Here is a 115,343-nt window from a genome sequence, read left to right as displayed (position 1 = left end):
CAACGCCATTTTACAAGTGCTTCAAGATAGAATTAGTGAAGATTACAGAAGTGCTGTGTTTACTTCAAATACCTCAGACGATGAGATAGGCAACCAAAACGACCTTCAAAATTTAATATTTTACGACAATTCCAAATTCATTTTGGAGAGTCAGCATATTGTACAAACCCTCTATCGCGATTTCAATCATTATAAATTAAAGTTAAATTCTGTAAACCAAAACAGTAATCCTGTATATTTAAATGCTATAGTTTGCCACCTAAAAGCCTCTAGTGGCAGTAACAACGAAAACTTAAGATTACAAATGGTTCAAGATTTAACACAGTATTTAAGCACTTTTCCTTCAGATAGCTATGTGATGCTTGCTGGAGATTTTAATGTGTATTCAGCTTCTGAGCCTGCATTTCTGGAATTGATAGACCCAAACAACAACATTGTTTTTGTAGATCCTGTTGATAGAATGGGAAGTTGGCATACCAATGTGGATTATGTGGATGTGTTTACGCAATCTACCAGAACCCAATCAGGTTTGGGAGGTTCTACAGGTGGCCTGGACGATAGGTTTGATTTTATCTTAACCTCTACCAACATGCTGTCCAACCAAGACCTGTACTATGTTCCAAACAGTTATCAGGCTTTTGGCAATAACAGCAACCTTAATTGTTTTAACAACGAGATACTTGATACAGCTTGTGCAGGCACCAGTTTCTCATTGGAAGTTCGCGAAGCGCTATATTACTTTAGCGACCACCTTCCTGTGGTTATGGAACTGGAAACCAACGAGGCCTTATTGAGCATACCTACATACCAAACAGAGAGCTTTCAAATTATGGGCACCAATATGGTGGACACTACCTTGGAGGTCCAAATACATAACCAATCACTTTCATCCAACAAACTTTACATTTTTAACACCTTGGGCCAAGTTGTTAAAAGCATTCCCCTGGGCACTTCCAATCGTTTAAGTATAGACGTGTCTGGTTTAAAAAATGGCATCTATTACATCCGTATGTCGAACACCAATGTACAACCGTTAAAGTTTATAAAATAAATTGAAAGTCAGATTTTTAAGTCCTTTATTGTTTCTTTTACTACCTCTTTGGGTTTTGGGTCAAAATAAAATAGACCTTAAAGCCGATTTTATGGTGGAAAAAAAACAGATAAAAATCTCACAAACCATTACGTATCACAACACCACAGAAGACACCTTGGACGTTGTGTATTTAAACGACTGGAACCATAGTTATGCTACCAAAACAACACCTCTGGCCATGCGTTTTGCTGAAGAATACAGTACCGAATTTCACTTTGCCAAAAATGAAGACAGAGGCTATTCGGTTATCACATCCATAGAACAAGACCATCAAGAATTGGAGTTTGACAGGGTAAAAGAGCATATAGACGTGGTAAAAGTACAACTGGCCAGCCCTTTAAAACCCAACGGGAGTTACACCATTCAATTAAACTATATCGTGCAGGTGCCAAGTGATAAATTTACCAGATATGGCGTGTCCAACAATGGCGATTTTAACTTGCGCTATTGGTACATAACACCAGCTGTGTACAATGGCGAATGGCAGTATTTTAGCAATAAAAACCTGGATGATATGTTTGTGCCTGTGGCAGACCTTAGCCTGGAATTACAGATCCCAAACACCTATCATGTAACTTCCGAATTGGACCAGGTAGACATGCGTCAGGAAAACGACATCTTTACGGTGAAACTGGAAGGGAAAAACCGTGTAAACAGCAAACTGTTCTTAAACCAAAGAAAGCAGTTCTCTCAAGTTAAAACCGACTATTTTACCATGGTTTCCAACGTAGATCAAGAAAGCCTGAACGTGATAGACAATTTGGTGATTACAGATCATGTTTCTGAATTTTTAACCAGACATTTGGGACCTTACCCATTGGAACGGTTGCTTATTACAGACATAGACTACCGAAAGAACCCAATTTATGGTTTAAACCTCTTGCCTAGTTTTATTAGACCTTTTCCGGATAAATTTCAATATGAACTTAAAATATTGAAAACAGCCCTAAACAATTACCTGGAAAACATTTTGATAATCAACCCTAGAAAAGACCAATGGATCATAGATGGTTTGCAAACCTACTATTTAATGAAGTATGTGGAGGAATACTACCCAGATATGAAATTGGCCGGAACGCTCTCCAAAATCTGGGGCATCAAATCCTTTCATGCCACGCAATTGGATTTTAACGACCAATATCCGTTTTTATACATGCACATGGCCAGGGAAAACCTGGACCAACCTTTAACCACAGAAAAAGACTCTTTGCTGAAATTCAATAAAAACATTGCCAACAAATACAAAGCTGGTGTAGGCTTACGCTATCTGGACCAATTTATCAATGCCAACGTATTGGAGAATTCCGTAAAGAAATACCTTGCAAACTATACGTTTAAGGAAACCCAGACTTCAGATTTTGAAAAGCTGTTAAAAAGTAATACCACCAAAGACATCAATTGGTTTTTTACAGATTACTTAAAGACCAAAAAATATATAGACTTTACCATTTCAAACATTGAAGAATCAAGGGATTCCATTAAAGTAACCGTTAAGAACAAAACAAATGCCAACGTCCCTATATCCTTGTTTGTTCTGGATAAAGACTCTATTGTGTCTAAAATATGGATAGAAAACGTTATAGATACCAAAACTGTTAAGCTCTTAAAAAACCAAGGTACCAAAGTGGTGCTAAACAAAGATTTAATTGTTCCTGAATACAACTTAAGGGACAACACCAAGTCTTTAACAAACTCCTTATTTAACAAACCCCTTCAGTTTAGGCTTATCAAGGACATTGAAGATCCAGCCTACAACCAAGTGTTTTTTATGCCTATCATTGAGTTTAACAACATATACGATGGTATTGTACTTGGGGTAAAGGCCTATAATAAAACGGTACTTAAAAAGCCTTTCTACTATAAAATTGCACCACAATATGGAACCAAATCCAAATCCCTTACAGGTTCCATAACCTTAAACTACAATCAGTATATACAGAACACTTCCGATTTATTTAGCATCAACTATGGTATATCGGCCAGTTATGCCAGTTATGCCGAAGATTTGTTTGTAAGAAAATTAACACCAGGGATTTCCATGCAATTTAGGGATAAAACCAACCTACGCTCCAATAAGAAACAGTTTATTACTTTAAGGTATATAGATATCAATAGGGACGACAACCCTGTGGTTACTGCAGATGCCACACAACCAAATTACAGTGTGTTGAATGCACGTTACAACAACATCAACAAAGGATTGAAAGATTATACGGCTTGGTTTACAGATTTGCAATTTGGAAAGAAGTTTGGAAAACTGGCTTTTAATTTTGAGTACAGAAAACTAACCGAAGGCAACAGGCAAATTAACTTAAGGCTTTTTACAGGACTGTTTCTTTACAATGACACTTATGAGACTTCCGATTATTTTAGCTATGCCTTGGACAGACCAACCGATTATTTGTTTGACTACAATTATTATGGGCGTTCTGAAGATTCTGGACTGTTCAGTCAGCAAATCATTATTGCAGAAGGTGGGTTTAAATCGAAACTAAACACGCCTTATGCCAACGAGTGGATAAGCACCATAAACGGAAGTACCACCATTTGGAAATACATTTTAGCCTATGGCGATATTGGTTTGGTAAAAAACCACAGGGAAGACATAGAATTTGTTTACGATTCCGGGATTCGCGTTAGCTTGATTCCAGACTATTTTGAGCTGTACTTTCCTGTATATTCCAATCTGGGATGGGAAGTGGCACAAGCACAATATGCCGAAAAAATACGCTTTGTGGTGACACTGGATTTTAAAACGCTGTTTGGTTTGTTTACCAGACGTTGGTATTAAAAAAACAGTTATTTTCATGTAAAATTTTCAATAGCATATTTTTAATGATTTTCTGAATTACTGACAATCTTTCAATAATTTGCTATATTTTACTGGAATCACTAACAATTTGTCAATTCTTTAACTATTTATCAAATTGCAAAACACACAAATATTGACTAAATTTGTGCTATTAAAACAATCATTATGCAAACAAATCCAGACGTACAAAAAGACCTGTCTTTTGAAGACTTTAAAGCTGAAGTAATAAACGATTATAAAATTGCTGTCACCTCTCGTGAATGCAGTCTTCTAGGTCGACGTGAAGTACTTACTGGAAAAGCCAAGTTTGGTATTTTTGGAGACGGAAAAGAAGTACCTCAATTGGCTTTGGCAAAAGCGTTCAGGAATGGGGATTTCCGTTCTGGATATTACAGGGACCAAACCTTTATGATGGCCATTGGCGAATTGAACATCCAACAGTTTTTTGCAGGTTTGTATGGGCATCCAGACATCAATCACGATCCCATGTCTGCAGGCAGACAAATGGGAGGCCACTTTGCAACCCATAGTTTGGACGAAAATGGAAACTGGAAGGATTTAACAAAACAGAAGAATTCCAGTGCAGACATCTCTCCTACTGCTGGACAGATGCCAAGGTTATTAGGATTGGCCCAAGCTTCTAAAATTTACAGAAACGTAAAAGGGATCGATACCACTAATTTTTCCAATAACGGAAACGAAGTGGCTTGGGGAACCATAGGAAATGCGAGTACAAGTGAAGGCCTGTTTTTTGAAACCATTAATGCTGCAGGTGTTTTACAAGTACCCATGGTTATGAGTGTTTGGGACGATGAATATGGAATTTCGGTACATGCCAGACATCAAACTACCAAAGAAAACATCTCTGAAATCTTAAAAGGGTTTCAACGTGATGAAGACACCAAAGGCTTTGAAATCTTATGCGTAAACGGTTGGGATTATCCTGCTTTGGTGGAAACCTACCAAAATGCTTCAAAAATTGCTAGGGAAGAACACGTGCCTGTTTTAATACATGTTAAGGAATTAACACAACCACAAGGACACTCGACCTCTGGTTCTCACGAGCGTTACAAAGATGAAAACCGCTTGGCTTGGGAAGCTGAATTTGACTGTAATGTAAAACTTCGTGAATGGATGATAGCCAATGGTATGGCTACCGATGAGGAATTGAAAGAGATTGAAACCACCATAAAAAAAGAAGTTAGGGATGGAAAAAAAGCTGCTTGGACTGCTTTTATACAACCTTTAAAACAAGAACAGCAAGAGCTTCTGGATATTTTGGAACAAGTGGCCAATTCCAGCAACAACAAGGTTTTTATAAATAAGCTTAAAAATGATTTGGCCGACATTAAAGAACCTATTAGAAAAGACATACTTTCTACTGCCAGAAAGGCTTTACGTTATGTGGTTAGCGAATCATCATCAGAAAAAAACCAATTGACACAGTGGATCAATGCATACATAGAAACCGTACAACCTAAATACAGTTCGCACCTATATAGCGAGTCGCCTAAATCGGCTTTAAACGTAAAAGAAGTTAAACCAACTTACAACGATAAGAGCGAAGAAGTAGATGCCAGATTGGTGATTAGGGATAATTTTGATGCTATATTCAGCAAATATCCAGAAACTTTGGTTTTTGGTGAAGATGCGGGACATATTGGGGATGTGAATCAAGGTCTGGAAGGCATGCAGGAAAAGTATGGTGAACTTCGCGTATCGGACGTTGGTATTCGAGAAGCAACCATTTTAGGACAAGGTATTGGGATGGCCTTAAGAGGCTTGCGCCCAATTGCTGAAATCCAGTATTTAGATTATATTTTATACGCGCTTCAAATTATGAGCGACGATTTGGCAACCCTTCAATACAGAACCAATGGTCGCCAAAAAGCACCTTTAATTATAAGAACCCGTGGGCACAGACTGGAAGGCATATGGCATTCAGGATCGCAAATGGGTGGAGTTATCAATTTGGTACGTGGCATTCACGTTCTTGTACCAAGAAACATGACCAAAGCTGCCGGTTTTTATAACACGCTCCTGGAAAGTGATGAGCCTGCTTTAATTGTAGAATGCTTAAATGGCTATAGGTTAAAGGAAAAAATGCCTTCGAATATGGGTGAGTTTAAAACACCTTTGGGTGTGGTAGAAACCATTCGCGAAGGAAACGATATTACTGTTGTTTCTTATGGTTCTACCTTAAGGATCATAGAACAGGCTGCCAAAGAATTACAGGAAGTAGGTATTGATGTGGAAATTATAGACATTCAATCGTTGTTGCCTTTCGATTTAAATCAGGATATTGTAAAAAGTGTGGCCAAAACCAATCGGTTGATGGTGATTGACGAAGATGTTCCTGGAGGTGCTTCTGCCTATATTTTAAATGAAGTGTTGAATACACAAAATGCCTACAGGCACTTGGATAGCAAACCACAGACCTTAACTGCGCAACAACACAGGCCAGCTTATGGAACAGATGGTGACTATTTCTCCAAACCTTCGGTTGAAGATGTGTTTGAAGCCGTTTACCAGGTAATGCACGAGGCCAATCCTTCAGATTATCCTAACTTGAGATAAAAAAATAAAACTTGTTATTATAAGACCTCATAAGCTTAAATGCTATGAGGTCTTTTTTTATATCTTTATAGGCAACTAAACTTCAACCCATGAACAAAAATCTTACCGATTTAGCTTTAGCCTTCCTGAGAATCTCCATGTCTGCCATGATGCTAACCCATGGAATTCCAAAAATAGAACGCCTGTTTTCAAGTCCCATAGAATTTGGAGACCCTATTGGTGTTGGGCCAACCCTTTCTTTAATCCTTGCTTTAATTGGTGAAGTGGTAGCTCCTATATTCATTATTCTAGGTTACAAAACAAAACTTGCAGCCATTCCTGTTGCCATAACCATGTTTGTGGCTGCTTTTGTGGTGCATTTACAAGACGATTTTGGTACTAAGGAAAAAGCCCTTTTGTATCTTATAGGTTTTGTGGCGGTGTTTCTGGCTGGTCCTGGAAAATACGCAATAGACACGAAAAAATAACTTATGAAAGCTGTTTCTGTAGTAACCATAAAAAAAGAATTGCAACATCGCTCTTCGGAAGAATTGATGGAACTTTGTTTGCGATTGTCCAAATTCAAAAAAGAAAACAAGGAACTCCTTACCTATTTGTTATTTGAGTCCCATGATGAAGCCGGTTACATTGAAACGGTTAAACAGGAATTGGACCAACAGTTTAACAATATCAATACAGACAGTTATTTTTATATAAAAAAAAGCATTAGGAAGATTTTAAGGAACTTAAAGAAATACGCACGCTATTCTTTAAAAAAAGAAACCGAAGTGGAACTTTTATTTTATTTCTGTGCAACTTTAAAGGATTTTAAACCTTCCATTAAATACAACGTTACCTTAACCAATATCTACAACAGACAGATCTTGAGCATCAAGAAAACAGTAAAAACCCTTCATGAGGATTTACAGTACGATTATAGAATGATGTTGGAAGACCTGGAAGATTAATTCATGATTTTTACCATCATTTCCTTGAGCAAATCTCCCTGACTTACAGCATTGGAGCCAACACCTTTGCTTTTTACATCAAATTCTCTTAATGTGGCAATAACAGAACTTACTTGTTTCATTGGGTAATTTCTAGCAGCTGCAATGTATTCGTTGGCAAAATAAGGGTTGATTTTTAAAGCAGCCGTTACGCTTCTGGGCGATTTGTCGTTCAAGCCATGTAGGTGCAACAACTTGGAAAAAAAGCTATACAATAAAGATACCGTTACAACCATTGGGTTGTCCTTTGGGTTCTCTCCAAAATACTTAATAATTTGATTGGCTTTTACAAAATCCCTGGCACCAACAGCTTTTTGAAGCTCGAAATTATTGTAGTCTTTGCTAATTCCAATGTTTTGCTCTATATGTTCAGGAGTAATCTGGGTACCTTCGGGAAGGATGATTTTAAGTTTTTCCAATTCGTTGGAAATTTTACTTAAATCGGTTCCCAAAAACTCGGCAAGCATTTGAGCTGCTTTGGGGGAAATGGTATAATTCTGCCCAGACAACACACGTCTTATCCAATCACCAACCTGGTTGTCGTACAGTTTTTTGCCTTCAAAAATAACTCCAGATTTCTTGAGCGTTTTATAAAGTTTTTTACGCTTGTCTATGGTTTTGTATTTGTAATTGAAAACCAAAATGGTGGTAGGCTGAGGATTTTCGGCATAATCAACCAGTTTTTCAATGTGCCTGGATAAATCTTGGGCTTCCTTAACGATAACCACCTGATACTCCGACATCATTGGGTAGCGCTTGGCATGGCCTACCACATCTTCTATAGAGACATCGCGACCATAAAGCACCATTTGGTTAAAGCCTTTTTCCTCTTCGGTAAGCACTTGAGATTCTATATATTTCGAAATATTATCAATATAATAAGGCTCCTCTCCCATTAAAAAATAAATGGGTTTAAAATTCCTGTTCTTGATATCTGTTACTATTTGCTTGACTTCGTCCAAATCCTTAAAAATCTAAATTAAAAAAACACAAATTCCAAAATAAGTCATGGATGTTTGGTTTTTAATGAATGTCACTTAACTTTGAAAAAAATTTACTGCCTTGATGCAAGAGCTCCATTTTCCAAAGTTTCCGTTTCGTTTCAAAAATAGCGAAAATAAAATTTCTATATTCGATACTATTCGTAAAAAATTTGTGGTTTTACAACCCGAAGAATGGGTTCGTCAACATTGTGTGCAGTTTTTAATCCATGAAAAAAATTATCCCACATCCTTGATCAATGTGGAAAAGGAATTAAAAGTAAACGGCTTAAAGAAACGTTACGACATTGTGGTTTTTAATCCCGATGGCAGCATTCATCTTATCGTGGAGTGCAAAGCACCACAAATATCCATCGACCAAAGCACATTCGACCAGATTGCGCGTTATAATCTGGCTTTAAATGCCACTTATTTAATGGTTACTAACGGAATGAATCATTATTATTGCCAGATGGATTTTGTTGGAGAACGCTACCAATTTTTGAAAGATATTCCAGATTATACACCATGAAAATAGCCGTCGTTATATTAAATTGGAATGGAGAAAAATTATTGGAGCAATTCTTGCCCTCAGTAATTAAATACTCTCAAGAAGCTACAATATATGTTGCCGACAATGCCTCTACAGACAATTCAGTTCATTTTGTAAAACACCATTTTCCAACTGTTAAAATCATTCAGAATACAGAGAATGGAGGTTATGCCAAAGGGTATAACGAGGCTCTAAAACATGTCACTGAAGACATTTTTTGTTTGTTGAACAGCGATGTGGAAGTGACCGAAGCTTGGCTAAACCCCATAGCTGAAACCTTTAAAAAACAACCGGAAACAGCCATTATCCAACCCAAAATCTTGGATTACAAAAACAAAAACCATTTTGAATATGCAGGAGCAGCTGGCGGATTTATAGATAAGTTTGGGTATCCGTTTTGTAGAGGTCGCCTGTTTCACAGCATTGAGGAAGACCTTGGTCAATACAACGACATCACTCCTGTTTTTTGGGCTTCAGGAGCTTGTTTTTTTATCAGAAAAGACATTTATAGACAGTTAAATGGCTTTGATGAATCTTTTTTTGCACACATGGAAGAGATAGATTTGTGTTGGAGAGCCTTCAATAAAAATTACAACACATGTTATGTTGGCACCTCAACTGTGTACCATGTTGGTGGCGCAACCTTAGAGAACAGCAATCCAAAGAAAACCTTTTTAAATTTTAGGAACAGTTTGTTCACCTTGGTAAAAAATGCTGGTGGAAACCTATTTGCATTGATCCTTACAAGACTTGTTCTGGATGGTTTTGCTGCTGTAAAGTTCCTTCTGGAGTTTAAGTGGCTGCATATTTTGGCCATTTTAAAAGCACACCTAAGTTTTTATGCACATCTTCCCAAACTTTTAAAACAAAGAAAGACTTTAAAACAATGTAAAAATTATTATAAAAAACCCTCTTTGGTTTGGTCTTATTATATAAATAAATGTAAGAATTTCAATTGTTTATAAAACTGTTAAAATTTTTGTTAATTCCTACACAAACTCATCTTCTTTTGCATAATTTTGGTATGTTAAAAAATAACATCAATAAAACCGAAATCATTATGAAAAAAACATTGATATTGGGCGTTTTCGCTCTATTTTTTTTAGGTTCTTGCGTCTCTAAAAAAGAGTATGCTGCCTTAGAAGCCAAACAGAAAGAAACCCAAGACCTCTTAAATACTGCAACAGTAAAACTAAACTCTTGTTTAGCAGACAAAGCGTCCTCTGAAGCACGTGCCAAAGCCTTGGAAGACCGTATTGCTGATTTAAAATCTTCTAACGAAAACTTAATTCAAAGCAATAAAGACCTAACCATGTTAACCTCTAAAGGAGCTTCAAACATTGAAAAAACCTTGGAGAGCATGAGAGAGAAAGATCTTAAAATAACCAGATTGCAAGATGCCATTTCCAAAAAGGACAGTGTGATGCTTGCCTTGGTTACCAGTTTGAAAAAAGAAGTGGGCATAAACGATCCTGATATTGAAGTAAACGTTGAAAAAGGAGTTGTATTTATTTCCATTGCAGACAAACTATTATTCAAAAGCGGTAGTTATGTTGTAAACGAACGCGCTAAAGAAGTTTTAGGGAAAGTTGCCAAAGTGGTAAAAAGCAAACCTGATTTTGAGTGTATGGTTGAAGCACATACAGATCCAGTACCTTACAACAAGCCACCACTTATTGATAACTGGGACTTGAGTGTAAAACGTGCCACTTCTGTGGTTCGTGTCTTGGAAGATTTGGGTGTGAATTCAAGTAAATTGATTGCTGCTGGACGTTCGCAATATGTTCCAATAGCTTCCAATGATACTGCTGAAGGTAAAGCTGCCAACAGACGTACCAGAATCGTGATCTTACCTAAAATTGATGAATTCTACGACATGATAGAAAAAGAAATGAAAAACCTAGAAGCTGCAGGCAACTAACAGGTTTAATCCATAAAGAAAAGCTCAATCCAACCGATTGAGCTTTTTTTTGTGCCTAAAACACCTCTTTTTGGGGTTTTATTGAATGAATCAATAAATTTTATGTTTAGGTTAATTTCTTTTAAGGAGTGTTGTAATTTCATGTTATAAACTGTAAATCAAGTCCATATAAGACTTTTTTACAAACCCCAAACCTACTCCCAACTATTTTGATGTTTTTAAGTGCCTACTTAAAAATTGAATTATTATGAGACAAGCATTACCGTATCATTTTGAGAGACGTTCCAAAAACCATTTGGATTGGTTGGTGAATGTTATTAAATCTGAAACATACTTTCAAGCAGATTCTATAATATCAACCAACAGACCTGCTAGAGACTTTTTAAAAAACCTGGAATCTGCAACACAATGATGCTTCCCGGGTTTAAAAAATTTCCAAGCTCCCTTTTCCTTCCCTTACTATAATTGGGTCTCCTTCAGACAAGTCGATAACTGTGGAAGCATGGTTATCCCCATAACCAGCATCTATGACCAAATCCACTATATCTTTCCATTTTTCATAAATAAGTTCCGGATCTGTGGTGTATTCCAAAACCTCATCGTCATCATGAATGGAAGTTGAAATAATTGGGTTTCCCAAATGCTTTACAATTTCAATGGCAATACTGTTATTTGGCACACGAATTCCCACTGTTTTTTTCTTTTTAAACGGATGAGGCAAAGACTTGGCTCCTGGAAGAATAAAGGTATAAGGTCCAGGAAGGGCACGCTTTAGGATTTTAAAGGTAGATGTATCTATTTGTTTAACATAGTCGCTTAAGTTGCTTAAATCTTCGCATATAAAAGAAAAGTTGGATTTTTCCAATTTCACATTTTTTATTCTCGCAACACGCTCTAAAGCCTTTACATTATTAATATCGCAACCCAAACCATAAACCGTATCTGTGGGATAAATAATCAATCCACCAGCTTTCAAGACTTTAACCACTTTAGCAATTTCTTTCGGATTTGGATTCTCCTCGTAAATTTTAATAAATTCAGCCATACTATTTATCTTAAAAATTCGTTAACTTATACAAAGTAATTAATTTAATCTTTTATGAAGGTCAACAAACACTACTTATTTATAATATTTATTGTTTTAACTATTGTTTCCTGCTCTACGGACGACAATGACACCAATCTGGTAACGGACTTGGATCCAACCGAATATTATCAGGAGTTGAATGTGTCCTATGGACCTGATAGCGATCAAACATTCGATATTTATTTGCCTGCCAACAGAAACTTAAACACCGAAGTGATGATTTTGGTTCATGGTGGTGGTTGGTCTGCTGGAGACAAAAGTGACATGAATGATCTAAGGGACTATATACGCAGTGAATTCCCCAACATGGCCATTGTAAACATTAATTACAGATTGGCAGACCAAAACAACCAGCCTTATCCCATGCAAATCAATGATATAACAACCATCATCAATTTACTGAAAAGCAAACAAAACCATTACGTAATTGATGACGATTTTGCCTTTATAGGAGTAAGTGCAGGAGCTCACTTGGCATTGTTATGGAGTTATGCTTTTGATACAGGAAATGACATAGACATGGTTTGCAGCATAGTTGGACCAACCAACTTTACGGATCCTGCTTACTTGAACAATACCAATCCCGAACTACAAGCGTTGTTGGATTTATATGGTGTGGATGCTTCTACGGCTTATTTGGAAGAAGTTAGTCCGTATCATCAAGTTACTGCTTCAGCACCTCCAACCATTTTATTTTATGGAGGCTTGGATCCTTTGGTGCCTACTACCCAAGGAACGGATTTAAGGGACAAATTACAAACTCTGGGCGTAACCCATGAATTCACTTTGTATCCCAATGCTGGTCATGGTTGGATAGGTTTGGATTTGCTGGATACAAGTCTTAAGTTAAAAGCTTTTATTGAAACCCATTTAGATTAGGTTATCATCCTATTATTTCCAGCTTGGCAAAACGCAACAGAAGTTTTTTAACACCACCTTTATCAAATTTAATTTCGGCTTTGGTATCGCTTCCTGTACCTTCAATTTTTAAAACTTCCCCTTTACCAAAACGCAAGTGCTCCACTAGGTTTCCAACGGTCAATTTTGTATCAAATAAATTTGTGGAAGCAGTAGCCTTATCTACTGGTTTTAGGTTTTTTGGAGTACTGATCACCATTTTTTCAGGCTTGTTGTTGGAGCCTGTTTTCTTTTTAAAAGTTGGCTGGACCGGTTTTTTGAATCTTATTTTATTGGCATTGGCCCTTCTGGTGGTTTCTGGAATATCATCGCCAAAAATATCGGCATCCAACATGGGGTTAAAACGTCGTTCTTCAATAGGTGTAATAATATCCAAATAGGCGTCGTCTATTTCTTCAATAAATCTACTTGGTTCGGCATCAATAAGTTTTCCCCAACGATATCTTGTGAGCGCATAGGTAAGATACGCTTGCTTTTCTGCCCTGGTCAAGGCTACATAAAACAAACGTCGCTCCTCTTCCAATTCACTTCTGGTGTTCATGCTCATGGCACTTGGAAACAGGTCTTCTTCCAGACCTACAATGTACACATACGGAAACTCCAAGCCCTTGGCCAAGTGAATGGTCATTAAGGCCACATGGTCACTATCGCCTTTATCAGCGTCCAAATCGGTTGCCAGAGCCACATCTTCTAAAAATTCGGCTAAGGAGGCTGTTGCATCTGCAAGTTCTTTTTGTCCTTCCACAAAATCCTTGATACCATTTAACAGCTCTTCCATATTTTCCATTCTGGCCACGCCTTCTGGAGTACCATCTTTATTGAATTCCCTTATTAAACCACTGGCTTTTGTAACATGCTCTGCCAATTCAAATGCATTGGCTGTTTGATTCATGACCTGAAAACTTTCTATCAAAGTCACAAAATCCTTTAGTTTGTTTTTGGTTCCAGTATTAATGTTAATATCTATTTTGTCTATATTCTGAAGGACTTCAAATATGGAACGGTTGTAGCCATTGGCAGCCACTATAAGCCTGTCCACTGTGGTTTGCCCAATCCCTCTAGCTGGATAATTGATGATTCGTTTTAAAGCTTCTTCATCTGCTGGATTAATTACCAAACGCAAATAAGACAGGACATCTTTAATTTCTTTACGTTGATAAAACGACAAACCACCATAAATCCTATACGGAATATCCCTTTTACGCAAGGCATCCTCTATGGCACGAGATTGTGCATTGGTTCTATACAAGACAGCAAAATCGCTATTTTTTAATTGGTGTTGCATTTTGTTTTCAAAAATGGAACTGGCCACAAAACGTCCTTCATCTCCATCGGTCAAGGAACGGTTCACCTTCACTTTAGGACCTTCGTCGTTTGAAGTCCAAACTACCTTATCCAATTTTGTTTGGTTTTTGTCTATTATGGAATTGGCAGCATTTACAATGTTTTTTGTGGAACGGTAATTTTGTTCCAACCTAAAGAGTTTGACATTGTCATAATCCTTTTGAAAATTCAATATGTTGTTGATGTTAGCACCACGAAATGCGTAAATACTTTGGGCATCGTCTCCTACCACGCAAATATTCTGAAATTTATCTGATAGCGCTCTCACTATAAGATACTGGCTGTGGTTGGTATCTTGATACTCGTCTACTAGGATATAGCGAAACTTATTTTGATACTTTGCCAGCACATCTGGAAAACGGGTTAGTAATTCGTTGGTTTTCAACAACAAATCATCAAAGTCCATAGCGCCAGCCTTAAAGCATCTATCTACGTAATTCTTATAGATTTCGCCCATTTTAGGACGTCTTGCCATAGCATCAGCCTCTATTAATTCTGGGTTTTGGTAATAGGCTTTTACGGTAATCAAGCTGTTTTTATATGAAGAAATCCTGGAACGGATCTGCTTGTATTTATAGAGATCCTTGTCCAAATTCATTTCTTTAATGATGGAGGCTATCAACCTATCTGAATCCTGCGTGTCGTAAATGGTAAAATTACTAGGATATCCCAATCTATCTGCTTCCACACGCAAGATTTTGGCAAAAACAGAGTGAAAGGTTCCCATCCACAGGTTTTTGGCTTCACTGGAACCAACAATGGTTGCAATACGTTCTTTCATTTCACGTGCAGCTTTGTTGGTAAAGGTTAAAGCCAATATATTAAATGAATCAACCCCTTGACTCATTAAATAGGCAATTCTATAGGTTAGCACACGGGTTTTTCCAGAACCTGCTCCTGCAATAACAATCATAGGACCATCTTTTTGCAACGTTGGTGCTAATTGTGCGTCGTTTAACTGGCTTAAATATTCCTCCAAATCTCTTTCATTTTAAAGGCTAAAAATAACCATTGTTAGACTTTTTCTCAGGGAGAATTATGAATAATTATAAACAATTTAACATAGACACAGGTTTTAATCTATGGTCATGGTTTTTAACAATCCGGCTCTGGCACTAATCCATATAAAATTAAATACAGACTGTGTTTTATGGCGCTCTATGTTATCTTTGGTGGCCTCTTTGAAGGAAGACTGCTTGGACCTACTGTTTTTGGATACAAAGATATTGATGACATCCGATAGGAATTTATTCTTTTCTTGACCATTGTCCCGTAGTGCCACCACATCAAAATCCTGATATTTCACTTTAAAATCGATGCTTGAAGCGTCATCGGTTCCAGATATGGTAAAATAGGTTTTATCCAACTCGCCTTCCAAACGCACGTTTAAATTGGGTTCTGTAAAACTGTTCAGGTATCTTGCTTGAAGCAAGTCTATTTCTGCTTGAAATTCAAACAAATCTTCTTGGTTGTTCACATCAAAAGACCAGACAGCTTTTAATGGTGCGTGGTTCATAAATCGCGTTTCTATGTTTAAAACGGTTTTTGTTGGCGACTTGTAGGTATTGCTCACCTTTTGTATGTCTGCATTGAAAGCTTTAAACGTTACTGTTCCAGCTTTTTTATCTGCTTTCACTTTCTCTGAATAGGAAATGTCTGCCTCATGAATGAGAACCCGCTCTAAATCCAATTGGAACTTTAACTCCCGAAGCATCTTGCTATATAAAGGTTTGATGCGTTCATCGTCTGTTACCAGTTTATCGCGATAGACCTTAAAAACGGGATTATGAAAGGCCACCTTCGGGCTTTCAAATTTCCAGATGGTATCTTTTACTACACCCAGATTTGGCTGTTTTACAACTAACGAATCCACTTGTAAATTAAAATGATCCCGTTCATAAGGAATGATTTTGGACAAAGTTTCCTTGGAATACTTCGTTCTTAAGGTTAGATCCCGTAATGCAATGGATTCCTGGGTTAAAGCAGCTTCTGAAATTCGTAGGTTTTCATAATCGCTCAGTTGTCCGAAAAACTTTTGAAAGCGTACTTGATAAGTTCCATGATCAAACGGAATCCTATTTTTTTTTGTGTTGTTGTAAACAATCTCATTAAGGCTTATATCCACTTCTTCCATTTGGAGTTTCAAGGAATCTGTTTCAGAGTTCAAAATCTTAATAAAGCCTTGGTTTAAAAGAAGCTGTTTCACCTCGATAGATGTGTTGAATGATTGTTTGTTGGAAACCTTGTAGGCTTCTTTTGAAATATTGGGATTGTGATGGTAAGTGACCTTTGGGCTGTTTAAAATAACAGCTTCAATAAAAATGGCTTTATTGACTAAAAAACTCCAGTAGCCAAATCCATCAATGATAAGTTGTTCCAAGGTCATTTCTAAGTTTGGTTCTGGAATGGTTTTTCCAAAATTGGTCATTTTAACCTTGCTTAACGTGATTTTCCCTTGTAACAAACTTACACCCAAGTCGCCATAAGTCAACTTAACCGTTTCTGGAAGCTTGGATGTTAAAGCATTTTCAATCTTGGATTTTACCACATAATGTGCTATGGCAAATCCTATTCCCAGCACGATAATTATCAATCCGAATATTTTTAACCACCTTTTTTTTTGTTTGCCCATTTCATAAAGATATCCAAATTTTCATAGATATTTTAAATATATTTACCTCAAATTATAAAAATATGAGCTCTGTTTTAAACTTTTTGGCTGCTATTAGCTGGTGGCAATGGATTTTAATTGTCTTGGCTTTGGTAGCCATACGGGATGTTTTCATTCAAAAGAAGCATACCATTAGCCACAACTTCCCCATTATTGGTCATTTTAGGTATATGCTGGAAAAAATTGGCCCAGAGTTAAGGCAGTACTTGGTTGCCAACAACAGGGAAGAGCTTCCGTTCAATAGAATTGAGCGCAGTTGGATTTATGCCTCGGCGAAAAAACAAAACAATTATGAAGGTTTTGGAACCGATAGGGACATTTATTCGCATCAGCACATTTTTATAAACAATGCCATGATGCCTTATAAGATTGAACCAGGGCACCCCAATGCCATAGACCCTTGTTTTTTACCATGTGCCAAGGTTATGGGAGCTTACAACAAACGTAGGAAACCTTATAGACCAGGTTCTGTTATCAATGTATCTGCCATGAGTTTTGGTTCATTGTCTGCCCGAGCCGTGGAATCTTTAAATAAAGGCATAAAAATGGCCGGAGCCTATCACAATACAGGTGAAGGTGGCCTGTCTCCTTATCACAGTCATGGTGGCGATGTTATTTTTCATTTTGGGACAGGATATTTTGGGGTAAGGGATGATGATGGAAATTTTTCCTTGGAAAAATTAGTGGCTTTGGTAGAAAAAAACCCCTTTGTAAAAGCCATAGAAATTAAACTTTCACAAGGTGCCAAACCAGGAAAAGGAGGTGTTTTACCAGCAGCAAAAATAACACAGGAAATTTCCGATATCCGTCACGTCCCTTTAGGGAAAGACGTGCTTTCCCCTCCCAACCATTCTGCATTTTCAAATGTTCCGGAACTTATGGAGTTTATAGAACAAATAGCCGAAGCCACAGGATTGCCTGTAGGCATTAAAGCTGCCATAGGAAAACTGGAGCAATGGAAAGAACTTGCCAAACTAATGGCAGAAACAGGAAAGGGACCCGATTTTATAACCGTAGATGGTGGCGAAGGTGGCACTGGAGCTGCCCCTCCAAGTTTTGCAGACCATGTGTCCTTACCATGGGTCTATGGGTTTAGCGATTTGTATAAAGTGTTCAAGGATCAAGACCTTTGCGAACGCATTGTTTTTATTGGTAGTGGGAAATTAGGTTTTCCTGCAAAAGCCGCCATGGCCTTTGCCATGGGAGCCGATTGCATTAATGTGGCAAGGGAAGCTATGATGAGCATTGGCTGTATTCAAGCACAAGTATGCCATACCAATCGTTGTCCTAGTGGTGTTGCAACCCAGAATAAATGGTTGCAAAGTGGTATCGACCCAACATTAAAATCGGTTCGATTGGCACAATATTTCAAAACCTTTAGAAAAGAATTTATTGAAATTACACATGCTGCAGGTTACGAACACCCTTGTCAGTTCAAAATGAGGGACATTGATGTAAACGTGGACGACCATCACTTATCCAAGGAATTGGACCGAACCTACATGTACCACAAAGTGCCAGTTCCTTTTACATCTATGCAGGATTTAAAAGATTGTTTATATTTGGGTGGAAAAAATACAACCCTTACTAATTAATACTATTTATGGAGTCTGAAAGAATTATCGATTTATTTATGTTTGCGCTTCCAACCCTTATTACCGGATTGATAGCTTACTATTTTTTTAAAGAGCATACCAAAAACGAAGACGGCAGAAGACGCTTTCTATTGCACAAAGACATGCAGGTAAATGCCATGCCTTTACGCCTTCAGGCCTATGAGCGTATGGCTTTGTTTTTGGAGCGAATTACCCCTTCCAAGTTACTTATTAGAATGAGTCCAACTTCTTCAAATAAAGAAGATTACGAGAATTTACTTATAGCAGCGATTGAACAGGAGTTTGACCATAACCTATCGCAACAAATATACATAAGCGACGATTGCTGGAACATTATCACTGCTGCTAAAAATGCCACCATTCAATTGATAAGAAAAGCCAGTTTGCTTGAAAAAACCAATACAGCCAATAAATTGAGGGAGGTTATTTTAACTGAAATGATGGAAAAAAGAGCCCCCAGTGATGCGGCCCTATCTTTTATAAAACAGGAAGTGAGCGATATGTGGTAACAGCTTAAGGCTTTATCTCTCCCAAGTGTTTTTTCTTGGCATAATCAAAACCTTGTTGCCACCAGGCAGTCATTAATTTTTTACTGAAAATCAATGAGTTTTCCGTTAAACTGGAAGGTGTGTAATACAGGTTTAGTTTAACCCCTTTGTTTATGGCTGCCAGCTTACCTATTACGATATCGTTGCGTTCCACCTGATTTAACAGATGCCCAAACAGATTGATCATCAGTGAAAAAGGGTTTTTACCAAGCACTTTTTGGTTTTCAATGTTTTCAGCTTCCAGGATAATGGCATCCACCTCTGTTGCACCACGTTTTATAGCTTCACGAATGGGCACCACACATCCCAGGCCTCCATCGGCATATTCAAAACCATTAACCTTGGCAATGGACATAAAAGGAATGTAATTACAGGATATCCAGATCCAATGGCAAAACTCCTCATAAGTACAATCGTTTATGGATTTGTATTCTACCGTGTTCATGGACAGATTGGAAACAGTTACCACCACATCGGCCTTTTCGGCTTTAATTTTTTCATATTCGCTTTTGGTGAAGTTACGTTTGATGTTCCTTCTTAAGGCATTGCTTTCCCCAAAGGTTCGCCTCATTCGGATAAATTGCCATAAGGAGTTGATGAAATCTATGGACACATACTCCCTATCGCCTTTTTTACGCTGTACAAAAGGACTGATACTAAAAATATCGTGCTGCTGCACATTGGTAAAGATGTCGTACAGTTTAGGGATATTGTTTACCGCTAAATGAGGTATCAACAAGCTACCTGTTGAAGTTCCCAAAAACATATCGTAGGCTTTTTTTTGATGTTCCATGAGGTATTGTGCCACACCTCCAGCATAAGCACCTTTACTACCTCCTCCTGATATTACCAATGCTCTCATTCGGTTTCCAATGGACTTAATTCTTCGTTTTTATATTTTGCAAAATTAAACCCACTTTGCCACCAGAGAGTCATTTTTTCTTTGTTAAAGACCAAGGAATTAGTGGTAAGCACAGTAGGCGTATAATAAAAATTAATGATGGCATTTTGATTGGCTGCCACAAACTTGCCAATTCTAATGTTTTGGCCTTCTATCCTATCCAACATAAAGGCAAACATATTGGTAAGCAACGAAAAGGCATTCAAGGAAGGCATTCGGTTAAATTGCGTGATTTCAGTTTGCAAAATAATGGCATCTATATGTGTGGCACCACGTTTAATGGCTTCTTCAATAGGCACCATGGAGCCCAGACCTCCATCGGCATACTCACATCCGTTTTTTTTCACCAAAGACATAAAGGGCGTGTAATTACAGGAAATCCAAACCCATTCACAAAACGCTTCGTAAGTAAAATCCTTAATGGACTTGTATTCCACTTGGTTGAGTGACAGGTTTGAAACCGTTATAACGATGTCTTTTTTTGAAGCTTTCAATTGATCAAATTCGGCTTCGGACAAGGTGTTTTCAATAAGCTTTTTAAGATTGTAACTTTCCCCGAAGGTTTTACTGCCTTTCATGAGGTTTTTTAACACATTGAAATGATTGATTTTAATGGTTTCCAGACCTCTTTTTCGTTTTATGGCAAAAGGACAGACATTAAAGATGGCCTGCTGGTTCACGTTTGTGTACACCTCTTTTATTTTTTCGACCTTGTTCAATGCCAAGTGGGACACCAACAAACTTCCCGTGGACGTGCCCAAAAATAAATCGTAATCGTGTTTTTTGTTCTCAAGAAGATATTGTGCCACACCTCCTGCAAATGCACCTTTACTGCCTCCTCCAGAAATTACCAATGCTCTCATTTAATTGGAATTTTGTAATCTTAATATAGTTGCCTTAAAATCGGGTTGTTTTGACAATTCTTCCAACATGTCTTTGGCAAACTTTTTAAACTGCCAATTATAATGTTTGGATGCTTCCACTAAATTAGTCAGTACCTGTTCGTTATAAATCCCCAGGGAATTTAAATAATTAAAGGCTGTCAACCTCACTTCAAAACCGTATTTGGGACTGGAATAGCCTACCAGTTCATTTAAGAAAGCTTCTTTTTTATCCAATTCATACAAAGGTGTTGAAAGCGCGAGAGCCAACCAAAGCTGCCTGATATTCTTGTCGTTAAACCCAATAAGTTCGCTGGTGGCGTTTAGATAATTTTCCCTGTCCTCTGGAAAATTAATCCATAAATGGAACAAAGCTGCCTCTATGGTAGCATAAGACCCATCCTTTAACAAGGTTTCGTAGGATGCTTTTAAGGACAAGGGGATTTTATCTACATATTGGGCAATGGCTTGCCTGGTTTTTAACGAGCCTTCAAACACTTCTGGAGTGACCTGGTTTGGGATTTGCGAAATAACTTTACGTTTGGCTTCGTCTGAAATAGGCGCTGTTAGGTAATAGCTGCACTTGGAGGTTGCCAGCTCACAATCCACCATTTCGTATTCTTGAATAAAAGCAGATTGCATCAAGCTTTCCAGAGCTTCATCCATAGGGAATTCCACCTGCTTCAACCAGAGATCCACAAACTGACTTAAGTCTTGGCCACTGGTAGCTTCCACTTCTGAAATAAAATCTGTGGTTTCCACATTCGAAAATGCATGAGTCTTTAAATAATTGACCACAGCCTGTTTAAAAGCTATTGCTCCCACTTGTTCCCTTAAAGCATGCAATGCCCAGGCGCCTCGTTTGTAAAACGTGGTACTGCTGGATTTTGGGTTCAACAAAGACGTACTTGTTCCAGACCTGTTTTGATCCATAAGCTCTTGGGCATACTCATACAGCCTCCAATAGTAATAATTCTTTCCAAACACTTCCCTTTCTGCGAGCAAGGCATAGTAGGTTGCAAAACCTTCCTGCAACCAATGGTGTTCGCCACTTTTAGCCGTTACATAATCGCCAAACCACTGGTGAGCCAGTTCATGTGCGTTTACATTAACATAATTCCTATCCACAAAAGCTGTGGAATCCACTACAAAGGCATCAGAAAAAATGGTGGTACTGGTGTTTTCCATGCCTGCATACAGAAAATCGTGCACTGGCACCTGCTTGTAATTTTGCCAAGGATAAGGGATCCCAATTTCAGTTTCAAGAAAATCGAACATCTGTTTGCTATACCTATAAGTTGGCTCGGCCCTTAAAGAATCTGCGGGATAAAAGTACATTTCCAAAGGAATGCCACTACTGGAAACCTCTTCCAGTTTATTGTATTCACCTATTGCCAAAGCCACCAAATAGCTGGACATGGGCTTTGCCATATCGTATTTCCAGATGGTATTTCCCGCTATAGTTTCTTTTGCTAGCAAGCTGCCATTTGCCACTACCTTATAAGCACTGTTAAAGGTTACCGTTAAATCAAATTCCATTTTATCGTTGGTGTCATCTAAGCTAGGCAGCCAGTTGCTGGTATATTTTCCTTGTCCTTGCGTCCAAATTTGATCGGGAGCTTCATTCCCCCAACCCACAAAATAAAGGGCTTGTTTTGGTACTGTTTCATAAGCAACCCTTAGGCGATGACTTTCTCCCGTCTGAAATTTAGAATGCACAACCAGTTGTGTTTTGTTGTTTTTATACGAAATACTCCTATCATCCAGCAGCACCTCTTTAAAATCCATATGCACAGCATTCAGAAAAACGGAATCCGTAGGTTTTAAAATGTTAAAATAATAATCCACAACACCCAACACTTTGGACGCCTCAATATCGAAACTTAATTTGGCATCCACACGAGTAAAATCTACAACTTCAAGCTGTTGAGAAAAAGAAAGGCTTGTAAAAAAAATCAAAAAAGCACAAAGCAGGTGTTTCATAAGTAAGATTTATCAACTTCATGACTAAAATACATAAATTTTGAAGTTTTAAGTTTCAAGATTAAGGTTTATATTCGTGTTATGTCTATAAATTTACAAACTCCCATAGATTATTTAAAAGGTGTTGGTCCAAACCGAGCAGATTTGCTCAAGAAGGAACTGGGCATCCACACCTATCAGGATTTGATTAATTTATTCCCAAACAGGTATTTAGACAGGACACAATACTACAAGATTCATCAACTCCAGCGCAACACAGCAGAAGTACAGGTAATTGGTGAGATAATCAGCATCAAGGAAGTGGCACAGTCCCGAAGTGCAGGGAGAGGCAAACGCTTGGTTGCCACCTTTAAAGACGATACTGGCATTATGGAGCTGGTGTGGTTTCGTGGCCATAAATGGATACGCGAAAGCCTAAAGCTTCACAAACCCTATGTGGTTTTTGGCAAGGTCAATTGGTTTCAAGGGGTTTTTAGCATGCCTCATCCCGATATGGAACTTCTGGAAGAGCACCAAAAACACATACGTTCTGCCATGCAACCCATTTATCCGTCTACCGAAAAACTGACCAACAAAGGGATCAGCAATCGGGTGATAATAAAAATCATGCAGCAATTGTTTTTGGAGACCCAAGGCAGGTTTCAAGAAACCTTGTCTGATAAGCTTATTTCCGAACTAAAATTATTGGCTAAATCGGAGGCAGTTTTCAACATCCATTTTCCAAAAAATCAAGCGCTTTTGGCTAGGGCTCAATTCCGATTGAAATTTGAAGAATTATTCTATATTCAGTTGCAATTGATTCTGAAAAATTTAATCCACAAATCCAAAATCAAGGGCTTGCCTTTTACCCAAGTTGGAACATATTTCAACACCTTTTACAATGAGCATTTACCCTTTGAATTGACCCAAGCCCAAAAACGTGTTTTAAAAGAAATCAGGCAAGATTTAGGCAGCAATGCCCAAATGAACCGATTGTTGCAAGGTGATGTAGGTTCCGGAAAGACCATAGTGGCCTTCATGTCAATGCTCATGGCACTTGACAACGGATTTCAAGCTTGTTTAATGGCTCCAACTGAAATTTTGTCAGTCCAACACTATAACGGTTTACTTGAACTATCCAATAATTTGAATATCAGCATAAAACTACTTACGGGCTCAAGTAATACTTCAGAAAGAAAAGGAATTCATAAATCCCTTGAAAATGGTGAGTTGGACATCCTAATTGGGACTCATGCCCTACTGGAGGACAAGGTTAAATTTAAACATTTAGGCCTTGCCATTATAGACGAGCAACACCGTTTTGGAGTAGAACAAAGAAGTAAATTATGGCATAAAGGTCCAGCAACATCCTCTCAAAACAAAACAGATTTAGGAGTTATCCCACCACATATTTTAGTGATGACCGCCACACCCATTCCACGCACTTTGGCCATGTCTGTTTATGGTGATTTGGACATTTCTGTGATAGACGAATTGCCTCCAGGGAGACAGGCCATTAAAACAGTACACAGATATGATAAAAACCGACTGAAAGTGTTTCGGTTTATAAGGGATGAAATTGAAAAGGGCCGACAAATATATATAGTGTATCCACTTATCCAGGAAAGTGAAAAAATGGATTACAAAGACCTAATGGATGGATATGAAAGCATTGTTAGGGACTTTCCTCCCCCGAAGTACCAAATTTCCATTGTGCATGGTAAAATGAAACCAGCCGACAAGGATTATGAGATGCAACGCTTTATAAAAGGTGAAACCAACATCATGGTGGCCACAACCGTTATTGAAGTGGGTGTAAATGTGCCAAACGCCTCTGTTATGATTATTGAAAGTGCTGAACGTTTTGGCTTGTCGCAATTGCACCAGCTACGTGGGCGTGTTGGTCGTGGTGCCGAACAAAGCTATTGTATTTTAATGACCAGCCATAAACTGAGCAACGACAGCAAAATACGATTGGACACCATGTGCAGTACCAATGATGGTTTTGAGATAGCAGAAGTGGATTTAAAGCTACGTGGTCCTGGAGACCTTATGGGAACCCAACAGAGTGGCGTTTTAAACCTCAAGATTGCCGATTTAATAAAGGACAAGGACATATTGCAGTCTGCCAGATATTATGCCAAAAACGTGCTCCAAAACGATCCAACCTTAAAACACCCGGAAAATAAAGCAATTTTGAACACCTATCAGCAGCTTGGCAAGTACAAAAATATTTGGAATTATATAAGCTAGGCAAGTTGTCTTCCACAACGCTTATAAACCACTTTTAAAAACACTTGCTGGTGTACTGGATTTTAAGAAAACATGCCCATAAGTTTGACCACGTTTGCAAAGCTGACCCTAAAGGTATTTCCGGATAGAGGCACCTGCAAATCTCATCCTGTTTTCTAACGTACACTTGTAGGCAGGATTGCTCATGATAGGCTTTTTGCCGATTAGGCTTTGTTATTACACCGAATCTTTTCCGTTTATTCTGTAAAAGGTTGGTGCGTATAGTGTATTGTTTAGTTTTTCATATGAATGACTTCCTGCCATAAGATTATGGTTTTTTATAGAACATGTCCAAGGGCATGTTTTTATACTTATTAGGTCCTTTTTGCTTGGGATTTGCTGCGTTTTAAAGAACAAAATTGGCGTGTTTTAAGACAGGAAGGTTTACCATAAATTTTATTTATAGTAAAAAAACAGCACCCAAAGTAAGCTTATACACCCGAAGAAGACCCGAAGTAAATCCGAAGTAGACCCGAAGGAGCTACGGCTGAACCCCCAAGCAGGTCTTTATTTATAAAGGTTTAGAGCGGTTGAAAACAGGCATAACCTGTATTGACCTAGTTGAAAACAGACATAACCTGTATTGACCTAATGGAGAGGACTTTGATAGATTAAGATACTCCTTTTTTTTTAAAGTCCAAAAAAAAAGAGGCCATTATTTAAGAAGAACTGAGTTAAAAAACAAGCCATTAATTTATGCAATGAAATAAGATTACTTGTATCTTTAGGTTATAAAACACCGAATATGGTATAACTGCCCGTCTGGCATGTGGGTTTAAAAACAGTTTAAAAATCATTTTTAACCTTTAGCCATATTTCAGGACGAGACAACAGATTCTTTTTTAAACTTTGATAATCATATCAAAATCTGCTGCTAATTCAAATACTTTTTTAATAATTTTTGGAGCAATAGATTCCTGTTGTGCATTTTCATTTTGAGCAGGTATTCCCGTTTTATCAAAAAAGCCTCTAAAACCTTTAGGACTATGAATATTTACCCACTTACAAGTTGAATTGCTTTTATTCCCAAAGGTATGTAAAGTTTTTGGTGGAATATCAACCGATTCTCCTGCCCTAACATTTTTCACCTCTCCATTTATAAAAAATTCCATTTCGCCTTCTATTATCAAAAACGACTCCTTGAAATTATTATGAAAATGCGGGGGTGGGCCTTGTACCTGTGGTGGAGTTTCTGCCATCATCAAGTCGTAATCACCTAAAGTATCATAGGGTGTTACTTTATGACCTAAAACCCACTTTGTCTTATCATTTATCATGTCATGAGATTTTTGTCTCACAAAGCTATTGTATAATTTTGAAATTTCCAAATTTTATGAGATATTTGTCTTATGAAAAATGAATACATTAAATCAGGGAGAATAAATCAAAAATTAGAAACAAGAAATAAAATTTTAACTAGCGCACAATATTTTATAAATAAAGGATTAGAGTTCACTCTTGAAGATATTGCAAAAAAATCTGGATTATCAAGAGCTACTATCTATCGCTATTATTCAAAAGTTGAAATTCTAGCTAATGAAGCTGGGATAGATATAAGCACTAAAAGTCCAGAACACATTATTGAAAACCTTAAAGAAAAAAATATTGAAGAAATAATTCTTGGGATTCAAAAGTACTACAACACACTTGCGATAGAGCACGAAGGTGCATTTCGAAAATATCTATGTACAGTATTAGCGTCAAATCCATCCGAAATAAAAAGAGGTGCTAGACGAAAAAGAACATTACAACTTGCCTTTGAAAACACTTCTATCAATAATAAAGAAAAAGAAAAATTAGTCAATTTATTAACTCTTTTAATGGGAATAGAACCACTAATAGTAACTAAAGATGTATCTGGTTTAAATAATATTCAATCTATGGAAATTATGAAATGGGGAGTGCAATTAATTCTGAAGGGCTACTTTGAATCTGACAAGAAATAAGGCCAGTTGCCAACAACGTATATGGCACATTGCCAAAATTTGGTTAACTTTAAAATTTGCACAACAAATAAAATTCAGTCTCGACTGAAAAATATGAACAAAAGATATGGCAACGTGCCATTTACAAAACCGTTGTGGCACTTATTTATAAAATGAATAGAAAAAAATTATTTGTGTTTTTAAAACTGACCTTTTTATGGTCTTGGATACTTTGGATTATTGGATTAAACTACCTTTCAGAAGGAATTAATCAAGAATCAATCGGTAAATTTTTAGTTTTCTTTTTTGTTGGGGTATATGGACCAACAATTTCCGGAATAATTACAACTCTATTCTTTGATGGACTCAAAGGGTTATTTGAATTAATCAAAAAACTTTTTATATGGAAAGTCCCTTTTAAATATTATTTATACATAATTTTTTTACCTATAATATTTGTCATTATTGGTATGACACTTTACAGCCAATTTATAGGGGAAATTGGAGGTTTTGATAAAATGGCATATCTATCGATACCAACAATATTATTAACGGGATTGTATGCTGGACCATTGGGAGAAGAACTAGGGTGGAGAGGTTTTTATTGCCCGAATTTCAAAAAAAATATTCAAACTTGAAAAGTGCAATCATTATTGGGTTTATATGGTTTGTTTGGCATATTCCACTATGGTGGGCACCATTCGGAACCTTGGTAAGTGGAGAACCAATATCTATAATTCCTGTAATTGCATATTTTATTATGCTCATCTGCCTATCCATAATAATTACTTGGTTAGTAATTAATACACAGGGAAGTGTCCTTATTGCAATTTTATTTCACTTGTCAATTAATGCAGGAATCGTATTGCTTTTTTACCCTGAATTGAATATGGATTTCAAAAAAGTACATTTATTATCCAGTATTGGAATGTTAATATTTACTGGATTTTTAGTAGTAAAGAATAAATTAAAAACAAGTGCCAATACCGTATAAAACTAATTGCTTGGCACGAGCCTGCTTACGAATCCCGAAAGCTTTCGGGACGCGGATTTTGCTTGCGCCAGTTCGCTGCGCTCGTGTCTATTCGGTATTTACCTGCCTGCTCTTAGGTTTGCAAAGTTTCGTGCCAGACCATTAAACGGCTCTTATACAAACACATTAAATGAAAGGTTAAACCTACTCCTCCAACAACCCACTAACAAAACTTTCAAACTCATTTGTAAACTCGGTGTATTTATCTCCTGTAGCTGGTCCATTAAAACCTGTGTGAATTTTACGTACGATTCCCGTTTTATCAATGAAAATGGTAGTTGGATAACTCAATACATGGTTTAACATAGGTAGTTTTTCTTGAGCAGACACTTTACTAGAACTACCATATTGGGCTAATAATATAGGATACTCGATATCAATTCTACTTTTAAGTCTTTTAATGTTTTCAAAAGCTTTGTCTTCAGTTTTTGTGTATTCGAAGGCTAAACCAATAATTTCAAAGTCTTGGTTTTTATTGTTTTTATAATAGTTTGCTAAGTACTTGCTTTCGTCTAAACAGTTTGGGCACCAGGTTCCCATGATTTGCACTAAAACTACTTTGTTTTTAAAACGCTCATCTTCTAAAGAAACCATGTTTCCGTTTTCGTCTGGAAAAGAAAAAGATAGCTTATCAAAACCTTCCTTTAAAAAGGTTAAATTGTTTGCATCAGGCAATTCGAAAGACTCATTGCGTTTTGCAACAAAAGGCTCTTTAAAATGGTTTCCAGAATAAAACATGCCTTGCATGGTACTATCGGTTACCGTGGCAGTAAACAAAAAAGCATGAGAGCCATCAAAGGTTGATAATTTTAATTGATTTCCGTCCAGAACCCCTTCCAAGTATCTGTAATCCCCAGTCGTGGTTCTAAATGTTCCAGTAACTTTTTGATGGTCTTGTTTAAAAATACCTTTGGCAATGTATCTATCTTCATCAGAATTAGGGCTAAAAGTTGTTTCCCAAATACCAGATACATTTGTTTCTGCTTTATTTGACGTTTCAAAACGCTTGGTTTTGCCATAGATAGCTGTAAAAGGAACGCTTCTGTTTAAATCGTCTTTAATATAGTTACCTTCCAAGCCAGTTTCCGTTAGTTTCGCAGCTATATAACTATCAAATACAGGAGGTTTTATAAACACAGAATCGTTTCTATAGGAGATTTCATCGACTTCAATCTGTTCTTCAGCATTAAAAATTTGAAGTTTGTTGCTGGATAGCACTTCAAAGATAAAAGGCATGTCCAGACTGTCATTTACTTTTAAAAGTGCTTGATAGGTCCCTACTTTTAAATTTTTGGGACCTTGTTGCTTTTCTTCTTTACAAGAAACTAAAAGAATTAAAAGACTCAATAAACTAATGACTCGCATAAAGGAATAGGTTTGTTAAAACGAAAAAAGCGACCTCTTGGTCGCTTCATCGTACTTATTTTTTCTTCGGATTAAATACAGGAAGCAATTGGGTAGAGACTTCACCAAAACCAATTCTGGTGCCATCTTTTTCGCAATATCCTCTCATAATAACCGTATCGTAATCGTTTATAAACTTTCGTTCAGTCCCATCTTTCAAGGTAATGGGCTTCTCTCCTCTCCAGGTCAATTCCAACATAGAGCCATAAGAGTCTGGTGTTGGTCCGGAAATGGTTCCAGAGCCCATCATGTCTCCAGAATTTACTGGGCAGCCATTAATGGTATGATGTGCCAATTGTTGTACCATATTCCAATACATGTATTTAAAATTGGATTTACTAACAACGGTTTCTTTGGCTGTTTTAGGCTTGATGGCCACTTCCAGCTTAATATCGTAGCTTTTTTTGCCTTTATACTGTAAATAAGGCAGTTGTGGTTTTAATGGTTTTGGGCTTTCTACGCGATAAGGCTCCAGAGCATCCAAAGTAACAATCCATGGCGAAATGGATGAGGCAAAGTTTTTTGCCAAGAAAGGCCCTAAAGGCACATATTCCCATTTCTGAATATCCCTAGCAGACCAATCGTTGAAAAGTACCAGTCCGAAAATGTACTCTTCAGCTTCATCTATAGGAATGGGTTCCCCTAAATCGTTGGCATCTGTAGTAATAAAAGCCATTTCCAGTTCAAAATCAACCAATTTCGATGGTCCGAAAACAGGGGTATCACTTCCTGCAGGAAGCGTTTGCCCTTGAGGTCTGTGAATAGGGATTCCCGAAGGGATGATGGAGCTGCTTCTTCCATGGTATCCCACAGGAATGTGCAACCAGTTTGGCATTAAAGCGTTTTCTGGGTCACGAAACATGGTCCCTACATTGGTAGCATGCTCGATGCTTGAATAAAAATCGGTATAATCGCCAATTTGAACAGGTAATTGCATTTCAATCTCGTCTAAACGGAACAACACAATTTCCTTATGTTTTAGGTTGTTTTTAAGTTCATCATTTTCTGCATCAAAAATATGAGCTATCCTGTTTCTAACAGCTCTCCAGGTTTTTCTTCCATCCGCAATAAAGTCGTTTAGCGTATCTTGAAGAAAAATATCGTCGGTCAACGGAATTCCATCAAAATAACCCAACTGGTGCAAAGCCCCTAAATCTATGGCTGTATCTCCTATTCGCGTTCCAATGGTAATAATATCATCACGTGTTAGGAACACCCCAAAAGGAATGTTTTGAATGGGGAAATCGGAGTTTTTATCGACGTGTAACCACGATCTTCTATCTGGATTGTTAGCTGACATTGGCATAACTGTTTCTGTGTTTTATATTAATAAATTCTATTCAAACCTACATAACTTTTTATTTTTAAACTAATAATAAAGGGAAAATGTGGTTTCACTTTATGCATTAAAAAAAATGCGAAAAGCGAAGTAAATATATGTTTTTTGATGAATTAAACTAATCTATTTGTTATTTTTGACATGATTTTAACTATAAGGAGATTTACCCTTGAAAGTACATTAGTGGTTTGATGTTTGTTAAGGTGCCCATACACCTTAAGAACTTATTGACCCTACGGCTTAAAAGACCACAATAGTTTTAAAACATCCTCTTAGAGTCATCATCTTTAACTTTAAAACAAAATATAAATTAAAAATATATCTATATGCAACGCGACGAACAAATATTCGAATTGATAGAAGCCGAAAAACACAGACAATTAGAAGGTATCGAATTGATTGCTTCAGAAAATTTTGTAAGCAACCAAGTGATGGAAGCTGCTGGTTCTGTTTTAACCAATAAATATGCCGAAGGCTATCCTGGCAAACGTTATTATGGAGGTTGCGAAGTGGTGGATGAAGTGGAGCAATTGGCCATAGACAGAGCCAAGACCTTGTTTAACGCTGCCTATGTGAACGTACAGCCTCATTCTGGAAGTCAAGCAAACACAGCTGTTTTTGCTGCATGCCTAAATCCAGGAGATAAAATACTAGGTTTCGATTTATCGCATGGTGGCCATTTAACCCATGGATCTCCTGTGAATTTTTCCGGAAAACTCTATAACCCTGTTTTTTATGGTGTAAAAAAAGAAACCGGACTTATAGATTATGAGCATGTGGCAGAGATGGCCGAAAAAGAAAAACCTAAATTAATTATAGCTGGAGCTTCTGCATATTCCAGGGATATGGATTTTAAACGTTTTAGGGACATAGCAGATGGTGTTGGTGCTATTTTATTGGCAGACATTTCCCATCCTGCTGGCTTGATTGCCAAAGGTATTTTAAACGATCCTCTTCCTCATTGCCATATTGTGACCACAACAACCCATAAAACCTTACGTGGTCCAAGAGGTGGCATGATCATGATGGGACAGGATTTTGACAATCCGTTTGGGTTAAAACTCAAAAACGGCAACTTGAAAAAAATGTCTTCACTATTGGATTCTGCAGTATTCCCTGGAAACCAAGGTGGTCCATTGGAGCATATTATTGCTGCCAAAGCCATTGCTTTTGGTGAAGCTTTAACAGATGAGTTCATGCACTACATGCTACAGGTTAAGAAAAATGCTCAAGCCATGGCCAAAGCCTTTGTAGAAAGAGGTTACCATATTATTTCCGGAGGAACAGACAATCACATGATGCTTATAGATTTAAGAAACAAGAACCTTACTGGAAAAGACGCAGAGCAGGCTTTGGTAAAAGCAGATATTACGGTTAATAAAAACATGGTTCCCTTTGATGATAAATCGCCATTTGTAACCTCTGGTATTAGAATTGGAACACCTGCCATTACAACCCGAGGTTTGAAAGAGAATGACATGGAAGGGATTGTGGCTTTGGTTGATGAAGCCTTAATGAATTACCAAGACGAAGACAAACTGGAAACTATAGCTAGAAAAGTAAATGCCTTGATGAGCGATTTGCCTTTGTTTGCTTAAGCTGAAAACTTCTATATAAAATGAAAATCCCGTTTTAAAACGGGATTTTTTTATGAACGAATTAATCTTTTTGAACGAAAGTCAGGAATCTTTTAAATTGCAATCCCTATTCAACAGATTGCTTCGTGGCTCGCAATGACAACAGGTTTAAAAATCTTCATGCTGATAAGCTCCTGCATCTGGCGAAGCTGTTCTGGGTTTACCCAAAATATCGTTAGGTACCTGTCCTGCAAAAACTGGATCTCCAATACCATTTGCAGCAGAGTCATTGCCAATAATCAACTCGTTTTCATTAGCTTCTTTAAAGTCTGGGCTCTGATTGAAAATATTGCTTTCGTAATGAGGTCCGTTTAAGTTATAATTTTCACCGGTAAAGTTTCCGTTGGTATCTTCAAACCTCAACAAACAATTGGTAAATTTAAAATTAAAGACCACAGCAGGATCTTCTATTTCATCCAAAATAAATTCTGGGTTATCGTTTCCATAAATGATACAGTTATTAAAATTGGCTTCGGTTAAATCTGTGATATATCTTGTATCTTCGGTATCAAAAAAATTGTTTATCAATAACGCTGGAAATTGTCTAAAACTATTGTTCCAGTAATTGGCAATCGTGCAATGTGTTAAGTTGTATTTCCCACCGTAAGTGGCAGCAAAACTGCTTTGACCAGCATTGTTAATTACAAGATTTTCACCAAGGATGGAGGTGTTTCTACCCAAAATGCCAAAATTGCTGGAGTTGTAAATTTGCGTATTGGTCAGGGTCAATTTGTTATTTATGGCATCTGGATTTCCTTCAGATAAGATACCCACTGCCGCATTTTTAATGGTTGCATGATTGATGATGTTATTGATACTGCCATCAAACAACCATATGGTTCCCCATTGTCCCGGAACATCGGAAAATGCAGGCTCCAATCTGTCGCCTTCAAAAATCACTTCGTTTTCCAAGAGTTCCTGGTCGGAACTTAAATCGCCATTAACATGCAAACTAGCACCTTCAGCAACCAAGAGTCCTGAATTGGCATGAAAATGCACACGAGCTCCTGCTTCAACAGTCAATGTTTGGTTGTTGGGCACAGCAGCATACCCATAAACAACGTAAGGTTTTTGATTTGTAAAAGTAAGTTCGGCAGGTTCCAGGTAACGTCCTTGAATCTCGGTTTCAACGACCTCTCCACCAATATTTAAGGTCAAGGTTTCAACAACTCCAGTGGTATTGTCTTTATCTGGATAAATAAACACAGCATCTTTAACCAAGGTAACCAGTTCAACAGATTGGAAATTGGCACCCGAATCGAACTCTATTTTATCTGTATATAAGAATTCGCCATTGGTATTAGGTAAATTGTTAATATCGATAGTTGTTTCAATAAACACATACATGCTGTCTTTAGCAAGAATCTCTACATTTTCGAATGCTTTTCCAGGCATGCCATCCACATTCAATCGGTATTCTGAAGCTTCGCCCAAAGCCAAACGAATGGAAGGGATGCTAATATCGTTATTGCTTCTGTTATACACTTTCAGGTTATAGGTACTTGAACCAATGTTTGTAAAAACAGTATCTAAATAAACTGTGTCTTTTGAAAATTCCAGATTTCCGGAACTTGGTCCAAAATCCAGATCTTTTCTACAAGAATTAGTAGTAATTATTAAGCTTAAACAAATAATAAGATAAAAGACTTGCTTCATTTTTAATGATCATTTAATAATTGTGAATCATGTACTTGGTAAAAATATAACTTTTGAATTGATGATATAGTATGAAAGTTGTTTTTTACTGAAATATTTTTGAAATCCCTTCTGGAATCCTATTGGGTTTCATGGTATTTGAATTCATAAAACACCATGTCGTTTCAGACTTGGCAAGTAGTTTGTTGGTGTTGTTGTTTGTTATTTCCACAACCCTTACGGAAGTGACTCCTTCAGCTTTGGTAACATATGTTTTAAGTTTTATAACATCGTTTAAAAGGGCTGGATGTTTATATTCTATAAGATGGGATAACATGATCCAAAAGTAGGTTTCCCTGATTTTATGGGTTGTAGCTGCTGTCCAGTGGTTTTTGGCAATCTCTTGAACCCATTGCACATATCGCACATTGTTTACATGGTTCAATTCGTCTAGATCGTCTTGTGTTACCTTTAATAGGCTTTCGTAAGTTTGCAAAACTAATTTTCTATAATTTCAACTTCAAAAAGTTTGTCCCAACGTTTACCTGTAATAAAAAAGGTTTTGGTTTCCGGATTGTAGGCAATGCCATTAAGCACATCCAGTTTTGGGTGTTGTGTGACTTTTTTCCTTAAAGGTGTAAAATCTATCACACCTTCCACAGCGCCATTTTCAGGATTTATAATGGCAACTCCATTTTTATTATATCGGTTGGCGTAAATTTTACCATCTACCCACTCCAATTCGTTTAGTTCCACCACTTTCCCCTTGTTATGATAGGCTTGAACAAAGTTTTCTTCTGCTAAGGTTTCTGGGTCCAAGGTCCATATTTTTTCGGTTCCATCACTTTTGTAAAGTTTTCTCCCATCGTTACAAATCCCCCAACCTTCTCTACTGTTGCCGTATTTAAAGCTTCCGGTTCTTTCAAAGGTTTCAACATCATACACAAAACCAGTGCCTCTTTTCCAGGTAAGCTGATAGATTTTGTTGTTTAGGATGGTGAGCCCTTCACCAAAATATTCGTCTGCCAAATCTATATTCTTTAAAACCTCACCTGTTTTATAATCCACTTTTCTAAGTTTGGATTCCCTGTATTGCCCTGTACTTTCATAGAGTTCACCATTGTAAAATTCCAAACCTTGTGTATAAGAGGTGATATCGTGAGGGTACTCATTAATGATTTTATAGGAATATACTTTTGGGGTTTTATTGTTTAATATGGTAATGCTTTGGTTAATGGTTTCGGTATCTCCAGCCAAATCCAGGGTTGCTTCCACCAAATGCTCTCCCAACCTAAAGGATTTTAAATCGACCTGTTGAGATACAGGTTTCCCATCTATGGTATATTTTACTGAGGAAATCTCATGGTTTTTAGGGTTGGAAATGTCCAGTTCTAAAGTTTTATCTATGGAAATTGCTTGTCCATCGGTATTGGTTTTAATGGAAATGTCCATTTTTTTCTGGGCAGAATTACTGCCACAAGACACCAAGAAAACAGCTAAAAATATGATAGTAAGAGGTTTAAAGATATTCATTTTTGTAATATAATTTTTTAGCAAGTTATTTATTAAAATTCAGTTTAAAAAATCATTGTGATAAATTTAAAAGATTGTATCTTTGCACGAGGCAAGTCCTACACAACCAGCTCCTGTTGAATCCTCCAGGGTGGGAACACAGCAAAGGTAGACGGTCGTAGCGGTGTGATGTAGGTAGCTTGCCTTTTTTTGTACACTACATTTTAGTCTTGAAAGCCTTGGCGATTCAAGATTTTTTTAGTTTAAACACCTTCCTTTGATATTGAAAAATCTGATGCAAATAGATTGTATCTCAACTTTAAAAGTACCCATCATTATTTTTATTATTGTATTTTTGAAATTCTAAATTAAGAATATGTCTAAAGTTGTTTTGATAACTGGGGGTTCTTCTGGAATAGGTAAATCGGTTGGAGAATTTTTAATCAGTAAAGGGTTTATAGTTTATGGCACTAGCAGGTTTCCTGAAAAATATCCTGCAAGTAAATTTCCAATAGTGGCTCTAGATGTTACGGACAATCAAACCATTACTCAGGCAGTAGGCGAAGTTTTATTAAAAGAAGCACGTATAGATGTTTTAATAAACAACGCAGGTGTTGGGATTACCGGTCCAATAGAAGAAATACCTGAGACAGAAATAAAAAACAATTTTGAAACCAACCTGTTTGGACCTATCAATGTGATTAAAGCAGTGTTGCCAAGCATGAGAGCACAAGGTTCGGGATTGATTATCAATATTACATCCATTGCTGGATATATGGGCTTACCTTATCGTGGCATTTATAGTGCCAGCAAAGGTGCTTTGGAATTGGTAACAGAGGCTTTTAGGATGGAATTGAAAGACTTTAACATTCACATGACCAACGTGGCTCCTGGGGATTTTGCAACCAATATTGCATCTGGACGTTATCATGCTCCTGTTTTGGAAAGTTCTCCTTACCACAAACCTTACGGAAACACCTTAAAATTGATGGATAGCCATGTAGATGCAGGAAAGGACCCATTACTGATGGCAAAAGCCATTTATAAGATTATAAACACCCCAAACCCTAAAATCCATTACAAGGTTGGTGAATTCATGCAAAAGTTTTCCGTTGTGTTAAAAAGAATCCTTCCAGACAAAGTTTATGAGAAACTACTGTTAAACCATTATAAATTGTAATTTTGCAATTTGATAATCCACAACCAAAACAAACCCATTTTCCTTACCAAAGGAATTAAAAAATTGATTTATATGAAATTCTTTATTGATACTGCAAATTTAGACCAGATTAGAGATGCCCAAGATTTAGGTGTTCTTGATGGTGTTACTACAAACCCATCTTTAATGGCAAAAGAAGGCATTACGGGTCATGATAATATTTTAAAACATTACGTAGACATTTGCAATATTGTTGATGGCGATGTAAGTGCTGAAGTTATATCAACAGATTTTGAAGGCATGGTTCGCGAAGGTGAGGCTTTGGCCGAATTGCACGAGCAGATTGTTATTAAATTACCTATGATTAAAGATGGTGTAAAAGCCTGTAAATACTTTAGCGACAAAGGCATTAAAACCAATGTTACCTTGGTTTTTTCTCCAGGACAAGCTTTATTGGCTGCCAAAGCAGGAGCGACCTATGTGTCTCCATTTATAGGCAGGTTGGACGATATTTCAACAGATGGCTTAAACTTGATAGCTGAAATTCGTCATATTTACGACAATTATGGTTTTGCAACAGAAATATTGGCTGCATCTGTTCGTCATACCATGCACATTATAGATTGTGCCAAACTAGGTGCAGATGTTATGACAGGCCCTTTAAGCGCCATTGAAGGTTTATTGAAACATCCTTTAACCGATAGTGGCTTGGCTAAATTCCTGGAAGATTACAAAAAAGGAAATTAATACTTATTGGAAGACACCAAACAAAACATACCTATTAAAGCCTTAACTGTTGTTGAGGCTTTTTTTTATTGGTTTAATACACCTAAAAGTTCTTCTTCAAAATTAATGGAAAACATATTGGCATGAGCGTTTTCTATCAAGCCTTTTTTACCAACAATAATCACCTTGTTTATGGGATAAATGGCAAGGGCCTGTTTGGCTTCCGAAGGATTTTTGAACAAATATTCCTTAGGTGTTTCAAAGTTGTATTTTTTTAAGGTTTTTATCCATACATCCTTATTATCGTTATTGGCATTAATACCAATAAAAGTGATTTCCGGATACTTTAACTTTAATTCGTTCACTTTTTTATGGCATTCTTGGGCATGCATCATATTGGTCTGGGACCAGAAAAAGATAACGCAAGGCTTATTTCCTAAAACAAACCTTAAATTCAATTCGTTGTTAAATATATCAAACACCTTAACATCTGGCAATGGATTGCCTGGTTTTAAATCTTTTAAGGAACTTACAATCTTACTTACGTAATCCTTATGTCTGGCATTAGTACTCTTTGCTAGGAATGAATTTAAAATGGCATCATAATTATCCACATCCTTGTTATTGCTTACAAACTCTATGGCAGCACTTATTAAAAGAGAGTTTTTTACATTGTCGTTAGTCATTAAACTATCAATCAAATCCAGTCTAATTAAATTGTAGTCCAACGATTGTTTACTAAAAACACTATCGTTTGAATGTTTAAAGTGTTCCGTAAGGGCCAAATTTTCAAAGTGGTGCTTTAAAAAAGAAGCGTATGGAAAATAACCAACCAACACAGAATCGTTATAGTTTATATGGTTTCTGTAATCGTAGAAATTATCCGATAAAGATTCAAAGTTTTTCCGTTCGCTGTTGGCATAATTTACAAAAGGATACACTTCTTTACTTAAGTAATAATCGTAATTAATGTTGGATTCTGCCAAATGGTTAAAAAGTTCGGAAGTACTTTGTTTGGTTATAAACTCACGAAGGTCGTTTAATTTAATTTCCCTAAGGGAATCCAATTTATTTTCAAACTCTTCAACAGGAAGTTGACTAAAGCTCAAGATTATTTTGTCTTCTGCTTCACCATTTAAAAACAAATCCACCAAATAATTGTTTTTTTTGGCACCTTTTCCCGTAAAAACCAAAGACTCATCAAAATCCTTAGTGTTTAGCCTAAACATAATACTATCATTAGGTTCCAATAACACCATTTGAATTTCGCCTCCATGAGAAAAGGTATACAAGCCCGAAGAAAGGGTTTCCAATTTATATAAGAATCTATTATTGGCATCCAGGGTCATGGTGTCTATTACAGAATTCGCCTTAAGCAAGACCACATAGTTATTTGAAGGATTAATAACTTCTCCACCAATGTAAGCCGTATCCCCTTTGTCTTGTTTTGGGTCCTTTTCACAAGAAACCAGGGATAAAACACATAACATTACCACGCAAAAATACTTCATAAGGCTATTAATAAGGTCTTTAGCATAACTATAATCAACAAAAATATAAGTTGCTATCTATAAGTGTTGTTAATTCGTTGTTAAATATTAATAAGATTGCTTTTGTTTCTTGTTGTAGTAGGTTTTTTCTACTTTTGCAAAAATTACAGGAGATTTTATGTCAAGGAGTAAAATTCTATAATTTGCAAGTTCGCAAAGAGCTATTTGGAAAGTAATAATCATCTGAGTAAAAAAATAAATCATTTTATATGTTAACAGTTTCTAATTTATCTGTACAGTTTGGAAAACGTGTTCTTTTTGATGAAGTGAACACTACGTTTCATCAAGGTAATTGCTATGGAATTATAGGTGCCAATGGCGCAGGGAAATCTACCTTTTTAAAGATTCTAGCTGGAAAACAGGACCCAACGTCTGGTCATGTGCATTTAGAACCTGGAAAACGCATGTCTGTTTTGGAACAAGACCATAACCTATACGATGAGCATACGGTTTTGGAAACTATTATTATGGGCAATAAACCCTTGTTTAAACTAAAAACCGAAATAGATGCATTATATGCCGATTATACAGACGAAAATGCAGAAAAAATTGGGGAATTGCAAGTGCAGTTTGAAGAAATGAACGGCTGGAATGCAGACAGTGATGCTGCTGCCATGTTATCTAACTTAGGTATTTCGGAAGATTTGCATTACACCCTAATGAAAGATTTGGATGGCAAACAAAAAGTACGTGTGCTTCTTGCACAAGCCTTATTTGGAAATCCGGATGTTTTGATCATGGATGAGCCTACCAACGATTTGGATTACGAAACCATTTCTTGGCTGGAAAACTTTTTGGCAAATTATGATAATTGTGTGATTGTGGTGTCTCACGACAGACACTTTCTGGATGCTGTTTGTACGCATATTTCCGATATAGATTTTGGGAAAATAAACCATTATTCCGGAAACTATACCTTTTGGTACGAGTCTTCGCAATTGGCTGCCAGACAACATGCGCAACAAAACAAAAAAGCCGAAGAAAAGAAAAAGGAACTGGAAGAATTTATCAGACGTTTCTCTGCCAATGTTGCCAAGTCCAAACAAGCAACCAGTAGAAAGAAAATGATTGAAAAGCTGAACATTGCAGACATTAAACGTTCAAGCCGAAGATATCCTGCCATCATTTTTGAAAGGGAAAGAGAAGCAGGAGATCAAATTTTGAATGTAGAAAACCTTTCTGCTTCCTTGGAAGGGGATGTCCTGTTCAGTAAATTGGACCTGAACTTGGTTAAAGGGGATAAAGTGGTGGTGTTTTCAAGGGACTCAAAAGCCACTACTGCTTTTTATGAAATATTAAACGGAAAAGCCAAGCCAGATTCTGGTACCTATGACTGGGGAATTACCACTACACAATCTTATCTGCCATTGGATAACAGCGAATTTTTTCAAAACGATTTATCTCTAGTGGATTGGTTGCGCCAATGGGCAAAAACCGAAGAAGAGCGAGAAGAGGTTTATATAAGAGGCTTTTTAGGGAAAATGATTTTTAGTGGAGATGAAGCCCTAAAAAAATCGAATGTGCTTTCTGGTGGTGAAAAAGTAAGATGCATGCTAAGTAGAATGATGATGGTTAGAGCCAATGTTTTAATGTTGGACGAACCAACAAACCACTTGGATTTAGAGAGTATCACTGCGTTTAACAACTCCCTTAAAAACTTTAAAGGCACTGTGTTGTTTTCTACCCACGATCATGAATTTGCTCAAACCGTTGCCAATAGAGTTGTGGAATTAACACCTAATGGCGTGATAGATAGATACACCACTTTTGATGAGTATATGCAGGATCCTAAAATCAAGGAACTGCGAAACAAAATGTATGCTGTAACGGTATAAAAACATGACAGAACAAAAGCTGTCACAGTTTTCAAGAATCTTTTAAGACCAACTTCCAAGTTTTGGAATCAAAATAAAATAAGGAGCCTTACAAACTGTGACAGATACCCAATATCAAGATTGGAGTTCAGCTGTAACACTTTCAACAATGGGAACAGCAGCATCCAACTCGTCTTCACTTACAAATATTTCCTGATATCCTGGTACAGAAGACCCAAATCCAGCCAATCTGCCAGATTCTGTTTCGTCTTTTACAATTGGACTAATGCCTACTGCATCCAGTTTATCCACGATAAGTTGTGCAATAATAAAACTGCCTGTATAAATTTTCACATAACTAGAATCCATAGCATTAAAAATTAAGAGTTTCTTAAAGATACAACATTAGTGTTTAAATAATAGTTAATATTTTTAAAATATATCTTGGGAATTACCATATCCAACTCAGGCTAAATTTAAAAAAATGAGCAAAATATAAGTTTGTTAAATTATATGATTATATTTGTTTATTATTAAATATTATAAATTATTACAATGAGTAAAGGAACAGTAAAATTTTTCAACGATTCCAAAGGATTTGGTTTTATAGTTGAAGAAGACACAAACAAAGAACATTTTGTTCACATTTCTGGTTTAATCGATGAGATTCGTGAAGGTGATGTAGTAGAATTCGATTTACAAGAAGGAAGAAAAGGAATGAACGCAGTAAACGTTAAAGTATTATAATATATATTTAACTTATTGAAGACATTAAAAAGCCTCGAAATTCGAGGCTTTTTTTTATGCTTGATATAAATGGTCTTTATCTAAGTTCCGCTCCAACTTCTTTAGCAAAATTGTCTTGAAGCTTGTTCATTATTTTATCTATTTGTTTATCTGTAAGCGTTTTATGTTCGTCTTGAAATGTAAAGCTCACTGCATAACTTTTCTTTCCTTCAGGTAAATTATTTCCTTGATAGACATCGAATAAATTTACGTTTTTAAGCAAGTTTTTTTCGGTGTTATTGGCAATTCTATCTATGTCCTCAAAGGAAACAGATTCGTCCAGCAATAAAGCAAAATCCCTTTTAACTTCAGGATATTTAGGTATGTTTTTAAACACTATGGTTTTATGTTTTGCAAGATCAATAACTTCATCCCAGTTAAAATCGGCAAAAAGAACATCTTGGGAAATTCCAAAATGTTTTAAAATGGATTTTTTCACCAAGCCAAACTCAACCACCTGCTTCTTCCCTATTGAGAATATGATGCCTTCACTAAACACATCGTTTTTAAAAGGTGAGGTCTTTGAAGCTGTTAGTCCCAATCGTTCCAACACACTTGTAACAATCCCTTTTAAATAGAAAAAATCTGAGGTTTGTGAAGTTACATTCCAGCGTTCGTTTTGCTTGTTTCCTGTAACAAACAAAGACAGGTGTTTAAGTTCTACCTTTTTGTTGTTGTAGTTATGGTAGGTTTTACCAAATTCAAACAATTTTAGGTCGTCTCTTTTTCTATTGATGTTATGGCTTACATTTTCCAATCCGGAAAACAAGACAGATTGCCTTAGCACACTTAAGTCATGACTTAAAGGGTTTAACATGGCCACATGATGTGCTTCATCTAACTGTTGGCTTAAATTAGAATAATCTGGAGACGTTAAAGAGTTTGTAAGTGTTTCGAAAAAGCCTTGGGATGCCAATTGGTTACCAATGATGTTTTGCAGTTTATAATCTTCAAATCTGGAGGTATTGGAAATAGAAGCATTCAGTTTTTCGGTAGTCTTTATATTGTTATAACCATATACCCTTAATATTTCCTCTATAATATCGGCTTCGCGTTGTACATCGTTTCTGTAAGCTGGAACTGTTAGCCCCAAACCTGTTTCGGTAACATTGTTTATCTTGATATCCAAAGACATCAAAATGCTCTTAATTATATCTTTTGGAATGTCTTCTCCAATAAGTTTTTTAGCGTTCTCAAAAGTTAATCTTACTTGAAAATCTTCGATTTTATTTGGATAAAAATCCACGATATCACTGGTAATTTCCCCTCCAGCAATCTCCTGGATTAACAAGGCAGCCCTTTTTAAAGCATATTCCGTAATATTAGGATCTATCCCTCTTTCAAATCTAAAAGAGGCATCTGTGTTTATGTTGTGTCTTTTGGCTGTTTTTCTAATACTTACAGGATTAAAATAGGCACTTTCCAGAAAAATATTGGTTGTAGTTTCTGTAACCCCAGAATGAATACCACCAAGCACACCTGCAAAACACATAGGCCCTTCGGTATTGCAAATCATTAAATCCTCTTGATGAAGTTCGCGTTCCAAACCATCGAGTGTGGTAAATTTTGTGCCTTGTGCCAAGGTTTTAACTTCAATTTTATTTCCAGTAATTTTTGCTGCATCAAATGCATGCAAAGGTTGGCCCAATTCGTGCAACACATAATTGGTAATATCCACAATATTGTTTTTTGGGGTTAGCCCAATGGCTTTTAATCTATTTTGCAGCCAGTTTGGGGAAGCTTCTACCTTAACTCCCGAAATGGTCAATCCGCAATATCTAGGTGCCAACTCTTTGTTTTTAACATCCACATCAATACGTAGAGTCCTGCTGTCCACATGAAAAGCACTTACTGAAGGTGTAATAAGTTCTAGATTAACATTTTTTTGCAACAAACCTGCTTTTAAATCGCGAGCAGTTCCAAAATGGCTCATGGCATCTGCCCTATTTGGTGTTAGTCCAATTTCAAAAACCTGGTCGTTTTCAACTTCAAATAGTTCTGCCACAAGTGTTCCTGGTTGTAATTGAGCATCCAAAACCATAATGCCTTCATGAGATTTTCCCAAACCAAGTTCATCTTCAGCACAAATCATCCCATGACTTTCCTCGCCTCGTATTTTTCCTTTTTTAATGGTCCAAGCTTCGCCTTCTTCAGTATATAAAGTCGTTCCGATAGTGGCTACAGGCACTTTCTGCCCCACAGCTACATTGGGAGCGCCACAAACTATTTGTAAAGGAGCACCTGTTCCAATGTTAACGGTTGTAAGTTTTAACCTATCTGCATTAGGATGTTGTACACAGGTTAAAACCTCACCTACCACAATACCTTCCAAACCTCCTTTTACAGATTGAAAAGCAACAACCCCTTCAACCTCAAGGCCTAAGTCTGTTAAAAGCTCGCTTATTTGTTCTGGTGTCCAAGTAGTTTTTATAAATTGTTTTAACCAATTGTAAGAAATCTTCATATTTGCTTTATTCTTTAAGAGGGCAAAGATAAAATATTGCTTTTTAGCATTCAAACAATGTCTCGAAAATTGTAGGGAATAAATGCTTTAAAATCTTAAGAACAAGTAAACCGTAATTTCATTAATTGAAACAAAATTGTTAAAATTTTAACAATTTGGCATTATTCTTGTGATAAACGCCTTACAATCTAAACCATCGCTTATGAAAACTTATTTACTTTCCTGCCTCCTGTTTTACGCTGTTTTTAATGCGTATTGCCAAGAAACCCTTTCGGAAAAATCCAACGACATCTTACTTGAAAACAATTACCTAACCACTATTGAAAAAGAAAAGTTCTTTCTCCACACCAATAAAACAACCTATTATACTGGTGAGAAAATTTGGTTCAAGGCATACATTGCTGAAGGTTCCAGCAACAAACCAAGCATGAACACCACCAATTTGTTCGTTAATTTTTATTCCCCAGAAAAAAAACTCATCAGCAGTCAACTTTTCTATGCAGAAGCTGGCTTCGCCCATGGAGAGATTGATTTAAATCCCGACTTGCCTGCTGGGACCTATTATATTGATCTGGACACCAACAAGAACAGGAATTTTAAAAGTGGGTCCGTTGTTCCCATCCAACTATTAAGCATCAATAACAACGAAGTTACAGAAGGCCCTTCTTATGATCCAACAGCAAATAGCCCTCAGGCAATATACGAGCCCAATTACACCATGGCCTTTTACCCTGAAAGCCAAACTGTATTAACTGACGAAATCAACACCATTGCCTTTACCATACAAAACAACCAGGTTCCCGTAAAAGCATCTGGAACGATTAAGGACGATGCCACGGGGGAAACCGTTACCAGGTTTATGAGCGATGTATATGGCATGGGCAAGTTCAACTTGCTTTATAACAGTAGTTTTTCTGCAGAAATAAACATCGACGGAATTGTAAAAAAATTCCCTTTGCCCATTGCAAGCCCTTTAGGGTTTATCATTCAAAAGAAGTTACAATCAACTGATGCCAATACAACTTCAATTTCATTGAAAACCAACAGTGCAACAGCATCAAACTACCATAATCAATCTTTAATTTTGGTGCTGCACAGAAACGGATTCACTAAATCCATTGCGCCTATTGAAATAAATAAGATTACAACCAATTACCAAATTAACTTTTTAAATGAAAATTTATTTTCTGGCATCAATACCTTGACCCTGTTCGACACAAACAACAAACCAATTTCTGAATATTCTTTTTGGAACGAACCCAAAAATATTGAGCTGGATGTTACGCAATTTCAAACCACTAACGATTCAATAACCCTTAATTTCAGTATGCTTAACAAACTGGCAGATGCCAATTTAAGTGTGTCCGTTTTGCCGGCAGCTACCATTTCTTATAATAACCAACATAACATCATCACTGAATTTCAATTAAAACCATACCTTAAAGAGACCGGGTTTGGCCTAGCGGAATACTACAACAAAACCAAGGGCAATAAACACAGCATGGATTTATTGATCCAGACTGCAATAAAAAACAATCAGTTTTTAAACAATATTAAAAGTGAAGATGAATTAACATTCAAACAAGAACATGGTGTAAAAATAAGAGGATCGATTAACTCTAAAGATAAAGACCTCTCTAAACATCAAGTCATGTTGTCTTCTACAGAAAACAACATCTTACTCATAAAACCTTTAAAAGGGGAAAAACAATTTGAATTTGATAGCTTGATGTTGGCACATCCTACTAAATATAAGTTGGCACTTTTAAACCATAAAGGAGAATTTGAAAAAGCCAGCTTTTACATTTATAAAGATTTCATTACATATCGTCCAGACAGTCTATTAAACAAGAATGTTCCAACTTATAACAAAGTTGGCTTTGAAACCGTTTATGAAATAGACGAAGAATACCTGCCTTTATTAATGGACGAAGAAGTTTTAGATGAAGTTTTAATAAAGTCTAAAATAGAATCTGATAAAGAAATCTTGAAAGAAAGAATTGAAAACAAAGTTAGATCTAAAGGGTTTACTAAAGTCCACATTCCTGATGAGAAAAGATTTGTTGGAGCTGATTTGGTTTTTTATTTAAGAACGCTTCCAGGTGTCAAAGTAATACAAGACACACGTTTTGTCTCCTTAGTAAATTCTAGAGGTCCTGGAGCTGGTTCACTTAAAAAAGATGGACAGCAGGAGCAGTATTTATTATATTATGATGATATTCCTATGAATGACCACTCAGAACTATTAGGCATTCAAATGTTTGATATTGCATCTGTAAGTGTAAATCCAACTGGTGCAGGATATGGCATTCAAGGTGCTGGAGGTGTCATACATATTTACTCCAAAACTCCTGAAATGATGAAAGGCATAGGAGAAATTACTAATCCAGATATTAAAGTAAGCGAAACCGAGTTTGGCTTTAGTCTGCCAACAGAAACTTTTAAAAATGCTGAAATTTATTATCCAAATCAATCTTCTGAAGAATTATATAGCAGCATAGATTGGGTGCCAAACTTTTATTTGAACGCTAAAACACCTAATTATTTAACCATAAGCACAAAAAAGCACCAAAACATCAAACTGTTTATCAATGGCATGAATGCCAATGGCCAATTGGTCTATAAAATGGTAACTATAAATAAGGAATCCAATTAGGTTAAATATTGCTCTAAATTCAAGCTATTAATAGCTCCATGTGATGCATGGGCAACCACCACTCCATTTTTAACAATGAGTAATTGTGGAGATTCGTGCATCACTTGAAACTTGTAGCCTGTTTCGTTGGAAACATCCCGATGATTCAATAAATCCAAATAATACAGATCCAAATCCGATTCTGTCAAGTTATAAGAGGCTACAAATTGCTTTAAAACCATTCTACTGATACCACATCGTGTAGAATGTTTGAAAATGACCTGTGTTTTGGTTTTTGATTTATTTTCAATGTCTTTTAATTGATCTACTTGTGTTAATGTCAGCCAAGGCAACACCTTTTCTTCTTTATCTTCTGAAGAACCACTAAATAAATTACTTAAAAATCCCATAAATTAAAATTTTGTCGTTTCCCAAACCTTTCAGTAGGCCATTAAGAATGGGAATCTAATTATTATTTCGTCTCAGTCGAAGCGAATAACAAAATCTTACAAACTGACTAAAAGTCATGCAAACACAGTGTTTTCAAGACATTTTGTCTTGCTTTGTGTATTGGTAAGATAATTGACTTATACAGAATGTAAACATAAAAAAACCTATTAACTTGTCAACAAGAACAACAAAGAAGAACAAATTAAGATTCCTCTTGTATTCCCAAACGACAATTAACTGAAAATAATATGAATTTAAATAATTATACCATAAAATCGCAGGAAGCCATTCAGCATGCACAACAGCTTGCTCAAGGCTATGGTCATCAACAAATAGAAAACGAGCATCTTTTTAAGGCCATTTCTGAAGTTGATGAAAACGTCATGCCTTTTATCTTAAAAAAACTGAACATCAACATCCCAGTTTTACATCAAGCTTTAGAAAAACAACTGGAAAGCTTCGCCAAAGTGTCTGGTGGAGACATCATGCTATCTCGAGAAGCTGGCAAAACACTCAATGAGGCTGCCATTGTTGCAAAAAAAATGAAAGATGATTATGTGTCCATTGAACATCTAATCTTGGCCATTTTTAAATCCAACAGCAAAATTGCTCAAATGTTAAAAGACCAAGGAGCAACAGAAAAAGCATTATTGGCAAGCATTGAAGAGTTAAGAAAAGGAGATCGTGTCACTTCCCAAAGTCAGGAAAACACCTATAATTCCTTAAACAAATATGCCAAAAACCTTAACCAATTGGCTAAAGACGGTAAATTGGACCCAGTGATTGGGAGAGACGAAGAAATACGTAGAATTCTTCAAATTTTATCCAGAAGAACCAAAAACAATCCCATTTTGGTTGGTGAACCAGGTACTGGAAAAACAGCTATTGCTGAAGGTTTGGCACATAGGATTGTAGATGGTGATATTCCAGAAAACCTAAAGGAAAAACAAATTTTTGCTTTAGATATGGGAGCTTTAATTGCAGGTGCAAAATATAAAGGTGAATTTGAAGAACGTTTAAAAGCTGTCATCAAAGAGGTTACAGAAAGCAATGGAGACATCGTACTGTTTATTGATGAAATCCATACACTTGTAGGAGCTGGTGGTGGACAAGGCGCTATGGATGCTGCCAATATTTTAAAACCTGCTTTGGCACGTGGAGAACTTAGAGCCATTGGTGCAACCACTTTAGACGAGTATCAAAAATACTTTGAAAAAGATAAAGCCCTGGAAAGACGTTTCCAAAAAGTAATGGTTAACGAACCAGATACCGAAAGTGCCATCTCCATTTTACGTGGTATTAAAGAAAAATATGAAACACACCATAAAGTGCGTATAAAAGACGATGCCATTATTGGTGCAGTGGAATTATCCGAACGCTATATCACAAACCGTTTTCTTCCAGACAAAGCCATAGACCTTATGGACGAAGCTGCTTCAAAATTGCGCATGGAAATCAACTCCAAGCCAGAAGAATTGGATGTTCTGGATAGAAAAATCATGCAGTTGGAAATTGAAATAGAAGCCATTAAACGCGAAAAGGATGAATCCAAGCTTAAAACCTTAAGATCTGATTTGGCCAATTTAAAAGAAGAGCGCAACGAGATCAATGCCAAATGGAAAAGTGAAAAAGAAGTGGTTGACAACATTCAAACCACCAAAGCAAATATTGAAGAATACAAATTAGAAGCAGAACGTGCAGAGCGCGAAGGAGACTATGGAAAAGTTGCCGAAATACGCTATGGAAAAATAAAAGAAGCACAAGAAACATTAGAGAAACTTCAAAAAGAGTTACAAGAAAACCAATCAGACAGCTCGTTAATTAAAGAAGAAGTTACCTATGATGATATTGCAGAGGTTGTGGCCAAATGGACTGGAATCCCAGTTACAAAAATGCTACAAAGTGAACGTGAAAAACTATTGAAGCTGGAAGACGAACTGCACAAACGTGTGGTTGGACAAGATGAAGCCATAGCTGCTGTTAGTGATGCCGTAAGACGCTCCAGAGCTGGTTTGCAAAACGCACAGAAACCAATTGGTACCTTTTTGTTTTTAGGAACCACTGGTGTTGGTAAAACCGAATTGGCCAAAGCACTGGCAGAATATTTGTTTAACGATGAGAATGCCATGACCAGAATAGACATGAGTGAATATCAAGAACGCCATGCTGTTAGCCGATTGGTTGGAGCTCCTCCAGGATATGTAGGTTATGATGAAGGTGGTCAACTTACAGAAGCTGTAAGAAGAAAGCCTTATTCTGTAGTGTTATTGGACGAAATTGAAAAAGCACATCCAGATACCTTCAATATCCTTTTGCAAGTATTGGATGAAGGTAGGTTAACAGACAACAAAGGTCGTGTGGCAGACTTTAAAAACACCATTATTATCATGACTTCAAACATTGGAAGCCATATCATACAGGAACGTTTTGACGCCACAAAAGACATAGACTCTGCTATTGAAGCTGCGAAAGTTGACGTCTTGGCCTTGTTAAAACAAAGTGTAAGACCAGAGTTCTTAAATAGAATTGACGACACCATTATGTTTACTCCTTTAACCAAAGCCAACATTAAAGATATTGTTGGATTGCAATTGAAAGGTTTAACAAAAATGCTGGCACAGCAAAACATAACGTTTGATGCCACTGAAGAAGCTATAAAATATTTAGCGGAAAAAGGTTATCATCCAGAATATGGTGCCAGACCAGTAAAAAGAGTCATTCAAAAAGAAGTTTTAAACGAATTGAGTAAAGAAATACTTGCTGGAAAAGTAACCACAGACAGTATTATTTTATTGGATGCGTTCGACGATAAATTAGTTTTTAGAAACCAAACGAACATAGTTGAAGAAAACTATTAAAAACATAAGTTTTTCATATAGTTAGTTAGTTGAAAAAGCAACGTAAATCTTTAAAAAGAGACACGTTGCTTTTTGTTTTTATAATTTAACTGAAATTTATTTGGTCACCAATCTTTTGGTATCTATTTTCTTACCATCCACATAAAGCGTATAATAATAAATTGCAGATTGTAAATTTGATTTAGACAAATCCAAAGTACCTTCTTCCCCAAATGTTGTTATAGGGAAGTTGTAGATAACTTGTCCCAAAGAAGAAGTCACTACAATTTTAGCCGAATGATACTTAACAGGTATAAAATACTTGATACTGGTTGTAGACTGAAATGGATTAGGCACATTTTGGTTTAAACGAATATTATTTTCAGTTTGCCCTTGCTCCATGATCCCTAAGGTACCACCACAGGCACAAGCCTCAATAGCTGCTACCCGAGCCAACAAATCATCTATCTGGGCTTGTTGAGCCACATTTTCAGCTTGCAAATCTGCTAAAACTGGTGCCAAATCCACATCTACGGAAGCACCATTTTCTATAGCTACGGTTAACGTGGTTCCAGACAAGGTGGCAGAAGTTAAATTTTGGTTGTCTTGGGCAGCATTCACCCACTCTGTCCCGTTCCAGTAGTATGTCACGTTTTCATCTGTATCATAAACCATCATTCCAGCTACTGCTCCACCAGATAAAGTGGTTCTTTGCGCCGTAGTCAACCTGTTTAATATCAAGCCTTTGTCTGTAGCTGAAAGATCCAAAGACGCATTCAAATTTGGGTTTTGCGTCCCCAAACCAATGGTTCCAGTAGCTGCAATAAATAATGAGTTATTAGGAGCTCCAGGCTTAATCTTAAAGGGCAATAAACTTCCGTTTGTTACATCCCTAACAAAAAAGTTTGTTTCGTTTCCTGCAACATCCCATGTTTGGGCTGTCCAGCCACTTGCTCCGTTTTGTTCTAAACGTAAAGTTGGTGAATCTCCATCTGTCACTTGTAATTCAACAACTGGAGAATCTGTTCCTAAACCTACATTTCCACTATTTCCAACATACAAGGCATTGGCACCAGCTCCTGCCAATATTCTAAATGGCATGTTTAAAGCCGTAGCATCTGTCACTCCAAAATAGTTAAGACCTCCATTGCCTGTGTCGTTAATGGTAATCTCCCAATCGTTTGCAGGGAAAGACCCTGCACTACTGGTATCGTCAAAAGCGATACGTAAGTTGTTTTCCATTAGCCTTATGGTATGAAACCCGAAATTTGGAGCATCTGGACAATCTATTCCTATACATTCACTCCCTTTAACAATAAGATCTTCATTATATACAAACCCGTTAACAGGAATGTCGGAATCAGAAATTTGCGCTTGAATGGTTACACTAAAACATAATGCAAAAAATAAAAAGTAATAGTTTAAATGTTTCATAAGATATAATTTATTGATTAATAGCGCTTGAAGATACTTTATATATTATCAATTAAGCTATACCACAGATAAAATACATGTTTTTTAGCTAATGTGACTCCTGGAAACCTACTGGTGTTTACAAAAAAAATAAAAAAACAATCGTTTTCCTGACTTAATATTATTGTATGGGCTTTAAATTAAGATGACACTTAGGTTGTATTAGATTGATTGGCTTTCTGGTTACAACAACCTATTTAAAATCCTTGATTTTAAACACTTAAAAAAAAATCATAACTTAGTATCAAATCCATTTACTTTAAACCTTTTACAATGGGAATGCTACATTATTACAACTATCCAGAAACCGAAATTTTTGTTTTTGATGAATTTTTAATTTGTCAAATACGTGAAGGCGCAGAAATTCATCCAGAACACAACAACAAGCTAAAGGAAGTGATACAAAAGCACTTTTCTGGAAAAAACATGGTGTATATTTCCAATCGCGTGAACTCTTATTCCGTAAATCCACTAACATACGTACATACAGAAAAAATCCCTAACCTCTTAGCCATTGCCATGATACCAGAAACCGAATTGATGAAAAAAAACGCAAAGTTTGAACGTGATTTTTTTGACAAACCTTATGAAATTTTCGACAACCTTAGCAAAGCCATAGAATGGGCTCATGCCATAGTTAAAAATTCCAATTAATATATGAAATAAAAAAAGCGGCCCATTTCCAGACAGCTTTTCTTAAGTAAATTATAGTTAGTTTATTAAAATTTTCTTCCAACACCAACACCAACAATAAAAGGATTGATATCTACTTCAACAGGTAACACAGCTGCTCCTGTGTTCACATCCACATCTGTAGAAAGCAATAGTTGTTTTAAATCCAGGTTTAAGAACCATTTGTCATTCAAGTTATAATCCACACCTGCTTGAAACGAAAAGCCAAAGGAGTTTTCGTAGTCCATATCTGCAACATCACCTTCATCTACACCATAAAAGATGGTATAATTAACACCTGCTCCAACATAAGGTTTAAAATCTCCTGCATAAAAATGGTATTGTAAATTTAAGGTTGGAGGCAATAACCATACGTGCCCTAAATCAACATCTTCAACATCCACATTGTGTTTGGTTGTTCCTAATATTAACTCGGCAGCAATATTTTTGGTAAAGAAATACGTAAAATCCAATTCAGGAACTACAGATGTAGAAATATCAACATCTGCTCCATCAATATTGTCACCTGGAGAAGGGATAACCGTAATTACACGAAAACGCGCTTGCCATTTACTGTAATCTTGAGAGCTTGAACTGGTTTCTTGTGCTTGGGCATTAAAAACAAATAAAAAAGCAATTAATGCGCTAAAAAATATTTTTTTCATTGGGTAAACTATTTAATTATTATTTACCTCAAAAATACCCTCTAAATGCGTCTTAAATGCTGACAAAAGTCATGTTCTGGAATTAATTTTCCTAATGAACTTACAATCACAAGTCTCCATCAAAATTAATCTTTAAATAAGTCCAATTTGTCATACAAATTGTCGTTTTTTTAGGTTCATTTATAAAATACGGAATTAAAACTCATAAATATTTAATAATTTTTTAGAATGCATGTTGTTAATATAACAGTTAATCGTATTTTTGTTACCACTTAACCTATAAATACATAATTATGTCCATTAATCAATACATAGACCATACCCTCTTAAAACCTACTACCACCAAAACTGATATTAAAGTCCTGTGTGATGAAGCCAAAGAATACAGATTTTACTCTGTTTGCGTGAATAGTTATTATGTATCACTTGCAAAACATTTATTAACCAGAAGCAATGTGAAAGTATGTTCTGTGGTTGGTTTTCCATTAGGAGCCATGAGTACCGACGCTAAAGTGTTTGAGGCCAAAAAAGCTGTAGAGGATGGTGCAGATGAAATAGATATGGTAATAAACATAGGCATGCTTAAAAGCAAGAATTTTGTTGCCGTTTACAAAGATATATGTGATGTAAAAATAGCAATAGGGAACACGCCTTTAAAAGTTATTTTGGAAATAAGTGAACTGTCTAAAAACGAAATTATCAGAGCTTGCCAGATTTGTTTGGATGCCAAAGCCGATTTTATTAAAACCTCAACCGGATTTTCTAAAAGTGGCGCTACCTTAACAGCTGTTAAGATGATTAAAAAAACTATTAAAAACAAAGCTAAAATAAAAGCTTCTGGTGGCATTAAAGACCACGAAACAGCTTTAAAATATATTGACGCAGGAGCAGATAGAATAGGTACCTCCTCTGGAATCAATATTGTAACAGAGAAAAAATCCACTGTTGAAAATACCGACTATTAAAACTAAAACCAACATGTTATGAGCGTACATATTGAAGCAAAAAAAGGAGAGATTGCAGAAACCATATTGTTACCAGGAGATCCTTTACGAGCCAAATGGATAGCAGAAACTTTTTTAGACAACCCTGTTTGCTTTAATAGAGTACGTGGCATGTTAGGATATACAGGTACATATAATGGCAAGCCTGTTTCTGTTATGGGAACTGGAATGGGAGTTCCAAGCATTTCCATCTACGCGCACGAATTAATAACCGAATATGGCGTTAAAAACCTAATTAGGGTTGGTAGTTCTGGCTCTTACCAAAAGCACATAAAAATTAGGGATATTGTTTTGGCTATGGCAGCCTCTTCCAACTCTGGTGTGAACGAATTACGTTTTGGTGGTGCAGATTATGCGCCTACGGCCGATTTTGGCTTGTTTCAAAAAGCCGTTGAAATTGCCAAAAAGAAAAACATTCCCTTAAAAGCTGGAAATGTCTTTACTTCCGATGAATTTTATGCAGACGATTTTGAATCCTATAAAAAATGGTCCAAATTTGGTGTCCTTTGTGTCGAAATGGAAACTGCTGGCCTTTACACGGTTGCTGCCAAGCACAATGTAAATGCACTCACCATATTAACCATTTCCGATTCTTTGGTAACTGGCGAACGTACCACAAGCAAGGAACGTGAAACCACTTTTAAAGAAATGGTTGACATTGCCTTGGAATTGGCTTAATGGGTTCTTGAAATAATATTATATTTGTGTTCATTCCATATCTTATGAAACACATCTCTTTTCTTGTTGTTTGTATGCTATTATGTTTTAGTTGTAATCAACAAGAACAGCCCATTCAAAAAACCGAAAACCCTATCGAAACCACAAGTTTATATTTTATTCGTCATGCTGAAAAGGACAGAAATGATCCTACAAACAAAAATCCACATTTAACCGAAGAAGGAAACGCTAGAGCTGAAAATTGGAACACTGTTTTACAAAACATCCCTTTGGATGCCATTTATTCCACAAATTATCATAGAACCATTGAAACCGCACAACCAACTGCTAGGAAGAATGGGCTGGACATCAACATCTATGATGCAGGTGCCATAGATACCGAAACCTTTTTAAGAGACAATCTTGGCAAGCATGTTTTGATTGTTGGCCATAGTGACACAACCCCTAAATTTGTAAATAGCGTTATTGGCAAGCAAATATATAGCGATATTGATGACAGCAACAACGGAAACATATATATCGTTACCATTACAGGAAACACCATAACCAATATGGTACTTACCATTAACTAACTTTTAAATTAATTCATCAACTTTTCTAATTGATTATTTACCTTTGTATGCTATGCAACAACACGTAAACATAAAAAACAAAAAAGCGAAGTTTCAGTATGAAATACTGGATAAATATACTGCTGGAATTGTTTTAACCGGAACCGAAATAAAATCCATTAGAAACAGTAAGGCTTCAATTGCCGAGAGTTTTTGTGAATTTAACGATCAAGGGGAATTGTTTGTGGTGAACATGACCATAGAAGAATATAAGTATGGTACACATTACAACCACAAACCCAAAGCTACCAGAAAATTACTTTTAAATAAAAAAGAACTCAAAAAACTGGAAAAAGAGGTCAATACTTCTGGATTGACCATTATTCCCTTAAACCTTTTTATAAATGATAGAGGGCTTGCCAAACTGGTTATCGCCTTAGCAAAAGGAAAAAAACTATTCGACAAACGGGAAACCATCAAAGACCGGGAAAACAAAGTAAGGTTGGACAGGATTAAAAAAAGTTTTAATTAAAACTGTTTTCTTTAAACCGGTTAACATTAACATTTAAAACACATTTCCATGAAACACATCATGCTATTTGTCTTAATGCTTGCTTTCAACATTACTATCAACGCTCAGGAAAGCACAATAAAATACGCCAAAAAAGTTGAAACACTAGACAGTACCATAGAGACGCTTTATGCTGTTATTTCTGGTGAAAAAGGAGAAACAAGGGATTGGGAGCTGTTTAAATACTTGTTCATGCAAAATGCCAAACTAATTCCTACTGGCAAAAATCAGGAGGGTTTTTTTGTGGCAAGGTATATGTCGCCTTCAGATTACATTAGCACCTCAGGATCCTGGCTGGAAGAGCATGGTTTTTTTGAAAAAGAAATCCACAGAACCGTAAACACCTTTGGAAACATGACCCATGTTTTCAGCACTTACGAAGCTTACCATAGCGAAGCAGACACAACACCTTTTATGCGAGGCATTAACAGCATTCAGCTCCTTTTTGATGGTCATAGATGGTGGGTTGTAAATATTTATTGGTCTCAGGAAACCGAAGAAAATCCGATACCGACAGAATATTTACCAAAAAATTAATTTTTGTCCTCCAATAAAGGCACAAATCTAAATTCACCAAATTCGTGTTTTTCAAATTCCTTGATGCCTTTTCGTATAAATAAAGTCATGATCTGTACCTCGTCACCTACAGGAATTACCAATCGTCCATCGATAGCCAGTTGGCTCAACAAAGGTTTTGGCACAAAAGGAGCACCAGCAGTCACTATAATGCCATTAAAAGGCGCTTCTTCTTTTAGGCCTTTGTAGCCATCTCCAAAAATAAGTTTCTTTGGTCTATAACCTAATTTAGGCAAGAATTTGCTTGTTTTTTTATAGAGTTCACGTTGTCTTTCAATGCTAAAAACAGAAGCACCAAGCTCAAGCAAAACAGCTGTTTGGTAACCACTTCCTGTACCAATTTCCAGAATTTTGTCTCCAGGTTTTACTTGCAGCAATTCAGATTGAAAAGCTACAGTATAGGGTTGCGAAATAGTTTGATCTGCAGCAATAGGAAAGGCTTTGTCTTGATATGCATGATCCAAAAACCCAGAATCCATAAATACATGTCTTGGAATTCTGCCAATGGCATCCAAGACGTTCTCATCCTTAATGCCTTTAGCCTTAATGGTTTCAACAAGTTGCTGCCGCAATCCTTTATGTTTAAAAGTATCTTTCAATGGTAGGTTCAATTTCAAGGCTAAAATAATTCAATAAGCAACAAGTTCAAAGCATAAATATTTAAATGTTTTTAATTAATGGGATTTAGTTTTTGGAATTTGGGATTTGAAATTCGTAATTTCTAAAAGTAAAATCTTATTTTTGTTGAAAACGTAAAAACATGCTAAAAGCTGGAGTTCTAGGTGCTGGTCATCTTGGAAAAATTCATTTAAGGCTTCTCAATCAATCTGAAAAATATGACCTTGTTGGTTTTTATGATTCAGACGAAGCCAATGCTAAAAAAATTGAAGCTGAATTTGGCTATAAATATTTCAATTCTATAGATAATTTAATTGATGCTGTAGATATGGTGGACATTGTTACACCTACGCTTTCGCATTACGAGTGTGCCAAAAAAGCCATCGCCAAAGGCAAACATATTTTTATAGAGAAACCCATTACCAATACGGTTGAAGAAGCAGAACATATTAGGGAGCTTTTGGCACAACACAACATTCGTGGACAAGTGGGCCATGTAGAAAGGTTCAACCCTGCCTATTTAGCTGTAAAAGACCAGATAGTCAACCCCATGTTTATAGAAACCCATAGGTTGGCAGAGTTTAACCCTCGTGGCACAGATGTACCAGTGGTTTTGGATTTAATGATACACGATATTGACATTATTTTAAGTGTGGTAAAATCCAAGGTTAAGAACGTGTATGCAAGTGGTGTATCGGTAATTAGCGACACGCCAGATATAGCGAACGCCAGATTGGAATTTGAAAATGGATGCGTTGCCAATTTAACAGCTAGCAGAATTTCATTAAAAAACATGCGTAAATCGCGTTTTTTTCAAAAAGATGCCTATATCTCAGTAGATTTTTTAGAGAAAAAATGCGAAGTGGTCAAAATGAAGGATGCTCCTAAAAATCCTGGAGATTTCGATATGATTTTGCAAAACGCAGAGGGTGTAAAAAAGCAGATATATTTTGACAATCCTGAAATAGCTAACAACAATGCTATTTTAGACGAATTGAATTCTTTTGCTGAAGCTATAAACAATAACAGATCGCCAATAGTTACCCTACATGATGGCACAGAGGCCTTGCGTGTGGCAACCATGATAATTGATCAATTTTAAAAACGTTTACAAGCACAGTATACAGTTTTCACTCAAATTTTAACTTTTAAATATTAATTTTTAATTCAAAACATGAAAAACGTAGCAGTAATAGGAGCTGGAACCATGGGAAATGGGATTGCGCATACTTTTGCACAAAGTGGATTTAAAGTTCAACTTATAGATATTAGTGAAGCGTCCTTAAAAAGAGGCATGGATACCATCTCCAAAAATTTGGATAGAATGGTAGCCAAAGATAAAATTACAGAAGCAGATAAAGCTGAAACTCTTGGCAACATTACAACATATACAAGTATTCCTGAAGGTGTGGAATATGCCAGTTTGGTGGTAGAAGCAGCCACAGAAAACATAGACTTAAAGCTAAAGATTTTTAAACAATTGGACGAGGCCTGTCCAGAGGATACTATTTTAGCAAGTAACACATCCTCTATTTCCATTACACAAATAGCAGCTGCCACTTCCAGACCGGAAATGGTAATAGGTATGCACTTTATGAATCCTGTTCCAATTATGAAATTGGTTGAGATTATTCGTGGTTATAATACCAGTAACGAAGTAACCAGCACCATTATGGACTTGTCCAAGCAGTTAGGAAAAGTTCCAACAGAAGTGAACGATTATCCTGGTTTTGTGGCCAATAGAATTTTAATGCCCATGCTAAACGAAGCCATAGAAACACTTTACAATGGTGTGGCTGGAGTTGAAGAAATTGATACCGTTATGAAACTTGGTATGGCACACCCAATGGGTCCATTGCAGTTGGCAGATTTTATAGGATTAGATATTTGTTTATCTATTTTAAATGTGATGTACGATGGTTTTAAAAACCCAAAATATGCACCTTGTCCTTTATTGGTAAACATGGTTATGGCAGGAAAACTGGGTGTCAAATCTGGAGAAGGTTTTTACGATTATTCTGAAAGCAGAAAGGCAGATAAAGTCTCTTCACAATTTTTAAAGTAAAATAATGCCGTCATTGCGAGCCTGTCTGTCTGCAGACAGGGATGTAGGACGTGGCAATCTAATTTGTATGGTCACATATTAAAGATTTCCATGCTTTTTAAATAAAACACTTGTAATGACACAAAAAGCAAAAAATGTCAAAAATAATTCCTTTTAAAGCTGTACGTCCCACACGAGACAAAGTGAGTCTTGTGGCGGCACGTTCGTACCAAAGTTACACAAAGGAGCAATTGGAATCTAGGTTAAGGGACAATCCGTTTTCTTTTTTACAAATTGTAAATCCTGGTTATAGATTTGACAAAGACATTTCTGGAGAAGCACGATATAGTTTGGTTAAAAACAGATATTTAGAGTTTAAGGAAGATGGTATTTTTAAACAGGATGAAACCCCTTGTTACTACGTTTATAGAATTGTGGACAGGGAACAACAGGAATTTAACGGTATTGTTGCTGCCACAAGTGCTTTGGATTATGAAACAGATGTTATAAAAAAACATGAAGATACCATTGCTTATCGTGAAATTATTTTTAAAGACTACTTAAAAACCGTTGGATTTAATGCAGAACCTGTACTCCTAACCTATCCAGATAACGCTGTAATTGATTCCCTAATTAAGAAAATACAAAAAGAACGAGCTGAATTTGAATTCACTACCACATATAGGGATACACATTACTTATGGAAGGTTGATAACCCAAAAATTATTGAAGCCATACAAAAGGAATTTGAAAACATTCCCACCATTTACATTGCAGATGGCCATCATAGATCGGCTTCCTCATATTTGCTTTACAAAGATTTAATGGATGCCAACCCAGACCATCAAGGAGATGAGCCCTACAATTTTTTTATGAGTTATTTAATTCCAGAATCCGATTTGCAAATTCATGCATTTAACAGGTTGGTCAAAGATTTGAATGGTTTGAGCAAAGAAGAATTTTTAATTCAATTGGATACGTTTTACCGAATTGAAAACAGAGGGAGTATGCCTTATCAACCTTCAAAGAAACATCATTTCAGTATGTATCTGGATGGCGATTTTTATTCTCTTTATTTACGTAAAACCATATATCAAATTGAAACCTCTTTAGACGGTTTGGATTCACAAATTCTTTACAAAACCATTTTAAATCCCATTCTAGGTATTGAAGACTTAAGGAACGATCAGAGAATTACTTATATCAATGGAAAAAAAGATTTGGTAAACATTAAAAGCAGTGTGGATAGTGGCGAATCTAAAGTTGGCTTTGTCATGCTTCCTGTTTGTGTGGAAGAAATGAAACAAATTGCCGAAGACGGCCTTACCATGCCACCTAAAAGCACATATATTGAACCTAAGTTGCGAAGTGGAGTGACTATTTACGAATTTTAATTAAATCTATCTTTATTAAGTTGTACCTTGTTTCGCCTTTTTGCCAAACAAGGTGCAATTTGGCAACAAATTATAAATTATGTCCATACAACAAAACCTTCACCATATAAAATCAACATTACCGGAACAAGTCACCCTTGTGGCTGTTTCCAAAACCAAACCTGTAAGTGATATCATGCAAGCTTATGAAGCTGGACAACGTGTTTTTGGAGAAAACAAAATCCAAGAAATGGTTGAAAAACAGGAACAGATGCCCAAAGACATTCAATGGCACATGATTGGCCATGTACAACGCAATAAGGTTAAATACATGGCTTCATTTGTAAGTTTGATTCATGGTGTGGAAAACTTTAAAACGCTTAAAGAAATCAATAAACAAGCCAAAAAACACCAAAGGGTTATAGACTGTTTACTTCAAATAAAAATCGCATCAGAAGATTCCAAATTTGGAATGAGTGCCAAGGAAGCTTCAGAGATATTACAATCCAACGAGTTTTCAGAATTAAAAAACACAAACGTGATTGGAGTTATGGGAATGGCCACTTTTACAGAGGACAAAGAACAAATAAAAAAGGAGTTTACACAGTTAAAAACCACTTTTAACCATCTTAAGCGCTTTAAACCAGATCTAAAGGTAATCTCTATGGGAATGAGTGGCGATTATCCCTTAGCAATTGCATGTGGTAGCAACATGATTCGCGTAGGAAGTAGTATCTTTGGCGAACGAAATTATAATGAATAAAAAGTTTTACTAGCATAGCTAAAAACTTTACAAAAAAACAGCTTACATATTTACGCTATATTAGACATAGAAACCACAGGTGGAAAGTATAACGAAGAAGGCATTACCGAAATAGCTATATATAAATTTGATGGCCATCAAGTAGTGGACCAGTTTATTAGTTTGGTAAATCCTGAGAGAGAGATTCAACCCTTTGTTGTAAATCTTACAGGCATTAACAGCAAGATGCTTAAAAATGCCCCTAAATTTTATGAAATTGCCAAACGTATTATAGAAATTACAGAAGACTGCGTGATTGTAGCCCACAATGCCGAATTTGACTACAGGATTCTAAGAACGGAATTTAAGCGTTTGGGCTTTCCTTACAAACGTAAAACACTTTGCACTGTTTCTTTATCCAAAACACTTATTCCAGACCAAGCTTCTTACAGTTTAGGGAAGCTTGCCAGAGCCCTTGGGATTCCAGTTAGCGATAGACACAGAGCCAATGGAGATGCCATTGCAACGGTTAAGCTTTTTAAAATGCTTCTTGCAAAAGATGTTAAAAAAGCTATTGTAAAAGATGCCATTGTGGTTGAACCTACTTTTAAAATGGAGCCCAGTTTAAAACAAATTTTAAACGATCTTCCAAACATTACAGGAGTTTATTACATACATAATCAAGCTGGTGAAATTATTTATATAGGAAAAAGCAAAAACATTAAAAACAGGATCAGTCAACATTTTACCAATACCAATTCCAAGTCCAAGAAAATTCAATTGCAAACTGCTGCTGTAACCTATGAAGCTACTGGCAACGAACTTGTTGCCCTTTTAAAGGAAAGTCAAGAAATAAAAAGCAACAAACCCATCTTTAACAGAGCCTTAAGAAGAACCATTTTTACACATGCACTTTATAGTTTTGAAGACGATGATGGCTATTTAAATTTAAGCATTGACAAAGCAGATGGCAGAAAAAAAGCCATTACCACTTTTAGCACCAGAAATAGTGGAAAACAGTTTTTATTTAAAGCTGTGGAAGAATTTCATCTGTGTCAGAAACTGTCCGGATTGTATCCTACCAAAAGCAATTGCTTCAACTATACCATTAAGCAGTGCGAAGGAGCCTGTATTAAAGAAGAACCCTATGAAACCTACAACAAACGCGTACAACAACTTATAGATAAATACAGCTATGCAAATAAAAACATGGCCATTATTGATAAAGGCAGGGATATAAGTGAACGCAGTGTGGTTTTAATAAAAAATGGTGTTTTTGCTGGATATGGATATATAAATTTAAACTATCAAATTACAAACTCCAGTGTGTTGGAATCTGTAATTACACCCATGGAAAACAATAGGGACACCCAACATATTATTCAAAATTATCTTAGAAGGAATAAGAACCTTAAAACTATAATATTTTAATTATCTTCGTTTACTGCTTTTTTACTTAAAATGAACGACAAACATCACAAAAACTGGAAAGATAAACTTCATGAAATTATTTATGAAGCAGATACTCCTGCAGGAAAACTATTTGATGTCATTTTATTGGTAACAATTTTAGCAAGTATTATTCTGGTAATGCTAGAGAGTGTAAAAAGTATAGATGTTAAATATCATAATTTTTTAAACATTTCTGAATGGGTGATTACCATTCTTTTTACTATTGAATATGTTTTAAGAATTATAACTGTAAAAAAACCTTTAAAATACATTACCAGTTTTTACGGCATCATTGATTTACTTTCTACCATTCCTAAATACTTATCTCTAATTTTTGCAGGAACCCATGCTTTAGTAGCTTTAAGAGCTTTACGGTTATTAAGAATATTTAGAATTTTAAAATTAGCTAGATTTTTAGGAGCCTCAAACATGCTATCGTCTGCTTTAAAAGCCAGTCGTGTAAAAATATCTGTTTTTCTATTTGCAGTGATTATATTAGCTGTGATTCTTGGAACCATTATGTATTTGGTTGAAGGAGAAGATAGTGGTTTTGACAATATTCCTAAAAGTGTTTATTGGTGTATTGTAACTCTAACAACTGTAGGTTTTGGAGATATAACACCTCAAACACCTTTAGGACAATTTATAGCCTCATTAGTGATGATTTTAGGTTATGGTATTATTGCTGTACCAACAGGAATTGTGTCTGCAGAATATTCTTCACAATCTAAACAAAAAGAAGAACCTAAAAAAGACAAAGTAGTTCATGTAAACACCCAATGTTGCGTGAATTGCTTGAATGACAAGCATCAAGATGGTGCCGAGTTTTGTTATAAATGTGGATGCAAGTTACATCATGACTAAAACCCTTATTAGCATTGTAGGACCAACAGCCATTGGCAAAACAGCCTTAAGCATTAAACTGGCCAATGATTTTAATACCGAAATCATTTCAGCAGATTCCAGACAGTTTTTTAAAGAGATGCAAATTGGTACAGCTGCTCCCACTCCATCAGAATTAGCCCAGGCAAAACACCATTTTATTCATCATAAATCTGTAGAAGACGATTACAATGTAGGTGCTTTTGAAAAAGATGCCTTACACTTATTAAAGCAGCTTTTCAAAACCCATGATACCGTTATCATGGTAGGTGGCTCTGGTTTATATGTTGATGCCGTAACACAGGGTTTGGACCATTTCCCAAAAGTTCCTGCCTCTATTCGAGAGCAATTGAACAAACAGTTTAAAGAAGAAGGTTTGCAAGCCCTTCAAGAACAATTAAAAACGTTGGATCCTAATTCTTACAAGCATATTGCTATTGATAATCCCCAACGGGTTATTCGTGCTTTGGAAGTTAGCATTGGGTCCGGAAAACCTTATTCTTCATTTTTAAATAAGGCAAAAAACAAACGCGATTTTAAAACCATAAGTATTGGGTTAACAGCCGAGAGAGACATTATCTATTACAGAATCAACAATCGGGTGGATTTAATGATGGAACAAGGCTTATTGACTGAAGTTAAGAACCTTCAAGATAAAAAACATTTAAATGCACTAAACACTGTAGGCTATAAAGAGCTTTTTAAATATCTAAATGGTGAATGGACTTTGGATTTTGCTGTTTCCGAAATCAAGAAAAACTCCAGACGTTTTGCCAAAAGACAACTAACTTGGTTTAGAAAAAAAGAAGACATACTCTGGTTTCATTATAAAACCCCTTTGGAAACCATAATAGAAACCATAAAGTTGAAATAGTTTTTTAAGGTCATAAATCTTATCTACCTAAAAAGTGGCATGTCTCAATTTTAAATCACATTGGGTTGGCAGCAATTGTGCTGGTGAGGTATTGAAGATAGTGGTTATTAAGTTCAACGTATGAAAAACTTCTAAAATTAAAACTAAGTTCAAGGACACAAAAAGTTATTTAATATATCATCAAAAAAAAATCCAGCTATATTTTGATTAAACAAAACAACTAGCTGGATTTATTATTATAAAAACTTAAATTTATTTAAGCGCTTTGGTTTACAACCAATCTAAAGCCTTCACCATGAATGTTTAAAATTTCAACATTTTCGTCCAATTTCAAATACTTTCTAAGTTTAGCAATATATACGTCCATACTTCTGGAGGTAAAATAGTTGTCGTCTCTCCAAATTTTGGTTAAAGCTAATTCCCTTGGCATTAAATCGTTTTCATGTAATGCCAGCAAACGCAGCAATTCGTTTTCTTTAGGGGATAATTTTACTTGTTCACCTCCATCATATGTTAAGAAACGCAATTTGGAATTTAAATGGAACTTCCCAATTTTAAACTCAAATTGTTTGCTATCTGCAACTGTTTCTGTAGCTTTACGTTGCATGATTGCTTTAATTTTCATTAACAAAACCTCACTATCAAAAGGTTTGTTTAAATAATCGTCTGCACCTACCTTATAACCTTTAAGCACATCTTCTTTCATGGCCTTGGCAGTTAGGAACACAATGGGTACATCGGTGTTTTTTTCCCTAATTTCTTTAGCTAAAGTAAATCCATCTTTATAAGGCATCATCACGTCAAGAATGCATAAATCAAAATCGTCTTTCTTGAATTTCTCAAAGCCCTCCATACCATTCTTAGCATGGGTTACTTGATAATCGTTCATCGTTAAATAATCCTTAAGGATGGTTCCAAAATTTGGATCATCTTCTACTAATAATATTTTCTTTTGTTGTTCATTCATAGCTTTTACGATATTAATGGAAGTTTGATAATAAACGTACTTCCTTTGTCCTTTTCACTTTCAACTGATATATGACCTTGATGGTCTTCTACTATTCGTTTAACATAGGCTAAACCCAATCCATGACCTTTTACATCATGTCTATCTCCAGTGTGCTCTCTATAAAATTTTTCAAACACTCTTTTTTGTGCTGCTTTGCTCATGCCACTTCCTTGATCTTTGATCCTCAATAAAATATTGGTACCTACATTTTCGGTAGTCACATCAATTATTGGTGCCCTGGATTCTGGAGTGTATTTTATGGCATTGTCCAGAATGTTAACAATAACATTGGTAAAATGTGTTTCGTTTGCCAAAACGGATGAATTTTCTGCAGACAAATTCACTTTTATTTTTCCTTTCCTGTCCTCCACTATCAATTCAACATGTGTAATGGCATCTTCTATTATGTCGTGCAACAACACACGTTCCTTACTAATGTTTAATTCGTTTCTTTCAAGTTTAGATATTCTTAATACATTTTCAACTTGTGCATGCATGCGCTTGTTTTCTTCTTTTATCATTTTAAGATAACGCAATACTTTGTCCTGATCTGTAATGACAGTTGGGTTCCTAATGGCATCTAAAGCTAGGTTAATGGTTGCTATAGGTGTTTTAAACTCATGTGTCATGTTGTTGATGAAATCTGTTTTTATTTCGGATATTTTTCGTTGTTTCAGTAATTGCATCAGGGCACTTGTATAGGCAATGATGATGATGGAGGTAAAAATAATTGAGAGCAATGTCATTTTTATGATGGACGATTGCACAAACACGTTTCGTTTTGGAAAATTAACCAACAACCTGTAATTACTTCCATCGTTTTTATTCTGAAAAACAGGTACACTATAGGTGGATTCTGTTATCAATTCAAAATCTTCCGATTGAATTTTGGTGGCCAAATCGTTACTGTAAATAGCAAATTGAAAATCTATATCAATGTTGTCCTCGTTTAACTTGCTCTTTAAAAGGCTTTCTATTTCCTCTTTGGTAACACGTTTATGGATTGGCACTCTATAAGATAAATCTTCGTAAGCTGTATCGTAAAAAATTTCAGCCCCTTTGGACAGTTTTCCAAACTCGAACATCATGGCATCTAAATTCAGATTAGAATTAGACTCCAAAGCACTACTTTTAAGCACTTTGGTTTCCCTGTCGCTCAATACCTTTTTTATATTAATACTGTCTAAACCTATGTCAAAGATCGATGAAGATAATTTGTAATTCTCTTCTAAAATACTGTTTCTATATATTAGTTTTTCATTGGAACCACTTCCCTCTTCTTTCAAATACAATTCCCTAAAAGCCGTTGTATCTGGCTTTACGCCTTGGTCCAATAAATCTTGAAATTTCAATACATATTCCTTAAACTCCCTGTCTTCAATGTTTTTTGATGTGAAGCTTAAGGCTTTTTTAACATTGAATGTAAATTGCTCTTCTTCGTTTTTAAGAGAGTTATTGATATAATATGCTTGAACGAAAATGATTCCTACCAAAGACAAGCTCATTAATAGAATCAGTATGATGAATAACTTTTTGTTCATCGTTCAAAATTAACATTTTAACATTTAGTTTACTTATCATTTAACCTTACATTAACAAAAATGTTAAAATTTAGGTTTTATGCTATCAAGTTAACGATTTTGTTATGAGTAAGTTGTACTTGTTGCTTGGTTTCTTCCAGGTCTTTGTTGGTTATTACAAAATGGGATTTTGAAATTTTGGATTCGTCGCTCCATTGATTGTTTATAATGGCTTGGATTTTTTCAAGAGTGGTATTGTCCCGTTTTAAAAGTCGTTTTTTTCTTAGCTCCAAGGGAGCTGTTACGGTTATTATTAAATCACAATCCTTATAGGCACCATTTTCAAATAAAATAGCCGATTCTTTTAAAACATAGGGAGCTATCTGTTTTTTTAACCAATTTTTAAAATGAGATGCTACCTTTGGGTGTACCACAGCATTCATTTTTTTTAGGTTTTCAGCATTATTAAAAATTTTATCTGCCAAAAAAGGCCTGTTCAATGTATTGTCTTTATAGGCTTCGTCTCCAAAAAGCGCTTTGAGTTTCCGTTTAATTATCTTGGATCTGTTCATCAGTTTTTTAGCTTCATCATCTGCTATGTAAACAGGTATCCCTAAAGCTTGAAACTGTTTGGCCACAGTGGTTTTACCACTTCCAATTCCTCCTGTTAAACCTACTATTTTCATTCTATAATAATAAATTCAATATGTTCTTGAGATAATTTCACATGCTTTACCTTTTTTGGTTTTTTTATTATTTTAGGAACCAAATACTCTGAGCTTGACTTAATGTCATTGTAATCGCAAACTATTTCAAAATCGGTTTCTTTAATGTTGTTGTAGTTGGATAAACTTGTGTAATAAGTTACGTAAACTTTTTTAGGAAAATACTTTATGGTGATGTTTTCTGGAATATTAATTACTGACACTGGAACTTTTACGTGACCTTCGGTAAATTTATCTACCTGAGCTTTAATATTTGTGTTTTTTGCTGAAAATTTCAGGTTTCCATTCTTGTTCTTAGGCATCTTTAATGGCACAGAAGTATGTATGTCTGTTTTAATGTCTTTTAAGCGCAAGGAATCTGTTTCCACGAAAGCTATTTTGGATACCAATATTTCTGGACCAATGATTTTGATGGAATCTGGATTTATCTGTATGGAATCCAACAAATCATAGCCTTGTGCAAACTGTATTTTGGTTTTTAATTTTACTGGAACTTTTTTTACGGCATTAACATCGTACCTAAATTTTATGGTATCTGGAGTAATGCTTACAATCTCTTCATCTTTTGGAAATTGGGTATTTAACTCCGAATAGCCTTGGTTCTTGTTCCAAACATAAAACGTATCTGTGTTTGAAATGTTTTTACTGAAATCTATGGTTATTTCAGGTTCTTTAAAATAATATTTCAACAGATTGAAACCATGAGTACGTAAGGTAATATTCAACTTATGAGAGTCATTGTTCAATACCAAATGTCCTTCTGGTACTTGTATCTTACTAATTTTAAAGGTAATGGTGTTTGTGTATGTATTGGATAGTTTTAAAAACAAAAGCACCACAAAAGACAACAAAACAAACAAAAGAAACACATTTATTTTTTTGTTCCTGAAAGATGCCAATATTTTAGATTTTATCCGTTTGATCATGATTTTTTAAAAAATAACTCCGGAAATTGTTTTTCTGGTTCCTTTTTCAGGATGTTTATTAAAATATTGGCTTTTAAAAACCCTAAACCATACCCATAAAATTGAATCGCTATGGCCACCATTGCCAATACTGCAATATACAGTTGTCTGGTTTTAATTAACGCTAATATAAAAGCCATTATAAAGTAAATGATATAGAAAATCATAAAAATTTTAATAGCCAGAAAATACCACAAAAGGACGCTAAACACAAATCCCATTAAAAAAAGGGAAGGAAACCAATAGGTTATTTTTTTTGTTTTAGGATGCCAATGGTTCAAGATAGGTCTTACCAAACCAAACTTATGGACTTGTTTGTAAAATTTAGACCAGGAAATTCTACGTTTATGATAAACAAAAGCTTTTGGAATTAATTTTGTTTTATACCCTAAATTCCATAGTCTAATGGACAAATCTGGGTCTTCGCCTGGATGAATTTCACCAAATCCTTTTGATGTGACAAAAGCTTCTTTTGAAAGTCCCATATTAAAACTCCTAGGCTGAAAGGTATTGACACTGGTTTTGTTTCCCCTAATGCCTCCTGTGGTCAAAAAAGACGTCATTGAAAAATTTATCGCTTTTTGAATGTTGGAAAAAGAATTATGCGAAGCATCTGGCCCTCCAAAACAATGCACAAAATCTTGTTCCAAACTAGTTTGAACTTCATTCAAATATTGAGGAGGTAAAATACAATCGCTATCCAGGATAATGAAATAATTGCCTTTGGCTCGGCTCATTCCATAATTTCTGGAATCTCCTGGACCTGTGTTTTCCTTAAAAAAATAAGCCATGTCCAGTTTGTCTTTAAATACACTTACAACACTTTCAGAAGTTATGTCAGATCCATCTTCCACTATCACGATTTCAAAATTTAAAGCTGTTTCAAGTTTTGTAAAACTTGTTAATAGCTCTTCTATTTCGTCTGGACGATTAAATACAGGTATGATAAATGAAAACTGTAATTGCATATAACAAATGTAGCTAAACCAAAAAATAAAAGCCACTCGTTTGAGTGGCTTTTTAAAATTATATTAAAAAATTACAAACTTACTTCTTAACCACTTTTATGGTTTTGGTTGTGTTTTCAATCATCACTTTTACAAAGTAAGTTCCTGATTGAAGTCCAGACATATCCACATCGCTATTCACCGAGTTAGGAGCCGTACGCAGTACTTCTTGACCTAACATGTTATAAACAGCTACATTTTGAATGTCTTTTACACCTCTTAAAGATAGTGTATTGTTAACTGGATTTGGGAAATAGGTAAATTGAGATATTTCAAGATTTGCAACAGATAACGAGTTGTCAACTGTAATCTTATAATCTTCAGCTTCTCCTCTTCCAGAAGAGCCAAATGAACAAGCATCATCATCCCCTGGATTGCTATCATAATAATCTATTAAAACACGCATTCTATAATCTCCATTTGCAGTACCATTAGGAACAGTAATTGTACCTGTAAACGGTCCACTACCATAACCGGTAGTAGAGTAAACCACTTCAGACAGATCAAACACAAAATCGTTATTCCAATCAATCCAAATAGCAGCACCTACAGTACCTCCCACAATTCCAACACTAAAGTCAAAATTCTGATCAGATGCAAGTTCTACATAATGCGTACTAAAATAATTCCCATAGTTGTCGGTAGCAAAACCTGAAGATGAGTTATCTATATTCGTACCTGCAGCACCCGAGGTAGTAAATACATCAATATAGCTTAAAGCACTTGTTCCCGAAGGCACACAAGGACCTGTGAAAAATTCAATAGGACCAATCCAAGCACCATAATCGGAGCCACCACAATAAGATCTTACATATATTTCGTAAAATGTATCAGCCATTAATGTGGCATCTTGAGCAGATGGCGTCCCGCTTACTGCCGTACCAGAACCTGTAGGCGTATCTAAATCTGCTGTTTGAACGACATATTCCCAATCGGTTGTTGAACCATCTTCTTGTGTCCAAGAAAAATCAACTGATGTCCCTGTTAACCCATCTATAGTAATATCTGAAACGTCTGAACAAGCAGGAATCTCTCTTACCACAAACGTACTTACATGAAAGTACACATCTTCAGAATCATCTACAGTACCTTCAGAGCCCCAAAATGCAAACTGAACTTGTCCTGTTTGTGCTGTTAAATCGTAGGTTATTTCTTCCCCGACATCGGTTGGTACATTTCCTTGAGTCCAAGATTGCATAGTCGTCCATGTTGCTCCTCCATCGGTTGTCATTAATAATGCTACTTCATCATCCGACCCTAAATCGGCTCCTGAACCACTAGTCCCACCTTCTGTTAAAGCTACATAAACCTTTAATTCACTAGGCGCTGCAGAAGATAAATCGATAATTGGAGAAATAAGCCAGTCACTTTTATAATCCGACCAAATGTTTATTGCATTACTTGGTGTACCATTATGGTTAGATGCATACCATAAACCAGAACCTAATTCAGTAGGTCCAGTCGTTGGGTCTCCATTATCCGCTTCTTTCCAGCAATCTGGCGCATTAGTAGACATATCTGCTGTATAATCTGGTGTATAAGCAACACATTCAGTGGTAAACACAAAAGCACCAGCCCATGCACTGGTATCGCCGCCACCACAATCGGCTTGGTAATGCACATAATAGGTTGTATTAGGTGTTAGGTTAATAGCATTGTAATCTGGTGTTCCATCTGTTACAGCATCTGTACCATCTGCTTCCCCATTACCAGGTGTAAAATCGGCACCTGCTTTCCATTCTAGATTCCATGCGGTTTCTCCACTTGCACCAGCCGTCCATTCTAAATCGGCCGTAGTGGCTGTTACAGTAGTAGCTGTAATTGCAGATGGTGGAAGACATGTTGGACCTTCATCAACTAAAACATCATCAAGATTTAACCCTCTAGCCCAATTAGATGTACCCTCAAATGCAATGTAATAATCGTTTGAAGGATTTGGTAAAATTAATTTTACTTCTGTCCAAGCAGTCTGCTCAGCAGTATAATCTATACCTATTTGAGTCCATGTTCCACCAGCACTAGATTTATAATACACTCTTAATTCATCTATATCTCCAAACCAATTAACATTTGCGTAATAGAATGTTAGTTGTGGATTAGATAAAGTGGTTAGATCTAAAGCAGATGTCACTAGCTTCGTTGCACTTCCACTAGTACCATTTCTAAATTCTGCCATGTAAGCCCCTGTTCTTGGAGTAATGGAAGCATTTCCATTTTGTGCAACATACGTCCAGTCAAAAGTACCTGATACGTATTCTAGAGACCATCCAGTTGGAATAGCTCCAGATTCAAAACCTTCAGTTAAAACTTGCGCATGCCCTTGCCAACAAAAGGCTAGCATGGCAACTAATAAAAACGTAATTTTTTTCATATTAATTAATTAATTTATTGATTAGATTCTAAAAATATTGATAATATTTAGTTAACGAAGTGTTAATTCAGATAAATCGATAAAGTGTAATATTTTTAAGTTGAAATACTTGAATCTATAAAAAATCTCATGTTTTATTAAAGCCACAACTAATTTGTAAGAAAAAACGCTGGCTCTCATACACTATCCATGGAGTATCTATGGAGTATCTATGGAGTATCTATGGAGACAAAAATAACTAAAGAAATAGCCCAGAATCTGAATTGTGGATTAGATTCTTATTTCAACCCTAAAACCGATGAAATTTTAAGTATTCCGAATTTCTCACTGATAGCGGACGAAGAAGAGTTTCAAAAAGCTTTTAAAGCTGATTTACAAAAATATCTAAAAACAAATCTGATTATATAAAAGTTGAGTTTCTAGAGGGTTTTGAGTCGTTTAAAATCATGGAAAGGTTTGTTAACCAAATACTCGAAAATCAATTGAAGTTGGATTGAGAAAAGGCTTTACACAATAAAAAAACCCTTTCAAAACTTCAAGTATTCTATCGAAACCTCTGATTTTAGGAACCTATGGTTTGAATTCAAACAAAATGAACTTGAAAAAATTGTTAAGGACAAATTAAACCTATAAAAACCTACCCACATCTATGTAAATAAAAAATGCTTATTTTAATGCCTAACCCAAAGGAATGCAGGTGTTTACTTTGTTCCTGTGCATTACCAACTTATCAACCCAAAGCCATAATAAACAGCTAAGTTGTTCTTTTAAAAAACACCGATGGGATATTAAGAAAACTATAACAATATCCTATGGTATAAATCCTATTTTTGTAGCTATGAAAGCCAGATTGGAAACAAAAAACCTAAAACTTATACTGTCCGTTTTTGGATTGGCTTGCCTCTTATTGCTGTCTCCTTGCAAAATAAGGAATGTTATCCAGGCACAAGTAGGCTTGCCACAAACCACGGTTTTAAATAAGAGTCAAACCACTGTTTCCACAACAAGTTGTGTGGCTTTTGATGTTGCCGAAATTAAGCATGCGTCTTCAACACCCGTTACAAAAACAGTTGACATTTTTTTTAATGAGAAGTTATACGCTTTTCATTCCCCAATTCAGTCAAAAGCTACAAATGCTATTCGAATCAGTACATCTAAACCGATTCCTTCCACACCTCTTTACATTCTATATCAGAGCATCCTGGTCTATTCTTAATTGATTATTTCTTATAAAACGAAACAGTTATTCAACTGTATTTAAGAATCAATTACTTATAACAATGAAACTACAAGAAAAAACCCTTGAAGTGAGCTACAGGTCTGTAGTGATACTTCGCATGATGCTAAGTTTAATTTTTATTGTGGCAAGTACAAGTCACTTTTTTAAACTGGAGCAAACAGTCAAACGAATAGAAGCCGCTAATTTTGGTTTTATTGCCCATGTATTAGGAACAGCTGAAATTGCAGTGATACTTTCAGTCATGGCTATGCTACTTGCTGGGATAGCCTTATTAGTAGGCTTTAAAACAAGAATTTCGGCAATCATTTTAATGGCCGTTTTAATACCTATCACATTGACTATACAAGTTGGTCAAACGGCCACTTTAGGACCTTTGTTTAAGAATATCGCCATTCTGGGAGGTCTTATTTTTTTCACTCTAAATTCAAACATAAAATTAAAAAAACAATGAAAAATATATCAATCATCACAATGTTATTGGTCCTATTGGGAATAGGAACTACCCAAGCACAAACCATTCACCATGAAAAGAATAATTATTTGGTGCTTTCAAAGAACGTACAACAGCTTAAACCCGTCATGCAGACAGCAGCCGAACTTGCAAAGCAAGATGGCAATGATTACGGTGAGTTCTATGTGATTTTTTGTGGCAAAACCGTTCAAGGGATTATAAAAGACAATGACTTTCTTTCGCTCGCTAAACAAGCAAAAGAACAGAACCTGAAAGTCTTTGTATGTGGACTGTCGTTAAAAAAGTTTGAAATAGACCCCAAAGACATCCCTAAAACCATGGAAGTAACTGAAAATGGTATTCTGGATGGGTTTCAACTTACCAAAAAAGGGTTTATCACTATAACTATTTAAACAGCAAAAAATGAAAGACATACATATAAAGAACGATTCGGGCCTGTTGGCCTTAGCACTAAGACTTGTAGTAGGTTGGACTTACTTTTCGGCCTTTTGGAGACGTGTAGCCTTGGAAAATAAACTTGACCCGGAAGGAGCTGGGTATATTGGAGAAAAATTCAATGCATTTTTACCCAATGCCTTAGGTATAAAACCCATGATTCAATATTTAGTAGAGAACCCCGATATGCTTTGGATCAATATGGTAATTTTTACAATAGTTGAAGGTCTTGTAGGCTTATTAATTATGTTCGGTTTGTTTACCCGAATGATGAGCATTGGCGTGTTTGGATTGGCAATGGGCATCCTTTTAGGCTCGGGCTGGATTGGCACAACGTGTCTTGACGAATGGCAAATAGGGATTTTAGGAATAGCTACAGGTTTTGTTCTATTCTTAACAGGAAGTGGAAAATATTCGTTGGACAATTACTTGATTAAAACTAATGTTTCAATAACCAAAAAGAAATGGTTTGCTTGGCTTGGTTCTGGCGTCATTCCCATTAAGGACAGTATTTTTCCTAGTGTAGTATTAATAGGGTCCATATTCATTCTTGGGATGACCTTAATGACCAATCAGGTATTTCACGGTGGTGTTTGGGGCACACTTCACAATAAGTCCGTAAAACCGAAACTGGAAATTACGGAAGGAAAAATTGAAAATTCAACACTTTCGTTTGATGTGTATAGAACCGAAGGCGTTGATGTTTATGGGTCTTGGGTTATAGCAATTGAGTTAGTTGATAAAAACAATAAATCCGTTTTGAAATATGCACAAGAAGACTTAGCGCAACTAAATAAGAAGAGTATTGATAATTATTATGTTGCTAAAATAAAACCAGGAACACATAGTTTGGTAGTTCCTTTGGGCGCCAAGGCTAAGCTGCATTTGGAAAGTGACAACCTGACCCACTTAAACAAAGGAAGCTATACCTTGAGGCTCACCGACATAAGTGGCGCATTTTGGGAGCATGACATTGTAAAACCTTAGTAGACAAACAACCTTAAATTAAAAAAGACTTTCTGAAACGCGATGGGTACATTTTATCTAGCATTGCACGTTTTCAGGGAGTCTTTTTAATATGATGCATGCTATTCACCTAAAAACAGACAGCTACATCTGGTGTTAGATACCTTATAAGGCTTGATCCATAATGTCCTGTACCACTTCGGGATTCAATAAGGTACTAATATCCCCTAGATTAGAGGTGTCTTTTTCTGCTATCTTACGCAAGATACGTCTCATGATCTTTCCACTTCTTGTTTTGGGAAGACCTTGTGTAAACTGAATTTTATCTAATTTAGCTATGGGTCCAATATGTTCTGTAATGATCTGGTTGATCTCCTTGCGCAAGTTATCTGGATCCCTACTTTCACCGGTATCCTTTAATATTACATAACCATAAAGTGCATTTCCTTTTACATCGTGAGGGAATCCTACAATGGCACTTTCAGAAACTGCAGGATGCTCATTGATGGCATCTTCAATTGGTGCTGTTCCCAGGTTATGACCCGACACAATAATGACATCGTCCACACGACCTGTAATTCGGTAATAGCCTACTTCGTCCCTTAGGGCACCATCTCCCGTAAAATACATACCTTCGAAAGCCGAAAAATAGGTATCCTTATAACGCTGATGGTTTCCCCAAATGGTACGTGCCATACTAGGCCAAGGGAATTTTATGCACAAACGACCTTCCACCTGATTGCCTTTAAGCTCCTGGCCTGTTTCATCCATCAAGGCAGGTTGGATGCCTATAAAAGGTAAGGTGGCATAGGTAGGCTTGGTAGGGGTTACGTAAGGAATGGGCGTAATCATGATGCCACCTGTTTCGGTTTGCCACCAGGTATCCACCAAAGGGCTTTTCTTTTTCCCCACATTATCGTTATACCAATGCCAAGCCTCTTCGTTTATAGGTTCCCCTACAGAACCCAAGACTTTTAAAGAGCTTAAATTGTATTTGTCTACCAACTCCGACCCTTGTTTGGCCAAAGCCCTAATGGCGGTAGGAGCCGTATAGAACTGGTTCACTTTGTGTTTATCCACGATGTCCCAAAAGCGTCCAAAATCCGGATAATGAGGAACCCCTTCAAACATTAGCGAAGTGGCACCATTGGTTAAAGGGCCATAAACAATGTAGCTATGTCCGGTGATCCAGCCAATATCTGCTGTACACCAATACACATCGTTCTCGCGATACTGAAAGACATTTTTAAAGGTATAGGCCGTAAAAACCATATAACCTGCCGTGGTATGCACCATGCCTTTGGGTTGCCCTGTGGATCCAGAGGTATATAAAATAAACAAAGGGTCTTCGGCTTTCATCACTTCGGCCTTACATTGGTCTGAAGCAGCATCCAAAAGAGGTTGCAACCATTCATCACGACCTGTTTTCATGGTAATATTGCTATGGATGCGTTTTACTACCAAAACGTTTTGCACACCTGGGCATTGTTCCAAGGCATCGTCTACAATGCCTTTTAAATCTATTGTTTTGGCTCCACGATAGGAACCGTCGGCTGTGATGACCATCTTACAATCGCTGTCGTTAATTCGGGTTGCCAAAGCAGTAGAAGAAAAGCCGGCAAATACCACAGAATGTATGGCTCCAATTCTGGCACAGGCCAAAACAGCAATGGCCAGTTCTGGGATCATGGGTACGTAAATACAAACCCTGTCGCCTTTTTGGATGCCTTTTGACTTTAACACGTTTGCCATTTTATTCACCCGATGATACAGTTGTCTGTAACTAATGTGCTCTGCCCCCTCTTCGGGATTGTTAGGCTCAAAAAGAATGGCTGTTTTGTCGCCTCTGGTTGCCAGGTGCCTATCTATACAATTTTCTGTAATGTTCAATTCGGCTCCTTCAAACCAGCTTACTTCGGGCTTGTTAAAATCCCAACGCAATACGTGATTCCATTTTTTACGCCATAGAAAATGTTCTTCGGCGACTTCTTCCCAAAAGTTCTCTGGTTCCCGAACCGATTTTCTATATACTTGATAATATTCCTCTAAATGTTTGATGTGGTAATTACTCATTGTTTTTTGGTTTACTGTCGCGATTTGAAGTGTTTGGGGTTTAAAAACCGTTATTGTTTGTTTTCGTTTTCAAGTCTTCTAAAATACAATTTTATTTCTTTAGTGACCCTTGGTGCCAAGATTAAAGTTGCTGTCATGGTTGGGATGGCCATTAAGGCAAAAAAGCCATCAATTAAGTTAATCATCATTGCCAAAGAGGTTGTTGCTCCCATGATGATACTGGCAATATATAGGTAATTATAGTAATGTTTATGGTCTGCCCCAAAGAGAAAGGACATGCACTTGGTTCCATAATAGGAGTATGAGAATAAAGAAGAAACGCTAAATACAGTGATACAGAGCAGTAACAAATATGTTCCTATTCCAGGCATGGCCTCAGCAAAAGCCGACGCTGTTAAACTCACTCCATTGGCATTTGTAGATTGCCAGACGCCTGTTACCAAAATAGCCAAAGCCGTTAAGGTACAAACCACCAAGGTATCTATGGCTGGGCCCAACATGGCCACCAAGCCTTCGCGAACGGGTTCGTTGGTTTTGGTTGCCCCATGCGCCATTGGTGCTGTACCGATTCCTGCTTCGTTTGAAAACGCACCACGTCTGATACCCAAAAGGATTAGACCACCAACAACACCACCCAGAAAAGAATCGCCTTTAAAGTTTGTGGCTGTAAAGGCATCTGTAAATATCATTAGGAAGTATTTTGGCACCACATCAATATTCACCATTAGAATAAAGAGGACCAACACAAAATAAAGCAGTACCATGCTGGGCACCATTTTGGAGGCCACTTTACTGATTCGGTTTAAGCCTCCAAGTATCACCATGGAGGTTACAATAACCAAAACTACGCCTATGATGAGATTGGAATTAAACCCGACTGCAACGCCATTGGGCTCCAATAAAATATCGTTAATGGCTTGTGTTAATTGATTCACATTAAAAACCGGCAATGCGCCAACCAAGCCACACAAACTAAAAAACACAGCCAATGGTTTCCATTTCTTCCCCAGTCCTTCGACAATAAAATACATGGGACCACCTTGAATGTTGCCATGACTGTCTTTTCCACGATACATAATCGCTAAAGAAGCGGTAAAAAATTTGGTACTCATGCCAACAATGGCACTGATCCACATCCAGAACACGGCTCCAGGACCACCAATGGAAATGGCCACAGCCACACCTGCTATATTCCCCATCCCAATGGTGGAAGACAAGGCTGTTGTTAAGGCTTGAAAATGTGTTATTTCACCAGCATCGTTAGGGTTGTTGTATTTGCCCCGTAATACCTGAAAAGCATGACCAAGATACCTAAAGGGTAAAAACCTGGAGAAAATAAGCAAGTACAAGCCTCCACCAATTAGCAGGAGCAATAAAGGCAAACCCCAAGCGTAAGATGCGAAGTCTGAAATAATTTGATTGAGTTGTTCCATTTCCTATTTTAAGCTCTATAAATGTATTAAAAGGAAATGACACTTAAAATCATTTTCAAATTATAATACATCATGACGCTTAGCAAATTGATTGGTTTCACCACGTTAAGTTTGGTAACCATTGGCTAGATATGTGGTTTAGTCGATTTTGACCCAAGGTTACCCCGAGGTAGACCCGAAGTAAACCCGAAGTAGACCCGAAGGAGCTACGGCTGAACCCCTAAGCAGGTCTTTATTTATAAGGGTTTAGAGCGGTTGCAAACAGGCATAACCTGTATTGACCTAATGAAGTGGACTTTGAAAGATTAAGATACTTTTTTTTTCTTAAAGTCCAAAAAAAAAGTGGCCATTATTTAAGCTGTGTATAGAAAAATGACCCGTCCTAAAATAGCTTTATAGGTGGTTATTAGATACATTCTGACATTGTGATACAATACTACTTTTTAAACCTAAATTGATTGTACAGGTTCCATACACTCTCCATACATTCTCTATACATTATCCATACTTGAGCCATACTTAAGCCATATACCAGCCATTGAGGTGACCCGTTCTAAAATAACTTTACAGGTTTTAAAAAGATTCCAATACATTACTTGACAGCGTTACATTGGCATTTTAGTAACACTTTAGACCATTTGTAAAATTTATACGTATGATTAAAAAAAAAGAGCCAAATAATATGACTCTTCTTTTTAAACTTATTTTATGGCTTGCATAAGCCTTATTCGCTTCCTTTAATAAACGCCTCCATAACCTCGTTACTCACACCTACATTGCTAAATCCGCCATCGTGGAATAGGTTTTGTAAGGTCACTTTTTTGGTAAGATCGCTAAACATGGCAACCGTATAATTGGCACAATCCAACGCTGTGGCATTTCCTAGAGGAGACATTTTATCGGCATAAGCAATAAATCCATCAAAGCCCTTTACGCCACTTCCTGCCGTTGTAGGTGTTGGCGATTGTGAAATGGTGTTCACTCGAACTGTTTTGTCTTTTCCAAAGAAATAACCAAAACTACGTGCTATACTCTCTAGATATGCTTTATTATCTGCCATATCGTTATAATCTGGGAATACACGTTGTGCAGCCATGTACGTTAAGGCTACAATACTTCCCCAGCTGTTCATGGCGTCTTTTTTATAAAGGGTATGCATGACTTTATGAAAAGACATGGCCGAAATATCGGTTCCTTTTTGGGTCCAATCGTAATTTTGATCTGTATAATGATTTCCTTTTCTTACATTTATGGACATGCCAATAGAATGCAAAACAAAATCCAGTTTGCCCCCTAAAATCTCCATGGATTGTTCAACCAAATGTTCCAAATCTTCCAGGGATGTGGCATCAGCAGGAATAATTTGAGATCCTGTTTTTTCAGCCAAGGCATTAATTTGCCCCATGCGCAAAGCTACAGGTGCATTGGTAAGTACAAACGTACCTCCTTCTTCATGAACACGTTCGGCAGTTTTCCATGCAATGGAATTTTCATCAAGCGCTCCAAATATAATTCCTCTTTTTCCTTTTAATAAGTTGTATGACATATCGCTAGTTATTTTTGTTTGGTGTTACTTTCTTTAAAAGTCAAAGTTAATAAAACTTTAATCTTAAATCTTAAACTTTTTCTTTTTTTAATTGAGCAATTGCTTGGCATGTGCCATGGCAGATGAGGAAACTTCAACACCTCCCAACATTTGTGCTATTTCCACCAAACGTTGGTCGTGATTTAATTTTTTTAGGTTTGTAAGTGTTACCTGATCTACATCTTCCTTATATACTTTAAAATGGGTATGGCCTTTTGCTGCAATTTGTGGTATGTGGGTAATGGCAAATACTTGCATGTACTGACTCATTTGCAACATGATTTGTCCCATTTTATTTGAAATTTCCCCTGAAACCCCTGAGTCTATTTCATCGAACATAATGGTTGGCAACTGTTTGTATTTGGAGAGAATGGATTTAATGGCCAGCATGATCCTTGACAATTCGCCTCCCGAAGCTGCTTTTTTTAACTCATTGAATTGCCCTCCTTTGTTGGCAGTAAACAAAAAGGATAATTCGTCCTTACCATTGGCGTAAAAGGTGTCGCTGTATTTCAAGGACATCTTAAACTTGGCATTGGGCATGCCTAAATCCCGTAACATAGTTTCCAGCTGATTTGACAATTCTGGAATGGCTTTGGTTCGGTTATCGTGCAACTGCTTGGACAGTTTGTTTAGAGCGTTCTTTTGTTGTTGTAATTGGTTTTCTTTTTTCTGAATGTTTTCATCCAGGTTTTCTGTTTCCGATACCTTGTCCGTGAGTTGATCTTTGATTTGTATCAATTCTGAAACCGAAGAAACTAAGTGCTTCTGAAATAGATTGTTAAGCAATGACAATTTGGAACTTACCTTTTCCAAACGTTCTGGGTCTGCATCCAATTGGTCCTGAAGTTTTTCCAATTCAGCATACACATCGTCCAATTCAATCAAACTGCTTTCAATTCTTTCATATAATCCTTGATATTTAGCAGCATAAGGCCCTATTTTCTTAAAATTGCCCTTTAGTTGGGACAACACAGAGAGCAAGCCTATCTCCTCTTCACTGAACACTTGAGAAGCATGCGATAAGGTTTCCCTAATTTCCTCAACATTACTAAGGGTTTCGAGTTCCTCTTCAAGAGTTTCCAATTCGCCTTCCACCAGATTGGCCTCGGTTAATTCTTTTAATAAAAAGGCATTATAATCATACTCCTTGATAGCTTCAGCTTTAAATTTCATCAAGGTGTCCAATTCTTTTTGAATGGTTTTAAACTCCTTGAGCTGAATGGCATAGTCTTTTAATAAGGTGTCATTACTGGCCAAGGCGTCTATTATTTCAAACTGAAATGCATCGTCCACCAACTGAAGGGTTTCATGTTGGGAGTGAATATCTATCAGTTGTTCGCCCAAAAGTTGGAGCGCAGCTAGGTTTACTGGAGAGTCGTTAATAAAGGCTCGGGATTTTCCTGTTGGCAAAATTTCCCTTCTTATGATGGTTTGTGGTTCATAATCCAGATCGTTTGCCTCAAACAAGCTTTCAAGGTTGTAATTGGTAACATCAAAAACAGCCTCTATGATACATTTTTTAGAAGTGTCCTTTATACTGCTCAAGTCTGCCCTTTTTCCCAAAATTAAGGACAAACCTCCCAATAAAATGGATTTTCCGGCTCCAGTTTCGCCAGTAATAATAGAAAAACCTTGGTTAAATTGCACCTGAAGGCTATCTATTAAAGCATAATTTTTTATTGATAAAGAAGTGATCAATGGTATTTCTAGAATTTAGGTTAAAGGTAAGTAATTTCAAGAAATGTTATGCCTAAATATCACATTTAAGGACTAAAATATCAGTACTTGATATTTCGCCATTGACTGGAATACATAGGTGCCACATTGTTAAGTGCATCCACAAGTTTATCGATGCTCACACTAGGTCCAGAGCTAAAGATATCTTGAATTTCGTCGGCCTTGGCATCAAAAAAAGTTCTCAGGATAAACGAGTTGGGCCTCACTCTATTCATGGCTTCCAAGCTTACCAAAGCATTCGCAATATTAGATTTGGCTTGTTTTTGGTCTTGGTGCATGAGGTCCAGACCATTTCTATGATATTGGTACATAACCTCCCTGTAAGCTTCAAAGGTTTGAGACAACATATTATCCACCAACACATATCTGGATTGTGTGCCATCGCTTAGTTGCCAACCTTTACTGTTCTGACCTTGGGAATAATTTACAATATTTTGAGCTTGTTTGAAATAGGTGTCACCTCCATTAAGTTCAAACGTGTCAGCGTCAATCCCTAAAATCATATATACATGAAAAGCCAGTACAGAAATTAGATTGGATTCAAAAGCATTGGGATTGTAAACCATGTTTTGAAATTCCAGATACCTAAAGGTAAAATCCTTATCGTTTACGTTATGAACAGGAGTGGTATAAGAAGACCCATAAACAGGTCTGGAAGATTGTACTTGTATGGTGGCATTAAACACATCTCCAGCATAATCGGTTACATTAATGTACATGGAACACTCTATACGTTCTTGGTTGGTAAACTCCTTATTGGTCCATTTTGTGGTGTTTACAAATTCAAAAATTTGCTTTTCCAAGGTTTTGAATACAGGCAAGTTGCTATTACCGGTTTGCTCTGCATTAATCACTACATTACAGTTTAACTCCTGTGCGTAAGTTGCAACACTACTACACCATATTAAAAATACTAGAATCCTACCCATGCAATTGTTTTATAATTTCGTTTAGAAGGTCTTTTGCCACTTCTGCTTTCGACTTGAGTTTATATTCGGTAACCGTATCTTTATTATCGATAATAGTTACTTTATTGGTATCGGTTTTAAAACCTGCGCCTTTATCTTGTAACGAATTTAATACAATTAAATTTAAATTCTTCTTTTTTAGTTTTGCTTTTGCATTTTCAAGCTCATTTTCCGTTTCTAAGGCAAAACCAACCAATAATTGCTTTTTCTTAATGACACCTAAGGAGGCTAAAATATCCTTTGTTTTTTCCAACTGTAATGTTAACGTGGTATCTGCCTTTTTTATTTTCTGATTGGCTATTTCTACTGGTTTATAATCTGCAACAGCTGCAGCTAAAACAGCTATGTCCATATCTTTAAAATACTTATGGGTTTCTTGATACATCTCTTCTGCTGAAGTTACCGAGACAACCCGTATCAGGCTATGGGCAATGGACAAGTGTGTTGGACCCGAAATTAATATAACTTCTGCTCCAAGATTTGCTGAAGCTTTAGCGATTTCAAAGCCCATTTTTCCACTGGAATGATTTCCTATAAATCGCACAGGGTCTATAGCCTCGTAAGTTGGTCCAGCAGTAATGAGTACTTTTTTACCACGTAAAGGCAATTTCTTTAATATATCGTTTTCCATAAAGGAAAGGATATCTTCAGGTTCAGCCATACGCCCTTCTCCTATCAATCCACTGGCCAGTTCGCCACTGGTTGCTGGAATGATTGTATTTCCATAGGATTCCAACTTTTTAAACGATTGTTTGGTGGTTGGATGTTTGTACATATCCAAATCCATTGCTGGAGCAACATAAACAGGACATTTTGCAGAAAGATAAGTTGCCAACAATAAGTTATCGCAAACACCATTGGCCATTTTGGATAAGGTGTTTGCCGTAGCAGGAGCAATAACAAAAACATCTGCCCAAAGACCCAATTCCACATGGTTGTTCCATAGCTCGCTGTCCACATCGTCCACAAAGGTTGAATGTACAGGGTTTTTGGATAAGGTGGAGAGTGTTAACGGCGTAACAAAATCTTTTGCAGATGGCGTAATTACCACTTTAACATTGGCCCCAGCTTTTATAAACAGCCGAACCAATGAAGCAGATTTATAAGCAGCAATACCAGCACTAATGCCTAAAAGTATGTTTTTGCCGCTTAGTATTGACATATTATGCTTTTGTGTCTTCTTCTGTGTTTCTGTAGTAAATTTTACCATCTAACCATTCCTGCACTGCCAAAGCGTGAGGTTTAGGTAATTTTTCGTAAAATTTAGAAACTTCTATTTGTTCCTTGTTTTCGAAAATCTCTTCCAGACTATCGTTAAATGTAGCAAATTCTTCAAGCTTTTCTATTAATTCTTTTTTGATTTCAGAATTAATTTGCTCTGCTCTTCTAGAAATAATAGAAATAGACTCATAGATGTTTCCAGTGGCTTCGTCTATTTTATTTCTATTGTAAGTAATGGTATTAACAGGAGCTTTGATTTTTTTTAAATCCATTGTATTGTATTTAGCTTTTAGTACTGTATTTTTCCAATTCTTTGGTAACGTCTTCCAACATTTTGTTGGCGTCTTCCATACGCTCAGAATTGCTGTAATTTTTTTTATAGTTATTATAGTGCGCTTTTACACTTTCCAAACGATTTTGTCTTTTGGATTCAATACTGTTCATTGCCAAATGATAAGCTGAATCCAGTTTGTAATAATAGGCATCTTCCCTAAAGCTAGAACCCGGGAAATCCAATATAAAATTATCGAACGCTTTTATCGAGGCATCATAATCCCCTGTATAACCAGCAATTTTATTGTATTGCTTAGCAATTTCAAAGGCTTTTTTCTCTAACTTAAAATCCAGTTCCTGAACCAATTTACTGGCTTCTGGTAAAAACTCCGATTCCGGATAAAGGTTTATAAACCCTTGTAATTTTTCTATGGCATCCCTAGTTTCTGTTTGATCCTTGGAATAAACAGGAGATAACATATAAGCACTTTTTCCACTTAAAAACGCAGCTTCTTCCACTTTTTCACTTTGAGGGTAAGCCGAAGCAAATCTCTCAAACTGATAACTTGCCAGATAGTAGTCCTTCATTTCATAAAAAGACTTGGAGTAAAGGAACATAAGCTTTTCGGCTTGAGGCTTTCCTCTATAATTTGGAACTATTTGAGCAAACAATTTATTTGCTTTGGCAAATTTCCCTTTGTTATACATTTCTTCACCAACTCTAAATTTCTCTGCAATATCTGGTTTTTTCAGCGCTTGTTGATATGGACTGCAAGAACTTAAAACAGTGAATGTTATAAATAAATAAAAAAGTTTCTTCATAATTTTTAAACAGGAGGCAAAATTAAGCTATTATAATGGATTTTAAAAATATTATTTTCAGCTAAAATAATTGCTTAAACAGGCTTTATATCAGGTTTAAGTATAATTTAACTTTTTTAAAATGTATTTACAAAATGGTCTATCTTTGTTTTTAAGGCATTTGAAGCTACCACAAGTGGTAATCTTACAGTATCCTTACACAACTTTAAACGCTCTAAAACAGCTTTTATTCCTGCTGGATTGTTTTCAGCAAAAATTAAAGAGATAATATCCAAAAACTGATAGTGAAGTTTATAGGCCTCTTTAGCATTCCCTTCCAAGCCTAAATGAATCATTTTTGAAAACTTCTCCGGAAAAGCCTGACCAATTACCGAAATAACTCCTGCACCACCTGCTAGGGTTACAGGCAAAGCCAAATCGTCATCTCCTGAGATGATTAAAAAGTCTTCTGGTTTATTTTTTATTAATTGAAAATATTGCGACATATTTCCTGCAGCTTCTTTTATACCTACAATATTATTGCATTCTGTAGCCAATTTGATAACTGTTTCCGGTAACATGTTAGACGCCGTTCTGCCTGGAACATTGTATAAAACAATAGGTTTGGGCGATGCCAAGGAGATGGCTTTAAAATGTTGATAAATTCCTTCTTGGGTTGGTTTGCTGTAAGCAGGAGAAACAGATAAAATAGCAGATATGTGTGAAAAATCGGTAGAATTGATTTCTTCAATTAACTGCGCTGTATTGTTTCCTCCTATACCCAAGACCAAAGGCACTCTGTTGGCATTTGCGGTCACTATGGTATCAATAACAGCTTTTTTTTCTTCTTTGGTTATGGTAACACTTTCTCCGGTTGTGCCACTTATTACTATATAATCTGTTCCGTTTTCAATATTGAAATTTACAATTTTGGCAAGCGCCTCATGGTCTATGCTTAAGTCTTCCTTAAAAGGTGTTACAATTGCTATCCCCAGACCAGTTAATTTGTTTTTCATGTGTTTAATTTGTTTAGTACTTTTAAGTACTTGGTTAATTCAGCCTTAAAAGCTTCAATGTTCATTAATTCTGTTTTAATTATCAAATCGTTAAAGCGCTTGTCCAATTGAAAAATCCCAACCTTAAAATGGGCTTTTGAAGCTGCAGTTACATATTTCAACTCCAAAACATCCTTGGAATAATAGCTTATCAATACATCAAATTCCGTATCCAAAAAACCTTGCAGTTCCACATTGTTAATTTTACCGTTCCAGGTAAAATCTTTAGGGTTGAAACAGGTTTCCCAGGAATAAGTCACTTCTTTTTTTGATGTTGTAAACGCAATGATCCTTAACTTATTGGGTCTAATTTGTAAAGCTGTGGCTATGGTTTTAATGGCTTCCAAATCTTGGGTTTCATCAGCATTTATAATAATTCCCATGCTTTCAATTTTATTGGAATTAAAATCTGCTTCCCGATTGTTTAAAATACTATTTAAATTCTTTTTAATAGATTTTTCTTTTAAACCCTTTAAAATCATTATATCTTTATACTTTGTTACAAAGGTAGTAAAAGTACACACAAAAAATTATTAAAACCCAGATGTTTCATCATGAATTTTAAGCCTTTATTTACGCTTTTTTTTATAGCTTTCATGTTTTCTTGCAAGCAAGAAACGCAACACTTAACAAGAATTGAAGGCAAACAAATTGCCATTACAGACAGCTTGGAAACAGATGCTGGTATTGAAGCTTTTGTCAAGCCTTACAGGGAACACATAAACAAGGACTTGGACAGTGTTATAAGTTATGCTGTAGCCACTTATTCCAAAAGCGATGGTGAACTTAACACTGCCATTGGAAACTTATTTGCCGATGTGATTTACGAACAATCCAATCCCGTTTTTAAAAAACGAACCGGAAAAGATATTGATATGGTCCTGGTAAACCATGGTGGTATCCGTTCCATTATTTCCAAAGGTGATATTACCACCAGAACAGCTTTTGAAATCATGCCTTTTGAAAACAGCGTGGTGGTTGCTGCCATTAAAGGGTCGCAGGTTAACGATTTAGTCGATTATTTAGTTACTGCGAAAAGAGCACATCCTATTTCAAAATTAAATCTAACAGTCGATACAAACTACCAATTGGTTGATGCCAGAATCAATAACAAAGCCATAGACACGAGCAAAATTTATTATGTGGCCACAAACGATTATTTGTACAATGGTGGCGATGGGATGGATTTTTTTAAGCCCAGCGACAGTCTGTATATCTTAAATTATAAGATTAGAAATGCCTTATTGGATTATTTTTACAAAACAGACACTATTAATCCAGTGATTGATGATAGATTTATAAAATTAGACCAATAAGCATCCAAAATATTTTCAAAACCCATGAAAAGAAGAGATTTTATAAAGCAATCCACAGCCGCAACAGCCTTGATAACCTTGGGAGGACTTACCTTACCGTCGTTTACAGCTGCCAATGCGAGCAAGCACATTACCATTTTACACACCAACGATGTCCATAGTCATATAGATCCATTTGGTCCTGAAGATGGCAGAAACCCAAATAAAGGAGGAATTGCTAGAAGAGCCAGTTTGGTTCAGGCCATTCGAAATGAAAACCCCAACACTTTATTGTTGGATGCTGGAGATATTTTTCAAGGCACGCCATATTTTAATTATTATGGTGGTGAACTGGAATTTAAGCTCATGAGCAAATTAAAATATGATGCAGCCACGATTGGGAATCATGATTTTGATAATGGGATTGATGGACTGTATGCCCAATTGCCACATGCAGCGTTTGATTTTCTTTCCGCCAATTACAATTTTTCAAATACCATTTTGGACACACATGTAAAGCCATACAAAGTGTTTATAAAAGATGGCATTAAAATAGGTGTTTTTGGTGTTGGGATTAAATTGGATGGCTTGGTATTAAAGAACCTGTACAAAGAAACCGTTTATTTAAACCCTATTGAAATTGCCCAGGACATGAGTCGTATCCTTAAAGAAGACGAACAGTGCGATTTGGTGATCTGTTTATCGCATTTAGGCTATAATTATAGTAACGACCCAGAAAAACCTAGCGATTTAAAACTTGCAGAAAAAACAAAGCATATCGATTTGATAATTGGTGGCCATACCCATACCTTTCTACCCAAACCAACAATCACCAAAAATGCTGAGGGTAAAAACACCCTTGTAAACCAAGTAGGTTGTTATGGAATTAATTTAGGACGTATTGATTTTTATTTTGATTCCGACAGAAACAAAACAGCCAACGGAACTTCCATTATTGTCTAGATAGTACCAAGCTTGTATCTTCTGTTTCCAATGCTTTAGAACTGCTTCGTTCCAAGACCAATTGTTTTTTGCGCAGTCTGTTCTCTCCTATCATGAAATTGAACAAGAAGAACAGGCCTATTATATGCAGCACATGGTCCAACATTACAAAACTCCAATTGTAGATGTAATAATTGCTTATATAGTGCAGCACATCAGAAAACACAAAACACAAGGTAGTAAACAAAAACAAAATGGACTGTTTGGTATCTGCATTTAAATAAGCCACAAACGACATAAAGGTCAAAGCAATTAAAGACACACTTTTTAAAGCAAACAGATTCACTTCTGTTGCATCTGTGATGAGTGTTTTTAAAATCCCAAACAATTCATATAAAAAATAAGAGTTTATGCTTACAACCACTAACAAATAGGTTGCTACAACCTTGTCTATCCTAATACGCTTAAATTTGGATATAATGTAGGCAACAAGCGTGATATAACTTAAAAAATAGATGAAGCTTGAAAACTTCATCACGGAATTATTGGTCACAAATACCGAAGAAAAATCTCCAATAAAAGAGAGCAATAAAAAAACCACGAACACTAAGTTTACATACTTGTTTTTAATGTAATAAAACATAACAAAAACAGGAACCAGTAAGGGTTTTGTAATTTGTAACAACAAACTGTTTTCACTATAGGAAGCAAAAACGTTTAACAAGATAAGTAAAAACAGAACGCATAAAAAAATTCTGTTATAACTAATTTTTAGCCATTCTTTCACGGTAAATAATCATAAGTAGGTTGATTCAAATATATACAATTACAACGATATTAACGTGCAGTTCATCGAAAAGTATGTTAAAATCTTATCTGATAAGCCTAAACAGAAAGAAAGAAAACCATAAAGAAGAAGATAAATCCCAGTTTTTTTTTTAAGTGAACAACTTAAAGGTTTTTTCATTCCTGATTCTTGAATGAAAATAATAGAAACTAAAGGCCAATACAAACAGGATTGTAGAAGTAAAATTAAGCATGTCCTGATCCACTATATAAAAATAGGCTATTTGTATAAACTCCGAAAAAACAATACACAAAGACCCTAAAAAAAACAATAGGGACCTTTTGCTATCGTTGTAAAAATAAGCTATGAGTGCAAAACTTAAGAGCAAAAGCATGACCATATTGTAAACCAATTCCACATACACCAAATAAGAATTGCTAAATACAGGGCCCACAATGTTTAAAAGCACATAAACTATATAAACATTCAACAAGCCCAAGACCAAAAGATGCAGCTTGTAGTTTTTTATCACTTTTTTTACGTTCAAACCTTTAACCACTTCAAATATCAATAAAATATATGCAACGATATAAAGTGTATTTCCTATGAAATAGTATATATCCAAGGCTTGGGTTGTATTTAGATAATACCCGACAAATGAAGATATATCTGAAATGGAAAACAACACTAAAAACCAAGTAAAGTAAGGTGATTTATTTTTTACGTTTATAAAATACAATAAGGTAAATAAAGGTACGATCAATGATTTTGATATGGCGGAAATAAAATATTCCTCTTGAAACTGAAACAGTGCAAAAGAAAAACATAGCAAGATAATAGAAGCTATGAGAATGTTAGATTTAGTTAGATTCATAATCCATCATTTGAAAGCAAATATATACAATAAACACAATTAAACGTAAAAATAATACATTTTATCGATAAAATAAAGCTTATTTATAATAGTTTTAAATAATTTTATAAACCATTAAATCTGATATATTACACAAAAACCACTAAGAGACTAGAATAGGTTTAGCTATCATTATTGCCTAAAATCAATATTCCTCATAATTATTAGCTGCATGGCTTTTAAACGTTATGGTGGCCGAAAAATAGAACATTAAAAAGGCACAAAGTTCCAATAAAATGGAAACTATACGGATTATGCTCATTTCTTCTGAAAGATAATAATAGCCTATCAGTAAAAATTCGAAAAAAGTCAAAGCCAAACATCCAGAAAACAAAAGCAAGGCTTTGTTGTTTTCATTCAACAGATAATTAAAAAAAGACATGCTTAACAAGCCTAACAAGATAATATTGTAAACATGTTCAAAAATCCTAACAAATTCAATGTGATCTGTTTCAAAAGTGATGGGATTGATAATTGTAGCCATCACAAAAACAATGTATATGTTCAATAAAGTCAGGACCGCAAAATGAATGGGGAATTTTTTAAGAATCTCTTTCATGTTCACTGTTTTATTCAATTCCAAAAACAAAAACACATACGAAAGCATGTACAGGCCATTACATAAAAAATACATGTGCTCGTTATAACTCTCCTGATCGAAAAAATTTATAATATCAGAAATGGAATAAGTAATTAAAAACAAACTGAGAAAAGTGGGTTTGTTTTTTACTTTAAAAAGATAAAACACAGTAACAATAGGTGCTATAAACATTTCTATTAAGAAGTCCTTACTAAAATCAAAAAATTCCAAAAGGACAAAATACGAAGCAAAAATGGTCATCTAAAAGTTGTGTCGTGGTTAGTTTATGTGTGCAAATATATCTAATAAAACACAATTAAACGACAATAAAACACACTTTAACGACAATTAAATCAAGTGTTTAATTTACTGAAGCAAGTTTAAAAAATCCTGTTCTGAAATGATGTTTATCTGTAGCTTTTCGGCTTTCTCCCTTTTACTTGGTCCCATATTATCTCCCGCCACCACATAGTTGGTTTTACCAGAAATGGAAGAAGACACTTTGCCTCCATTATCCTCAATAAGTTTTTTTAATTCGTCTCTGGAAATTGTATGAAACACACCAGAAACAACAAATATATTACCTCCCAATTTGTTGGTTTGATTGGCTAGTTTTTCTGCCGAAATTTCCAACTGTACACCAAATTTCTTTAACCTGTTGATAATCCCTCTATTTGTTTCCGAACTGAAAAACTCGACAACGCTCTCAGCAATCTTAACTCCAATTTCATCCACCAGAATCAAATCTTCATGAGAGGCATTCGCTAAAGCTTCGATACTTTTATAATGTTTAGCCAATTTTTTAGCAACTGTTTCTCCTACATATCGTATTCCCAAAGCATATAAAACCCGTTCAAAAGGCACCACTTTGGACAGTTCGATTCCCTTAATTAAGTTTTCGGCACTTTTTTCTGCCATTCGTTCCAATGGGATTACCTGTTCTTTGGTAAGCTCATACAAATCTGAATAATCCTGAATCAAGCCTTCATTTACCAATAAGGCAACTGTTTCCCCTCCCAAACCTTCTATGTCCATGGCTTTTCTAGAAATAAAATGTTGTATCCTTCCAATAATTTGTGGTTTACACCCATTGTAATTAGGACAGTAGTGTTGCGCTTCCCCTTCGGTTCTTACCAGCTGGGTATGGCATTCGGGACAATTGGTAATATATTGGGTAGGAATAGAGTTTGCCGGTCTTTTGCTCAAATCCACAGCTATAATTTTAGGGATGATTTCGCCACCTTTTTCAACAAAAACCTCATCGCCAACCCTAATGTCCAATTTTTCAATTTGGTCTGCATTATGCAAGGAAGCCCTTTTTACGGTTGTTCCAGCCAGTTCTACAGGCTCTAAATTGGCTACAGGCGTGATGGCACCTGTTCTGCCTACTTGATAGGTAATTTCGTTTAACCTGGTTGAAACTTGTTCTGCTTTAAATTTATAAGCAATGGCCCAGCGTGGTGCTTTTGCTGTATACCCCAATTCTTCTTGTTGTTGCAAGTTGTTTACCTTAATTACCACACCATCGGTTTCGTAAGGTAGTGCATGTCTATGTTCGTCCCAATAGTTTATAAACTCCAAAACACCATCTATGGAATGTACCAATTTGGCTGCTTGTGGCACTTTAAATCCCCAGGAACGTGCTTTTTCCAAACCTTCAAATTGTGTTTTTATGTTTAAATTGTTTCCCACAATGCTATAGAGCAAACACTCCAAAGGCCTTTTGGCTACTTCACTGCTATCCTGAAGTTTCAGGCTTCCAGAAGCTGTATTTCTTGGATTTCTGTAAGGCTCCTCTCCTATTTCAATACGCTCTTCGTTCATTTTATGAAAGCCTTCAAAAGGCAGAACAATTTCACCACGAATATCAAATTTTTCGGGAAAATCCCCTTGCAATTGCAAAGGCACGGATTTAATGGTTTTAACATTGGCAGTTACATTGTCTCCCTGAACACCATCGCCTCTGGTGACAGCCTTTACAAATAAACCGTTTTCATAAGTTAAACTTATGGAAGCACCATCGTATTTTAATTCGCAGGTAAATTCAAGGTTGCCATCCACCAATTTTTTAATTCGGGTTTCCCAATCCAATAAATCTTCTTTGGAATAAGAGTTGTCCAGCGAATACATACGATGTTCATGCACAAGCGTTTCAAAATTTTTGGTAATCTCTCCTCCAACCCTTTGGCTTGGGGAGTTTACATCAAAATATTCGGGATGTTGCTGTTCTAAAGCAATTAATTGCTTGAGTTTTAAATCGAATTCATAATCGCTTATCGCAGGATTATCCAACACATAATAGTTGTAATTGTGCTTGTTTAACTCGTCTCGTAATTGTAAAATCTGTTCTTTAATGGTCATGGGTTAAAAATTCTTTAAGCCTTTTAACATGCGATTATTGCCAAAAATATCTGTTTTTAATTCTAAATCCGTAAACCCTTTGTTGTGCAATAGCTGCTTGGTTTCGTTTCCAAGATATTGATTTATTTCAAAAAACAGCAAGCCATTTTCAGTCAATTTATCAACAGCAATATCTGAAATAGTATGGTAAAATTGCAACGGATCGTGATCTTCAACAAACAAAGCCAAATGTGGTTCGTGTTTGAGGACGTTATTTTTAATTTCTGCTTTTTCCTGGTTTCTTACATAAGGTGGATTGGAAACAATGATATCAAATTGCAAATCCTTAAACTCCAAATTCCATGAATCCCTATTTAAAATGTCTGCATTTATAAAATGAACTTCCACATTGTTCAATTCAGCATTCTGTCTTGCTACTTTTAGTGCCTCTTTGCTAACGTCCAAAGCGTAAACTTTAGCTTTTGGTAGGTGTTTAGCCAGGGAAATGGCAATACAACCGGTTCCTGTGCCAATGTCTAGAATCTTTAATTGAGATTCTTCACTACGTTCAGAATGACATTTAACAATCCATTGCACGAGTTCTTCGGTTTCAGGTCTGGGAATCAAGGTGTGTTCATTCACCTTAAAAGTCAAATCATAAAATTGCGTTTCACCTATAATATATTGAATGGGTTCTTCCTGTTTCAATCGGCTTAAAGCCTCAAACAAAGGTTGTTCTTCTTCTTTTGAAACCGTTAGCTCTGGCTCAAGGACCAAAGCAATCCGGTTTAGTTTTAAATAATGTGACATTAGGATATTGAAAAAACTGGCCACTTCGTTTTTACCATAAATAACATCCAATTCTTGATGAAACACCTTTTGTATATCTTTTAATCTCATAAGGTTTTAATCATCCAAACATGACACGAATAATGCCCTGTATTTCCCATAGGTTTCTTTAAACATTCAAATCCAACCTTGGCATATAGTTTTTTGGCCGCATCCATATATGGCATGGTTTCCAAATAACAACTATTGTAACCAAAATCCTTGGCCTTAGCCAGGCATTTATGCATCATTTCTATTCCTAAGCCCAAGCCTCTGGCTTCTGGCAAGAAATACATTTTTTGAAGTTCGCAGATGTTGCCTTCACCATGATCCAATGGAGCAATTCCAGCACCTCCAATTACCTGGCCTTTATTTGTTACCACAAAATAAACCGACTTTTCCTTAGCATAGGTTTCTGCCATGCAATCCAAAGAGGCATCTGCATAAGCCGTTCCAACCTTTGGCACACCAAACTCTATTAAAACATCGCGAATTACTTTTGCAATTTGGATATTATCTGCCAAAGTTATTTCTCTAATAACAATATTATTATTGCTCACTTTATTATGTTATTTTTACACTGAAATTTGTCGGGATGAAGATACATGAAAAATACATAACACGCTGTATTGAAATTGCTAAAAATGGGCTTGGTACAACAGCTCCAAACCCAATGGTTGGAAGCGTGATTGTATATAACGAACAAATTATTGGCGAAGGTTTTACAAGCGCTTATGGAGGACCACATGCCGAAGTAAATGCCATAGCATCTGTTGCAGACAAAACACTGCTGCATAAAGCAACCCTTTATGTAACCTTGGAACCCTGTAGCCATTTTGGCAAAACACCACCTTGCAGCGATTTGATAATTAAACTTGGTATTCCACATGTGGTTATTGGCACCATGGACTCCCATAGCAAAGTGTCAGGAAAAGGCATCGACAAACTAAAAGCGGCTGGTTGCAAAGTAACCCTTGGCGTTATGGAAGCAGCTTGTAAAGAACATCACAAACGTTTTTTTACCTTTCACAACAAAAAACGGCCTTACATTATATTAAAATGGGCCGAAACACAAGATGGATTTATTGCTCCAAAAACCAGAAAAGAACAAAAACCTGTTTGGATTACCAATCCATATTCCAGACAGCTGGTTCACAAATGGCGAGCTGAAGAACAAGCTATTTTGGTTGGCACCAAAACGGTTTTGGAAGATAATCCCGGTTTAACGGTTAGGGATTGGACAGGAAAACATCCTGTTCGGGTGGTATTGGATAGAGCCCTTAAGCTCCCTAAACACTTTCAAATTTTTAACAATGAAGCAGAAACCTTAATAATTTCCGAAAAAGAAATCGATTTTTCCAACCAGGTAGCCAAGCAACTGGCTGATTATTTATACCAAAAGGACATACAATCCATTATTGTGGAAGGAGGAAGGGAAACACTTCAAACCTTTATAAATGAAAATCTTTGGGACGAAGCCCGTGTTTTTATTGGCAACACCAACTTTAAACAAGGGGTTAAGGCACCACATATTTCCCGTAAAATAATTTCAGAAACCATTATAGATACTGACGTGTTAAAAATTCACACAAACGAAAATTAAAAATTCCTGCTGGAGTAGATCTTGAGCAGTATAGTAGACAAAAAAATCATGATTAAAACCCTTATATTCGATTTTGGCGATGTGTTTATAAACCTAGACAAAGAAGGCGCCATGAACCATGCCCTTAGCATCTTTAAACTGGAAACCTTTACAGAAGAAATGATTGCCGTAAACAGCTTGTACGAACAAGGCTTAGTCTCTACTGAAGAATTCTTGGAATTTTACTTAGGGAACTTTCCTGAATTAATCGAAGAGGATATTCTTTACGCATGGAATTGTATTTTAAAGGATTTCCCGAAACATAGACTGGAATTTATAAAAAATCTTGCCAAAGAAAATAAATTCAAACTTATCTTATTGAGCAACACCAACACCTTACACATAGATAGCATAAAAAACGATGTGTCTTTTTACGAAGAGTTTAAAAATTGTTTCGATGCCTTTTACTTGTCACACGAAATACAGCTTAGAAAACCCAATGCTGATATTTATCAATTTGTGTTGGAAGAAAACCAACTAACACCTGAATCCTGTTTGTTTATAGACGACACAGAAGAAAATACCTTAGCAGCTGCAAAATTAGGCATTCACACATGGCATATCAATCCAAAAACTGAGGATATCACCAACTTGTTCACCATTAAAAAAGACCTCTTTTGATTTATTTATTATTAAGTATTCTAGCTTCTACCTTTATTTTTATCATCTTCAAGTTATTTGATAGGTTTAAAATAAATACGCTTCAAGCCATCGTATTCAATTACGTAACGGCTTGTTTTTGTGGCTTTATAACTTCCAAAAACCCATTAAATGTTGATGATATTGTGCAGTCTCAATGGTTTTTTGGAGCAATGGCACTGGGTTTTTTGTTTATTGCCATATTTAATGTCATGGCAATAACATCGCAGCGTAACGGTCTTTCAGTCGCTTCGGTCGCTACCAAAATGAGTGTTATTATTCCTGTGATATTTGGTATTTATATGTATCAAGAAAGTACTGGTTTTCAAAAAATGCTAGGTATTTTACTTGCTTTGTTTGCAGTTTACTTTGTGTCTGTAAAAAAACACGCCACATTTCATTTTAAAAGCAACCTCTTGTTTCCCATAATACTGTTCTTAGGTTCTGGTATAATAGACACCTCCATTAAATTTATAGAATCCACCTATATCCAGGATGGTGGCATTCCCTTGTTTTCGTCCACCATATTTTTCTTTGCTGCTTGCTTTGGAATTGGAATCTTAATGTTCAAGATAATTGGTAATAATTTTAAATTCAATCCTCAAAGCATTTTGGGAGGTTTGGCTTTAGGAATTGTAAATTATGCATCTATCTATTATTTACTAAAAGCCTTACATCACGAAACACTGGAGAGTTCTACCATTTTCACCATAAATAATGTAGCCATAGTCATGTTTACATCGTTGATTGGCTTAGCTCTATTTAAAGAGACACTATCTTTTAAAAACTGGATTGGTGTTGGGTTGGCCATTATTTCGATCTTATTAGTAACTTTGGCCTAATGGATAAAAAAGACAGCTACAAAACCATAACCAAACCTTCTACAGAGGTCCTATTCAAAGACAAAAACAGTAAATTTTTTGGCTATGCCTTTCCTGTGAAAAATGAAGAAGAAGTAAAAGGGCATATAGAGAACTTAAAAAAACAACATCATTCTGCCAGACATTGGTGTTATGCATACCAAATAGGCACCTTTGAAAACCAAATTCAATTTAGGGCCAATGATGATGGGGAACCCAACAACAGTGCTGGCATGCCTATCTATGGTCAGATTCAATCGTTTGAAGTAACCAACATACTCATAGTTGTAGTTAGATATTTTGGTGGTGTCAAACTTGGTGTTAGTGGCTTGATACATGCTTATAAAACTGCTGCACAAATGGCTTTGGAAGCATCAAAAATTGTTACCAAAACCATAAACAAACATTTTGAAATTCACTTTGATTATAAAAACATGAATAAAGTGATGCGCGTGATTAAAGAGCAAAACTTAAAAGTGATAAATCAAACCCTGGAATTGGATTGTAAAATAGAAATCTCTGTAAGATTAAAGAATGTCCAAAAAGTTCAAGACAGTTTTCAATCCATTTTTGAAGTGACCATTAAAGAACTGGGAAATTAAACCGTTAATTTCCCTAAAATATAATCAGGACATTTTATGGGCCTTTTGGTTTTCATGTCAATAAAAGCCAAAACGGTTGTTGCCTGCACCAAGATTTCCCCTGCTTGATTGGTAATTTCATAGTCAAATTCTATTCTTACGGCAGGTGTTTTTTTTAACTGAGTTTTTACTTTAACCACGTCATCATAAAGCGCTGACTTCTTAAAATTTAAACTCATAGAAACAACAGGGAGCATGATTCCGCTTTCTTCCATTTCACGATAGGAAATCCCTTTTTTTCGGAGCCATTCTGTTCGTCCCATTTCAAGGTATAACGCATAATTTCCATGATGAACCACTCCCATTTGGTCTGTTTCACCATATCTCACTCTTATTGGTATTTCGTCGAAATTCATAGAAGTATTTAAATAATTTTTTGTAGTTTAGGCAATGCAATAAACATGAGAAAAAATTTCTTTAAATTCAATAGCAATTGATTTTTTTTTTAAGAATTTTGTTCACATATTTGTCAAGCTATAAAATCAATCAGAGAAAGCCATTTCTCTTTCAATAACTAACGTATAAATCTTTAAAACAATAATGAGTGTAACTGCGCAATCGGTATGGAATAATTGTCTTGAATTCATAAAGGATAACATTCAGCCGCAAGCCTACAAAACATGGTTTGAACCAATTAAAGCAGTGAAGCTTACAGATAAATCTTTGAGCATTCAAGTACCTAGTAAATTCTTTTACGAATGGCTTGAAGAACACTACGTTAAAATTTTAAAAGTAGCCTTAACCAAGGAATTGGGGGAAACGGCCAAACTTGTTTACATTATTAAAATGGAAAACACTTATGGCAACAAACAACCTTTTACCGAAAGAATTCCAAGTTCCAACAGATCTGCCGTTAAAGCTCAAGATGTAGACATCCCACTAAACAACAAGAATCCAGAATTACGCAATCCGTTTATTATTCCTGGAATACGCAATGTTAAAATAGAATCGCAACTCAACCCAAATTACAGTTTTGAGAATTTCCTGGAAGGGGATTCCAACCGTTTGGCCAGAAGTGCGGGATTGGCAGTGGCTTCCAAACCAGGAGGCACCTCTTTTAACCCATTGCTTATTTTTGGAGGAGTTGGTTTGGGTAAAACACATTTAGCTCATGCCATTGGTGTTGACATTAAAGACAAATATCCTGAAAAAACGGTTTTGTATATATCTGCTGAAAAATTTACGCAACAATATATAGATTCCGTTAAAAAGAACAATCGAAACGATTTTATCCATTTTTACCAAATAATAGATGTCCTTATTATTGATGATGTCCAATTCCTTTCTGGTAAATCTGGTACCCAAGATGTGTTCTTCCATATTTTCAACCATTTGCATCAAAATGGGAAACAGGTTATTTTAACCAGTGACAAAGCGCCTGTAGACATGCAGGACATTGAACAGCGTTTGCTGTCCAGGTTTAAATGGGGACTTTCGGCAGAATTGCAAAGTCCAGACTTTGAAACCCGTGTTTCCATATTAAAAAACAAGCTTTATCGTGATGGCGTGGAAATGCCTGAAGAAATTATTGAATATGTTGCCAAAAACATTAAATCCAATATTCGAGAACTGGAAGGAGCCATCATTTCCTTAATTGCACAATCTTCCTTTAACAAAAAGGAAATAACCATAGATTTAGCCAAGCAAGTTGTAGAAAAGTTTGTCAAAAACACCAAACGGGAAGTTTCCATTGATTATATCCAAAAAGTTGTTTCCGATTATTTTCAAATGGATATAGACACGCTACAATCCAAAACCAGAAAACGACATATTGTACAAGCTAGGCAATTGGCCATGTTTTTTGCCAAAAAACTCACCAAAGCGTCTTTAGCTAGCATTGGCTCTCAAATTGGAAAAAGAGACCATGCCACTGTGCTTCACGCATGTAAAACGGTGGACAATTTAACTTCAACAGACAAACAGTTTAGAAAATATGTTGAAGACCTTTCAAAAAAATTATCGGTTTAAATTCAATTCATTAATAAATCATAAACTATTATGACTAAAATTCTAATGGTATGTTTAGGTAATATTTGCCGTTCGCCATTAGCAGAAGGTATCTTAAAATCCAAGCTTCCTCAAGAATCGTTTTTTGTAGATTCAGCCGGAACTGGTGATTATCATGTGGGTGATCTTCCAGACAAACGCTCCATTAAAGTTGCTGAAAAATACGGTTTGGATATTACCAATCAACGAGGCAGACAATTTACTGTTGCAGATTTTGACGCATTTGATCTTATCTATGTCATGGATGAATCCAACTTCAAAAATGTAACAAAACTTGCCAGGAACGACAAAGACTTAAAAAAAGTAAAAATGATTTTGGATGAAATTTACCCAAACCAAAATTATAACGTACCAGACCCGTATACAGGAGGCATTCAAGGATTTGATAGCACCTATAAAATGCTAGACGAAGCCTGTGGACAAATAGCAAAAAAATTGCTTAAATAATTGACTTTGAGAGTATTTTTTAGTTTTCTTATTTGATTTTTTGTAATTTGTATTACTAATCCAAAAAATATCAATAAGATGAAATTCCATACCACAATTTTAGTGCTTTTATTATTTCCATGCTTTCTCTTTTCACAAGAAATTGAACTAGGTCTGGTTGCTTCTGGTTTCAATGATCCTTTAAGTATTAGGAACGCTGGAGACGATAGATTGTTTATTGTGGAACAAGGAGGGCATATTAAAATAATCAATTCTGATGGCTCTGTAAACAACACCTCTTTTTTAGATATAGATTCCAAGGTTTTAAGTGGTGGTGAAAGAGGTTTGTTGGGTTTGGCCTTTCATCCGCAATATGCATCAAACGGTTATTTTTATGTAAATTACACTGATAACAATGGCGATACCGTGGTTTCTAGATATACTGTAAATCCACCTAATGCCAATACAGCCAGTGCAAGCACAGAATTGATATTATTAACGGTTAGCCAACCCAATAGCAACCATAATGGTGGCGATTTAGCTTTTGGAAATGATGGATATTTATATATTGGGCTTGGAGATGGAGGTTCCAGTGGAGACCCAGGAGATAGAGCCCAAGATTTAACTACTTTATTAGGCAAAATGCTGCGCATAGATGTAAACAGTTCCAGTGGAGGTTTAAATTATGCCATTCCAGCAGACAACCCATTCCCTAATGCTCAAGAACCAAATGCCCTGCCTGAAATTTGGGCTTATGGTTTAAGAAATCCTTGGAGGTTTTCTTTTGACAGACAAACTCACGATCTTTGGATTGGAGATGTTGGTCAAGGACAGATAGAAGAAATAGACATGGTTCCTTTAAATCAAGCTGCTGTTAATTATGGTTGGCGTTGTTACGAGGGAAATCAAGTATATGACACTTCCGGCAACTGTCCTAGCGACACCAGCGAATTGACTTTTCCTATTTCACAATACACACATTCCTCTAGTGGCAACTTTAAATGCTCTATTACTGGAGGTTACAGATATCGTGGTACAGCTCAACCCAATTTTAGTGGTTTGTATTTTTTTGCAGATTATTGCAGTAATGAAATTGGTATCCTGGAAAACAATGGAGGTACCTGGAACATGACTTTTACAGAACCCTTTTCCGGCAATGGCTGGACTGGTTTTGGTGAAGATGTGACTGGCGAAATATACATAGCTGGAATAGACTCAGGAAATATTTATAGAATATTGGATGCCAGTTTGGGAATTGCAGAAAACACTTTATTACAAATAAAAATGTACCCAAATCCTGCCAGCAATTCGTTTATTGTTAAAAGCAACAACCCACAAATTGTCATTGAATCCATACATATTTATAACCTTCAAGGTAAACTTATAAAATCCATTACAAAAAATACAGCTTCTGAAATTCACATAGATACCAAATCCTTAGCCGCAGGTTTGTATTTAACAGAGGTAATCTCAAAATCTGGTTCTAAAACAACTCATAAACTCCTTATCAAATAACGAATCAATGACAAGCCCTTACGGAAAACTATACTTGATACCTACCACTCTTGGAGATACTGCTCCATTGGAAGTTTTACCAATTTCAGTAAAAAAAATTGTGGAACAAGTAGATGTTTACATTGTTGAAAACGAAAAAACTGCCAGACGTTTTATAAAACAAATAAAACCAAGCAAAAAACAAGCTAGCTTACAGATATTCCTTTTAAACAAATTTACGGATCCCAGTGAACTCCCTGATTTTTTAGAGCCTTGTCTACAAGGCAAGCACGTTGGTTTGCTTTCTGAAGCCGGCTGTCCAGCCATTGCAGACCCTGGAGCAGATGTGGTCATGTTGGCACACAAACAAAACATTCAAGTGGTTCCATTGGTTGGTCCTTCCTCCATTGTTATGGCTCATATGAGTTCTGGTATGAATGGTCAAAGTTTTGCCTTTAACGGCTATTTACCTATTGATAAAGTGGAAAGAAAAAAAGAATTGAAACGTTTGGAACAACTGTCCTACAGCCAAAACCAATCGCAATCGTTCATAGAGACACCTTATAGAAACAACAAATTGCTGGAAGATATTTGTCAGGCTTTAAACGACATGACACTGGTTTGTGTGGCCTGTGACATTACTTTAGATAGCGAATACATAAAAACACAAACAGTAGCAGCATGGAAAAAAAATAGTGTAGACCTTCACAAAAGACCTACACTATTTATTATTCATAAAGAATAAAATCTAAGCCGAATGTTTTACTTTGGCTTTTCTGTTGGGTTTGATTTTAGACGTATCGTAACCAGAGAATTTTTTTATGTAATAAGAAATAGAAGTTCCGTAGGCATCCTTAAAGCCATTGGCTCCATAACTTCTTAAATATTTTTTGACATTTCCTGGTCCAGCTAAATGTGCAGCTGCCAAAATCCCTGATTCTGTTATCTTAGTTCCATTTAAGACTTTTCCGGAAAAACGCTTGATGTCTTTCCTTAAAATCCATTTATTACGTTCAGCATTTGCAATAAAAGCTTTTTCCTGTAGTTCTGGATTGCTTAAAAAATGAACCGGATTGTGAATGCCTATCAACTTTAGGGTTTCTTTTCCAAATTGATATTTCCCCAGATAACCTAAGGTGTTAACTGTAAAGTAATCACCACCAGATTCCTTAAATCCCAGGGCTTCTTTAAAACCAATTAAGGATTTTCCTAAGGTAGGGGAATAAGGTACTTGAGGTTCGTGTACAGGAAATAAGTTGTCTTGGACAACTTCGCCATGATCAACATCGTTAGACGCATATCTTGGTGATGTGTAGTTTTTTTCTTTAACCGATTTATTCATGTAAATCGATCCAAACAATAAGAAACATATTGTAAGTGATAGGGCTAAATAACTTCCAATATTTTTTATCATATCTTTAAATTTCTTCAGTAAAAATCCATGTGATAATTACTTGAAAATTTCAGCATGCAAAGATAGCACATTTTTTTAATATCTGAAAATTAATCGATTAAGTGTTCCTAAAAGTAGATTCCATGGAACTTTATGCCATTTTTATCGTTAAACTCCAAGGCTGGAAAAGGTACTTTTATCACGTTAAAAACGTCAAAAATTGTTCTTAAAACATGTGAATTTGTCTTTATTCGAGTTAAATCCAGATCCAAACTTAAATAGAATTGCCTATAAGGGTTTTGCTCTTGTACCACATCGTTATCATTGGTATTGGAACCAGAAATCATACCTTCTGCTCCATAACCAAGAGCTACATTTAGCCAAGAAGGGATTTTACTTTCCTTGAAAAAAGCATGCAAATTTATACTCAACCAATAGGTTTGACCGTTATAATCTTTTAAAAATTCTTCTGAAAACCCGTTGCCCAACACCTCTGGATTCTGTGGTGCATAATCGGTTCTATGAAACGAATATTTTATGGTAAACCGTTGCTCTTTCCATAATAGTTCTTGACCTACGTACAAACCTGCACCCGTAACATTGGCTGCCATATCTCCCCACGAAAAGCCCCATTCTTCAGAATACCCATCAAAAACTTCTACAACTGTTAAAAAAGCAACACCAATGGTAGAACCATAAATAAGCTGGTCTTGTTTACTTACTCCACTCCAGTGCAAGGTATTGGCTCCTAACCTACCAAGTTGATAAGCTGAAAACACATGTCCTAGTTTATCCATTTGCAACCATTGGTTGTTATCATTTAACGTATGGAACTTGGATTTGGGATAATCGGCATACCATAACTGGTTCAAACCTACCAAAGTGAGAGTAGCCATGGATGCTTCAGTAATTATCACAGCATTGCGTCTAGAAGTGTTTAAGGTATCGCTTGGCTTTAAAAATTGATTTAGCTTACTCTGTGAAAAAGAAATATTTGCCATAAAAAAAGCCAAACATGCCGTAACGATATGTTTATTATATTTTCCCAAGGTTATCTATTAATCCCTTGTGAAGACAAGTACCTTTGATATTCCCTTGCATTGGCATTATGTTGACTAAGGGTTTTGGCAAATTTATGATAGCCTAATCTGTTGGCATCTGCAGCAAAATAGAGATATTGGTGCTTTTCTGGATTTAAAACTGCATCTATGGCAGAAATATCTGGCATGGTAATTAATCCTGGTGGTAAACCAGCGTACATATAGGTATTGTATGGCGAATTGATGTCTTTATGCTTATTTAAAACACGTTTTATCACGGTGTTTTGATATTCTGGCAACTGATAAGCAGCAAATTTTAAAGTAGGATCAGCCTGTAATGGCATACCTATCCGTAACCTATTTAAATACACACCTGCAATTCTTGGTTGTTCTGCAGCCTGTTTGGACTCCTCGTGCACAATAGATGCCAAGGTCATCACTTCGGTTTGCGTTAACCCTAGGGCTTTAGCTTTGGCTTTTCTATTGTCATTCCAAAAACGCTTGTATTCTTTCAACATTCTTTCCCGAAATTCTGTTGCAGAGGTATTCCAGAAAAACTCATAACTGTTTGGTATGTACATTCCCAAAGCAGTAGCTTCAGAAAAGGAATGTTCAGCAAGAAAATCCTTATCGTGCATCACCTCAACCAATTTTAAGCTATCTGCTTCAATTTGCATGGAAATTCTACCAGCGAGAGCCTTTAAGTTTGGTTGGTTGTTGAAAGCCAGCTGTAATGGTACGTTTTTGCTTCTTATGGAATTTATAATATCGTTATTGTTCATGCCCTTTTTTATAATAAAACGTCCAGCTTTGATATTGTTTATGTATTTTTTTTGTTTGGCCAGGGCATCAAACTTTTCAATATCTTTCAATAAAGGTTTTAATTGCTCCCTAACATCTGTATAAGTAGCGTTTGTAGGCACATAAATATAAGCCTGTTCGTTATTGAAAGCTGTGTTGTCCACTAACATCACACCATACACATAGTTTGCAAACAAACCAGCGATCACCAGCCCAATAAGGGCAATTGCAAGAAGAATCTTTTTAAAATACATTAATTTATACGTTGAAGTAAATATTCGTTTTTATAAGAACCATTTACAAGGTTCCAGTCTTTTTTTAACCCAATAATTTCAAAACCGTGTTTGGAAAACAGGTTAAGGCTTGCTTGGTTGTCTTCAGAAATATTGCAATACAATTGATGCAGGTTTAAATGTGTATTACAATATTTAATCAGCAATCCTAAAGCTTCATTACCAACACCTTTTTGTCTTTCTGAGGTTTCTTTAATTAAAATACCCACTCCTGCCCGACTGTTTTTAAAATCGAAATCAAAAAGGTCTATCATTCCCAGTGCTATATCGTTATAATTTGAAATCACCAAACGCAGTTGTTTGACTTCAAAGATATCTTTGTGTGCATTTTCCAAATATTGTTTTATTAAAAACCTGGAATATGGGGTTTGTGTGTTACTGATTTCCCAAACCGACTCATGGTTTTCTATGGCATGGACAAAGTCTAGATCTTCTGGTTCCAAAGCCCTTAAATATATATCTTTTCCTTTTAATGTTAGCATGTTATAGAGCCTTTAAAAACCTGTTCGGCTGGACCAATAAGCCAAATGTTGTTGTATGTATCTTTGTTCTTTTCAAAGGACACCTGCAGATTGCCTCCTTCTGTCTCCAAAACAATAAGCTTGTTCTTGGTTTCACCTGTTTCATACATTGCCAAGGCCACAGCTGTAACTCCAGTGCCACAAGATAAGGTTTCATCTTCCACTCCACGTTCGTAAGTTCTTACTTGAAACCTGTTGTCTGACAGTTTTTTTACAAAATTAACATTGGTTCCCTCATCCTTATACGGGTTCCCATATCGAATTTTTGAACCGAGTTCTTTAACATCCAAATTTTTTAGTTGTGTTTCCATTTGCACATGATGTGGTGAACCTGTATTTAAAAACACATGTTGATTATGAATTTCTACAGAAAGCACATCCTGCATTTGCAGTTTTACAACGTGGTTATCCAAAATGGCATGATGCAAACCATCTATGGCCTCGAAAATGGCTTTATTTTCGATAATTCCTAAAAATTTGGCAAATGCCGTTAAACAACGGCCTCCATTGCCACACATGGAACTCTCGTTACCATCGGCATTAAAATAAACCATTTTAAAATCCCATTTTGGATGGTTTTCCAACAAAATAAGTCCATCTGCACCAATGCCAAAACGTCTGTTACAGAGTTTGGCAACCAGTTTGGTATTGTTTTTGTCGAATATTTGTTGACGATTATCAATCATCACAAAATCGTTTCCAGTTCCTTGATATTTGTAAAATGTTAATTCCATAAGCATGGCAAATATAAGAATTAACATGGTTTAATGTCATGTTAAATGCACGTTAAATACGACGTTAAAAATCGTTAAAACTGAAAAACAGATTCAATAAAAAATTAATTTTAATCGTTATAAAAAATTATAAACCCGTTTAAACCTAATAACAATATATACAATGAAAAAGATTTTAACCCTAGTATTAGTTTCTGTGTTAGGTGGAGCTATTACGCTTTCTGCCTATAAATTCTTTTTAGAAGAAAATAACACCCATAACCTATCGCAAGCTGAAGTTTCGCCTTTGGCATTGCCAGTAAACAATTTTTCAAACTCTAGTTTCATTCCTGAAAACAGCATAGATTTTACCCATGCTGCCGAAAAAACCATTCATACGGTAGTACATGTTAAAAACACCACTATGGGAAGTTCTGGACAAATGACCTTTGAGGATTTATTCTATGGAAGGTCGCCTCAAAGACCACAAATAGGGTCTGGTTCTGGTGTTATCATATCACCAGATGGTTACATCATTACCAACAATCACGTGATTGCAGGTGCAAGTGAGTTAACCATTACCTTAAACGACAACAGCACTTATGAAGCTGAAATTATAGGCTCTGATAACAAAACCGATATTGCTTTATTGAAAATTGAAGCAGACCATGAGTTACCATACACCACTTTTGGGGATAGCGACCAAGCAAAAATTGGTGAGTGGGTTTTGGCTGTTGGAAATCCGTTTAATTTAAACTCTACTGTAACAGCAGGCATCATCAGTGCCAAGTCCCGGGATTTAACAGGTAAAAACACACAATCCTTTATACAAACAGATGCAGCAGTAAATCCTGGAAACTCTGGAGGTGCTTTGGTTAATTCCAATGGCGATTTAATTGGTATCAATACAGCCATTTCGTCCCAAACAGGCTCCTACATTGGATATTCGTTTGCCGTACCAAGCAATATTGCCAAAAAAGTTGTTCAAGACCTTATTGAATTTGGAAATGTACAAAATGGCATTTTAGGTGTTACTGGAGGTGCCTTAAACAGTAGTTTTGCCGAAAGGTTGAGCGTAAACGAAACAGAAGGCTTTTATATAGACTCGGTTGAAGAACATTCGGGTGCTTTTGAAGCTGGTTTGAAATCTGGTGATATCATCAAAAAAATAGACCATGTAAAAATTTCCAAATTCTCAGATTTAACAGGCTATTTAAGTACTAAACGTCCAGACGATGTGGTTCAGGTTACTTATTTAAGAAACGGTCATTTAAAAGAAACGCCTGTGACCTTGGTAAGAAATCAAACCTATACCATTCCGCAATTGGGTATAGTAAAAAACGCCACAAAAGAAGAGCTTAAAAAATACAACACTGCCAATGGTGTTAAAATTTCAAGATTGGGACAAACCTATTCCAAGTATTTACGAGCCAATGGTGTTAAAGAAGGAGACATAGTGACTTCCATAAACAACAATAAGGTATATAATGTGGATGATGTTCAGGAAATAATAAGAAACAAATCGGTTTACGAGCCGTTAAGAATAGAACTTATCAATTCCAATGGTGAAGTGGAACGATATAATTTCAATTAAAAAAACACCAAATAAAAAGAATATGGAATCCTTCAGAATAACCCTGAAGGATTTTTATTTTACAAAAACTGGTTCAAATACCACTTAAATATCATATTTTTGCAACCAAATTCAACTAGGCAACATAACTAAGTTGAAAATATTAACAACACACTAAATATTTAATACAATGAGTTTTAACGAGACTTATGAAAACGAATTGGCTTTTCAGGCAGACAGAAGAAAGGCTACTGTAGAGTTTATTAAAATTGTTAGCGACCTTTGGTACGACAAATCTATTGAATTGGTACTTTTTAGAAACCAGTTAATAGACAAAAACGTAAGCCAAATTTTGAACCTACACGAGTATGCTGGCGAATTTGTTCAAAAACCAATTTCCATTTTCGATTCTGTGGAAATTGCACAAGCCATCCAAACCTTGGATTTACCTCCTGCAAAGTTGGATATTGGTAAATTAACTTATGAATTTCATTTAGAAGAAAAAAAATATAGCAATGCTTTGGCTTTTGTTGCAGACAAATTAAAGGATGCCAATAAGGACAATGTCATTCAACCAAAAGATGTTATTTTATATGGTTTTGGTAGAATTGGACGTTTAGTTGCCAGAGAATTGATGACACGTACAGGAAAAGGAAGTCAGTTGCGTTTAAGAGCCATTGTTACCCGTGGTGCCATCGATCAAACAGTATTGGAAAAAAGAGCTTCGTTATTAAGAAACGATTCGGTTCATGGTGATTTTTCCGGAACGGTTGTAGCAGATTTAAAAAACAGTGCTTTAATTATAAACGGAACCACAGTTAATATTATTTCAGCTAACAATCCAGAAGATATAGATTATACCAAGTATGGCATTAATCATGCTTTAGTTATAGATAACACAGGTGCTTTTAGAGATAAAGAGGCTTTAAGCAGACATTTAAACTCTAAAGGTGTAGATAAAGTATTATTAACTGCTCCTGGAAAAGGGGTTCCAAACATTGTTCATGGTGTAAACCATTTAGAAAACAATCCAGATACGGTAGATATTTTCTCTGCAGCATCTTGTACAACCAATGCCATTACCCCTATTTTAAAAGCAGTTGAAGATTCACTAGGGGTAAAAAGTGGACACCTTGAAACCATACATGCTTATACAAACGACCAGAATTTAGTGGATAACTTCCATAAAAAATACCGTCGTGGACGTGCTGCTGCGCTAAACATGGTTATTACCGAGACTGGAGCTGGAAGTGCTGTGGCTAAAGCCTTACCTGCTTTAGAAGGGAAATTAACCTCCAACGCCATTCGAGTGCCTGTCCCTAATGGATCTTTAGCTATACTAAGTTTAGAACTGGAAAAAGAAACTTCTTTGGAAGGCATCAATGCCATTATAAAAAAATATGCTCTTGAAGGCGATCTAGTGGAACAAATTAAATACGAATTAAGCGACGAACTTGTTTCCAGCGATATTGTTGGCAGCTCTGCTCCTTCAATTTACGACAGTAAAGCAACCATTGTAAGAAAAGATGGCAAAAACGTCTTGTTATACATTTGGTACGATAACGAATATGGCTATAGCCATCAAGTAATCAGATTGGCAAAATACATTGCAAAAGTGAGACGTTACACGTATTATTAGTAGATAAAACATCTAAAATATCATTTCAATCGTATATACAAAAGCCTCGCAATCGTGAGGCTTTTTAATTATAATCTACAGATACTTAACTTAATTTATTATTTTCGTAAACAACAAAACCTAACAAAGCCCAATGAAAGCGTTTAAATTTTTTACCATTACCTTAATTTTACTATGTAGTTTCAACACCTTACAAGCCCAAACCGAAACCTCTGATGAAGACGATAAGCTATCTTTGGACAACAGTACCATCAACAATCAATTTGAATACGTGCTTCAAAAGTCCGGCGATTTTAGAGGCACCAATGGTTCTATGTATGAAGCCGTAAAACGCAGCATGTTAACAACTTTACAGGCACACACCAATGATACCTTAAAAACCTTACGAAAAGATCTTGCAGACACACAGGCCATGGTGAAGACGCAAGCAAATGAAATTTCTGAACTAAAAACCAATCTTTCAAACACACAAGCTTCGTTGGAAATAACCACCAACGAAAAAAACAACATGTCCTTGTTTGGTTTGCAAATGAGCAAATCCAGCTACAATGTTCTAATGTGGTCCATTATAGGTATTTTATTGGCCATGTTGATGCTGTTTATCTACAAATACAAAAACAGTCATGTTATTACCAAGGAAGCCAAAAAAGCACTGGAAGAAATAGAAGTAGAGTTTGAAGAACATAGAAAAACAGCCTTGGAACGCGAACAAAAAGTAAGGCGCCAGCTTCAAGACGAATTGAACAAACAAAAAGGAATTTAAACACACTTTTACAACTTAAACATATTTAAAATCTGTAAGTTCTCATTTGCAGATTTTTTTTATTCCATATGTGTTTTTAGATACATTTCAACAAATTTATTTAATTGCCATCCAAACCCATCTAAGGTTTGTGATATTGATAAGTTTACAAAACTTCAAATCCAAAGCTAAAATTTCCTAAAACATTTAAAGTATATTTGCTGTCCTAAAGTTTTGTCATGCGTATCGATATTATAACTGTTTTACCAGAATTACTTAAAAGTCCGTTTGAAGCATCCATCCTTAAAAGAGCCATTGAAGCTGGATTGGTGGAAGTATATTTTCATAATTTACGGGATTACACAACCGATAATTACAAGACTGTGGACGATTACCAATTTGGTGGTGGCGCAGGTATGGTGATGATGGTAGAACCTATAGATAAATGCATAACCAAACTAAAATCTGAACGCGAATACGAAGAAGTGATCTATATGACACCAGATGGGGAAACCTTAACCCAAGGCATTGCCAATCAGTTATCCTTAAAAGAAAATATTATTATTTTGTGTGGTCATTATAAAGGTGTGGACCAACGAGTGCGCGATCATTTTATCACTAGGGAAATATCCATTGGAGATTATGTATTGTCTGGTGGAGAACTTGGAGCAGCTGTGTTGTGTGATGCCGTAATCAGGCTTATTCCTGGTGTTTTGGGCAATGAAACCTCTGCCCTAACCGATTCTTTTCAGGACAATTTGCTGGCACCTCCCATTTATACTCGTCCAAGAAACTATAAAGGTTGGCGAGTTCCGGAAGTCTTATTTAGTGGCAATTTTCCTGAAATTGAAAAATGGCGGGAAGAAAAAGCTTATGAGCACACCAAAAAAAGACGTCCCGATTTACTTAATGATTAAACTTAAAAACTATAACAAGGAATGAGAGGTTTGCGAATTAGGGATTGGGATTCTTACAAATTTGATTTTATGTGCTATCCAAAGCTGAAAAATTATCTAAAAAAACTTTTACCCCATAACTTAAAACTCAAAACTTTTTAACTATATTTGCAGCCAATTTCGGGTTAACCTCTGGCGAAAATCGTGAATGTTGTTTCGAATTAATTATAATTAAATTTAAAGATATGGAATCTTTAGTAAAATTTGTACAAGACGAGTTTGTAACAAAAAAAGATTTTCCAGAGTTCAAAGCTGGAGACACAATTACAGTTTACTATGAAATTAGAGAAGGAGACAAAGTTCGTACTCAGTTCTTTAGAGGAGTAGTAATCCAAAAAAGAGGTTCTGGAGCTTCTGAGACATTTACCATTAGAAAAATGTCTGGAACAATAGGTGTAGAACGTATCATACCTATCAACATGCCAGCCTTACAAAAAATTGAAGTGAACAAAAAAGGTAAAGTTCGTAGAGCTCGTATCTATTACTTCAGAGGTCTTACTGGTAAAAAAGCAAGAATCAAAGAAAGCATGAAACGTTAATAAACGTTTAATAACCTTGAAAAGCCCTGTAAACACAGGGCTTTTTTTATTAACTTTTGTTAATAACTTTGGTTTATAAGTGGTTGATATCTAGTGTCTTAAATAATTTGTTTTTTTAAACACTTGCACTATTTTAGCTAAAGAATTTATAAACAACGTTTTTGTTGGTTTCATGAAAATGAATTAGTTATAGACTCTTAAAAAGAAACGTTCTTTATTATAATTGTTTTTTGAAGTTTCAAGTTGACATGTGTATGCGTGTTCAATCATGAAATCATGATGCTTTTTTCAAGTGTTGTTTGTTCAGTCAGTCAATATTTAAAAAAGTTGAAAGTATTCACAATAATATTTGCGAAAGCCCATGTTATTAAGAATGCAATGATGGACAAGTTGTAACTTGTGAAAACGATCTACAACTAGAAAATCATCAAGAAAAACAATTAAACGGAAACATTTCGGCAACCCGTCAATACATTTTGACAGTTGTATTAAACGAATGTTTCTATTGAAATAGTGATACTTGAACCGAAAAGTATAGATGAAAATTTTGTACTATTCAGTAGCAATACAGGATTAGGTCACGTAAACTGTTTCAAAGAAAGCCATGTCAAAAATAGATTTAGGTCTATAGTGATATGGCTTTTGTTTTTATACAATCTTTCTATCTTTACTACTTAAATAACCTATTCCGTACATGAACTTACCATTAATTACAGATCAAGATTATACTAAAGTAGATTATACAAAAACCGAATTGCCAAAAGCAGAATATGACAATTGCACCTTTGTGGATTGCAATTTTTCTGAAACCCAACTTTCAAACAACATGTTTATAGATTGCGAGTTTGTAAACTGCAATTTGAGCAACGTTAATGTAAAACATACCACGTTTAAAGATGCAACTTTTAACGAATGCAAATTGATAGGTATTGTTTTTACGGAATGTAACCCATTCTTAATGTCTTTTGCCTTTATTAAGAGTAATCTTTCATTTTCTTCCTTTTTTGAATGCAAACTCAACAAAACCGTTTTTGATACCTGTTATTTGGAGAATGTTGAATTCTCAAAAGCCAATTTAAGCCAGGCCATTTTCAAGGATTGCAATTTGTTTAAGAGTACCTTTAACAACACCAATTTGGAGAAAGCAAATTTTAAAACTTCCTACAATTTTTATATCAATCCACAATTGAACAGTTTAAAGCTTGCCAAATTTTCAAAGGAAGGTGCTTTAAATTTATTAAAAATCTATCAATTGGACATAGATTGATTAAATTCCCAATAGCTAAATAGTTATTTTATCAACTTCATAAATTATGTGTGTTTAGGCTGTTCAACAGTAAAAAACTGTTTGAAAATTCATATATTTGCTTGGCTTAAAAATCAAGCAATTCTATTAAACAAAACTTAATATTCTTATGGCAAAATCAGCTACTATTATTTATACAAAAACAGATGAAGCACCAGCATTGGCTACCTATTCCTTTTTACCAATTGTGGAATCGTTTACCAAACCAACTGGAGTTCAAATAGAAACAAAAGATATTTCATTGGCACATAGAATTTTAGCTGTTTTTCCTGACTATTTAACTGATGCCCAAAAAGTAAGTGACGATTTAGGTATTTTGGGCGAAATGGTTAAACAACCAGAGGCAAACATTATTAAATTACCTAATATAAGCGCCTCCATTCCCCAACTTAAAGATGCCATTGAAGAGCTTCAAGCCAAAGGTTTCAAGCTGCCAAACTATCCAGACGAACCAAAAAACGATTCGGAAAAAGACATTAAATCACGTTATGATAAAGTTAAAGGAAGTGCTGTAAACCCTGTGCTTCGTGAAGGAAACTCAGACAGGCGTGCTCCAAAAGCCGTTAAAAATTATGCCAAAAAAAATCCTCATTCCATGGGAGCTTGGAGTAAAGACTCCAAAACCCATGTGGCAACAATGAGTAAAGGAGATTTTGCCCATAACGAAAAATCGGTAACCTTAAATGAAGCAACAACAGTTTCCATTCAGTTTAAAGCTAGCAATGGAGAAACTGAAATCTTAAAAAATCAGCTAAATCTCTTAAAAGGTGAAATTATTGATGCCACAGTTTTAAGTAAAAAAGCCCTAATTGAGTTTTTGGAAAATCAAGTTAAAGATGCCAAAGACAAAGGAGTGCTTTTTTCTTTACACATGAAAGCAACCATGATGAAAGTGAGCGATCCTATTATTTTTGGTCATGCTGTTAAAGTGTTTTTCAAGGATTTGTTTGCAAAACATGGGGAAACATTCAAATCGTTAGGGGTTGATGTTAATAACGGGTTTGGTAATTTAGTTGAAAAATTAGAAGAACTTCCTGCAAACAAACGCGAGGAAATAGAACAAGATATTAAAACAATTTACCACAATGGTCCTGACTTGGCCATGGTAAACAGCGATAAAGGCATAACCAATTTACACGTTCCAAGCGATGTGATTATTGATGCATCCATGCCAGCTATGATTAGAACATCGGGACAAATGTGGAATGCAGAAGGCAATCAACAGGATACCAAAGCCGTAATTCCAGATAGCAGTTATGCTGGAATTTATACAGCAACCATTGATTTTTGCAAAGAACATGGAGCTTTCGACCCTACCACCATGGGCTCTGTTCCAAACGTAGGACTTATGGCGCAAAAAGCTGAAGAATATGGTTCCCATGATAAAACTTTCGAAATAAAATCTGCAGGAACTGTAAGTGTTATAGACGCTTCAGGAAACACTTTAATTGAGCATGACGTAGAAGCTGGAGATATTTGGCGTATGTGTCAAACTAAAGATGCACCAATTCAAGATTGGGTGAAACTAGCGGTTACTAGGGCAAGGGCTTCACAAACTCCTGCTGTTTTTTGGTTGGATGAAAACAGGGCACATGATGCTGAACTCATCAAAAAAGTAAACACCTATCTAAAACAACTGGACACTGCCGGTTTAGATCTTAGAATACTATCTCCAATAGAGGCTACCAAGTTTACCCTGGAACGAGTAAAAGATGGAAAAGACACTATTTCGGTTTCCGGAAATGTTTTAAGGGATTATTTAACCGATTTATTCCCTATTTTAGAACTAGGTACAAGTGCTAAAATGTTATCCATTGTTCCATTGATGAATGGTGGTGGTTTATTTGAAACAGGTGCTGGTGGTTCTGCACCAAAACATGTACAACAACTTTTGGAAGAAAACCATTTACGTTGGGATTCTTTAGGTGAGTTTTTAGCATTGGCTGTCTCCTTGGAGCATTTAAGTGAGGTAACAAACAATCCTAAAGCTTTAATCCTTGGAGAAGCATTGGATCTTGCTACTGAAAAATTGTTGGACAATAAAAAAGGGCCTTCAAGAAAAGTTGGGGAAATAGACAACAGAGGAAGTCATTTTTATTTAGCCATGTATTGGGCTGAAGCTTTAGCAAATCAAACAAAAGATCCAGATTTACAAAGAATATTTATTCCTATAGCTAAACAACTCAAGGATAATGAAACACTTATTATGCAGGAGTTGCACGAGGTTCAAGGACAAACCACAAATCTTGGTGGCTATTATAAGCTGGACGAAAGAAAAACAAAACAGGTTATGAGACCTAGCCAAACGTTTAATACCATTTTGCAATCCATTAATTAAAATAATATTATGT

The 115,343-nt window shown here is 36.0% G+C and carries 105 protein-coding genes and 1 other RNA gene (1 of these 106 running past the window's edge); 58 read left to right on the top strand and 48 right to left on the bottom strand.

Going from position 1 to position 115,343, the window contains the following annotated elements; genetic code table 11:
* The 5 genes from D778_RS11965 to D778_RS11945 form a co-directional block, all read left to right on the top strand.
* Nucleotides 1–1,051, top strand: the 3' portion of a protein-coding gene (locus D778_RS11965) for a T9SS type A sorting domain-containing protein (RefSeq protein ID WP_007651066.1). It extends 212 nt beyond the left edge of the window; 1,051 of the gene's 1,263 nt are visible here — the last part of the coding sequence; its start codon lies beyond the left edge, outside the window; its stop codon occupies nucleotides 1,049–1,051.
* A 1-nt stretch (nucleotide 1,052) separates the two neighbouring features.
* On the top strand, nucleotides 1,053–3,884 hold the full coding sequence (locus D778_RS11960; protein WP_007651064.1) for a gluzincin family metallopeptidase: 2,832 nt from the start codon (nucleotides 1,053–1,055) through the stop codon (nucleotides 3,882–3,884).
* A 186-nt stretch (nucleotides 3,885–4,070) separates the two neighbouring features.
* A complete protein-coding gene (locus D778_RS11955; RefSeq protein WP_007651062.1) occupies nucleotides 4,071–6,482 on the top strand; it encodes an alpha-ketoacid dehydrogenase subunit alpha/beta in 2,412 nt (803 codons plus the stop codon).
* 89 nt (nucleotides 6,483–6,571) lie between these two features.
* Nucleotides 6,572–6,949, top strand: a complete 378-nt coding sequence (locus D778_RS11950; RefSeq protein WP_007651059.1) for a DoxX family protein — start codon at nucleotides 6,572–6,574, stop codon at nucleotides 6,947–6,949.
* A gap of 3 nt (nucleotides 6,950–6,952) precedes the next feature.
* Nucleotides 6,953–7,429, top strand: a complete 477-nt coding sequence (locus D778_RS11945) for a hypothetical protein (protein ID WP_007651057.1) — start codon at nucleotides 6,953–6,955, stop codon at nucleotides 7,427–7,429.
* Here the strand turns inward: D778_RS11945 and holA are convergent.
* Nucleotides 7,426–8,430: a DNA polymerase III subunit delta gene (gene holA / locus D778_RS11940; protein WP_007651055.1), complete on the bottom strand. Its 1,005-nt coding sequence runs from the start codon at nucleotides 8,428–8,430 to the stop codon at nucleotides 7,426–7,428. The genes D778_RS11945 and holA overlap by 4 nt on opposite strands.
* A gap of 103 nt (nucleotides 8,431–8,533) precedes the next feature.
* Between holA and D778_RS11935 the strand changes: the two genes are divergently transcribed.
* The 4 genes from D778_RS11935 to D778_RS14550 all read left to right on the top strand — a co-directional run bounded on the left by D778_RS11935 (nucleotide 8,534) and on the right by D778_RS14550 (nucleotide 11,334).
* The gene (locus D778_RS11935; protein WP_040492364.1) at nucleotides 8,534–8,980 is read left to right on the top strand and encodes a type I restriction enzyme HsdR N-terminal domain-containing protein; all 447 of its coding nucleotides are present in this window, start codon (nucleotides 8,534–8,536) and stop codon (nucleotides 8,978–8,980) included.
* On the top strand, nucleotides 8,977–9,966 hold the full coding sequence (locus D778_RS11930) for a glycosyltransferase family 2 protein (protein WP_007651051.1): 990 nt from the start codon (nucleotides 8,977–8,979) through the stop codon (nucleotides 9,964–9,966). The genes D778_RS11935 and D778_RS11930 overlap by 4 nt, the downstream gene beginning before the upstream one ends.
* 95 nt (nucleotides 9,967–10,061) lie before the next feature.
* Nucleotides 10,062–10,922: an OmpA family protein gene (locus D778_RS11925; protein ID WP_040492375.1), complete on the top strand. Its 861-nt coding sequence runs from the start codon at nucleotides 10,062–10,064 to the stop codon at nucleotides 10,920–10,922.
* A 247-nt stretch (nucleotides 10,923–11,169) separates the two neighbouring features.
* The gene (locus D778_RS14550; RefSeq protein WP_007651045.1) at nucleotides 11,170–11,334 is read left to right on the top strand and encodes a hypothetical protein; all 165 of its coding nucleotides are present in this window, start codon (nucleotides 11,170–11,172) and stop codon (nucleotides 11,332–11,334) included.
* A gap of 12 nt (nucleotides 11,335–11,346) precedes the next feature.
* Here D778_RS14550 and D778_RS11920 read toward each other — a convergent pair whose 3' ends face one another.
* Nucleotides 11,347–11,967, bottom strand: a complete 621-nt coding sequence (locus D778_RS11920) for an L-threonylcarbamoyladenylate synthase (RefSeq protein WP_007651043.1) — start codon at nucleotides 11,965–11,967, stop codon at nucleotides 11,347–11,349.
* Nucleotides 11,968–12,021: 54 nt separating this feature from the next.
* Between D778_RS11920 and D778_RS11915 the strand changes: the two genes are divergently transcribed.
* Nucleotides 12,022–12,888 (top strand): alpha/beta hydrolase, encoded by an 867-nt coding sequence (locus D778_RS11915; RefSeq protein ID WP_007651041.1) that lies wholly within the window; start codon nucleotides 12,022–12,024, stop codon nucleotides 12,886–12,888.
* 4 nt (nucleotides 12,889–12,892) lie between these two features.
* Here D778_RS11915 and D778_RS11910 read toward each other — a convergent pair whose 3' ends face one another.
* Together D778_RS11910 and D778_RS11905 are read right to left on the bottom strand one after the other, a co-directional pair.
* Nucleotides 12,893–15,250, bottom strand: a complete 2,358-nt coding sequence (locus tag D778_RS11910) for an ATP-dependent helicase (RefSeq protein ID WP_007651038.1) — start codon at nucleotides 15,248–15,250, stop codon at nucleotides 12,893–12,895.
* 96 nt (nucleotides 15,251–15,346) lie between these two features.
* Nucleotides 15,347–16,903, bottom strand: a complete 1,557-nt coding sequence (locus D778_RS11905) for an AsmA family protein (RefSeq protein WP_065230331.1) — start codon at nucleotides 16,901–16,903, stop codon at nucleotides 15,347–15,349.
* A 62-nt stretch (nucleotides 16,904–16,965) separates the two neighbouring features.
* Here D778_RS11905 and D778_RS11900 point away from each other — a divergent pair, with 62 nt between their 5' ends.
* Together D778_RS11900 and D778_RS11895 are read left to right on the top strand one after the other, a co-directional pair.
* Nucleotides 16,966–18,537: an FMN-binding glutamate synthase family protein gene (locus D778_RS11900; protein ID WP_007651036.1), complete on the top strand. Its 1,572-nt coding sequence runs from the start codon at nucleotides 16,966–16,968 to the stop codon at nucleotides 18,535–18,537.
* A gap of 8 nt (nucleotides 18,538–18,545) precedes the next feature.
* Complete coding sequence (locus D778_RS11895) at nucleotides 18,546–19,067, top strand: DUF7935 family protein (RefSeq protein ID WP_007651035.1); 522 nt, start codon at nucleotides 18,546–18,548, stop codon at nucleotides 19,065–19,067.
* A 4-nt stretch (nucleotides 19,068–19,071) separates the two neighbouring features.
* Here D778_RS11895 and D778_RS11890 read toward each other — a convergent pair whose 3' ends face one another.
* From D778_RS11890 to D778_RS11880, 3 genes are read right to left on the bottom strand one after another with little or no spacing between them, the layout of a single operon-like run.
* On the bottom strand, nucleotides 19,072–19,968 hold the full coding sequence (locus D778_RS11890) for a patatin-like phospholipase family protein (RefSeq protein ID WP_007651034.1): 897 nt from the start codon (nucleotides 19,966–19,968) through the stop codon (nucleotides 19,072–19,074).
* Nucleotides 19,965–20,870, bottom strand: a complete 906-nt coding sequence (locus D778_RS11885) for a patatin-like phospholipase family protein (protein ID WP_007651033.1) — start codon at nucleotides 20,868–20,870, stop codon at nucleotides 19,965–19,967. Before D778_RS11885 ends, D778_RS11890 begins: the two co-directional genes overlap by 4 nt.
* Complete coding sequence (locus tag D778_RS11880; protein ID WP_007651032.1) at nucleotides 20,871–22,871, bottom strand: M1 family metallopeptidase; 2,001 nt, start codon at nucleotides 22,869–22,871, stop codon at nucleotides 20,871–20,873.
* Between the two features lie 81 nt (nucleotides 22,872–22,952).
* On the opposite strand from D778_RS11880, the gene recG reads away from it, so the two are divergent.
* Entirely contained in the window at nucleotides 22,953–25,103 is a 2,151-nt protein-coding gene (recG, locus tag D778_RS11875) for an ATP-dependent DNA helicase RecG (RefSeq protein ID WP_007651031.1), read from the top strand.
* 881 nt (nucleotides 25,104–25,984) lie between these two features.
* On the opposite strand, the gene D778_RS11870 is transcribed toward recG, so the two are convergent.
* Nucleotides 25,985–26,419: a cupin domain-containing protein gene (locus D778_RS11870; RefSeq protein ID WP_040492362.1), complete on the bottom strand. Its 435-nt coding sequence runs from the start codon at nucleotides 26,417–26,419 to the stop codon at nucleotides 25,985–25,987.
* A 72-nt stretch (nucleotides 26,420–26,491) separates the two neighbouring features.
* On the opposite strand from D778_RS11870, the gene D778_RS11865 reads away from it, so the two are divergent.
* The 3 genes from D778_RS11865 (at nucleotide 26,492) to D778_RS11855 (ending at nucleotide 28,061) form a co-directional block, all read left to right on the top strand.
* A complete protein-coding gene (locus tag D778_RS11865; protein ID WP_007651028.1) occupies nucleotides 26,492–27,088 on the top strand; it encodes a TetR/AcrR family transcriptional regulator in 597 nt (198 codons plus the stop codon).
* A gap of 152 nt (nucleotides 27,089–27,240) precedes the next feature.
* Nucleotides 27,241–27,705: a hypothetical protein gene (locus D778_RS14545; protein ID WP_040492360.1), complete on the top strand. Its 465-nt coding sequence runs from the start codon at nucleotides 27,241–27,243 to the stop codon at nucleotides 27,703–27,705.
* Nucleotides 27,702–28,061, top strand: a complete 360-nt coding sequence (locus D778_RS11855; RefSeq protein WP_040492358.1) for a CPBP family glutamic-type intramembrane protease — start codon at nucleotides 27,702–27,704, stop codon at nucleotides 28,059–28,061. The genes D778_RS14545 and D778_RS11855 overlap by 4 nt, the downstream gene beginning before the upstream one ends.
* Before the next feature lie 183 nt (nucleotides 28,062–28,244).
* On the opposite strand, the gene D778_RS11850 is transcribed toward D778_RS11855, so the two are convergent.
* On the bottom strand, nucleotides 28,245–29,465 hold the full coding sequence (locus D778_RS11850; protein WP_007651023.1) for a TlpA disulfide reductase family protein: 1,221 nt from the start codon (nucleotides 29,463–29,465) through the stop codon (nucleotides 28,245–28,247).
* A 55-nt stretch (nucleotides 29,466–29,520) separates the two neighbouring features.
* Nucleotides 29,521–30,810: a fumarylacetoacetase gene (gene fahA, locus D778_RS11845; protein ID WP_040492357.1), complete on the bottom strand. Its 1,290-nt coding sequence runs from the start codon at nucleotides 30,808–30,810 to the stop codon at nucleotides 29,521–29,523.
* 359 nt (nucleotides 30,811–31,169) lie between these two features.
* Here fahA and glyA point away from each other — a divergent pair, with 359 nt between their 5' ends.
* Complete coding sequence (glyA, locus tag D778_RS11840) at nucleotides 31,170–32,441, top strand: serine hydroxymethyltransferase (protein ID WP_007651020.1); 1,272 nt, start codon at nucleotides 31,170–31,172, stop codon at nucleotides 32,439–32,441.
* A gap of 147 nt (nucleotides 32,442–32,588) precedes the next feature.
* Here the strand turns inward: glyA and D778_RS11835 are convergent, their stop codons facing one another.
* From D778_RS11835 to D778_RS11825, 3 genes are all read right to left on the bottom strand, one after another.
* The gene (locus tag D778_RS11835) at nucleotides 32,589–34,136 is read right to left on the bottom strand and encodes a hypothetical protein (protein WP_007651018.1); all 1,548 of its coding nucleotides are present in this window, start codon (nucleotides 34,134–34,136) and stop codon (nucleotides 32,589–32,591) included.
* 85 nt (nucleotides 34,137–34,221) lie between these two features.
* A complete protein-coding gene (locus D778_RS11830) occupies nucleotides 34,222–34,611 on the bottom strand; it encodes an acyl-CoA thioesterase (RefSeq protein WP_007651016.1) in 390 nt (129 codons plus the stop codon).
* A gap of 2 nt (nucleotides 34,612–34,613) precedes the next feature.
* The gene (locus tag D778_RS11825) at nucleotides 34,614–35,648 is read right to left on the bottom strand and encodes a glutaminyl-peptide cyclotransferase (RefSeq protein WP_007651014.1); all 1,035 of its coding nucleotides are present in this window, start codon (nucleotides 35,646–35,648) and stop codon (nucleotides 34,614–34,616) included.
* Nucleotides 35,649–35,737: 89 nt separating this feature from the next.
* On the opposite strand from D778_RS11825, the gene ffs reads away from it, so the two are divergent.
* The 3 genes from ffs (at nucleotide 35,738) to fsa (ending at nucleotide 37,533) form a co-directional block, all read left to right on the top strand.
* Nucleotides 35,738–35,836, top strand: an RNA gene (gene ffs / locus D778_RS14325) — signal recognition particle sRNA small type.
* Between the two features lie 167 nt (nucleotides 35,837–36,003).
* Nucleotides 36,004–36,807, top strand: coding sequence for an SDR family oxidoreductase (locus tag D778_RS11820; RefSeq protein ID WP_007651013.1), 804 nt, complete (start codon nucleotides 36,004–36,006; stop codon nucleotides 36,805–36,807).
* Between the two features lie 72 nt (nucleotides 36,808–36,879).
* Entirely contained in the window at nucleotides 36,880–37,533 is a 654-nt protein-coding gene (fsa, locus tag D778_RS11815) for a fructose-6-phosphate aldolase (protein WP_007651006.1), read from the top strand.
* Between the two features lie 65 nt (nucleotides 37,534–37,598).
* Here fsa and D778_RS11810 read toward each other — a convergent pair whose 3' ends face one another.
* Nucleotides 37,599–39,023 carry a TlpA family protein disulfide reductase gene (locus D778_RS11810; protein WP_155949952.1) on the bottom strand — a complete coding sequence of 475 codons (1,425 nt, stop codon included), beginning with the start codon at nucleotides 39,021–39,023 and terminating at the stop codon, nucleotides 37,599–37,601.
* Nucleotides 39,024–39,271: 248 nt separating this feature from the next.
* Here D778_RS11810 and D778_RS11805 point away from each other — a divergent pair, with 248 nt between their 5' ends.
* Nucleotides 39,272–40,897: an ABC-F family ATP-binding cassette domain-containing protein gene (locus D778_RS11805; protein ID WP_007650987.1), complete on the top strand. Its 1,626-nt coding sequence runs from the start codon at nucleotides 39,272–39,274 to the stop codon at nucleotides 40,895–40,897.
* A 114-nt stretch (nucleotides 40,898–41,011) separates the two neighbouring features.
* On the opposite strand, the gene D778_RS11800 is transcribed toward D778_RS11805, so the two are convergent.
* Entirely contained in the window at nucleotides 41,012–41,245 is a 234-nt protein-coding gene (locus D778_RS11800) for a putative signal transducing protein (protein WP_007650986.1), read from the bottom strand.
* A gap of 186 nt (nucleotides 41,246–41,431) precedes the next feature.
* On the opposite strand from D778_RS11800, the gene D778_RS11795 reads away from it, so the two are divergent.
* Nucleotides 41,432–41,623 carry a cold-shock protein gene (locus tag D778_RS11795; RefSeq protein ID WP_007650984.1) on the top strand — a complete coding sequence of 64 codons (192 nt, stop codon included), beginning with the start codon at nucleotides 41,432–41,434 and terminating at the stop codon, nucleotides 41,621–41,623.
* A 76-nt stretch (nucleotides 41,624–41,699) separates the two neighbouring features.
* Here D778_RS11795 and pheT read toward each other — a convergent pair whose 3' ends face one another.
* Entirely contained in the window at nucleotides 41,700–44,126 is a 2,427-nt protein-coding gene (gene pheT, locus D778_RS11790) for a phenylalanine--tRNA ligase subunit beta (RefSeq protein ID WP_007650982.1), read from the bottom strand.
* A gap of 202 nt (nucleotides 44,127–44,328) precedes the next feature.
* Here pheT and D778_RS14700 point away from each other — a divergent pair, with 202 nt between their 5' ends.
* A complete protein-coding gene (locus D778_RS14700) occupies nucleotides 44,329–46,782 on the top strand; it encodes a hypothetical protein (protein ID WP_007650980.1) in 2,454 nt (817 codons plus the stop codon).
* Here the strand turns inward: D778_RS14700 and ytxJ are convergent.
* Nucleotides 46,779–47,171 carry a bacillithiol system redox-active protein YtxJ gene (gene ytxJ / locus D778_RS11780; protein ID WP_007650972.1) on the bottom strand — a complete coding sequence of 131 codons (393 nt, stop codon included), beginning with the start codon at nucleotides 47,169–47,171 and terminating at the stop codon, nucleotides 46,779–46,781. The two genes, D778_RS14700 and ytxJ, sit on opposite strands and share 4 nt — an antisense overlap.
* A 288-nt stretch (nucleotides 47,172–47,459) precedes the next feature.
* Between ytxJ and clpB the strand changes: the two genes are divergently transcribed.
* On the top strand, nucleotides 47,460–50,069 hold the full coding sequence (clpB, locus tag D778_RS11775; protein WP_007650971.1) for an ATP-dependent chaperone ClpB: 2,610 nt from the start codon (nucleotides 47,460–47,462) through the stop codon (nucleotides 50,067–50,069).
* 96 nt (nucleotides 50,070–50,165) lie between these two features.
* On the opposite strand, the gene D778_RS14245 is transcribed toward clpB, so the two are convergent.
* Complete coding sequence (locus D778_RS14245) at nucleotides 50,166–51,482, bottom strand: T9SS type A sorting domain-containing protein (protein ID WP_007650969.1); 1,317 nt, start codon at nucleotides 51,480–51,482, stop codon at nucleotides 50,166–50,168.
* Nucleotides 51,483–51,800: 318 nt separating this feature from the next.
* On the opposite strand from D778_RS14245, the gene D778_RS11765 reads away from it, so the two are divergent.
* Nucleotides 51,801–52,175: a hypothetical protein gene (locus tag D778_RS11765; RefSeq protein WP_238307675.1), complete on the top strand. Its 375-nt coding sequence runs from the start codon at nucleotides 51,801–51,803 to the stop codon at nucleotides 52,173–52,175.
* Nucleotides 52,176–52,240: 65 nt separating this feature from the next.
* Here D778_RS11765 and D778_RS11760 read toward each other — a convergent pair whose 3' ends face one another.
* Entirely contained in the window at nucleotides 52,241–52,858 is a 618-nt protein-coding gene (locus tag D778_RS11760; protein WP_007650965.1) for an OmpW/AlkL family protein, read from the bottom strand.
* Nucleotides 52,859–53,151: 293 nt separating this feature from the next.
* Here D778_RS11760 and deoC point away from each other — a divergent pair, with 293 nt between their 5' ends.
* The 5 genes from deoC to D778_RS11735 are packed head-to-tail and all read left to right on the top strand — an operon-like array spanning nucleotide 53,152 to nucleotide 56,199.
* A complete protein-coding gene (deoC, locus tag D778_RS11755) occupies nucleotides 53,152–53,823 on the top strand; it encodes a deoxyribose-phosphate aldolase (RefSeq protein WP_007650963.1) in 672 nt (223 codons plus the stop codon).
* Between the two features lie 18 nt (nucleotides 53,824–53,841).
* Nucleotides 53,842–54,540, top strand: coding sequence for a purine-nucleoside phosphorylase (gene deoD, locus D778_RS11750; protein ID WP_007650961.1), 699 nt, complete (start codon nucleotides 53,842–53,844; stop codon nucleotides 54,538–54,540).
* A gap of 44 nt (nucleotides 54,541–54,584) precedes the next feature.
* A complete protein-coding gene (locus D778_RS11745) occupies nucleotides 54,585–55,112 on the top strand; it encodes a SixA phosphatase family protein (RefSeq protein ID WP_040492355.1) in 528 nt (175 codons plus the stop codon).
* Nucleotides 55,113–55,164: 52 nt separating this feature from the next.
* On the top strand, nucleotides 55,165–55,623 hold the full coding sequence (gene smpB, locus D778_RS11740) for an SsrA-binding protein SmpB (protein WP_007650943.1): 459 nt from the start codon (nucleotides 55,165–55,167) through the stop codon (nucleotides 55,621–55,623).
* A gap of 48 nt (nucleotides 55,624–55,671) precedes the next feature.
* A complete protein-coding gene (locus D778_RS11735) occupies nucleotides 55,672–56,199 on the top strand; it encodes a hypothetical protein (RefSeq protein WP_007650940.1) in 528 nt (175 codons plus the stop codon).
* Here D778_RS11735 and D778_RS11730 read toward each other — a convergent pair.
* Nucleotides 56,196–56,837 (bottom strand): protein-L-isoaspartate(D-aspartate) O-methyltransferase, encoded by a 642-nt coding sequence (locus D778_RS11730; protein ID WP_007650938.1) that lies wholly within the window; start codon nucleotides 56,835–56,837, stop codon nucleotides 56,196–56,198. The genes D778_RS11735 and D778_RS11730 overlap by 4 nt on opposite strands.
* Before the next feature lie 161 nt (nucleotides 56,838–56,998).
* Here D778_RS11730 and D778_RS11725 point away from each other — a divergent pair, with 161 nt between their 5' ends.
* The 7 genes from D778_RS11725 (at nucleotide 56,999) to miaA (ending at nucleotide 64,223) form a co-directional block, all read left to right on the top strand.
* Nucleotides 56,999–57,958: a Gfo/Idh/MocA family protein gene (locus D778_RS11725; protein WP_007650935.1), complete on the top strand. Its 960-nt coding sequence runs from the start codon at nucleotides 56,999–57,001 to the stop codon at nucleotides 57,956–57,958.
* 72 nt (nucleotides 57,959–58,030) lie between these two features.
* On the top strand, nucleotides 58,031–58,921 hold the full coding sequence (locus D778_RS11720; protein WP_007650933.1) for a 3-hydroxyacyl-CoA dehydrogenase family protein: 891 nt from the start codon (nucleotides 58,031–58,033) through the stop codon (nucleotides 58,919–58,921).
* Between the two features lie 134 nt (nucleotides 58,922–59,055).
* Nucleotides 59,056–60,294, top strand: coding sequence for a DUF1015 domain-containing protein (locus D778_RS11715; RefSeq protein ID WP_007650931.1), 1,239 nt, complete (start codon nucleotides 59,056–59,058; stop codon nucleotides 60,292–60,294).
* Between the two features lie 79 nt (nucleotides 60,295–60,373).
* Nucleotides 60,374–61,036 (top strand): YggS family pyridoxal phosphate-dependent enzyme, encoded by a 663-nt coding sequence (locus D778_RS11710; RefSeq protein ID WP_007650929.1) that lies wholly within the window; start codon nucleotides 60,374–60,376, stop codon nucleotides 61,034–61,036.
* 48 nt (nucleotides 61,037–61,084) lie between these two features.
* Complete coding sequence (locus D778_RS11705; protein WP_040492352.1) at nucleotides 61,085–62,446, top strand: exonuclease domain-containing protein; 1,362 nt, start codon at nucleotides 61,085–61,087, stop codon at nucleotides 62,444–62,446.
* A gap of 30 nt (nucleotides 62,447–62,476) precedes the next feature.
* A complete protein-coding gene (locus D778_RS11700; protein ID WP_007650925.1) occupies nucleotides 62,477–63,331 on the top strand; it encodes an ion transporter in 855 nt (284 codons plus the stop codon).
* A complete protein-coding gene (miaA, locus tag D778_RS11695; protein ID WP_040492350.1) occupies nucleotides 63,324–64,223 on the top strand; it encodes a tRNA (adenosine(37)-N6)-dimethylallyltransferase MiaA in 900 nt (299 codons plus the stop codon). The genes D778_RS11700 and miaA overlap by 8 nt, the downstream gene beginning before the upstream one ends.
* A 256-nt stretch (nucleotides 64,224–64,479) precedes the next feature.
* Here the strand turns inward: miaA and D778_RS11690 are convergent, their stop codons facing one another.
* The 6 genes from D778_RS11690 to D778_RS11665 all read right to left on the bottom strand — a co-directional run bounded on the left by D778_RS11690 (nucleotide 64,480) and on the right by D778_RS11665 (nucleotide 71,820).
* A complete protein-coding gene (locus tag D778_RS11690) occupies nucleotides 64,480–65,190 on the bottom strand; it encodes a response regulator transcription factor (RefSeq protein ID WP_007650921.1) in 711 nt (236 codons plus the stop codon).
* Between the two features lie 5 nt (nucleotides 65,191–65,195).
* On the bottom strand, nucleotides 65,196–66,773 hold the full coding sequence (locus D778_RS11685) for a sensor histidine kinase (RefSeq protein ID WP_040492348.1): 1,578 nt from the start codon (nucleotides 66,771–66,773) through the stop codon (nucleotides 65,196–65,198).
* Nucleotides 66,774–66,850: 77 nt separating this feature from the next.
* The gene (gene coaE, locus D778_RS11680; protein ID WP_007650917.1) at nucleotides 66,851–67,438 is read right to left on the bottom strand and encodes a dephospho-CoA kinase; all 588 of its coding nucleotides are present in this window, start codon (nucleotides 67,436–67,438) and stop codon (nucleotides 66,851–66,853) included.
* Nucleotides 67,435–68,403: a CdaR family protein gene (locus tag D778_RS11675; RefSeq protein WP_081602640.1), complete on the bottom strand. Its 969-nt coding sequence runs from the start codon at nucleotides 68,401–68,403 to the stop codon at nucleotides 67,435–67,437. The genes coaE and D778_RS11675 overlap by 4 nt, the downstream gene beginning before the upstream one ends.
* Entirely contained in the window at nucleotides 68,400–69,410 is a 1,011-nt protein-coding gene (locus D778_RS11670; RefSeq protein WP_007650910.1) for a glycosyltransferase family 2 protein, read from the bottom strand. The genes D778_RS11675 and D778_RS11670 overlap by 4 nt, the downstream gene beginning before the upstream one ends.
* Nucleotides 69,411–69,489: 79 nt before the next feature.
* On the bottom strand, nucleotides 69,490–71,820 hold the full coding sequence (locus D778_RS11665; RefSeq protein ID WP_007650908.1) for a GEVED domain-containing protein: 2,331 nt from the start codon (nucleotides 71,818–71,820) through the stop codon (nucleotides 69,490–69,492).
* Between the two features lie 838 nt (nucleotides 71,821–72,658).
* Between D778_RS11665 and D778_RS11655 the strand changes: the two genes are divergently transcribed.
* The 4 genes from D778_RS11655 to D778_RS11640 all read left to right on the top strand — a co-directional run bounded on the left by D778_RS11655 (nucleotide 72,659) and on the right by D778_RS11640 (nucleotide 74,954).
* Nucleotides 72,659–73,036: a hypothetical protein gene (locus D778_RS11655; RefSeq protein WP_040492344.1), complete on the top strand. Its 378-nt coding sequence runs from the start codon at nucleotides 72,659–72,661 to the stop codon at nucleotides 73,034–73,036.
* Nucleotides 73,037–73,100: 64 nt separating this feature from the next.
* Nucleotides 73,101–73,511, top strand: coding sequence for a DoxX family protein (locus D778_RS11650; protein ID WP_007650905.1), 411 nt, complete (start codon nucleotides 73,101–73,103; stop codon nucleotides 73,509–73,511).
* Nucleotides 73,508–73,924 carry a DsrE family protein gene (locus D778_RS11645; protein WP_040492342.1) on the top strand — a complete coding sequence of 139 codons (417 nt, stop codon included), beginning with the start codon at nucleotides 73,508–73,510 and terminating at the stop codon, nucleotides 73,922–73,924. Before D778_RS11650 ends, D778_RS11645 begins: the two co-directional genes overlap by 4 nt.
* Nucleotides 73,925–73,934: 10 nt before the next feature.
* Nucleotides 73,935–74,954 carry a TQO small subunit DoxD gene (locus tag D778_RS11640; RefSeq protein ID WP_007650900.1) on the top strand — a complete coding sequence of 340 codons (1,020 nt, stop codon included), beginning with the start codon at nucleotides 73,935–73,937 and terminating at the stop codon, nucleotides 74,952–74,954.
* A gap of 144 nt (nucleotides 74,955–75,098) precedes the next feature.
* On the opposite strand, the gene acs is transcribed toward D778_RS11640, so the two are convergent.
* The 10 genes from acs to D778_RS11590 all read right to left on the bottom strand — a co-directional run bounded on the left by acs (nucleotide 75,099) and on the right by D778_RS11590 (nucleotide 86,564).
* Nucleotides 75,099–77,030, bottom strand: coding sequence for an acetate--CoA ligase (acs, locus tag D778_RS11635; RefSeq protein ID WP_394330212.1), 1,932 nt, complete (start codon nucleotides 77,028–77,030; stop codon nucleotides 75,099–75,101).
* Nucleotides 77,031–77,056: 26 nt separating this feature from the next.
* Entirely contained in the window at nucleotides 77,057–78,439 is a 1,383-nt protein-coding gene (locus D778_RS11630; protein ID WP_007650897.1) for an alanine/glycine:cation symporter family protein, read from the bottom strand.
* Nucleotides 78,440–79,163: 724 nt separating this feature from the next.
* Nucleotides 79,164–79,985 carry an enoyl-ACP reductase FabI gene (locus D778_RS11625; protein WP_007650895.1) on the bottom strand — a complete coding sequence of 274 codons (822 nt, stop codon included), beginning with the start codon at nucleotides 79,983–79,985 and terminating at the stop codon, nucleotides 79,164–79,166.
* Nucleotides 79,986–80,072: 87 nt separating this feature from the next.
* Nucleotides 80,073–81,725, bottom strand: coding sequence for a DNA repair protein RecN (gene recN, locus D778_RS11620; RefSeq protein WP_040492339.1), 1,653 nt, complete (start codon nucleotides 81,723–81,725; stop codon nucleotides 80,073–80,075).
* Between the two features lie 80 nt (nucleotides 81,726–81,805).
* Nucleotides 81,806–82,693, bottom strand: coding sequence for a type IX secretion system protein PorD (gene porD / locus D778_RS11615; protein ID WP_040492337.1), 888 nt, complete (start codon nucleotides 82,691–82,693; stop codon nucleotides 81,806–81,808).
* A complete protein-coding gene (coaBC, locus tag D778_RS11610; protein WP_007650890.1) occupies nucleotides 82,686–83,894 on the bottom strand; it encodes a bifunctional phosphopantothenoylcysteine decarboxylase/phosphopantothenate--cysteine ligase CoaBC in 1,209 nt (402 codons plus the stop codon). Before coaBC ends, porD begins: the two co-directional genes overlap by 8 nt.
* A gap of 1 nt (nucleotide 83,895) precedes the next feature.
* Nucleotides 83,896–84,225, bottom strand: coding sequence for a DNA-directed RNA polymerase subunit omega (locus tag D778_RS11605; RefSeq protein WP_007650888.1), 330 nt, complete (start codon nucleotides 84,223–84,225; stop codon nucleotides 83,896–83,898).
* 10 nt (nucleotides 84,226–84,235) lie between these two features.
* Entirely contained in the window at nucleotides 84,236–85,048 is an 813-nt protein-coding gene (locus D778_RS11600; protein ID WP_007650886.1) for an outer membrane protein assembly factor BamD, read from the bottom strand.
* A 116-nt stretch (nucleotides 85,049–85,164) separates the two neighbouring features.
* Nucleotides 85,165–86,043, bottom strand: a complete 879-nt coding sequence (gene dapA / locus D778_RS11595) for a 4-hydroxy-tetrahydrodipicolinate synthase (RefSeq protein WP_007650885.1) — start codon at nucleotides 86,041–86,043, stop codon at nucleotides 85,165–85,167.
* Nucleotides 86,040–86,564 (bottom strand): DUF6913 domain-containing protein, encoded by a 525-nt coding sequence (locus tag D778_RS11590; RefSeq protein WP_007650883.1) that lies wholly within the window; start codon nucleotides 86,562–86,564, stop codon nucleotides 86,040–86,042. Before D778_RS11590 ends, dapA begins: the two co-directional genes overlap by 4 nt.
* A gap of 72 nt (nucleotides 86,565–86,636) precedes the next feature.
* Between D778_RS11590 and D778_RS11585 the strand changes: the two genes are divergently transcribed.
* Both D778_RS11585 and D778_RS11580 read left to right on the top strand, forming a co-directional pair.
* Nucleotides 86,637–87,398, top strand: coding sequence for a 5'-nucleotidase C-terminal domain-containing protein (locus tag D778_RS11585; RefSeq protein ID WP_040492336.1), 762 nt, complete (start codon nucleotides 86,637–86,639; stop codon nucleotides 87,396–87,398).
* 24 nt (nucleotides 87,399–87,422) lie between these two features.
* Nucleotides 87,423–88,340 carry a metallophosphoesterase gene (locus D778_RS11580; RefSeq protein WP_007650879.1) on the top strand — a complete coding sequence of 306 codons (918 nt, stop codon included), beginning with the start codon at nucleotides 87,423–87,425 and terminating at the stop codon, nucleotides 88,338–88,340.
* On the opposite strand, the gene D778_RS11575 is transcribed toward D778_RS11580, so the two are convergent.
* From D778_RS11575 to D778_RS11550, 6 genes are all read right to left on the bottom strand, one after another.
* Nucleotides 88,330–89,004, bottom strand: a complete 675-nt coding sequence (locus D778_RS11575; RefSeq protein ID WP_155949951.1) for a hypothetical protein — start codon at nucleotides 89,002–89,004, stop codon at nucleotides 88,330–88,332. The genes D778_RS11580 and D778_RS11575 overlap by 11 nt on opposite strands.
* Nucleotides 89,005–89,257: 253 nt before the next feature.
* Complete coding sequence (locus tag D778_RS11570; RefSeq protein ID WP_007650875.1) at nucleotides 89,258–89,980, bottom strand: hypothetical protein; 723 nt, start codon at nucleotides 89,978–89,980, stop codon at nucleotides 89,258–89,260.
* Nucleotides 89,981–90,164: 184 nt separating this feature from the next.
* Nucleotides 90,165–90,860 (bottom strand): hypothetical protein, encoded by a 696-nt coding sequence (locus tag D778_RS11565; RefSeq protein ID WP_040492332.1) that lies wholly within the window; start codon nucleotides 90,858–90,860, stop codon nucleotides 90,165–90,167.
* Nucleotides 90,861–90,965: 105 nt separating this feature from the next.
* On the bottom strand, nucleotides 90,966–92,960 hold the full coding sequence (ligA, locus tag D778_RS11560) for an NAD-dependent DNA ligase LigA (RefSeq protein ID WP_007650871.1): 1,995 nt from the start codon (nucleotides 92,958–92,960) through the stop codon (nucleotides 90,966–90,968).
* A gap of 3 nt (nucleotides 92,961–92,963) precedes the next feature.
* A complete protein-coding gene (gene prmC, locus D778_RS11555) occupies nucleotides 92,964–93,839 on the bottom strand; it encodes a peptide chain release factor N(5)-glutamine methyltransferase (protein WP_007650869.1) in 876 nt (291 codons plus the stop codon).
* Complete coding sequence (locus D778_RS11550) at nucleotides 93,836–94,327, bottom strand: GNAT family N-acetyltransferase (protein ID WP_007650867.1); 492 nt, start codon at nucleotides 94,325–94,327, stop codon at nucleotides 93,836–93,838. The genes prmC and D778_RS11550 overlap by 4 nt, the downstream gene beginning before the upstream one ends.
* A 35-nt stretch (nucleotides 94,328–94,362) precedes the next feature.
* Here D778_RS11550 and ribD point away from each other — a divergent pair, with 35 nt between their 5' ends.
* Genes ribD through D778_RS11530 form a run of 4 tightly spaced genes read left to right on the top strand, consistent with a single transcriptional unit; the run spans nucleotide 94,363 to nucleotide 97,510 of the window.
* The gene (gene ribD / locus D778_RS11545) at nucleotides 94,363–95,370 is read left to right on the top strand and encodes a bifunctional diaminohydroxyphosphoribosylaminopyrimidine deaminase/5-amino-6-(5-phosphoribosylamino)uracil reductase RibD (protein ID WP_007650865.1); all 1,008 of its coding nucleotides are present in this window, start codon (nucleotides 94,363–94,365) and stop codon (nucleotides 95,368–95,370) included.
* Nucleotides 95,371–95,418: 48 nt separating this feature from the next.
* Nucleotides 95,419–96,030 carry an HAD family hydrolase gene (locus D778_RS11540; RefSeq protein WP_007650862.1) on the top strand — a complete coding sequence of 204 codons (612 nt, stop codon included), beginning with the start codon at nucleotides 95,419–95,421 and terminating at the stop codon, nucleotides 96,028–96,030.
* The gene (locus tag D778_RS11535; RefSeq protein WP_007650860.1) at nucleotides 96,027–96,890 is read left to right on the top strand and encodes a DMT family transporter; all 864 of its coding nucleotides are present in this window, start codon (nucleotides 96,027–96,029) and stop codon (nucleotides 96,888–96,890) included. The genes D778_RS11540 and D778_RS11535 overlap by 4 nt, the downstream gene beginning before the upstream one ends.
* Nucleotides 96,890–97,510, top strand: a complete 621-nt coding sequence (locus tag D778_RS11530; RefSeq protein ID WP_007650858.1) for an IMPACT family protein — start codon at nucleotides 96,890–96,892, stop codon at nucleotides 97,508–97,510. Before D778_RS11535 ends, D778_RS11530 begins: the two co-directional genes overlap by 1 nt.
* On the opposite strand, the gene D778_RS11525 is transcribed toward D778_RS11530, so the two are convergent.
* Nucleotides 97,507–97,905 carry an acyl-CoA thioesterase gene (locus D778_RS11525; RefSeq protein WP_040492330.1) on the bottom strand — a complete coding sequence of 133 codons (399 nt, stop codon included), beginning with the start codon at nucleotides 97,903–97,905 and terminating at the stop codon, nucleotides 97,507–97,509. The genes D778_RS11530 and D778_RS11525 overlap by 4 nt on opposite strands.
* A 184-nt stretch (nucleotides 97,906–98,089) precedes the next feature.
* Between D778_RS11525 and dnaA the strand changes: the two genes are divergently transcribed.
* The 4 genes from dnaA (at nucleotide 98,090) to D778_RS11505 (ending at nucleotide 102,221) form a co-directional block, all read left to right on the top strand.
* Entirely contained in the window at nucleotides 98,090–99,517 is a 1,428-nt protein-coding gene (gene dnaA / locus D778_RS11520) for a chromosomal replication initiator protein DnaA (RefSeq protein WP_007650854.1), read from the top strand.
* A gap of 30 nt (nucleotides 99,518–99,547) precedes the next feature.
* Nucleotides 99,548–100,003 carry a low molecular weight protein-tyrosine-phosphatase gene (locus D778_RS11515; RefSeq protein WP_040492327.1) on the top strand — a complete coding sequence of 152 codons (456 nt, stop codon included), beginning with the start codon at nucleotides 99,548–99,550 and terminating at the stop codon, nucleotides 100,001–100,003.
* A gap of 78 nt (nucleotides 100,004–100,081) precedes the next feature.
* Nucleotides 100,082–101,497: a PQQ-dependent sugar dehydrogenase gene (locus D778_RS11510; protein ID WP_007650849.1), complete on the top strand. Its 1,416-nt coding sequence runs from the start codon at nucleotides 100,082–100,084 to the stop codon at nucleotides 101,495–101,497.
* Between the two features lie 7 nt (nucleotides 101,498–101,504).
* Nucleotides 101,505–102,221, top strand: coding sequence for an SAM-dependent methyltransferase (locus tag D778_RS11505; RefSeq protein ID WP_007650847.1), 717 nt, complete (start codon nucleotides 101,505–101,507; stop codon nucleotides 102,219–102,221).
* Nucleotides 102,222–102,224: 3 nt separating this feature from the next.
* Here D778_RS11505 and D778_RS11500 read toward each other — a convergent pair whose 3' ends face one another.
* From D778_RS11500 to dapF, 5 genes are all read right to left on the bottom strand, one after another.
* A complete protein-coding gene (locus tag D778_RS11500) occupies nucleotides 102,225–102,818 on the bottom strand; it encodes a hypothetical protein (RefSeq protein ID WP_007650846.1) in 594 nt (197 codons plus the stop codon).
* Nucleotides 102,819–102,997: 179 nt separating this feature from the next.
* A complete protein-coding gene (locus tag D778_RS11495; RefSeq protein ID WP_007650844.1) occupies nucleotides 102,998–103,870 on the bottom strand; it encodes a DUF2279 domain-containing protein in 873 nt (290 codons plus the stop codon).
* Between the two features lie 50 nt (nucleotides 103,871–103,920).
* Complete coding sequence (mltG, locus tag D778_RS11490; protein WP_007650842.1) at nucleotides 103,921–104,964, bottom strand: endolytic transglycosylase MltG; 1,044 nt, start codon at nucleotides 104,962–104,964, stop codon at nucleotides 103,921–103,923.
* Nucleotides 104,964–105,485, bottom strand: a complete 522-nt coding sequence (locus D778_RS11485; RefSeq protein WP_007650840.1) for a GNAT family N-acetyltransferase — start codon at nucleotides 105,483–105,485, stop codon at nucleotides 104,964–104,966. Before D778_RS11485 ends, mltG begins: the two co-directional genes overlap by 1 nt.
* Entirely contained in the window at nucleotides 105,479–106,258 is a 780-nt protein-coding gene (dapF, locus tag D778_RS11480; RefSeq protein ID WP_040492372.1) for a diaminopimelate epimerase, read from the bottom strand. Before dapF ends, D778_RS11485 begins: the two co-directional genes overlap by 7 nt.
* Before the next feature lie 163 nt (nucleotides 106,259–106,421).
* On the opposite strand from dapF, the gene D778_RS11475 reads away from it, so the two are divergent.
* The 7 genes from D778_RS11475 to D778_RS11445 all read left to right on the top strand — a co-directional run bounded on the left by D778_RS11475 (nucleotide 106,422) and on the right by D778_RS11445 (nucleotide 115,330).
* Nucleotides 106,422–107,831: a trypsin-like peptidase domain-containing protein gene (locus tag D778_RS11475; protein WP_007650837.1), complete on the top strand. Its 1,410-nt coding sequence runs from the start codon at nucleotides 106,422–106,424 to the stop codon at nucleotides 107,829–107,831.
* Nucleotides 107,832–108,000: 169 nt separating this feature from the next.
* Nucleotides 108,001–109,449, top strand: coding sequence for a glyceraldehyde-3-phosphate dehydrogenase (locus tag D778_RS11470; RefSeq protein WP_007650835.1), 1,449 nt, complete (start codon nucleotides 108,001–108,003; stop codon nucleotides 109,447–109,449).
* A gap of 133 nt (nucleotides 109,450–109,582) precedes the next feature.
* Nucleotides 109,583–110,212, top strand: a complete 630-nt coding sequence (locus D778_RS11465) for a hypothetical protein (protein ID WP_007650833.1) — start codon at nucleotides 109,583–109,585, stop codon at nucleotides 110,210–110,212.
* A gap of 218 nt (nucleotides 110,213–110,430) precedes the next feature.
* Complete coding sequence (gene trmD / locus D778_RS11460) at nucleotides 110,431–111,108, top strand: tRNA (guanosine(37)-N1)-methyltransferase TrmD (protein WP_007650831.1); 678 nt, start codon at nucleotides 110,431–110,433, stop codon at nucleotides 111,106–111,108.
* 224 nt (nucleotides 111,109–111,332) lie between these two features.
* The gene (gene rplS, locus D778_RS11455; protein WP_007650829.1) at nucleotides 111,333–111,686 is read left to right on the top strand and encodes a 50S ribosomal protein L19; all 354 of its coding nucleotides are present in this window, start codon (nucleotides 111,333–111,335) and stop codon (nucleotides 111,684–111,686) included.
* Nucleotides 111,687–112,380: 694 nt separating this feature from the next.
* The gene (locus D778_RS11450; RefSeq protein WP_007650827.1) at nucleotides 112,381–112,953 is read left to right on the top strand and encodes a pentapeptide repeat-containing protein; all 573 of its coding nucleotides are present in this window, start codon (nucleotides 112,381–112,383) and stop codon (nucleotides 112,951–112,953) included.
* A gap of 148 nt (nucleotides 112,954–113,101) precedes the next feature.
* Nucleotides 113,102–115,330, top strand: coding sequence for an NADP-dependent isocitrate dehydrogenase (locus D778_RS11445; RefSeq protein ID WP_007650821.1), 2,229 nt, complete (start codon nucleotides 113,102–113,104; stop codon nucleotides 115,328–115,330).
* The last annotated feature ends 13 nt before the right edge of the window (nucleotides 115,331–115,343 follow it).

It is taken from the genome of Xanthomarina gelatinilytica (genome assembly GCF_000348685.1).
Taxonomy (GTDB): domain Bacteria; phylum Bacteroidota; class Bacteroidia; order Flavobacteriales; family Flavobacteriaceae; genus Xanthomarina; species Xanthomarina gelatinilytica.
Note: the sequence above shows the minus strand (reverse complement) of the source record. Positions and strands in the feature narration are given on the sequence as shown.

Coding starts and splice junctions, on each gene's coding strand:
- D778_RS11955 (WP_007651062.1), top strand. CDS start 4,071: ATGCAAACAAATCCAGACGTACAAAAAGACCTGTCTTTTGAAGACTTT.
- D778_RS11950 (WP_007651059.1), top strand. CDS start 6,572: ATGAACAAAAATCTTACCGATTTAGCTTTAGCCTTCCTGAGAATCTCC.
- D778_RS11945 (WP_007651057.1), top strand. CDS start 6,953: ATGAAAGCTGTTTCTGTAGTAACCATAAAAAAAGAATTGCAACATCGC.
- D778_RS11935 (WP_040492364.1), top strand. CDS start 8,534: ATGCAAGAGCTCCATTTTCCAAAGTTTCCGTTTCGTTTCAAAAATAGC.
- D778_RS11930 (WP_007651051.1), top strand. CDS start 8,977: ATGAAAATAGCCGTCGTTATATTAAATTGGAATGGAGAAAAATTATTG.
- D778_RS11925 (WP_040492375.1), top strand. CDS start 10,062: ATGAAAAAAACATTGATATTGGGCGTTTTCGCTCTATTTTTTTTAGGT.
- D778_RS14550 (WP_007651045.1), top strand. CDS start 11,170: ATGAGACAAGCATTACCGTATCATTTTGAGAGACGTTCCAAAAACCAT.
- D778_RS11920 (WP_007651043.1), bottom strand. CDS start 11,967: ATGGCTGAATTTATTAAAATTTACGAGGAGAATCCAAATCCGAAAGAA.
- D778_RS11915 (WP_007651041.1), top strand. CDS start 12,022: ATGAAGGTCAACAAACACTACTTATTTATAATATTTATTGTTTTAACT.
- D778_RS11905 (WP_065230331.1), bottom strand. CDS start 16,903: ATGGGCAAACAAAAAAAAAGGTGGTTAAAAATATTCGGATTGATAATT.
- D778_RS11900 (WP_007651036.1), top strand. CDS start 16,966: ATGAGCTCTGTTTTAAACTTTTTGGCTGCTATTAGCTGGTGGCAATGG.
- D778_RS11895 (WP_007651035.1), top strand. CDS start 18,546: ATGGAGTCTGAAAGAATTATCGATTTATTTATGTTTGCGCTTCCAACC.
- D778_RS11890 (WP_007651034.1), bottom strand. CDS start 19,968: ATGAGAGCATTGGTAATATCAGGAGGAGGTAGTAAAGGTGCTTATGCT.
- D778_RS11885 (WP_007651033.1), bottom strand. CDS start 20,870: ATGAGAGCATTGGTAATTTCTGGAGGAGGCAGTAAAGGTGCATTTGCA.
- D778_RS11880 (WP_007651032.1), bottom strand. CDS start 22,871: ATGAAACACCTGCTTTGTGCTTTTTTGATTTTTTTTACAAGCCTTTCT.
- recG (WP_007651031.1), top strand. CDS start 22,953: ATGTCTATAAATTTACAAACTCCCATAGATTATTTAAAAGGTGTTGGT.
- D778_RS11870 (WP_040492362.1), bottom strand. CDS start 26,419: ATGATAAATGATAAGACAAAGTGGGTTTTAGGTCATAAAGTAACACCC.
- D778_RS11865 (WP_007651028.1), top strand. CDS start 26,492: ATGAAAAATGAATACATTAAATCAGGGAGAATAAATCAAAAATTAGAA.
- D778_RS14545 (WP_040492360.1), top strand. CDS start 27,241: ATGAATAGAAAAAAATTATTTGTGTTTTTAAAACTGACCTTTTTATGG.
- D778_RS11850 (WP_007651023.1), bottom strand. CDS start 29,465: ATGCGAGTCATTAGTTTATTGAGTCTTTTAATTCTTTTAGTTTCTTGT.
- fahA (WP_040492357.1), bottom strand. CDS start 30,810: ATGCCAATGTCAGCTAACAATCCAGATAGAAGATCGTGGTTACACGTC.
- glyA (WP_007651020.1), top strand. CDS start 31,170: ATGCAACGCGACGAACAAATATTCGAATTGATAGAAGCCGAAAAACAC.
- D778_RS11835 (WP_007651018.1), bottom strand. CDS start 34,136: ATGAAGCAAGTCTTTTATCTTATTATTTGTTTAAGCTTAATAATTACT.
- D778_RS11825 (WP_007651014.1), bottom strand. CDS start 35,648: ATGAATATCTTTAAACCTCTTACTATCATATTTTTAGCTGTTTTCTTG.
- D778_RS11820 (WP_007651013.1), top strand. CDS start 36,004: ATGTCTAAAGTTGTTTTGATAACTGGGGGTTCTTCTGGAATAGGTAAA.
- fsa (WP_007651006.1), top strand. CDS start 36,880: ATGAAATTCTTTATTGATACTGCAAATTTAGACCAGATTAGAGATGCC.
- D778_RS11810 (WP_155949952.1), bottom strand. CDS start 39,023: ATGAAGTATTTTTGCGTGGTAATGTTATGTGTTTTATCCCTGGTTTCT.
- D778_RS11805 (WP_007650987.1), top strand. CDS start 39,272: ATGTTAACAGTTTCTAATTTATCTGTACAGTTTGGAAAACGTGTTCTT.
- D778_RS11800 (WP_007650986.1), bottom strand. CDS start 41,245: ATGGATTCTAGTTATGTGAAAATTTATACAGGCAGTTTTATTATTGCA.
- D778_RS11795 (WP_007650984.1), top strand. CDS start 41,432: ATGAGTAAAGGAACAGTAAAATTTTTCAACGATTCCAAAGGATTTGGT.
- pheT (WP_007650982.1), bottom strand. CDS start 44,126: ATGAAGATTTCTTACAATTGGTTAAAACAATTTATAAAAACTACTTGG.
- D778_RS14700 (WP_007650980.1), top strand. CDS start 44,329: ATGAAAACTTATTTACTTTCCTGCCTCCTGTTTTACGCTGTTTTTAAT.
- ytxJ (WP_007650972.1), bottom strand. CDS start 47,171: ATGGGATTTTTAAGTAATTTATTTAGTGGTTCTTCAGAAGATAAAGAA.
- clpB (WP_007650971.1), top strand. CDS start 47,460: ATGAATTTAAATAATTATACCATAAAATCGCAGGAAGCCATTCAGCAT.
- D778_RS14245 (WP_007650969.1), bottom strand. CDS start 51,482: ATGAAACATTTAAACTATTACTTTTTATTTTTTGCATTATGTTTTAGT.
- D778_RS11765 (WP_238307675.1), top strand. CDS start 51,801: ATGCTACATTATTACAACTATCCAGAAACCGAAATTTTTGTTTTTGAT.
- D778_RS11760 (WP_007650965.1), bottom strand. CDS start 52,858: ATGAAAAAAATATTTTTTAGCGCATTAATTGCTTTTTTATTTGTTTTT.
- deoC (WP_007650963.1), top strand. CDS start 53,152: ATGTCCATTAATCAATACATAGACCATACCCTCTTAAAACCTACTACC.
- deoD (WP_007650961.1), top strand. CDS start 53,842: ATGAGCGTACATATTGAAGCAAAAAAAGGAGAGATTGCAGAAACCATA.
- D778_RS11745 (WP_040492355.1), top strand. CDS start 54,585: ATGAAACACATCTCTTTTCTTGTTGTTTGTATGCTATTATGTTTTAGT.
- smpB (WP_007650943.1), top strand. CDS start 55,165: ATGCAACAACACGTAAACATAAAAAACAAAAAAGCGAAGTTTCAGTAT.
- D778_RS11735 (WP_007650940.1), top strand. CDS start 55,672: ATGAAACACATCATGCTATTTGTCTTAATGCTTGCTTTCAACATTACT.
- D778_RS11725 (WP_007650935.1), top strand. CDS start 56,999: ATGCTAAAAGCTGGAGTTCTAGGTGCTGGTCATCTTGGAAAAATTCAT.
- D778_RS11720 (WP_007650933.1), top strand. CDS start 58,031: ATGAAAAACGTAGCAGTAATAGGAGCTGGAACCATGGGAAATGGGATT.
- D778_RS11715 (WP_007650931.1), top strand. CDS start 59,056: ATGTCAAAAATAATTCCTTTTAAAGCTGTACGTCCCACACGAGACAAA.
- D778_RS11710 (WP_007650929.1), top strand. CDS start 60,374: ATGTCCATACAACAAAACCTTCACCATATAAAATCAACATTACCGGAA.
- D778_RS11700 (WP_007650925.1), top strand. CDS start 62,477: ATGAACGACAAACATCACAAAAACTGGAAAGATAAACTTCATGAAATT.
- miaA (WP_040492350.1), top strand. CDS start 63,324: ATGACTAAAACCCTTATTAGCATTGTAGGACCAACAGCCATTGGCAAA.
- D778_RS11690 (WP_007650921.1), bottom strand. CDS start 65,190: ATGAATGAACAACAAAAGAAAATATTATTAGTAGAAGATGATCCAAAT.
- D778_RS11685 (WP_040492348.1), bottom strand. CDS start 66,773: ATGAACAAAAAGTTATTCATCATACTGATTCTATTAATGAGCTTGTCT.
- coaE (WP_007650917.1), bottom strand. CDS start 67,438: ATGAAAATAGTAGGTTTAACAGGAGGAATTGGAAGTGGTAAAACCACT.
- D778_RS11675 (WP_081602640.1), bottom strand. CDS start 68,403: ATGATCAAACGGATAAAATCTAAAATATTGGCATCTTTCAGGAACAAA.
- D778_RS11670 (WP_007650910.1), bottom strand. CDS start 69,410: ATGCAATTACAGTTTTCATTTATCATACCTGTATTTAATCGTCCAGAC.
- D778_RS11665 (WP_007650908.1), bottom strand. CDS start 71,820: ATGAAAAAAATTACGTTTTTATTAGTTGCCATGCTAGCCTTTTGTTGG.
- D778_RS11655 (WP_040492344.1), top strand. CDS start 72,659: ATGAAAGCCAGATTGGAAACAAAAAACCTAAAACTTATACTGTCCGTT.
- D778_RS11650 (WP_007650905.1), top strand. CDS start 73,101: ATGAAACTACAAGAAAAAACCCTTGAAGTGAGCTACAGGTCTGTAGTG.
- D778_RS11645 (WP_040492342.1), top strand. CDS start 73,508: ATGAAAAATATATCAATCATCACAATGTTATTGGTCCTATTGGGAATA.
- D778_RS11640 (WP_007650900.1), top strand. CDS start 73,935: ATGAAAGACATACATATAAAGAACGATTCGGGCCTGTTGGCCTTAGCA.
- D778_RS11630 (WP_007650897.1), bottom strand. CDS start 78,439: ATGGAACAACTCAATCAAATTATTTCAGACTTCGCATCTTACGCTTGG.
- D778_RS11625 (WP_007650895.1), bottom strand. CDS start 79,985: ATGTCATACAACTTATTAAAAGGAAAAAGAGGAATTATATTTGGAGCG.
- porD (WP_040492337.1), bottom strand. CDS start 82,693: ATGGGTAGGATTCTAGTATTTTTAATATGGTGTAGTAGTGTTGCAACT.
- coaBC (WP_007650890.1), bottom strand. CDS start 83,894: ATGTCAATACTAAGCGGCAAAAACATACTTTTAGGCATTAGTGCTGGT.
- D778_RS11605 (WP_007650888.1), bottom strand. CDS start 84,225: ATGGATTTAAAAAAAATCAAAGCTCCTGTTAATACCATTACTTACAAT.
- D778_RS11600 (WP_007650886.1), bottom strand. CDS start 85,048: ATGAAGAAACTTTTTTATTTATTTATAACATTCACTGTTTTAAGTTCT.
- dapA (WP_007650885.1), bottom strand. CDS start 86,043: ATGAAAAACAAATTAACTGGTCTGGGGATAGCAATTGTAACACCTTTT.
- D778_RS11590 (WP_007650883.1), bottom strand. CDS start 86,564: ATGATTTTAAAGGGTTTAAAAGAAAAATCTATTAAAAAGAATTTAAAT.
- D778_RS11585 (WP_040492336.1), top strand. CDS start 86,637: ATGAATTTTAAGCCTTTATTTACGCTTTTTTTTATAGCTTTCATGTTT.
- D778_RS11580 (WP_007650879.1), top strand. CDS start 87,423: ATGAAAAGAAGAGATTTTATAAAGCAATCCACAGCCGCAACAGCCTTG.
- D778_RS11570 (WP_007650875.1), bottom strand. CDS start 89,980: ATGAATCTAACTAAATCTAACATTCTCATAGCTTCTATTATCTTGCTA.
- D778_RS11565 (WP_040492332.1), bottom strand. CDS start 90,860: ATGACCATTTTTGCTTCGTATTTTGTCCTTTTGGAATTTTTTGATTTT.
- ligA (WP_007650871.1), bottom strand. CDS start 92,960: ATGACCATTAAAGAACAGATTTTACAATTACGAGACGAGTTAAACAAG.
- prmC (WP_007650869.1), bottom strand. CDS start 93,839: ATGAGATTAAAAGATATACAAAAGGTGTTTCATCAAGAATTGGATGTT.
- ribD (WP_007650865.1), top strand. CDS start 94,363: ATGAAGATACATGAAAAATACATAACACGCTGTATTGAAATTGCTAAA.
- D778_RS11540 (WP_007650862.1), top strand. CDS start 95,419: ATGATTAAAACCCTTATATTCGATTTTGGCGATGTGTTTATAAACCTA.
- D778_RS11530 (WP_007650858.1), top strand. CDS start 96,890: ATGGATAAAAAAGACAGCTACAAAACCATAACCAAACCTTCTACAGAG.
- D778_RS11525 (WP_040492330.1), bottom strand. CDS start 97,905: ATGAATTTCGACGAAATACCAATAAGAGTGAGATATGGTGAAACAGAC.
- dnaA (WP_007650854.1), top strand. CDS start 98,090: ATGAGTGTAACTGCGCAATCGGTATGGAATAATTGTCTTGAATTCATA.
- D778_RS11515 (WP_040492327.1), top strand. CDS start 99,548: ATGACTAAAATTCTAATGGTATGTTTAGGTAATATTTGCCGTTCGCCA.
- D778_RS11510 (WP_007650849.1), top strand. CDS start 100,082: ATGAAATTCCATACCACAATTTTAGTGCTTTTATTATTTCCATGCTTT.
- D778_RS11505 (WP_007650847.1), top strand. CDS start 101,505: ATGACAAGCCCTTACGGAAAACTATACTTGATACCTACCACTCTTGGA.
- D778_RS11500 (WP_007650846.1), bottom strand. CDS start 102,818: ATGAATAAATCGGTTAAAGAAAAAAACTACACATCACCAAGATATGCG.
- D778_RS11495 (WP_007650844.1), bottom strand. CDS start 103,870: ATGGCAAATATTTCTTTTTCACAGAGTAAGCTAAATCAATTTTTAAAG.
- mltG (WP_007650842.1), bottom strand. CDS start 104,964: ATGTATTTTAAAAAGATTCTTCTTGCAATTGCCCTTATTGGGCTGGTG.
- D778_RS11485 (WP_007650840.1), bottom strand. CDS start 105,485: ATGCTAACATTAAAAGGAAAAGATATATATTTAAGGGCTTTGGAACCA.
- dapF (WP_040492372.1), bottom strand. CDS start 106,258: ATGGAATTAACATTTTACAAATATCAAGGAACTGGAAACGATTTTGTG.
- D778_RS11475 (WP_007650837.1), top strand. CDS start 106,422: ATGAAAAAGATTTTAACCCTAGTATTAGTTTCTGTGTTAGGTGGAGCT.
- D778_RS11470 (WP_007650835.1), top strand. CDS start 108,001: ATGAGTTTTAACGAGACTTATGAAAACGAATTGGCTTTTCAGGCAGAC.
- D778_RS11465 (WP_007650833.1), top strand. CDS start 109,583: ATGAAAGCGTTTAAATTTTTTACCATTACCTTAATTTTACTATGTAGT.
- trmD (WP_007650831.1), top strand. CDS start 110,431: ATGCGTATCGATATTATAACTGTTTTACCAGAATTACTTAAAAGTCCG.
- rplS (WP_007650829.1), top strand. CDS start 111,333: ATGGAATCTTTAGTAAAATTTGTACAAGACGAGTTTGTAACAAAAAAA.
- D778_RS11450 (WP_007650827.1), top strand. CDS start 112,381: ATGAACTTACCATTAATTACAGATCAAGATTATACTAAAGTAGATTAT.
- D778_RS11445 (WP_007650821.1), top strand. CDS start 113,102: ATGGCAAAATCAGCTACTATTATTTATACAAAAACAGATGAAGCACCA.